The following is a 108,925-nucleotide window of genomic DNA, read 5'->3' on the forward strand; positions in this document are numbered from 1 at the left end:
GCTAACGCGCCCCTCGAATCCGGTCAGACTGCAACCCTGCGGATTAACACGGAAAGCGGTGCGACCTCCATCATCCGTATCCAGGTGCCCCAGTCCCTCTCCGGCGAGGAATCCGTCGAACTGTAACGACCGGTTCGACACACTGGCTGACTGAATCCTATTTTTCGAGCGTCGTGGAGAACAACCGTAGCCATGGAGTGAGAGCGTCATCCACCGGGAAACGAGGCTCATCGAGAGAGGGACCAAGTCAGAGTGCGCCGAAGAACGCGATGAATACTGTCTCCGTCGGGGTCGTTCGTCGACTGATACAAAAGAGTCGATTCGACCGCGGATGCGCCCGCCGTCAGAAATCCATCCGCCGACAGTCGCGTACGTGTCCACACTGGAAAGGGAGCCCCACCGCCGACGAACGCGGCAGAGACCCGTGCGTCGGCGGGCGTCCCGTCGGGCAGGGGAGCGTCGTGGGGCCATCTCGTAAGTGGTTAGTATAATTAAAAATAATGTTGAATGCGTCAGTTTTCGCGGCGTCGGCGTTCGGAGCGTGATGGGCCGGCAGGGGCATGCCGGCCGGCAGCGGTGGGTCGACGCCGCCTCGCTCCGTCGCTGGGGTGGCATGTCGCACGCTGCTCGGGGTACACTGAACGGCTCTGTGTGTCGGCACCAGTGACGAGTCGTCTCGGCCCAAATGCGCCTCCGAGCGTAGGACTATGTGTCATCGAGAATAGTAAATCTTGGTGTCAGCTCGTGACGGGACGTGCGGCCGCGTCGTCAGTTCGTGAGACGCCCCAGTTCCGCGGCGACGACGCGGCGTTCGAGGAGGGCCACGCCAGCGACGACGACACAGAATCCGACTGCCGTCGCGAGCGTGACCGATTCATCGAGGAGAAGCCAGCCGGTGAGCGCGGCGAAGACGGGGACGACGTACGCGACCAGATTCGTCCGCACGGGACCGATACGTCGGATGAGCGTGAAGTAGATGGGGTAGGCGGCGGCAGTCGAGGGGATGGCGACGACGAGAATCGCGAGTAGGACCGTCGGCGTCAGCGCCGCCGTCGTGGCGTGTTCGCCCATGGCGGCGCTCCAGCCGTGGAGGATGACCGCCCCGAGCGCCATCGCCCACGCGGTCAGCGAGATGCTCGGGATGGTCGACCCGATGCGGCGCGTGAGGACGCTCCCAAGGGCGATGGCCGCCGCCGCGGCGAGGACGTACAACTGGCCGAGGGTCGAACTCGACGTGAGCGTCTCGGGCGTCGGCTGGACGATGATGACGACGCCGAGGAGGCCGAGGAGGATGCCGACGACCCCGCGCAGGTCCAGTCGGGATTCGAGGACGAACACCGCGAAGATGGGCGAGAGGATGGGGTTCAGGCCGTACATCACCGACGCCGCCGCGGGCGTAATCGTCTGCTGGCCCAGAAAGAGGAAGCCGTTGTTCACGGCGACGATTGTCACGGCGCCCACGACGAGGCCGGCCACGTCGGCACGAGTGCGAGGCAGCCACGACTCGTATCGCCACGCGGCGTACGCGAGGAGGATGGGCGCGGCCACGTCGAACCTGAGCGCGGCGAAGAAGACGGGCGGCAGCGCGGCGAGACCCGCCTTGATTGCGGCGAACGAACAGCCGAACAACGCTCCGAGGAGGACGAACAGACCGGCGTTGCGATATCGACCGGGGAACACAGCCAGCCTTGGTCGTCGTCGCGGATGGGTGTATCGATTACGGACGCTTAACCCGCAGGCACCCCTCGTTTCGAGCGTGACCGACGACCGCGAACGCTGGAACGAGAAGTACAGCGCGGACGACGAGTTCGGGCTTCCCGACGACCCGATTCCCGAGCTGGCGCGCCGGGTCGACACGCTCCCAGCGGGCCGGGCGCTCGACGTGGCGACGGGGACCGGACGCAACGCCCGCTTTCTGGCCGCCGAGGGGTACGACGTCGACGCCGTCGACGTCTCGGACGAGGCACTCGACCGGGCGCGGCGGGCCGCCGACGGCGTCGACGTGAACTGGATTCGGTCCGACATCGAGGCCTTCGAGTTCGACGCGGACGCCTACGACGTGATTACGGTGAGCTTCTTCGCGATGCTCGACCGCCTGCCGGACCTCGTCGAGGCTCTCAAGCCCGGCGGCGTCCTCGTCTACGAACACCACCTCCGGTCGAGCGATGACATCGATATCGGCCCGTCGAGCGACCGGTATCGCTACCCCTCGAATCACCTCTTGCACGCGTGTCTCGACCTGACGATTCTCCACTACGCGGAGCGGACGCGACCGGACGCCGAGGGGCGGACGCAGGCGGTGGCGACGCTCGTCGCTCGGAACTCGACGGGCGGCGCGCAGTCGTATCCGCGAATCGAGGAGTGAGGTTAGCCGGAGCGGCCGTCGAACAGCGCTTTGTCCAGTTTGACGCCGAAGGTGAAGTAGTCGGGGCGGATGAACTGGTAGATCCGGACGGTGACGTTGGGGTTGATACTCATCTGAACGTACGCCTCCCGTTCGCTGAAGCCGTGTTCGTCTATTAGCTCATCCATCGTGGCCGCGAAGCAACCGTCGAGTGCGGCTCTGGGGCTGCCGGCGTTTTTCGCGGAGTCGACGTGGATTATCGAGTCGTCCGTTTCGACGCGGAAGACGCCGGGGACCGCGTGGTCGACGACGTCGACGCTGAGCGTGACCGTCGCCCGCGCTTCGACGGCGAATCCGGTGTACTCGGAGTCGCTCTGTGACGCGTGGACGTCGCCGACAAAGAGCTGTCCCCCCTCGGTGTACGCGCTGAGACAGACGGTACTCCCCTGCTGGAGGTCACGCACGTCCATGTTCCCGCCCCACGGCCCCTGCGTCGTGAGCGGGTCCTGCACGGTTCGGCCGGGTGCGGTGGCTATCGTCCCGATGTGTGGGTTCAGTTCCCACTCCCACTCGCGGCCGTCGAGTTCGATTCGGCCGGTACCGTCGGCCGTCGTCCCGCTGGGTCCCGGTTCGAGCGAAACTTCGTGAGCGCGGTTCGTCTTGCACGTCTCCCACCCCTCCTTGCCCGCGAGGTTGCCGTGCCCTTCGAGCGTCGTCGTGTAGCCTCGCTCGGGCACGATTTCCTCGACGTGGACGGCGATGGTGTCCCCCGGTTCGACGCCCTCGACGTACACCGGCCCGCTCACCGGGTTGGCGTCGAAGCCCGGCGGTGGCGTGTTCATCGTCGGCACGTCAGTCTCGTCGAACTCGCCCAGTCCGTGCTCGAACAACTGGTCTTTGAACGAATCCCAGACTTCGATGGAGAACGATTCGCCCGGCTCGACGCGCAACGCCGGCTCCATATCTCGCCCGAACTCGAAGTGTCCAGAATTTTCTCTTTTTAGTTCCTTCATTCGATATCCTATTCCACTATAATCGTACAAATATCTTTTTATGTCCAGTATAATCTTGTATCTAGAACCGAATTTGGCGTTGCGAACCACCCGAACCCCCACAAAATCTTGTTTGCGTTGCTAAACCTATTCCCCATTATTTCTAGAGTAATTCCTTATTCTAGACCATTACTCCTATATTCGTCTAGAGTACTCTCAATAATAGCCATATTTGTCCAGATTCATCCCAAAGTATATGTGGGGGCACTCGCTCTTGTCGGGTGCAAATGGAGAACCGACCAAACGACGACACCTACCGCCGACGGAAGATTCTGAAGGCGGCATCGGTTGCAGCCGGCTCTGCGGCGCTGGCCGGCTGTAGCGGCGGCGATTCGAGCACGAGCAACAGCACAGATTCGAGCAGCGACTCGGAATCGAACACCGACTCTGGCTCGGATGGCGGTTCGAGTGACAGCCGACACGGCGGGAGCATGACCTTCGCTCTCGGCGGGTCGCCGACGAACCTCTCGTACTGGCAGTCCTACGACACCGTCACCAACAACCTCACCACCCAGATTTGGGACAGCCTGCTGGAGTACAGCGAGCCCGACATGGAGCTTCAGCCGGCGCTCGCGGAAAGTTGGGAAGCGGAAGACGACACGACGTACGTCTACGAACTCCGTGAGGGCGTGACCTTCCACGACGGCAGCGAGATGACGGCGGAGGACGTCATCGCGAGCGCGGAACTCACGCTCCGCGACGAGGCACGGTCGCCGCTGGCTTGGATGTTCGGCGCCGTCGACAACTTCGAGCGCATCGACGACTACACCGTGCAGGTGAACATGAGCGAGGTGGACGCCTCGTTCAAGTACGTCCCGGCGACGACGGCGTGGTCCGTCGCACCGGCGTCGCTGATAGAGGAGCGGGGCATCGACCTCGCTCAGGACCCCGTCGGCGCCGGGCCGTTCCAGTTCGAGGAGTGGCAGAGCGGCAACTACGTGCGGCTCAGTCGACACGACGACTACTGGGACGGCGACCTGCCGTACCTCGATGAGGCGACGTTCCAAATCGTCCCCAACGGCACCTCGCGCATCACCGGGTTGCAGAACGGCAACTACGGCGGGACCAACGACATCCCAATCGACCAGCTATCGGTCCTCGACAGCATCGACAACGTCGAACTCTACACGGCGACGTCCTACCAGACGAGCCATCTGGCGTTTAACTGCATGGAAGGGCCGTTCAGCGACCCGAACGTTCGCCGCGCGGCGAGTTACGCCATCGACACGCAGGCCATCACCGACAGCGTCGTGGGCGAGTACGGGTCCCACGCCATCAGCATGTTGCCGGAGGGGATGATGGGACACGTCACACCCGAGGACTTGGAGTACGACGGCTTCCCCTACGACCCCGAGCGGGCGCGGACGATGCTCGACGAGGCTGGCCACACCGGCAGCCCCCGATTCGAGGCGACGCTGATGACGCCGACCGACACGGTTCGACAGCGGCCGGCAATCGCCATTCAGGAGTATCTCAGCGAGGTGGGCATCGACGTGAGCGTCAGCGAGGTGTCACAGTCGACGTACGTCGACACCATCTGGGGCGAGGAGGATTTCTCGGAGCGCCCGGACATGCAGATGACGCTCTGGGCCTCGGACTACCCCTCGCCGGATGCCATCATCCGACCGCTGTTCGACTCCGAGCAACTCCCCCCGAGCAACAACTGGTTCGGCTACCAGAACGAGGAGGTCGACGAACTCCTCCAGCAGTTCAAGACCACCCTCGACACCGATGAACGCGCCGAGTACGCGACACAGGCCAACCAGATGGTCGTCGACGACGCCCCCGGCGTCTGGATATTCCACCCCGACACGACCAAGGCGTTCAACACGAAGTTCGAGGGGTACGACGGCCAAGTGCCGGCCTTCGTCACGTACTTCACGACCTTCCTTCGTGACATGTACATCTCGGAGTGACGATGGTCTCCGGACAAACGATTGGATACCTACTCAAACGACTCGGATTCGGTGTGTTCATCGTCTGGGCAGTGACGTTTCTCGTCTTCGTCCTGTTGCACATCGCCCCCGGCTCACCCGCGGACATCCTCCTGTCCGGCGGCGTCGTCACCGAGGAGATGCGCCAGACGGTCATCGAGCAGTACAACCTCGACGAACCGTGGTACGTCCAGTATTTCCTGTGGCTGAAAGACGTCGTCACGGGAGACTTGGGGTACTCGTTCGCCCAGCAGCGACCGGTGGCGACGCTCATCGCCGACCGGTGGGCCATCACGGCCCAGATAGTGAGTCTGAGCATGGTGCTGGCGACGGTGCTGTCGATTCCGACTGGCATCGTCGCGGGCTACAAGCACGGGTCGACGCTGGACCGCGTGCTGACTGTCGTCGCCATCGTCGGCGTCAGCGTCCCGGTGTTCGTCAGCGGCGTCCTCGCCATCCTCGTCTTCTCGTTCCACCTGAACGTGTTGCCGTCGGGTGGCGCGGGAAGCGGCGTCGTCGGCCGACTCAGCCACATCTTCGTCCCCTCCTTGCTCCTCGGTGGCATGATTGGGGCGCTGATGTTCCGGATGATGCGCGCCGGCATGCGGGACGTACTCGAGAAAGATTACATGGAGACGTGTGTCGCCATGGGCCTTCCCACTCGGAAAGTCGTCCTCAAGCACGCGACCATCAACGCACTCGCACCCGTGCTGACGGTGTCGGGGCTGTGGATTGGCTTCCTCATCGTCTACGCGATGGTCGTCGAGTACGTGTTCGGCATGGGTGGGCTCGGCCGGCTCATCGTCCACGCGGTCCAAGCACAGGACGCGCCCGTCGTCTTGGCAGGGACCATCATCACCGCAGTGGTCTTCGTCGTCTCGAACATCGTCGTGGACCTTCTCTACACCAAAATCGACCCACGCGTCGTCATCGGAGGCGGACCCTGATATGCATCTCTCAGCCAGCGACCGACCGGAGGTATCGACATGAGCCAGCCATCGGCCGACCTATCGACCGGACAGAGCGAGCGGTCACGGCTCGTCGCCGGCGCGACCAAAGGATGGCGAATCGTCCGCTCGAACCCGCTGTCGACGGTGGGCTTTGCCATCGTCATGGGGTTGGTGGTCGTCGCCATCTTCGCCCCCGTGATAGCGCCGTACGAGCCGAGTTCACAGGACCTCGGGAACACCCTCGCGTCTCCGAGCGCCGACCACCCGATGGGAACGGACAGCACCGGCCGAGACATCTTCTCGCGCATCGTCTTCGGAACGCGCTACGCCCTCGCCATCGCGCTGGTGGTCGTAACGCTCGAAACCGTTATCGGCGTGAGCCTCGGCCTCGTCGCCGGCTACTACAAGGGACGGGTCGACGAGAGCGTCATGCGCTTGCTCGACGTGGTGGTGTCCATCCCACCGCTGTTGTTGGCGATGGTCATCGTCACCACGTTCGGCATCAACATCTGGAACGCGATGTTGGCCATCGGCATCGTCTACATCCCCATGATGTCGCGGACGGTCCGGTCGTCGACGCTGTCGATTCGCGAGGAGACGTACGTCCAAGCGGCCGAAGGCCTCGGCTACGACAGCAAGCGCGTCATGCTGAAACACATCCTTCCGAACGTCGTGCCGCCAATCGTCGTCCTCGGCACGACCGACGTGGCGTACGCTCTCATCGACGTGGCGACGCTGAGTTTCCTCGGACTCGGCATCCAGCCACCCCGGCCCTCGTGGGGGGCGATGGCCAACGCCGCACAGGAGTACATCCTCGTGACGCCGTGGCCCATCGTCTTCCCGACCATCGCCATCGCCATCGCAGTGCTCGGATTCAACCTCCTCGGCATGGGGCTACGAGAGGTTCTCCTCTACGGCGAGGACCACGAGGAGGTGGTGGAGTGACGCCGCCACTGCTCGATGTCGACGGACTGAGCACGCACTTCAAGACCGCCTCGGGGCCAGTCAAGGCCGTCGACGACAACTCCCTCACGCTCCACGAGGGGGAAGTCCTCGGCATCGTCGGCGAGTCGGGGTCGGGCAAATCGACGCTCCTGCGCTCGGTGATGGGGCTGGTCGACGACCCCGGTGAAATCGTCTCGGGGAGCATCGAGTACCGCGGGCGCGACCTGACCGAGATGTCCGACGCGGACCTCCGCGAACTCCGCGGCGACGACATCAGCTTCGTCTTTCAGGAACCGACCGCCCACCTCAACCCGGCGTACACGGTCGGCGACCAGATTACGGACGTCCTGCAGGCCCACACCGACCTCTCGGCCGACGAGCGCTGGGAGCGCGTCTACGACCTGCTCGGCCGTCTCGGCATTCCGTCGCCGGAGGAACGGGCGGAGTCGTACCCCCACGAGTTCAGCGGCGGGATGGCCCAGCGCGTCTGTATCGCGATGGCGCTGGCCTGCGAACCGGACCTCCTGCTCGCGGACGAGCCCACGTCGGCGCTCGACGTGACGATTCAGGCCCAGATTATCGACCTCCTGACCGAACTGCAGGCGGACCTCGGCCTGTCGATACTGTGGGTGACTCACGACATGGGCGTCGTCGCCGAAACGTGTGACACGATGGGCGTCATGTACGCGGGCAACATCGTCGAGTACGGTAGCGTCGAGTCCGTCTTCGCCGACCCAAAGCACCCGTACACCGAGGCGTTGCTCCGCACCGTCCCCAGCCACCTCGACACCGCACCGCGGTTCGACACCATCGAGGGCACGCCCCCCGACCTGCAGTCGCTGCCGACCGGCTGTGTCTTCCAAGAGCGGTGTCCCGAGGCCATGGAGACCTGTCGCTCCGAGCGCCCACCCTACTACGAGGTAGGCGACGACGGGGAGCGGGTGTCGAAGTGTTTCCTCCACGAGGGAGAGCCCACCCGACCCCCGTCGCCCAGTGCGCCGGAGCCGACACCGACGGCGGATTCGAAACCCGACGGCGGCCAGCCGACCGACGGAGGTGACGAGCGATGACGCTACTCGATGTCACCGACCTCGCGAAGCATTTCACCGTCGAAGACGGGATGTTGAGCGGACTACTCGGGCAGACGCGGACGCTGAAAGCCGTCGACGGCATCGACTTCAGCGTCGACGAGGGCGAAGCGTTCACACTCGTCGGCGAGTCGGGGTGTGGGAAAAGCACCGCCGTCCTCTCGGCGCTCGCACATCAGGAGCCCACGGCCGGAAAGGTCCGCTTCAAGGGTCGTGACATTCTCACCTACGACAAGCGAGAACTCCGCGGCGAGGCACAGCTCATCTATCAGGACCAGCAGGACACGCTCAATCCCAAGATGTCGGTCGGGGAGGCCATCGCGGAGGCGATTCGATTCCACGACGTCGTCCCCGACGGACAGGTCGACGACCGGGTCGACGAGTTGCTCGAACGCGTCGGCATCTCGCCCGCGGACAAGGACCAGCAACCCTCGGCCTTCAGCGGCGGGCAGAAACAGCGCATCGCCATCGCGCGTGCGCTCGCGGTCGAACCCTCGTTGTTGGTGGCCGACGAACCCGTCTCCGGTCTCGACGTCTCCGTGCAGGCACAGATTCTGAACCGCCTGATGGACCTGCAAGAGGAGTTCGGACTCGGCCTCGTCTACGTGACGCACAACCTCGGCATCGCCCGCAAGATAAGCGACACTATCGGGGTGATGTATCTCGGGCGCATCGTCGAGTACGGCGACGTCGACGACATCTTCGAGAACCCGCAGCACCCGTACACGCAGGCACTACTGTCTGCGAATCCCGTTCCCGACCCGAACACGGACCGGGACAGAATCGTCCTCGAAGGCAACATGCCCGACCCGATAGACACGGACGAGATGGGGTGTCCGTTCGCGCCCCGGTGCCCGGAGGCGACGGCGGAGTGCGAGACGGCGGAGATGGGCCTCGCCCCCTTCGAGGGCGACGAGACGCATCAGGTGGACTGCATCCACCGATAACTACGTCTCGTACTCCTTATCGAGCAGCGTCGAGAAGGGAATCACGTCGAGCACCGCCTCGCTCGTCGCTTCGAGGACGACTGGCGGCGCGACACCGGCGTCCTCGGCCTCGACCCACCGGCCGAGACAGACACACCAGTGGTCGCCGGGGTCGAGACCCGGGAAGTCGTATTCGGGGCGGGGCGTCGTCAGGTCGTTGCCGTTGGCTTTCGAGAATTCGAGAAAGTCGGCGGTCATCACGGCACAGATTTCGTGACGGCCCCGGTCGGCATCCAGATGGCGGCAGTGGCCGTCGCGGAGATAGCCGGTTTCGGGGTCGGTACAACAGGGTTCGAGGTCGGTTCCGAGAGCGTTCTGTTCCATAGACGGGGTACGGACGCGACGGGGAAGAGCGCCGGGTTACGCGGTCTGTTCGACCGAGAGCGCGTCGGCGGCCTGTTCGGCCTCGTGTTGGACGAGGTAGGCGCGGTCGTCGGCGTACTCCGCGGCGGCGGAGAGGGCGCGCTCGGTGCCGATTTGGCGGAGCGCCCACGCCGCCGCGGCGCGCGTCTCGTCGTGTTCGTCGTCGGCGAGCGTGTCGGCCAGCGGGTCGATAGCTCGCGTGTCGCCGATGAGGCCGAGTGCGCGGGCGGCGTGGGGTCGAATCTGCTCGTTCTCGGCGACGAGTTTGTTGGCGATGGGGCCGGTGGCCTCCTCGCTCCCGATTTCGCCGAGCGCCTTGAACGTCACTTTCTGGAGACCGGGGTCGGAGTCGGCGTCGACGTACTCGATGAGCGTCTCGACGGCCTCGGTCGCCGCCATCTTCCCGAGCGCGCGGATGCCGGGTTCGTCGCGCTTGCCCGCGCGCTGGTTCATCTCCTCGAAGGCCGCGTCGTCGTTCATCCGGGTGAGCGCTTCGAGGCAATGGCGCTCCATGAAATCGGACTGGAAGCTGTCGAGCGCGAGCAGGACCATCTCGACGTTGCCGCGCTGTTCCCACTCCTTGAGCGCGGCCCACTCGGGCGGGTAGTCCTTGTAGTGACCGAGGACGTCGTAGTAGCCCTCCGCTCGAAGCTGTTCATGGGTTTCGAGGTCGGCCCACTCCTCGGCGTCGTCAAGGTCTGCGGCGAGCGCGTCGGTGTGGTCGAGCAGGGTCGCGATGGTGTCCGCGTCGTCGTCGGGGTCGAGACCCGCGTCGGTGACGGCCTCGGCGGCGGCATCGAGAGCGTCGGCGTCGTCGCCCGCGAGGTCAGCGTCGAGCGTCTCGTTCACGTCGGCGAGGAACGAGTCGACGGCGGCGGCGACTTCGTCCGTGCCCGCCTCGGTCCACCGCGTGTCGGTGAGCGTCGCCGTCGCGTCCTCGATGGCGTCGACCACGTCGGTGTCGTAGGGGCCGCGAGCCTCGTCGAGGTCGGAGCGGAGGTCGTCGAGACGGCCCTGTAACTCCTCGGCGGGGTCGTCTTCGTCCTCGTCGTCGGGGCTCGGGAGGTCTGCATCCTCCAGGTCGGCGGCGATGTCGTCCAACCGTTCCTCGACGGCGTCGAGGTCGGCTTCGGTCTCGGCGGCGTCGAGTTCCTCGGCCGCCTCGTCGAGGCGCGAGTCGAGGGTCTCGGCTGGGAGGTCGGTCTCGTCGTCCCCGTCGGTCATACGTACACAGTCGGTGTGACTGTCAAAAGAGCGTTTCCATTATCCGACGGGCAACAGCCATTAGCGTCCGCCGCGTAGGCGGTGGCGATGCGACTTTCGGCCCTCCCGACACGATATCTCGTCGTCGCCGTCGTCGCCGTCGTCGCCGCACTCCTCGTGGCCGCGACGGGCGCGAGCGTCGCCGTCAGCGACCCGCGTGACGCCCCGTCGAACACCGACCCGCCCGTCCGGGTGTACGTGAGCGAGACGCTCGACATCTCGAACGCCGAACTCACGGGCGGCGGTACGGTCGGCACCGACCAGACGACGTTCGTCTCCGTCGACGGTGACGAGGTGTTTACGGTGAATCCCGAAACGGCCGACTTCGACGGTGTCGCGCCGGGGTCGTACGACGCCGATAGCGACGACGACAACCGAGCGGACCTGCTCGTCGTCCAGCCCCGAATCACCGAGTTCGACGTTCGCAACGAGCGCGGCGTCGACATCGCGGGCGACACCGTCGACGGCAACGACTTCGAGGAGGTCCGACTCACGGCGGAGTACAACTTCGCCGAAGCGGACTACCTCGAAGTGACCGTCGAGACGCCCGATGGCCTCGACCTCGCCGGCAACCGCCGAATCACCACGAGCGGCGGGCAACTCACCATCGACACGAGCGGCGCCGACCCCGGCACCTACCGAATCAGCGTCGAGGGGAGCAACATCGAGGCCGGCGCGGCCTCGACGACGGTGACCGTCGCCGGCGAGACGGAGACGGCCACGGCGCGACCGACGCCGACGGAGCGTCCGGCGACGGCGACGCCAACCGCCACCGCGCGGCCCACGCCGACCGCCACGGCCCGGCCCACGGCTACCGACCGCCCCGCCACGGCGACGCCGACGGACGCGCCGACTGCGACCCCATCGCCGACGACCACCACGACGGGTGACGGGGCTGGCTTCGGCCTCGTCGCCGCGCTGGGTGCGCTCGCCGGCGCAGCGCTCGTCGCGCGTCGGGGCGACTGACCGCCCGTCAGTATATCCGCGTCGGGACCCAACGAGGAGGCATGTCGAACCGCGACGACGAGGACCTTGCGGACCTACTCGCCGAGTTGGAGCGGACGCTGACAGACCTCCGGACCGCCGTCGACGACGACGTCCGGCGACGGCGACGCCCCCCGACGCCCAGCGAGATACTCCGATTCACCGAGTCGTACACGCTCCCGACGCTGATTGCCCTCCTCGAAGCGACGGTCCAGTCGCTCGAACTACTCCGGGCGGTGCTGCGTCTCACGGACCCCGACGCGACGAGCGACCGCCTCCGCGAGCGGTTGAAACAGGAACGCGGCCCGACCGACGCCGCGCTCCGAGAGACGGTCGCCGACCTGCGGAACGCACTAACCGGTGCCGACCTGCCGGAGGACGCGGCGGCGGCGTCTATCGTCGCCGACGCGCGCGAACTGACGGCGACTATCGAGAGGCGGCTCGGCGAATCGGCGGCGAATCAGGGCGAAGGACGTGACGCCGCAGAGGCCGAACGCGGCGTCGCTATCGATGTCGAGGAGGAAGCCGACCAGACCGACATCGACGCGGAACTCGACTCCATCAGGGAGTCGGTCGAAGACGAGCAGAGAGACGAGTAGCAGCCAGACGCGTCAGGCGGACGTGGGAACGTACTCGCCGTCGATGCGGTCGATGAGGTTCCGCTTGGAGAGGATATCGAGCACCGGGAACAGGGTGATTTTCTTGAGGTCAAGGTTCTCTGCCAAGTCGTCGACGGTCGCGCCGTCCGAGGCGGCGACGAACAGGTAGACGAGTTTCGAGTCGCTGGCGTTCAGTTCGTCCGGGACGTCGAGTTGGGTCGTGGGTCGGCTGCCAATCGTCTGTGTCTGGCTCATGTCTCGTCAGAATTGTCAATCGCATATGCAATAAACGCTTCCAATATATGCCCAATACACAATATAGACCTATTATGTACTAGTATGTCACGTGCATCGCGTGGCAAGGAATGTCACGAAAAAGCGTCACGACGCGCGTTCGGTCGCGGCGTCTATCCAGCGACGAATCCGCCCCTCGTCGATGCCCGTCTCCTGCGAGAGGACGGCGGCGTCGGCGCCGACCAAGTCTTCGACGGCGACGACACCGGCGCCTTCCAGACGCGAGGCGTAGGCGGGGCCGACACCGTCGAGTTCCTGTAAGTTGGTGGCGGCGTCGTCCTCGGTCGTTTCGACGTCTTCGACGACGGCGGCGTCGGGATGGGCCGCCGTCTCCTCGGGCGGTTCGGCCGGCGCCCCTTCGTCACCCGAGCGCTCGGCGAACCACTCGGCGACGGCGGGCCAGAGGTTCTCGTGACTCGACCGCGACACCGAGAGGCCGATGTGGCCCGTCGAGAACTCCATGATTTCGGTGTCGTCGCTCGCGATTTGCTCGTTGAACGGCTTGCTCGCCGTCGGCGGGATGAGGTGGTCGTACTCGCCGATGACCTGCAAGACGGGCATAGTGATGGCGTCGAGGTCGACCCGTTCGCCGTTCAGTTCGAGTTCGCCCCGGTGGAGCGCGTTCTCCTGATAGATTTGCTCCATGAACTCGCAGTAGACCGTCCCCGCGACGTCGATGGGGTCGTTGAGCCACCGCTCCATGCGCGCGAAGTTCTCGACGAAGTCCTCGTCGTCGATGTTGTCGTAGAGGTTGCCGTACTTCGTGACGTAGTTGTGGACGGGGTCCATGAGTGCGAAGCCGACATCGAGGAACTCCGCGGGGACGTTGCCGAACGTCTCGGCGATAGCCGAGGGGGAGAAAAAGTCCTCGTCGCCCCACAGTTCGAGGATGCCGCCCGTGTCGTCGAAACACAGGCCGGCGGCCATCAGACCGAGGTTGCGGACCTTCTCGGGGTAGAGTGCGGCGTACATGACGCTCATCGTCCCGCCCATGCAGTAGCCGAGGAGGTTGATGGAGTCCTGTCCCGAGCGCTCGCGAACCACGTCGACGCAGTTGTCGATGTAGCGGTTCACGTAGTCGTGCAGCGAGAGTGACGTGTCGAGTTCGGACGGCTCGCCCCAGTCGATGAGATACACGTCGAAGCCGGCTTCGAGCATCCGGCGGACGACGCTCCGGTCGTCTTGCAAGTCGAGGATGTACGGCCGGTTGATGAGCGCGTAGACGAACAGAAGCGGCACGTCGTGGCGCTCCTCCTCGGGCACGAGCGGTTCGTAGTGGTGGAGTTCGAGTTTGTTCTCGCGGTAGACCACCTCACTCGGCGTCTGGCCCACCTCGACGTCGGCCATCGTCTCCAGTCCCTCGGGGATGGCGCCGACGGAGGCGGCGTCGTCCGCCGCGCGCTCCCAGAGGTCACGCTGTGCGTCGAGCGGGAAGGTAAAGGGGTTCATTGCTGGTCGAGCAACTGGTCGAGTTTCTGCTCGATGGAGTGTTGGCGCCGTTCGAGTTCGACGAGCCGTTCACCCACCTCGCGCACGTCGCCCACGGTGGCGAAGTTGAGGGCGTGCAGCGTCTCCTCGGAGGCTTCGTCGATGTTCTGGCGCATGTTCATCGCTTCCTCGACGCTCTGGCCCGTCGCCGCCGCGAAGGCGGTGGTCGTCATCATCTCCTTGAACGCCTCGTTGGCGGCCGAGAGCCAGATGTCGCGGAACTCGTCGGGTTCGACCTCTTCCCCTTGGAACGCACTCCCCATGCGTTCGAACGACGTCTCGGCGGCGTCCATCCACGCCTCGTAGGCGTGCATCGACCCCTCGTATCCCTCCTGAATCCGCTCCTCCGAGAGGTTGTCCTCCATCGAATCCATCCACGATTCGAGGAAAGCCGACTGCGCGTCGAGATTTCTGTCGAGCGCGTTCATGTACGTCTCGGTCATGCGTTCCAAGAACGCGTCCATCTGTCCATCGACCGTGCCGCTAGCGTTGTCTGTCATGGTGTGCAAATAGGAAGGGTGGGCGTGAAAACGCTCCGGTCAGGCCGATTCCGCCAGTTCTTCGGCGGATTCGACGGCCTCTTCGGCGGACTCCGCGGCATCGGTCTGTATCTGTTCGATGGCGTCGAAGCTCTCTTCGAGCAGTTCGCTCTGTGTCTCGGTCAGGTCGTCGAAGACCGCTTCCGCCTCGTCGGCGCTCTCGAGGAAGGACAGCCACGCTTCCTCGTGAATCTCCTCGCCGGCCTCGAACTGCTCGTCGACGGCGGCTTCGAGTTCCGTGATGGACTCCTCGGGGAAGACGGCGCCCAGCCCGTCAAGGTAGGCGTTGATGGCCGTCTTCGAGAGGGCGACGCCGCTCTCCTGAAGCGACTTGGCCGACTCGAGGGAGTCGCTCCACGTCTCGACGGCGGCGCGCTGGGCGTCGAGAGTCGTCTCCGCCGCGCGGCGGCTCTGGTCTATCATCGTGCGCTGCATCTCGAAGGCCGAACTGAATGGGTTGCTGTTGCTCATTGGTTACTCGGAGTTTCGTTTGACGGGGATGACGATTGTCTGGACGATGTCGCCGTCCTCGATGTCGAGCGTCTCGCGCTCGGCGTCGGGAATGCTGATGCGACCCCCGCTCTGCACGCGGGTCTTGAACATCGCCGTGCCCATGCTCATCGCGCCGAGCTGCGAGAAGCCGTCGAATCCACCACCGCCGGCGCCCGCCGACATGAACTGCTTGAACAGCTGCATCTGCTGTTCGACGGCGTCTTCGCTCGCGTCCTGAAACTGCTGGGCAAAGGGCATCTGCGGCCACATCGGCGCACCATCGTCCTCGTCTTGCGTCATCCTTGTACCACCAAAGGCGGGGGAGAGGCATAAGTTTTACTTCTGTTACCATTCTATACCACTCAAAGACATTCAATGGTCACGCCGGGGCGTGCCCGGTTGCGGCAAGCGACCAGTCTTTACCCACTCACCCCGAACCCACACTCATGCAAGAACGCTCATCGACAACCGCGGACACGTGGCGCGAGTCACAGAAACACCTCTCGAACAGCGCCGGCCACCTCTACAGTAGCCTGCTGGCGGCCAACCGGGCGATGCTCCCCGGTCTCGCCACCGACGAGGACGAGGCGGCCGACCGACAGCCGGCGTCGTCACCCGAGATGACCTACTCCAAGGCGGACTGGACGTTCGAACACGTCGGCGAGGAGGACGGCCTCGGCGTCGGCGACCGAGTTCGGTTCTCGAAGCGCCTGACCGACGACGAAGTGCAGGTCTTTGCGGACGCCAGCGGGGACACCAACCGCCTCCACCTCGACGCCGATTTCGCCGAGGGGACGCGCTTCGGTCGCCGCATCGCCCACGGAACTCTCGTCTCCGGCGTCATCAGCGCCGCACTTGCGCGCCTGCCCGGCCTGACAATCTATCTCTCCCAGAACCTCGAGTTCCTCGGGCCGGTTCACATCGGCGAGAAAGTCACCGCAATCTGCGAAATCGTCGAGGACCTCGGCGACGACCGCTATCGCGTCACGACTGTCGTCGAAAACGAGGACGGCGACACCGTCATCGACGGCGAAGCCACCGTCCTCATCGACGACCTGCCCGAAGCCGACGCGTAATCGCGTTCACCCCGTTTCGACGTCGATACCCGCGTCTCGAAACGTCTCTTTCGCGCGTTCGAACTCCGTGTCCCCGTAGGAGAGCCACCGCGACGGCATCATCACGTATCGCCGCTTCGTCTCTCCGTTCGCGTCGTACGCGACGACGAACCGCGGACGGGTGAGGCCACTCGTCCCCGGCACCGCCGTCACGTGGTCGATAGCGTCGAGCGGAATCTCCGTCGTCGACGTGAATCCGCGTACCGCGTTGCTCACCCGACCGGCGACCCAGAGTGCGAGAAACGCACCGATTCCGAACAGGAGGGGTCGCCAGTCCCCGGCGAGCAGTTGCGTCACGAGGATGACGGCGGCACTCAGTAGCGACCCACAGAGCAGGAGCGTCGGCCACAGTCCGCCCTCGCGGTAGCGACGGAACTGGCCGCGGAAACTCGATTCGAGGCGGAGCGCGTCGCCATCGAGGTGACAGCGGCCGCGCTTGGTTCGAAAGGAGGGCACCGCAAGCGGTCAGACCGGTTCGAATCGGTAGCCGTCCCACTCCTGACTGTCGGGTTCGCGGATGCCCGCGCCGGGTTCGCGGAGTTCCTCGACGTAGACGGGTCGAACCTCGTCACCGATTTCGACGTCGTCGGTCGTCGTGCCGCCGATGGCGCGGACGGGTTCGCCGTCGACGTCGAACTCGACGATGGCGAGCGTGTTGGGTTCGCGAACGCCCGGCGGCGTCGCGGTACTCGTCGTCCACGTGATTACCTCCGCCGTGTACTCGCTGAGGTCGACCGTCTCAACCGGTTCCTCGCCGCCCGGACCGATGGGATGGCCGGGGTAGGTGATGCTGCCGTCGGGGTAGCGATGTGCTTCCATCATCAGTTTGCCTCCATGAGCGTGGTGATGACGCAGTTGCCGAACCCGCCGACGTTACAGGCCAAGCCCGTCTGGGCGTCGACCTGTCGCTTGCCCGCGTCGCCCAGCAACTGCTGATAGATTTCGTACACCTGTGCGACGCCGCTGGCACCGAGCGGGTGGCCCTTCGATTTCAACCCGCCCGACGTGTTGATGGGCAGGTCGCCACCGCGCTCCGTTCGGCCCTCTTCGACCGCTTTCCAGCCTTTCCCCTTCTCGAAGAATCCGAGGTCCTCGCTCTGGAGGAATTCGAGGATGGTGAACATGTCGTGGAGTTCCGCGACGTCGACGTCGTCGGGTCCCATGTCGGCCATGTCGTACGCAATCTGACTCGATTCGACGACCCCGCGCATCGTCGTCGGGTCCGCGCGCTCGTGGACGACGTGGGTATCTGTCGCGCCGCCGATGCCCGAGATGACGACGTAGTCGTCGGTGTACTCCTTCGCGACCGATTCGGGACAGAACATGAGCGCCGCGCTCCCGTCGGTAATCGGGCAGAAGTCGTACAGTCGAAGCGGGTCGGCGACGATTGGCGACTCCAACACCGTCTCCAAGTCGACTTCCTTCTGGAACTGCGCGTGCGGGTTGTCAACGCCGTGGCGGTGGTTCTTGACCGCCACCTTGCCCAGACTCTCGCGGGGCGCGTCGTAGGTGTCGAGATACAGTCGCGCCGTCAGTCCCGCGAAACTCGGGAGCGTCACGCCGTGTTTGTACTCGACAGGGTGAGTGAGCGACGCGATGACGTCGGTTGCCTCCGCCGTCGACCGGTGGGTCATCTTCTCGCCGCCGACGAGCAGCGTCATGTCGCTGGCGCCGCTGGCGACGGACTGCCACGCGTGTTTGACACCGGCGCCACCGCTCGAACTCGTCTGGTCGATGCGGGCGGTGTACGCCGGCATCGCGGCGAGGTCGTGTGCAAGCGCGTTCACGACGCCCGTCTGCCCCTCGAACTCGCCGCTCGCCATGTTCGAGACGTAGAGGTGGTCGACGGCGTCGGGCGAGACGCCGGCGTCGTCGAGACACGCCGTCCCGGCCTCTGCGAGCAGGTCGAGAACCCAGCCGTCTCGCTGGCCGAACTGGGTCATCGAGGCTCCGATAATCGCTACGTTCTCCATACACTCGTTCGCGCAAGCCACCGGCTTACCGTTTACCCTCTAGACGGCCAGCGCGTCGACGACGACGGCGAGCAACAGCGCGCCGAGATAGGCGTTGGAGGCGTGAAACGCCCGGAACGCCGCCGACTCGGTGCGGTCGACGTGGAGTTTGACGACAGCCCACAGGAACACGGCGCCGAGGAGGACTGCCGTCGTCACGTAGAGCCAGTCGAGCGAACTCCACGTCGCGAGGACGCCCGCGCCGACGAACGTCGCGCCCAGCCACCAGAGGATGTGCTTTCGCGTCTCCGTCTCGCCGCGGACGACGGGCATCATCGGGAAGCCGCCACGAGCGTAGTCGTCCTTGTACGCGAGCGCGAGGTTGTAGAAATGCGCCGGCGTCCACAGGAAGATGATGCCGGCGAGGACGAGGCCGCCGAGCCCGATTTCGCCCGTCGCCGCCGCCCAGCCGATGACCGCCGGGAGCGCGCCCGCCGCCCCGCCGATGACCGTGTTCTGGACCGTGTTGGGCTTCAGGATGAGCGTGTAGATGACGCTGTAGAAGACGATAGCGACGAGGCCGAGCACGGCCACGAGGAGGTTGACGGCGGCGAACGCGGCGAGCGACGCGAGCGTCAACAGGAAGCCAAACGCCAGCGCGTTGCGCACCGACACCACGTCAGTCGCGAGCGGTCGGTCGCTGGTTCGGTTCATCCGCCGGTCCACGTCGCGTTCGAGGACGTGGTTGAACGTCCCGCTCGCGCCAATGGAGAGGACGCCGCCCAGAAGCGTCAGGACGACGGTCCGGGGTTGGAGTTGGGTCCCCACCGCAAGCGCCATGCCGGCGGAGGCGACGAGACAGAGCAACCACATCAGCCGCGGCTTCATGAGTCGGAAGTACGCGGCGGCGAGGGCCCGGGCCCGAGCGAGAGGGGCGTCGGGGAGCGACGGTCGCTCGACCGGCCCCGACGGCGCCTCGGGCGGTGAGAGCGCCTCGGGGTCGGTGACGGGACCGTCGTCCGGGTCGCCGGTTTCGGATTCCAGCGTCCACGCGAGCGCGGCGACCAGTCCGCCGAAGATGACCATGCCCACGAACAGATGGACCGCGGGCAGGAGCCCCGCCGCGCCGGTGGTGGCGACCACGGCGCCGAGGGCGGCCTGTACGGGGTAACAGACGAGTGAGACGCCGAGGGCCACGTCGACGCGGCGGCGACGGGGTGCGCGCCACGCCGCGACGCCCGCGGCGAGGACGAGAATCCCGACGAGGACGGCGGCGATTCGGTGGCCGACGACGAGGGCGCCGGCGACGGTGGTCGGGACCGTCAGGCCACCGCCACAGAGGGGCCACGCGCCACAGGTTTCGACCGCATCGGTCACGGCGACAGTGGTCCCCACGAGCAAGAGGAGATACACCCCCATCGCACTCGCCGCGAGCAGGGCCGGGAAGCGGTCGGTCACGTCTCGCACGAATCAATCACTGGCGGCGTTTGGAAATCCGACTATTTATGTGCCCCGCTTCTTCCCATTAGCTGACAGCGCGCCCGTGTGGGTGTCATCCTCGTCCCTATCAGTAGCTATTTACGGAGGAGATTCTAACGGCCGATAGAGTATGAAACGGTCGCGCCTCGTGCTGGCGTCGCTGCTCTCGGCAGTGGTCCTGTCCCTCGCTGCCGACCCCGTGGCGGCCCAGTCGTCTGTGTCCGCAGAACTCATCAACCATCTGAACGAGAAACTGCTTCTCGTCGCCGTCCCCATCACCCTCCTCGTCGAGGGCATCCTCATCTACACCGTCTACCGCTTCAAGGACGCCGACGAAGCGAAGCCGACGAAGGAGAACCGCCGGCTCGAAATCACGTGGACGGTGGCGACGGCCATCGTCCTCCTGTTCGTCGGCGTCGCCTCCTACGGCGTGCTCGCGAACGAGAACGTCTCTTTCGAACAGGACGAACAGGAAATCGCGCCGGAGGGTGACGACGTGGTCGTCCACATGGACGCGTTCCAGTGGGGCTGGCAAGCAGAGTACCCACAGGAAGACGTGCGGCTCTCGAGTACGTCCCCAACCGTGGTGATACCGGCAGGCCAAGACGTCTACTTCAACATCACATCGAGTGACGTGTTACACGCGTTCCACGTTCCCGAACTCGGCCTGAAGCAGGACGCCATGCCCGGTCAGTCGAACGTCATCAAGACCGTGGCGCTCGAAGAGGGCACCTACCAAGGCTACTGCGCCGAGTTCTGTGGCGTGGCACACTCGCAGATGTACTTCGAGATTCAGGTCGTCTCGCAGGACAGGTACCAGGAGTTCATCGACGAGCAACAGAGCAGCGGCGAGTCGTCAGGTGATCTCGAACCAGACGCTGACCTCGTCCACGCGCACGACGAGACGCTGTCGCAGGCACCGCTTCGCGCCTAACCTCTTCTCGACCGTTTCTTCCGTCAACAGCGCCGTTCGAGGATTCGCTCGACGATACGGCCCGTCGAACAGAGTTCGTCGGCCTCGCTCTCGCGTGCCGACGCCCGCCGAATTTCGCAGTCGATGTCGCGAGCGCGGAGCGCCCGCGCTAACCCGTCTTCGTCGTGATGCTGGTCGTAGCCGAGGACGATAACGTCGGGGTCGATGCGTTCGATGGGGACGAAGATGTCCTCGGAGTGGCCGAGATGAGCTTCGTCGACGACGCCGAGTGCGGCGACCATCTCCCGGCGCTGTCGGTCAGGCAGTATCGGGTCCGGCTTGTGCGTGACGTTCTGCCCCCGGGCGACGATGACGTGGAGTTCGTCGCCCATGGACGCGGCGTCAGAAAGGTAGTGAACGTGGCCGGGGTGCAGGATGTCGAAGGTGCCCTGTGCGACGACCGTCGTCATGGGTCGGCCCCCCGTCTCAGTCGTTCGGTGGTCCCGACGGGAAGCTCAGACCGGAGGAACCGCATGTCTCCGAGTCGGACGCGTTTCCTTCTAAGGGTTCCGGATACGCGTCGGGGAGCGGGGGATTCTGCAAGGCTTAACTTCGGGCGCCAATCACACAGTTGTATGACTGCTGAAACTGCCGGGGATTCCGGCACCGACGCGGACGAGGATTCCCGTCCCGTCGTGTACGACCTCGCCCCCGACTGCACGGCCGACGACGTCGACGTCGGCGAGTACTATCACGCCGTCGTCAACGGCGTCGTCGCCTACGGCGTCTTCGTCGACATCTCCGACGAGGTGTCGGGCCTCGTCCACGAGTCGAATCTGACCGGCGAGTACGACGTCGGTGACCGTCTGCTCGTCCGCCTCGACGAAGTTCGTGAGAACGGCGACATGGCGTTCGAAGAGGCCACGCTCGACGACTACCGGACCGTCGCCGTCGACCACCAGCCGGACATCACGACCATCGACGCACTCGACATCGGCGAGACGGCGACCATCGAAGCCACGGTCAGCCAAATCAAACAGACCGCCGGGCCGACGGTGTTCCGCTGCTGTGACGAGACGGGCATCGTCGCCTGCACCGCCTTCGAGGACGCGGGCGTCCGCGCCCACCCCGAGGTCGAACTCGACGACGCCGTCCGGATTTCCGGAACCGTCGAGGAACACGAGGGGAGCCCGCAGATAGAAGTCGAGTCGCTCGACCGACTCGACGGCGAGGAGGCCGAGACTGTCCGTGAGCGCATCGACGCCGGGCTGACCGAGCGTGCCGCCCCCCACGACGTCGACCCGCTCGTCGAGTGGGAGGCCTTCGACAAACTCCGACCCGACCTCCGTGACGTGGCGCGACAGCTCAGGCGAACGGTTCTGGAGGGCCGCCCGATTCGGGTTCGACACCACGCCGACGGCGACGGGATGTGTGCCTCGCTGCCCGTGCAGGTGGCGCTCGAACGCTTCATCCGCTCGGTTCACGACGACGAGGACGCCCCGCGCCACCTCATCAAACGCCTCCCGAGCAAGGCACCGTACTACGAGATGGAGGACGTGACCCGTGACCTCAACTTCGCGCTCGAAGGCCGCGAACGTCACGGCCAGAAGCTCCCCCTCCTGCTCATGCTCGACAACGGCAGCACGGAGGAGGACGTCCCCGCATACGAGAACCTCGCACACTACGACGTCCCCATCGTCGTCGTCGACCACCACCATCCCGACCCCGAGGCGGTGGACGACCTGCTCGATGCCCACGTCAACCCGTACCTCCGCGACGAGGACTACCGCATCACGACGGGGATGATGTGTGTCGAACTCGCGCGGATGATAGACCCCGAGATGACCGACGAACTCCAGCACGTCCCCGCCGTCGCGGGACTGGCCGACCGGTCGAAGGCCGAGACGATGTCGTCGTTCGTCGACCTCGCGAACGAGGCGGGCTACGACCGGACCGACCTCGTTCGAATCGGCGAGGCGCTGGATTACGCCGCCCACTGGCTCCGCTACAGCGAGGGCAAGACGCTCGTGAGCGACGTGCTCAACGTCGACTGCGACGAAGCGGGGCGTCACGAGGAACTCGTCGACTTCCTCGCCGACCGTGCGGAGCGCGACATCGACCGCCAGCTCGCCGCGCTCGAACCCCACGTCGAACACGAACGGCTGTCGAACGACGCCCACCTCTACCGGGTCGACCTCGACGACTTCGCCCACCGATTCACCTACCCCGCGCCGGGGAAGACGACAGGCAACCTCCACGACCGCAAGGTCAAGGAGACGGGCGACCCCGTCATCACCATCGGCTACGGGCCTGATTTCGCCGTCCTCCGCTCCGACGGCGTCCGCCTCGACATCCCGGAGATGGTGGCCGAACTCGACGAGGAAGTCGTCGGCGGCGGTATCTCCGGCGGCGGCCACCTCGTCGTCGGCTCCATCAAGTTCGTGAAGGGAATGCGTAGCGAGGTGCTCGACAGCCTCGTCGAGAAGATGGCCGACGCGGAACTCGACGAGGCGCTGTCGAGTACGGCGGCGCTCGACGCCCACGACGGCGACTAGTCGAACCGAATCGTTTTCCGCGCGACGATGAGGGCAAGCACCAGCGCCGCGAGTGCGCCCCCGACGACGAGCCACGTCGTCGACCCGCCGCTCCCACCTCCGCGCCAGTCCGCGACGAACGACTCGTGGAAGTACGACGCGAGCGAAGCGCTCCGAATCGCGAGCGCGACTTCGCGATTCTCCGTGCGCGCGTTGGCGTTCCAGTTGAGGCTCCCGACGACCACCACGTCGTCGGCGACGACGCCTTTCGCGTGGATTTTCTCGAACCGGCCACCGGCGTCGGCGACGCGAGCCGTAAGGGGGAGGCCGCGGCGCTCGGCGACGCCGTTCAGCCACTCGACGAGGGCGGCGTTCTCCTCGGCGACGTACCACGCTCCCGAGAGGAGGATGCGCACGTCCACGCCGCGCTCGGCGGCGCGAACCGTCGCGCGCAGGAGGGGCTCCTCACGACTGCCGACCGTCGGTTGAATCACGTCGACCCGGTTCTCGGCGCGGTCGATGACGCCGACGAGCTCCGGGCCGGCGTTGCCGGGCGCGGTGAGCACCCGAACCTCGGCGGCCGTCGCCTCGGTCGCCTCGACTCGGGAGGGAAAGTCCCCGGACGCCGGTTCCCCGGCCTCGAACGTTCGACCGCGGCGGTACTGGCGCCACGGAATGGCGTCTGCCCACCCGGCGTCGGCGCGGAACAGGCCGGCGAGGTCGGCGGCGAGCGACGGCGACGCGACCCGAACGCCCCACCCGCGACTGGAGTGGCCCCCCACGCCCGACGGCTTCCAGTTCTCGGTCAGGACGAGCGCCCGGTCGTCGACGACGGCGTATTTGGGGTGGTGGTAGTCGAAGCGAGCACGTGGCCCACCGAGCACCGCCACGTCGACGCCGGCGGCCGCGAGACGGTCCAGCGTGTCGGCGCCGCGTCGCGTCCGTCCGCCGACGGGGGCGGCGTCGACGAGGACGCGAACGTCGACGCCACGGCGTTCCGCGGCCACGAGGGCGTCCGCGACTCGCTCGCTGGTGAACGTGTAGCCCGCGAGAAACAGGCGTCGCTCGGCGCCGCGGAGCGTCTCGATGGGCACGGCCGGGTCGTCGGGGAGGACGAAGCCCGTGACCGACGCGGGTCCGTGACGGGTCACGTTGCGAGGCTGGTAGCCGACGGGGCGCCACCGGCGGCCGTCGTCGGTGCGAACGAGTCGCTCCCCCTCGGGCGCGTCGCGGTAGGTGAGCGTCGCGACGACGGTTCCATCGCGCCGGAGCCGAAGACGCTCGCCGCCGTTCGCCAGCGAGAGCCGAGCGACGGCGAGTACGGGGGCATCGGCGAGGCGGCGCGCCGCCGCCGGGTCGTCGCTCACGGCGATGCGGGACGCCGGCCGGTCGTGGGGGAGAGAATGGACGCGTTCGCCGTCGCCGAGCGTCCAATTTGCCGTCGACGCCGCCGGGACGTCGAGAACGACGAACTCGCCCGCGTCGCCGTCGGCGACGGGGTTGGGGACGGCGGCGACGATGCCGGCGTCGGGCGGCGCGGCACCGGCACCGACGGGAGCGAGAAGCGCCGCGCAGACGAGGAGCGCGGCGACCCAGATTCGAGCCATGGGACGGGTGGCCGCGCCATCGGGGATAAACCTCGGTAGGTTTTTCCCGTCGCTCGGCCCGCCCTTCGAGTATGGTCGCAGTCGCGAACGCACTTCGACTGCTCGGAGCGGCGCTCGGAACCATCGGCGGTGCGCTCGTGTTCATCGAGTTCTTCCAGTATCCGAGTTACGTCGAGTACAAGCCAGACGTGCAGGACTATCGAGTCGACGACAGCCACCCCGGCGTCACGGAACACACGTGGCTCGGCCGAATCGGCGGCCTCTGTATCTCGCTCGGGTTCGCGCTCCTGTTCGTCGCGACGTTTCTGGGCTGACGGGCGGTGAGATTTTGTCGCCGCCGCGTGTCGGGGGCCTATGGCCGGTCACAACTTCCTCTTCGTCTCGATGGACGCCGCGCTCATCACCGACCTCGCGTGGCAGATTCACGAGGAGGGCCACGACGTGAAATACTACATCGAAGCCGACTCGGACGGGGAAATCGGCGACGGCTTCGTCCCGAAGACCGACGACTGGCGGGCCGAAATCGAGTGGGCCGACGTCATCATTTTCGACGACATCTGGGTCGGCGACGATATCGGCACGGGAGAACTCGCGCAGGACCTCCGCGAGCGAGGCAAAGCAGTCGTCGGCGGGACGCCGAACACCGACCGCCTCGAAGCCGATCGGGAGTACGCGATGGAGGTACTCGAAGACCACGGCGTCAACACCGTCGAACACCACGTCTTCCACGACTTCGCGGCCGGCATCCACCACGTCGAGGAGCATCCCGCCCCCTACGTCATCAAGCCCCTCGGCGAGGTGCAGAACGTCAAGCGCCTCCTGTACGTCGGCAACGAGGACGACGGCAGCGACGTCGTCGACGTGCTTCGCGCCTACGAGAAGGCGTGGGGCCACCGGATGAAGGGGTTTCAACTCCAGCGCAAGGTCGAGGGCGTCGAAATCGCTATCTGTGGCTTCTTCGACGGTGAGCGGTTCATCGACCGGGTCAACTTCAACTTCGAGCACAAGAAGCTGTTTCCCGGCAACATCGGCCCCTCGACCGGCGAGATGGGGACGAGCATGTTCTGGGCGGGGCAGAACCGGTTGTTCCAAGAGACGTTCGGCAAACTCGAAGACTGGCTGGCGGCGGAGGGCTACGTCGGAAGCATCGACCTCAACTGCATCGTCAACGAGACGGGCATCTATCCGCTGGAGTTCACGCCCCGATTCGGGTATCCGACCATCGCACTGCAGGAGGAATCCCTCGAATCGTCGACGGCGGAGTTCTTCTACGACCTCGCTCACGGCGACGACCCCGACCCGTCCGTTCACGGCGGCTACCAGATAGCCGTCCGAATCGTCCTGCCACCCTTCCCGTTCGACGACGAGAAGACGTACGACGAGAACTCGCGGAACGCCGCGGTGGTGTTCGAGACGGCGAGTCGCGACGGAATTCACATCGAAGACGCGAAGCGCGTCGACGGCCAGTGGCGGGTCGCGGGCGAGAACGGAATGCCACTCGTCGTGACGGGTAAAGGCGACACCATGCAGGCGGCGCGCGAACAGGCCTACGGCCGAATCGACGACATCGTCGTGCCGAACCTCTACTACCGCGACGACATCGGCGAGCGCTGGATAGCGGGCGACGGCGACCGACTGCTGGCGTGGGGGTATCTGGGCCCCTGACGGCTCAGCGCCCCGGCGGCCGGCGAAACTCGACGACGACTTCGGTGCCGCGGGGGTCGTTGTCGTAGGCGGAGACGTCGCCGCCGTAGTGGCCCATCACTGTCTTCACGAGCGCAATGCCGCGTCCCTCGCCGGATTCGATGGCCGAATCGAAGAGATTGGCCTTCACGTCGTCGCGGATGCCGGGGCCGTCGTCGGCGATACGGACCGAGACGGTCCGCGGGCCGCGGTCCGCGCGGATAGTGACCGACGGCGACGACGCGTCGTTGTGTTCGACGGCGTTCTCGATGAGGTTCGCGAAGACGGCGGAGACGGCGCCCGTCGCCATCACGTACAGTTCGGGGGGCACGTCCACGTCGAACGTCGCCGACTCGTGTGTCTCGCGCGCGCTCTCGACTTCGCGGAGGATGACGGTCGAAATATCGAGCGGCGTCGGCGTTCGCTCGCCGGCGAAGAGGTCGGACAACTCCTTCATGTCGTCGATGAGGGACGCGATGGCGTCGCTCCGGCGTTCAATCGGGGTGAGATACTCGGGTTCGTCGGTTCGGTCCGCGAGAACCGACGTGTATCCCTGAATCACCTGCGCCGCGTTCAACACGTTGTGGCGGAGGTGGCTGTTCAGAAAGACCAAGGCGTCGCGACGCTTGTCGGCATCGCGGGCCGCAAGCGTCGCCCGGGTGTAGTAGATGCCGGCGATACCGCCGCCGATGCCACCACCCGAACACAACACGAGAAGCGTCAGTCCCGCACCCTCGACGGTCTGTCCCTCGGCGAGACGGATGCCGACGGTCAGCGCCGCGAGTGCCCCGAACCCGACCATGCCGCCGAGACACCAGCGGACGACGGTCCACGTGTCGTCGACGGGGAAGTCGCTGTCGACGAGCCAGTAACTCAGTCCGAACAGGCCAATCGAGAGGGTGAGACAGAGAGCGAGCGAGGCGACGGGGAGGAGCCCGAATCCGAGCGTCCGAACGTCGTGGAGGAAGTGTGCGATGGCGACGACGACTACCGCCACGCCGAGGATAGCAATCAGCGACGGCGCCCGACCGGCGAGCCGCCGTCCCAACGCCGTCCCGTCCATGTGGTGGAATCAGCTAGCACCTACAAAACCATTTGCCATGTCGCCAGATTGTCTTGCTTTAGTGACGTGACGCGGAGTCGAGAGCCGAGAGTATACCTGTCTGGGGGTTCGAATCCCGACCATGACCGCGCCGACGCCGACGGACCGAAATCGCTTGGACGAGGAGGCCAGCCCGTATCTCGAACAACACGCCGACAACCCGGTCAACTGGCAGCCGTGGGACGAGTCGGCGCTGCAGGCGGCGCGGGACCACGACGTGCCCATCTTCCTCTCTATCGGCTACGCCGCCTGTCACTGGTGTCACGTCATGGAGTCGGAGAGCTTTCAGGACGAGACGGTGGCGAACGTCCTCAACGAGCAGTTCGTCCCAATCAAGGTCGACCGCGAGGAGCGCCCGGACGTCGACAGCGTCTATCAGACCATCTGCCAACTCGTCTCCGGCGGCGGCGGGTGGCCCCTCTCGGTCTTTCTCACGCCCGAGGGCAAGCCCTTCTACGTCGGGACGTACTTCCCGCCGGAGCCACGACGCGGCCGACCGGGGTTCCTGCAGTTGCTGAAAGACATCACGAAGTCGTGGGAGACGGACCGCGAGGAGATAGAGAACCGCGCCGACCAGTGGACCGAGGCCATCACGGACGAACTCGAATCGACGCCGGAGAATCCCGGCGACCCGCCCGAGTCCGACGTGTTGGAGACGGCGACGTCGGCGGCGATTCGGAGCGCGGACCGCACCCACGGCGGCTTCGGAAGCGGCGGCCCGAAGTTCCCCCAGCCCCGCCGACTCGACCTGTTGCTCCGGGCGGCGCTTCTCGACGGCGACGACTCGTCGGCGGCGGTGGCCGGCGAAGCGCTCGACGCCATGGCCACGGGCGGCCTCTACGACCACGTCGGCGGCGGCTTCCACCGCTACGCGACCGACCGCGACTGGACCGTCCCCCACTTCGAGAAGATGCTCTACGACAACGCGGAACTCCCCCGCGTCTACTTCGAGGCGGCGCAGGCGATGGACGCGGACCGCTACGCCCGCGCCGCATCCGAGACGGTCGCCTTCCTCGAACGCGAACTCCAGCATCCCGAGGGCGGCTTCTTCAGCACGCTCGACGCACAGAGCGAGACGCCGCCGTCCCGACTCGACGAGGACGAGGACCCCGAAGACGAGGAGGGAGCGTTCTACGTCTGGACGCCCGAGGAGGTTCGCGACGCCGTCGGCGACAACCCGATAGACGGCGTCGACGCCGAGACGGCCACCGACCTGTTCTGTGACCGCTACGGCATCGACGACGGCGGCAACTTCGAGGGTGGCACGACGGTCCTCACCGTCTCCGCGGGGTACGACTCGCTGGCCGAGGCGTACGACCTATCGGTCGAGACGGTGGAACGGACGCTCATGACCGCGCGGACGCGCGTCTTCGACGCGCGGGCCGAGCGCCCGCGCCCCGCCCGCGACGAGAAGGTGCTTGCGGGGTGGAACGGGCTCGCCATCTCCGCCATCGCGACGGGGGCGCGCACGCTCGACCCGGCGCTCGTCGGCACCGCGAAAGACGCGCTCTCGTTCGTCCGCGAACACCTCTGGGACGCCGACGACCAGCGCCTGTTCCGACGGTTCAAGGCGGGCGACGTCAAGGTCGACGGCTATCTCGATGACTACGCATTCCTCGCGCGCGGCGCCTTCGACTGCTATCAGGTGACCGGTGAAGTCGAGCACCTCGCGTTCGCGCTCGATTTGGCGCGGGTCGTCCGCGAGGAGTTCTGGGACGATGACGCGGGCACGCTCTACTACACGCCCGAGAGCGGCGAGGGGCTGGTGACGCGGCCACAGGAGTTGAACGACCAGTCGACGCCGTCGAGTCTCGGCGTCGCGGCGGCGCTGTTCGACGAACTCGACCTCTTTGCCCCCGACGAGGGCTTCGGCGAGATGACCGAGGAACTGCTCGCGACTCACGCTGACCGGATTCGGAGCAGCCCGCTCGAACACGCGTCGCTCGTGCTGGCGGCGGACGCCCACGCCCGCGGCCCGGTCGAACTGACGCTCGCGGCCGACGAGATGCCGGCGTCGTGGCGGGAGACGCTCGCCGACACGCCGCTCCCGACGGGCGTCGTCGCGCCCCGACCCGCGAGCGACGACGACCTAGACGCGTGGCTAGACGAACTCGGACTGGAGGAAGCGCCGCCCATCTGGGCGAACCGCGAGGCACAGGGCGGGGACCCCACGGCCTACGCCTGCCGTGACTTCACGTGTTCGCCGCCCCAGACGGATTTGGAGGCGGCGGTCGACTGGCTGAACTAGTTGGCCGGCGCCTCGTCGGCGGCGATTCGCTCGGCGAGATACGCGGCGGCGCCTTCTGGCTCCTCTTCGACGTACCGGGCAATCTCCTCGCCGTCTCGCTCCACGACGACGGTGGGGATGTACTCGATGCCGTAGGCTTCGACACCCTCCCCCTGTTTGTCCTCGTCGAGCGCGAACTCCTCGATTCGGTCGTCGGAGACGCCCGCGGCGTCGAGTGCGGCCGCGAAGTCGGGCAACTGGTCCTGACAGTCACCGCACCAGTCGCCGCCCCAGACGAGGTAGGTCAGTCCCTCGCGCCCGAGGGCGTCGAGGACGTCGTCGTCGCCGGTCCACTCGCCGGTCGGCTCCATCGTTTCGAGTGACATGGGGGTCACTACCGCGTCCGGCGGCTTAATCCTCGCGCTCGCGGCCGCCGAGTCGCTGGCTATTCCTACCCGGCGCTCCCTGTCTCGACAGCGAGATGGTCGAGGAACCTGCGGACAACCCGTACGTGCGCGACCCGAAGACGTCGTTCGCGCCAGCCGACGAACTGGACGAGGCGACGGCCCGCGAACAGGTCGCGCAGTTGCGCGAGGCGATATCGTATCACGACTATCGCTACTACGTCGAGAACGACCCCGTCATCGCCGACAGCGCTTACGACACGCTGTTCGAGCGACTCCAGACGCTCGAAGACGCCTTCGACCTGCACGACGAGAACTCGCCGACCCAGCGCGTCGGCGGCGAACCCCTCGACGAACTCGAAACGGTCGAACACGTCCAGCCCCTCCTGAGCCTGCAGTCGTCGGGCGACGCCGAGGAGATTCGCGCCTTCGACCGTCGCATCCGCGAGACGGTGGGCGACGTGGACTACTCCGCGGAGCCGAAGTTCGACGGCTTCTCAATCGAAGTCGTCTACGAGGGCGGCGCCTTCGAGCGAGCGGTCACCCGTGGTGACGGTCGAGCGGGCGAAGACGTCTCCGCGAACGTCCGAACCATCGGGAGCGTCCCGCTCCGCCTCCCGGACGACGCGCCCGAGACGCTCGCCGTTCGGGGCGAGGTGTACATGCCCCGGACGGGGTTTCAGGAACTGAACGAGCGCCGGGTCGAACGCGGCGACGACCCCTTCGCCAACCCGCGCAACGCCGCGGCGGGGACGGTCCGGATGCTCGACCCCGACACGGTCGCCGACCGACCGCTCGACGTGTTCTTCTACGACATCATCGACACGTCGGCCGCCCTCGACTCACAGCGGGAGGCCTTCGACCTGCTCCGCACTCTCGGCTTCCGCGTCAACGACGAGACGACCATCGTCGACGACGTCGACGCCGTCCTCGACTACCGTGACAGGCTCATGGCGGCCCGCGACGACTTAGAGTACGAAATCGACGGCGTCGTCGCCAAGGTGGTCGAGTTCGACGCGCGCGAGCAGTTGGGGTCGACCGCGCGCCACCCCCGCTGGGCCTTCGCGTACAAGTTCCCGCCCCGAACGGGGCAGACGACCGTCGAGCGCATCGTCGTGCAGGTGGGCCGGACGGGGAAACTCACCCCCGTCGCCCTCCTCGACCCCGTGGACGTACAGGGCGTGACCATCAGCCGCGCGACCCTGCACAACGCGGGCCAAGCGCGCGAACTGGGCGTCACGCCGGGCGCCACCGTCGAAATCGAGCGCGCGGGCGACGTGATTCCCGAGGTTGTCGAGGTGGTCGACGCCGGCGAGGGCGAGGCCTTCGAGATGCCCGACGCCTGCCCCGTCTGTGACAGCGAGGTGGTTCGGGAGGGCGAACACCACTACTGCACGAACGCGTCCTGTCCCGCGCAGTTACAGCGGTCGCTCGAACACTTCTGCTCGCGGGACGCGATGGACATCGAAGGGCTGGGCGCGGAGGCCGCCGACCAACTGGTGGCGGCCGGACTGGTCGAATCGCCGGCGGACCTCTACTCCCTCGACCGCGAGGACCTCATCGAACTGGAGGGGTGGGGCGAGCGCTCCGCCGAGAACCTCCTCGCCGAACTGGACGCGAGCAAGGACGTGACGCTGGGAACGTTCGTCTACGCGCTCGGCATCCGCCACGTCGGGACGGAGCGGGCACGCGCCCTCGCGGGGGCGTTCTCGCTCGACGACTTGCTGGACGCAAGCGCCGACGAACTCCAGAGCGTCGAGGACGTGGGACCGGAGGTGGCCGAGGCCGTCGTCTCCTACTTCGACGTCGACGCGAACGTCGAGATGGTCGAGCGACTGCTCGATGCCGGGGTCACGCCCGAGCGTCGCGAACGCGGCGCGGAACTCGACGGGCTGACCCTCGTGTTCACGGGGAGCGTCCCGGGGTACACTCGCTCGGAACTGACGGAGCGACTGGAAACCCACGGAGCAAACGTCACGTCGTCGGTCAGCGGCGAGACGGACTTCCTCGTCGTCGGCGAGAACCCCGGCACGCGAAAGCGGGAGCAAGCCGAGGAAGAGGAGGTCGAGACGCTCGACCCCGACGCGTTCGAGGAGCGAATCCTCTCGCAGTTGTAGCTATCCATCACCGATTTAGGCGGCGGCCGTGAATCAGACCCCATGTACGACAGCGTCCTCGACGCCATCGGGTCGCCGCTGGTCCAAATCGAGTCGCCGGCGGGCGCGACCGTCGCGGCGAAACTCGAATCGAAGAACCCGGGCGGGTCGGCGAAAGACCGCCCGGCGATGGCGATGGTCGAAGCCGCCGAGGAGGCGGGCGAACTCGAACCCGGCGACACCATCGTCGAACCCACGAGCGGGAACACGGGCATCGGATTGGCCGTCGTCGGCGCCGCCAAGGGCTACGACGTGCGCATCGTGATGCCGTCCTCGAAGTCGCCGGAGCGTCGCCAGATTATGAAGGCGTACGGCGCCGAAGTGGAACTCGTCGACGGCGAGATGAACGAGGCGAGAGCGCGGGCAGACGAACTGGAGGCCGAGGGGATGGTCCAGATGCACCAGTTCGAGAACCCCGCCAATCCGCAGGCTCACTACGAGACGACGGGCGCGGAGATACTGGAGCAGACCGACCGTCCCGTCGACGCGCTGGTCTGTGGCGTCGGCACCGGCGGCACGATATCCGGGACGGGACGGCGACTGAAAGAGGCGTATCCCGACGTGTCGGTCGTCGGCGTCCAGCCCGAGTCCAATCAGTTCCTGACCGGCAACCCCGGCGAGAACGACTTTCAGGGGATGGGGCCGGAGTTCATCGCCGACAACGTCGATATGGACCTGCTAGACGACGTGGAGAACGTGACGCTCGACGCGGCGGAGGCGGAGTGTCGGCGCCTCGCCCGCGAGGAGGGGATTCTCGTCGGGCAGTCGAGCGGAGCGTCGAGCATCGGCGCGAAGCGGGTCGCCGAGCGCCTGACCGAGACGGTCGACGACCCGCTGGTCGTGACCGTCTTCTGGGACAGCGGCGAGCGCTACATGTCGACGGGTCTGTTCGACGACTAAGTTGGCCCGCCGAACTCCGATTCGGTGACGCGGACGACGACCGTCTCGTCCACGTCGCGAAGGTCGTACTCGGGGACGGCGCCCTCGACGCGCGTGGCGTGCATCGGCTCGACGAGTTGCCCGTCGTCGATACCGTAGATTCGGAGGTAGGTGTCGGTCGCCTCGGGAGCGATGTCGCCGTCGCGGACCCCCTCTGCCAAGTCGCGAGAGAGCCACTCCTCTGTCGAGATGCTCGGCTCGCGGACGAGCGCGCAGTCGGCAAAGCGCACGAGATACCAGTTCAAATCGTTCAGCAGGGAGACGGCGGCGCCGAGGCTGACGGTGTCGACGGCCACGGAGTTGTCGAACGGCTCGTGGAGGTCGTAGGTGGCGAGCGCCGCCCGCGCCGTCTCGCGCGAGAGGAGTTCGTATCTGAGGTCGACGGCGTCGTCACCGACGAGACACACCTGCGTCACGGTCACATCGTCGGCGGCGGGGCCTAAAGCGGTTCGGGGTCGACGAGGCGGCGGTCCGCGACGGCATCGGCGGCACGGTCGAGGTAGTCGTCGGGTTCGGCGGCTTCGACGGCGTCGAGGGTCGCGCCCGTCGCGGGAAAGGGCGGGTCGAGACGCTCGCAGCCGACGGGGATAGAGGAGTTCTCGTGTGTGCCGATTTCGCGAGCGCGGGCGAGGATGTCGGGCTTGTCCCACGCGATGAGCGGGCGATGCACGGGGAGGTCGACCGCCGCGTCGGTCGCGGCGAGGTTGGCCGCGGTCTGACTCGATTTCTGGCCCAGCGCCTCGCCGGTGACGATGCCCACCGCGTCCGTCCGGTCGGCCACCGTCTCGGCGATGCGCAGGAGCGCGCGTCGCCACGAGAGCATCCGGGTGTCATCGACCGAATCGAGCAGCGTCTCCACGAGGTCACCGGCCGGCACGACGCGGGTCCGGTAGTCGAAGTTCGGCGCGTAGCGCGCGAGGCGGTCGACGGTGGCGACGGCCCGTGCCTCGTGGTCCGGGCCGCCGTAAGCGCCGAGGTCGACGTAGACGGGGACGACCGGCGCCCCGCGGCGCATCATCTCGTAGGCGGCGACGGGGGAGTCGTGCCCGCCGCTGACGAGGGCGACGAGTGGGTCCTGCGTTCCGAGAGGGAGGCCGCCCGGCCCCTCGTAACTCGTCGCGGAGACGTGGGCGTCGTCGCCCCGCACCTCGACGTGGTAGGTTTGGTCGGGCGCATCGAGGTCGACCGTGGCGTCGGTGACGCGGCCGATGGCGCGGCCCCCCGCCTGCTCGACGTCGCGACTGGAGAAGTCGTGGGCGTCGGCTTCGCCGGCGCGGCGGGCGCGGACGGCGTAGGTGTCGGCGGGCGGGTCGTCGCGGGCGAGAGCGGCGAGGGTTTCGGCGATGGCGTCGAGGTCGGCGGGGCGTCGGACGGCGGGGCGCGCCCAAACGACGCCCATCGCGTCGGCGACGACGCGGGCGGCGCGGTCGGCGTCGGGAGTCTGGACGACGATGCGCGCCCACTCTCGCTCGACCGTCGCGTCGACGCCGCGGGCGTCGAGGAGGGCGGCCACGTTGTCCCGGAGGCGCCGGGTCATCTTCCCGCGAACCTCGCGGCTCTTCGTGGCGAGTTCGCCGAAACTGGCGAGGACGGTCGTCGGGGTGTCGGCCACGGTCACGAAGAGCGTAGGCCGCGAGCGTACTAGACTGGTTCGGTCCGGCTCAGAAGGTGCGGATGTCGCCCTCGATGACGTCCCACGTCACGTCGGTCACGGCGGCGAGTTCCCGGTCGACGATGGCCTCGACGTCGGCCTCGATGTCGGCGAGGGTGACGCCGTCGTCGGTGACGACGAACCCGTCGGCGACGTGCGGGCGGTCGATTGGGCGACCGATTTGGCTCAGCAGACGGACGCGGAAGTCGCGGATGCCGTCCACCTCGTCGACGACGGCCTCGGCGATGCGCGTGCTGAGGAGGTTGTAAATCTTCCCGATGTGGTTGACGGGATTTTTCCCGCTCGTGGCCTCCATGCTCATCGGCCGATTGGGGGTGATGAGGCCGTTCGAGCGGTTGCCGCGGCCGACGGAGCCGTCGTCGCCCTGTTCGGCGCTGGTGCCCGTCGTCGTCAGATACAGCCCGTCTTTGCCCTTCTCCGCGTTGTCGGCGGTGTTGACGTCGACGGAGACGGTTCGGTCGGTGTGGGACTCGGCGAGATTCCGGACCGCGTCGCGGACGCTCGCGACGGCGGCGTGGTAGTCGTCGACGCCGTCGAGATAGTGGTCTATCATGGCCGCCGCGACGGTGAGGTCGATGTGTTCGCCCTCGCGCTTGCCCATAATCTTCACGTCGGGGCCGAGTTCGGGGTTGTCGTCGGCGTACGGGCCGTTGAGATACTCCTCGGTTTCGAGGACGATGCGCTCCGTCTCGGTCAGGGGCGCGTGGCCGACGCCGAAACTGGTGTCGTTGGCCATGGGGACGGCGGCGCCGTCCTCGCCGAAGACGGTCTGGAGGTCGCCGCTCCCCTCGCCGAGGCGGACGTCGACCACGACGTCGGTGCCGAACTCCAGTTCGGGGACGGTTTCGGCGAGATAGTCGCGGGCGGCCGCGAGCGCCACCGAGTCGACGGGGAGCGTGTGCTCCGTCCCGTCGGGGGCCTCGTAGTGACGGGTGGCGCGGCCGACGATAAGAACGTGAATTGGTTCGACGACTTCGCCGCCACCGAAGGCAGGCGTGGCGCTACCTGCGGCCAACTGCGTCTCGTCCGTGTTGTAGTGAAGTACCTTGTCGACACGGTCGAGATAGAGATTCGAGAGGGCGCGTGAGACGCTCTCGGCAATTCCATCGCAGAGGGAGTCGGGGTGTCCGATTCCCTTCCGCTCGACGATTTCCACCTCCTGGTCCTCGACCGCTCGGCGGTCGACGGACTCGATGCGGATGTTCCGGTCGCTCATCGACGGCACTTCTCGCCGCCGGATTCTATAACTTGCGGAAACCTTTCGCGTTCAAAGTATTACTGAGAAGAATTCAATAGGAGACCGAGGTAGGACGTGCGAATCTGGTCGTCGGGGTCGAGGCCCAGTTCGCGGAGGTGTTCGATGGCGCCGTCGCGGGCGCTGTCGAGGTCGGATTCGGGGGCCTCGCGCTCGATTTCGACGAACTCGCCGAGGTCGGCGATGGTGTCGAGCGTGACCGTGTAGTCTCCGAGGGCGTAGCGCTCCCGCTCCTTTTCGACCACCGCGGCGGGCGAGAAGCCAAGCGCCTCGAAGATGTCGTCGAGTCGGTCGCCGTCGTCGACGCCCGTCTCCACCTCTCGGCGGGTCTTCGAGGCGTCCTCGACGAGCGGCCCCTTGTACGTGACGCGAGCCGTCTCGTCGCCCTCGTGGGACTCGCGGCGGATGCGAAGCGCCTCGTCGGTCGCCGCGAAATCGCGGTGCGGGGCGTCGTAGTAGGTGTCGACCTGTACGACGGTTTCGACGGCTTCGGCGTCGAGCGCCGCGAGTCGGTCGCGGACCGCGTCGTGACTCGCTCTGACCTTCAACTCGACTTCGTACATACGCGGGCGTCAGCGCGGGGCGACAAAAGCCCCCCGACGAGCGGCGAGAGCGGAAACGTGATTCTTAAGGGTCGCACGAGAGTTGTGGACTGTATGAGTGACGAACAGGCCGAATCGGCCGACGAACCGGTCGATGCCGACGCGGCCGATGACCCCGAGGAGACAGCGACGGAGACCGAACCCGAGGCCGACGACGCCGGCCTGCAGGACGGCGATTTCGTCCGTATCGACTACACCGTCCGCACCGTCGACGAAGGAACCGTCGTCGACACGACGTACGAGGACGTGGCCGAGGAGGCCGGCATCGACGACGAGGACCACGATTTCAGTCCGCGCATCATCGTCGTCGGCGCCGGACACGTCTTCGAAGACGTCAACGAGGACCTCATCGGGAAGGAGGTCGGCGACAGCGGGTCCGTCCACATCGACGCCGTCGACGCCTTCGGCGAGTTCGACCCCGACGACGTGCGCACCGTCAGCGCCAACAAAATCGACGAGGACGACCGCTACCCCGGCGCCCACGTCAACGTCGACGGTCAGCAGGGCCACGTCGAGACCATCATCGGCGGGCGCGCTCGCGTCGACTTCAACCACCCGCTCGCGGGCGAGGACCTCGAATACGAGTACGAAGTCGTCGACGTCGTCGACGACCCCGAGGAACAGGCACAGGGCCTGCTCGGCATGCATCTCGACCACGCCCCCGAGGTGTGGATTGAGACCGACGAGGTCGAAGAGGAAGTTCAGGTCGAATCCGACGACGAGGACGACGAGTACGAAACCGAGACCCAGACCGTCGAGAAAGAGACGCTGTACATCGAGGCCACGCCGCAGATGACGATGAACCAGCAGTGGCTCTTCCAGAAACAGCAGATTGCCCAGCAGATTATGGACCGACTCGGTCTCGACCGAGTCATCGTCCAAGAGACCATCGACGGCACCGGTGGCATGATGGGTGGCATGGGCGGCATGATGGGCGGTATGGGCGGCGCCGGCGGCGGCGACGTCGAGGAAGCCCTCGAAGACGTCGACGTCGACGCCGACGAAATCGTCGAAGAACTCGAAGAAGACATCGACGAGTAGTCGATATCAGCGATTTCTTGTATCGGCCGGTCGACGGTCGACCATGAATCTGTCAGCGGACGTGGCGGCGGACCTCCGCGTCGCCGCCGTCGCCGCGGGCTGTACCGTCGCGCTGTCGCTCGTACTCCGCTACGGACTCGGCGTGTCCGCCAGCCCGCTCCTTCGCCTCTCGCCGCTGGCCGTCTACTTCGGCTACCTGTTTCTGGGCAAGGGGTCGACCGGAAGCGCCGTCGAGAACCCGCGGCTCTGGATGCTGCTCACAGTCGTCGTGACACTCGGGACTGGCGCTTACGCTGTGGCGTAGTCAGGCGATATCGCGGCTGGTGTCGATGGTGACGCCGTCGGTGAGTTTGAGCTTGATTGTCTCTTCGAGCGCGCCGCCACCCCGGAACTTGGGGACGGCCAGCCGGTTGACGATTTGCGAGCCCTCCGTGTCGGTCTTGAGGTCGAACACCACGTCCGCCATGTGCTCGGTGAGCGAGCGGTTTTCGGGCGGGTCGCGGTGCATCGCGTGCAACACCGCAATCGAGCCCGTGTTGACCAGATGCGTCTGGAGTTCGTTGAGAAAGGCTCGGTATCGGGCCGGGTCCGCCGCTTCCAGCGGGTCGACCACGTCGACGAGGAGGTTCGAACTCTCGGGCAGGTCCTTCACGAGGCGGGTGGCGTTGTCGATGGGCGGGTAGTCGCCCGCGTCCCGAACCGTCAGGCGGCCGATGTCGCCGCGGTAGCGGTCGACAGCGTCGCGAACCGCCTGCTCGGAGCGAACGGTCGTCACGTACAGCGTGCCGCGAGCCGCCGCGATTTCGTAGAGAAGCGACTCGGACTGACTGGCTGGGTCGGCCGTCAACAGCAGAATACTCCCGGGAGGAATGCCGCCGTCGAGCTGTCGGTCGAGGACGGAGATACCCGTCGGGAGACGGTCAGCCATACGCTACATCTAGGGGCGGCATCATAATATGTCTTCGCCCACAGCGGTCGCGAGCCGGCGGTAAGCGGTGCGAGCGCCCTCGTCGTCGAGTATCGGCGCGTCGGCGGTCGGTATCGACGCCACGACCGGGCAGTCGAGCAGTTCGGTGACGGCCGACGGCGACGAGCGCGTGCGCGTCAACACGACACCGAGCGGCGGGGCGTCGAGCGTCCGGGCCATGGCCGCCGTCTTCGCGGCGTCGCGAAGCGCGGGCGCACAGAGCGTCGTGACGAGGAGCGTCGCGTCGGCCCGCCGGAGCGGCGCCGCCGCGTCCGGGCCGGCGCCCGCGGGACAGTCGACGACGACCGGCCGGTCGCATCTGGCTAGCCGGTCCAACGACCGGTCGACCGCCTCGGCGTCGTCGAATCTCGGCGCCGGGAGCAGCGTCACGTCCGGGTCGTCGGGGTGTGGCTGGGCGACGGTCGGCACGTCGCGCTCACGGAGGGCGGCAAGCGTCGGGGTGCGGTCGACGCCCGCGAGCGCGTGGAGGTCCGGCATGTCGGCGTCGGCGTCCGCGGCGACGACCGGGCCGTCGAGCGCTGTCGACAGGCCGAGCGCCGTCGTCGTCTTCCCGACACCACCCTTGCCGCCGGCGATAGCGAGCATGGGGCGGGGTGGCCGCTCGACCGGATAAGAAGCTAGTCGTTACAGCAGCCGCCGGCCTCGCCGCCGAAGTCGACATCGAGCGGCTCGGAGATGGCCTCGTTGACGGCTTCGAGCTGGTTCTGGAGCGCTTCCTGTGCGTTCAGATACTCCTCCATGACGGGCATGGTGTGGAGTTCGTTCTGGGCGCGCTGGAGTTGGCCGATGTGCTCCTGTGACGCCTCGCCCGTCTCGCGGGCGGCGACGAACTCGTCGCGGAGTCGCTCGACCTCTGCAATCTTCTCTTGGGCGTCGTCGTCGTTCTCGACGGCGGCTTTCGCCTCCTCAAACCGCTCGTAGGCGGGCGTAGCGGCGATTTCCTCACCGAGTTCGTGACCGAGGTCCTCGAGTTTCGAGACGTTCGTACTCATACTCTGCTCTCGTATCGCCAGTCGCTTCAATTTGCCGCCTCGCGAGGATGGCGCTGTTCAGATAAGTACGAGGAGACTGTTGACACCTCGAAAGCCCCGACTCGCTGGAGTCGGGGGGCTCGTTGCGCGCGCTCGCTTCGCTCGCGCGCTTACGTCACCCGCCTTCCTCCAGCAGCGAGGGAGCAAAGCTCCCTCGGGCAATCGGGCGGCGAAGCCGCCCGATGACGAGTCGCCCCTTTCATCCGCCCGACGGCGGCTGGTTGAATAGCCGACGCGGGCGGGACTGAAAGGGGCCGGTGTCTCGGCGTACCCGGACGTTCACGAGAGCGAAGCTCTCGTGAGCCAACCAGAACGCGGAGCGTTCTGGTGACGGTCGTCAGACCGAAGGTCTGACGAGCCAGACGGATCGCTTTGCGATCCGTCGACGACGCAAGCACCGCAACGGAGTGAGGAGCACAGCGAGTCCCGGGAGCCGAGACACCGGGGGCTTTCGAGGTGGCTCTAGTTGTATCGGTTTATCCGAACACTATCCGCGAGGATGTCGAACCGGGATTTATCAGCCCGACCCCCGTGGCTCCCCGGTATGAACTCCGACATCCGAATCGGGGTCGACGTCGGCGGGACGTTCACGGACGTCGTCGTCGCCACCGAGTCGGGCCTCGCGATGCTGAAGGTGCCCTCGACGCCGGCCGCGCCCGACCGGGGCGTTCTCGACGGCCTCGACACCGCGAGCGACGCCGTCGGCTTCGACCCCGCGGACGTGGACTTCTTCGGCCACGGTACCACCGTCGCCACCAACGCTCTGCTGGAGCGAGCGTGGGCCGAGACGGCGCTCGTGACGACCGAAGGCTTTCGCGACGCGGTCGAAATCGGGAGACAGACCCGCCCGAGCCTGTACGACCTCGACGCGGAGAAACCCGCGCCCATCGTCGAGCGCCACCGCCGTCACGAGGTTCCGGAACGACTGGACCGCCGGGGCGACGTGGTCGAGCCATTAGACGAGGACGCGGCCCGCGACGTGGCGCGGGCCATCGCCGAGAGCGACGCCGAGAGCGTCGCCATCGCCTTCCTCTTCGCGTTCGAGAACGACGACCACGAGCGACGGATGCGCGAACTGCTGGTCGAGGAGGGCGTCGACTGCGAAATCTCGCTATCGAGCGAGGTGCTGCCCGAGATTCGAGAGTACGAGCGCACGCTGGCGACGACTATCAACGCGGCGCTCAAACCGGTGATGAACCAGTATCTGGGCCGGCTGGAGAGCGGCGTCGCCGACGCGGGCGTGCCGGCGCCGGTGAAGGTGATGCAGTCGAACGGGGGCGTGGCGTCGGCGTCGGCCACGCGCGAGCGCCCGGTGAACACGCTTCTCTCGGGACCGGCCGCGGGGGTTCGGGGCGCCGCGCACGTCGCCGGCGTGGCGGGACTGGACGACGTCCTCACGATGGACATGGGCGGCACGTCGTGTGACGTGTCGCTGGTCCGGGACGGCGACCCCGTCGTCACCACGGAGGGACAGGTGGGCGACTACCCCGTGACCGTGCCGATGGTCGACGTCCACACCATCGGCGCGGGCGGGGGCTCCATCGCGTGGGTCGACGAGGGCGGGAGCCTCCGGGTCGGCCCCAAGTCGGCCGGCGCCGACCCCGGCCCAATCTGTTACGGACGCGGCGGGACGGCGCCGACGGTCACCGACGCCCACTACCTCCTCGGCCGAATCGACCCCGACGACTTCTTCGATGGGAGCGCGGACGAGGCGACGGTCCGCGAGGCGATGGCCGACCGGGTCGCGGACCCGCTGGGCCTGAGCGTCACGGAGGCGGCACAGGGCGTCCTCGACGTTGCCAACGCGAACATGGAGCGAGCGCTCCGCGTGGTGTCGGTCGAGCGCGGCCACGACCCCCGCGACTTCTCGCTCGTCGCGTATGGCGGTGCGGGGCCGCTCCACGCCGCCGAACTCGCGGCCGAACTCGACGTGCCGCGGGTGGTCGTCCCCCGTTCGGCTGGCGTCCTCTCCGCCCACGGCCTCCTCATCAGCGACGCCGTCTACGAGGAAGGGGTCTCCGCGGTCCGTCCGTGGGTCGACGTCGACCCCGCCGACCTGACCGAGCGGTTCGAGGCGATGGCTGCGTCGGGGCGCGAGCGACTGGATTCGGAGGGATACCCCGCCGAGCGGCGGCGATTCGAGCGAGCGGTCGACCTCAGATACCGCGGCCAGTCGTTCGACCTCCGGGTGTCGGTGCCGGACGGACGACTGGACGACGAGGCGCTGGCGGCCGTCGCCGACCGGTTTCACGACCGCCACGAGCGACGGTACGGACACGCCTCGCCGGACGAACCCCTCGAACTCGTGACGGTGCGCCTGCGCTCGCGGGGCGTCGTCGATCCACCGGCGTCGACGGTAGCCGACGAGGGGACGACCGACCCGGCGCCGACGACGACGCGGACAGCGACGTTCGACGGCGAGGCGATTGATACGCCGGTGTACGACCGCGAGACGCTCGCGCCCGGCGCTGGCGTCGACGGGCCGGCGGTGGTGGCCGGCGGCGAGAGCACCGCCGTCGTCCCGCCGGAGGCGAGCGCGCACGTCGACGACTGGGGGAACGTGGTGATAGAGCCATGACGGCGATAGACCCAGTCACGCTCGAAGTGCTTCGAAACGCCTGCGTCGCGGTGGCCGAGGAGATGAACGCAACGCTCGTCCGGACGAGTTACTCTCCGAACATCAAGGACAGAAAGGACTGCTCGTGTGCGCTGTTCGACGTCACGTCGGGCGACGACCCCGCCGCGGAACTACTCAGTCAGGCCGAGAACATCCCGGTCCATCTGGGCGCTATGCCCCACTCCGTCGCGGCGGCCATCGAGGCGTTCCCGCCCGAGACGCTGGCGGATGGCGACGCCATCCTCCTCAACGACCCGTTCCACGGCGGCGCCCACCTGCCGGACATGACGCTCGTGACGCCCGTCTTCGTCGAGGACGAGTTGGTCGCTGTCGCCGCCAACCGCGCCCATCACGCAGACGTCGGTGGGGGGCGAGCGGGCAGCGTCGCCGCCGACTCGACGGAGATATATCAGGAGGGGCTTCGCGTGCCGCCCGTGAAACTCTACGCCGGCGGCGACCCCGTCGAGGACGTGTTCGACCTCCTCCTGTCGAACGTGCGGACGCCGGACGAGCGCCGGGGCGATTTCCGCGCCCAGCGCGCGGCGAACCGAACGGCGGTCGAGCGGGTTCGGGATTTGGCCGAGCGCCACGGCCTCGACACGCTTCGCGCGGCGACGAGCGAAATCAAGGCCTACGGGGAGCGGCGGATGCGGAGCGAAATCGAGGCGCTTCCCGACGGCACCGTCTCGTTCGAGGACTACCTCGACGACGACGGACAGGGGACCGAGGACGTCCGCATCGCGGTGACGGTCGATGTCGCCGGCGACGAACTCGTCGTCGACTTCGAGGGGACGAGCGAGCAGGTGCCGGGCGCTATCAACGCGCCGCTCGCGGTGACGGCGAGTGCGACGTACTACGCGGTGCGCTGTGTGACCGACCCGGACGTGCCGCCGAACGCGGGGACGTACCGCCCCATCGAGATTCGGGCGCCGGAGGGTAGTGTCGTGAACGCGACGCCGCCCGCGGCCGTCGTCGGCGGCAATCTCGAACTCTCACAGCGGGTCACGGACGCGTTGCTGGGGGCGTTCGGCGAGGAGACGCCGGCCAACTCCGTCGCCGCCGCACAGGGAACGATGAACAGCGTCACCTTCGGCGGGACGGACCGCGACGGCGACGCCTTCGCGTTCTACGAGACCATCGGCGGCGGCTACGGCGGGCGCGCGAGCGGCGACGGCATGGACGGCGTCCACGCCCACATGAGCAACACGCTCAACACGCCGGTCGAGGTGCTCGAAACCGCCTATCCCGTCCGCGTCAGGCGCTACGAGTACCGCGAGGATTCGGGTGGAAGCGGCGAGTTCCGGGGCGGCCTCGGCCTCCGACGGGACATCGAAGCCCTCGTCGACGGCGTGGCGTTCAGCCTGCTCGCCGACCGCCGGCGCTACGCACCCTACGGCCTCGCGGGCGGGGACGACGGCGCGCGCGGCGAGGACTACCTGACGCGAGCGGAGGGCGACCCCGAGCGCATCCCCGCCAAATCGACACACGACCTCGACGCGGGCGACGTGGTGAGCGTGCGCACGCCCGGCGGTGGCGGGTACGGCGACCCGGCCGACCGAGACCCCGCGGCCGTGGCTCGCGACTTACGACTCGGGGCAGTGTCGGCGGAGACGGTCCGGTCGGTGTACGGACTGGACCCGGACGAGTTAGACGCTCAGTAGGGGAAGTCGGTCCACTCGGAGTCGACGTCGGGCAGTCCGCGGACCCGAAGTTCTCGGTCGCCCTCTGTCTCTCGAAGTTCGATAGCGGCGTCGAAAATCGACGTGACGACGTTCACGAACCGCTCCTCGTGTGTCGTGGGGTCGAGGCTGTAGACGCCGAGATAGCCGGCGGCGCTCGTCCGCCGCGAGAGGACGTGCAGAAACGAGAACGCCCGCTCGGCGTCGACGTACTGGAGGAGCGTCGAGATGGAGACGAAGCCGAGTCGGAGGCGGTCGGGCGTCCCCATCTGGTCGACCGCCTGCGTGAACGCGACGCCCATGCCGGTGAGGTCGGCCGGGGAGTTGACGCGGTGAATCGCGGGGTCGGCGTCGCCGGGCGCGCCCGTGGCGTCGACGACGCGGAGCGTCGACGGGTCGAAAGGGACGCTTCGGTCGTCGAACTCCGTCTGCAGGCGCGCCGCGGGGTCGTCCGTCGTCATCGCGACGATGGGGTCGATGGACTCGGGGTCGGGCGCGAGGAGGTTGAAGACCAGTTGGCGCTTGCCGGACATGGACGGGCCGGACACCAAGACGTTCAGCCCCGAATCGAGTTCGCCGAGGTCGATGGGGAGGGCGTCGGCGATTGGGTAGGCCCCAGTCTGGGCGTCGTCAGCCATCGGCCGGCCTCCGTGGTGTCGACACCGAAACCAGCCGGTCGTCGACCCCCAAGATGGACCCACCCTCGCGCCCAATCATATTCGGCACCTACTCCCAAATCCGGGTCGGTGACAATTAAACCCTCTTGTCATAGGGACCGTGAGAACGGGCGGTGTCGCGCAGTCGTCACGAGGTCAGCCGAGTTCTTCGGCGACGAGATTGGCCGCTCGGCTGACGGCGCCGATAGAGGAGAGGTGCCCGGCGCCGACGGCGGCTTTCATCGCCCGCGCCGACGCGCCGGTAAAGACCTTCGAGCCGACGGTGGCGACGGCGTCGTCGCCGATGGAGGCAATCCACCCCGGCGCGTCGAACCGGAAGGGGTCGAGTCGGGGGTCGAACCCGCTTTCCCCATCGAGCGACGCGCGCACGAGTCGGTCGATGTTCGTCGCCGCGACCCGCGCCTCGCGGATGGCGGCGGCGGCGCTCGCGGGGACGGCCTCGCCGTCGGCGTCGACGACCCGCGCCGCGTCGCCGACGGCGAACGTGCGGTCGTCGAGGCGGAGGTCACGGCGGACGATGGGCCGCTCACCGCCCACGGCGTCCGGGCCGCGGATGCCCCCGGTCCACACGAAGGCGTCGTAGGGCATCGTCTCGCCGTCGAGTTCGACGGCGTCGGCGGTGGCGCTCGTGACGCGTTCGCCCGTCCGAACCGTGACCCCGGCGGCGTCGAGGGCGTCGTGGACGGCCGTCTGGAACGCCTCGGGGAAGGCGGGGGCGACTGCCGACTCGCGTTCGAGTAGCGTCACGTCGAGGGCGGCGTCCCGGTTGTCGGCCAGCGCCGCGAGTTCGCCCGCGACTTGGACGCCGGAGAGACCGGCGCCGCCGACGACCATCCGTCCGTCGACGGCACAGGCGTCGAGCGTGGCGTCTCGGATGGCCCGAGCGTGGTCGAGGCGCTTGAGCGGGAGGCCGTAGTCGGCGACGCCGGGCAGGTCATAAAAGGCCGTCTCGGCGCCGAGACAGACGGCGGCGTAGTCGTAGTCGAGGACGCCGTCGGAGAGGTGGACGCGCCGCGCCTCGCGGTCCAGATTCTCGACGCGGGCGGTCCGAACCGTCGCCCAGTCCAGCACCTCGTCCAATGGAACCGTGATTGCGTCGGCGACCCCCGGATGGCGGACGACGCGGTGGAGTTCGTGCTGGACGAGGTGGGTGTCCGACTCGTCGACGACGACGAGGTCGGCCGCCTCGGGCAGTCGCGATTCGAGACGGCGGGCGAGCGTGAGACCGGCGTAACCGGCACCGAGGACGACGACGCGCATACCCGCACTTGGACCGCAGGGCAAAGAAGGGTCGGAGCGGGCTTTATGTGCGGGCGGCGTCAGGGGCGAACCGATGGCTATCGACGGCTTCGTCTGCTGGACGGCCCACGCGGTCGACGACCCCGCGGAACTGCGTCGCGTTCTCGACGCGCAGTTACCGGCGGGGAGTCGCGCCGTTGCCGACGCGCAGGGTGCGGGACTGCTGGAGGGGACGACCCTCCGAGCGCCGGGGTTGGCCGCGGCCCATCGCTTTGCCGAGCAGAGCGGCCTCCCGATGGCGGGTGCGACCGACGCTATCGCAGATTTCAGCGCGCTCCTCGACGGCCTCGACGCGGCCGAACGGGAGGGTCGGCGGTTCGAGCGCGACGCGGTGCCCGAGGGGTTCGAGACGGTAACGCCGTCGGTCGACCGCTACGACCGGTCGTATCACACGGTCACCGTCGCCCGCGAGTATCCGTCGGGAGCGACGGTCGAACTCAACTACCGCTCGCGCGACCCGAGTCACGGCACGGAGCGAAAGCCGAACGTCTCGAGCGCGCTCCTGTGGCTCCACACCGACGCGGAGACGTACGAACACCGCGTCGAGTGGGAGGAGTCCTAAAATAGCGCGTCGCTCTCGGGGCGCACTTCGGCGGGGCCGCCGACCTCCCACACCTCGGTTTCGACGCCGCACTCGGCGACGGCGGATTCGACCCGGTCGACGTGGTCGGCGGTGGTGTTGACGTAGACGCTGGCGCCGGTGTCGGTCGAGAAGTAGACCGGTACGCCCTCCTCGCGGAGCGCGCGGACGGCGTTGAAGACGGCGAGGGTGCGTGGCTGCCAGTACACCCAGCCCGCGGGGCCGGTCATCGTCGTCGCCGCGAGCGAGAGCGAATCGTGTTCGGCGAGTTCGAAGACGCGGTCGAAGTCGGCGGCGCGGAGCGCGTCCCGCATCTCTGCAATCTGTTCGTGGATGTGTGCCAGCCGCGCTTGGAACATGTGGCTGTCGGCGGCCTCCTCGTGGGCCTGTTCCGTCTCCTTGTAGGAGGGCACGAGGCCGGCGACGATTCGCAGGTCGTCTTCGAGGTCCGTCTCGATGCGCTCGGAGCGGCAGTCGTCGTCGTTGAGGCCGGTGTAGAGTTGGGAGAAGGCGCCCGTGACGGCGCGGGCGGCCGAGGACGACCCGCGGCGGGCGACGGTCGAGATTTCGGGGCGCGTCATGTCGAGGTCGGCAGCGGCACAGAGCGCCATCGCCGCGGCGGCGAACCCCGACGACGACGACCCGAAGCCGACGTTCGACTGGAAGGAGTTCTCACTCTCCAGCCGGACGGGTGTGTCGATGTCGGCGAGAGTGCGGACGTGGTCGACGACGGCGTCGATGCGCTCGGCGCCGCGTCCCTCGACGGGGTCGCCGTCGACGACGTAGACGTCCTCGTCCGTCGCGCCGAACTCGACGGTCGTGGTCGTGCGACTGGGGGCCGTACAGACGCTGATGCTGTCGTGATACGGGAGTCTGAGCTCCGGGTCGCGCATCCCGTGGTACTTCACCAGCCCCTGAATCGGGTGTGCCGTCGCGGTCGCTTTCATGCCCAAACGGGCGTCGGACGGGCGGATAAACGTCCCGGAACGGAGGGCACCAGCCGAGAGTATAAACCGGCGCGGTCCCACCGACGGGTATGCCACGCGTCTCTCGCCGACGTGTGCTCGCGGCGATGAGCGCAGTCGGCAGCGCGACGCTCGCCGGGTGTTCGGCCGACGGGGAGACGTCGACCACGCCGACCCGGACGGCGACCCGAACGGCGACCACCACACCGACCGCGACGTCGACACCCCAGACGCCGCCGAGCGAAGCACTCGGCTTCGAGACGATGCTGGCCCGGACGCCGACTCATCCCGAGATGCCCGCCGAATCGTACGTCTGGGCGCGCTATCTGAACGCGGCGGGCGTACTCGGGAGCGTCGAGGACGAGAACATCGAGAGTCGACTCCGCGACGGCTGGCTCGGGGCGGGACCACCGAAATACACCGATAGCGACGCGATCGAACTCGTCCACGTCCAGCCGGGCGGGCTGGCGAACGTGACGTTCGGGCGCGGCGACTACGACGCCAGCACGGCAGTCGAGGGTATGGTCGGAGACGGGTGGCGCCAGCAGGGCTCTACGGGTGGCTACGACCTGCTTACGAACGGCGGCTACGGGGCGGCGGTCGGCGACCGGCAGTGGATTATCGTGAGCGACGCGTCGCTCGAACTGGTCGAGGGCCTCGTGGCGGCGAGCGAGCACGACCCGCTCGACACCCACCTTGACGGCGTCGACCGAACGGCCGTGTCGCGGGCGGTGTCGGAGTCGGGCAACTACCGCGTCGTCCAGCGGTCGGTGCCGGGCGACTACGCGGCGGGCATCTCACTCGACTACGGCGCCTACCGCTACCCCGTCGGCGTGATGCATTACGCGACGGGTCGCGAGTCGCCGTCGTGGCAGCGGGTCGAGAACCGATTCCGGACACAGATTGCGGGCGAACTCCGCGCGACCGACTTCGGCGAGGACTTCGGCTGACGGCGTCGCGGAGCGCGCCGGCCGACCGTTTAAATATCCCGTCGACGTAGTGATGAGTATGACGACCTCCGAGAGCGGAGAGGCCAGCGACGACCAGGGCGTCGACGCCGCGGAGGAAGACGAGCGGACCTACGCGGTCGTGCTCGACCACCTGCCACACGGACGGCCGGGCGACGACCGCCCCCAGTACAAGAAGTCGCCGCTGGCGTACGCACTCGGGGAGTCGGAGTTCCGACTGCTCGAACTCACGCTCGACGACGACGCGGACGTGAGCATCGGCGACCGAATCGTCCTCGGCCCCGACTCGGAGCGCGACGCCGTCTCTCGCATCCGCGAAGTGGGGTTCGACGACCTCTCGAACGCCGCCCACTCCGAACTCGAGTACGGCGTCGAGGAAATCGTCGACCGACACGAGCGACGGTTCGTCGACTTCTACAACGACGCACAGCCAATCACGCTCCGCCTCCACCAGCTCAACCTCCTGCCCGGCATCGGGAAGAAACTCCGGAACGACGTGCTGGACGAGCGCAAGCGCAAGCCGTTCGAGAGCTTCGAGGAACTCGAAGAGCGGATTTCGGGGCTGCACGACCCGAAGGGTGTCCTCGTCGAGCGAATTCTGGAAGAACTCCGGGACGACGACCTGAAGTACCGGACGTTCGTGGAGTGAGCGCCGGTCGCTCGCCCCGTCGGAGCGCGACGGTGAGAGTCGATGGCCGCAAAACGGGGACTTTACCCCGACCCGCTCGCTATCGGGGACGATGACAGGGACGCGCTCACCGGACCGGTTGCTCGAACGGGCAGGCGTACGCGGCAACCCCGACCGTGACCAGCATTTCTTGGTCGACGAGCGCGTCCTCGACCGGGTGCCGACCTACCTCCCGGAGGACGCCGACCGGAGCCACGTCCTCGAAATCGGTGGCGGGACCGGGGCGCTCACCGACCGACTGCTGGCGACGAGCGAGCGAGTGACGGTCATCGAGCGCGACCCCGAACTGGCCGCCTTCCTCCGCGAGGAGTTCGCGCCCGAAATCGAGTCGGGGCAGTTGACCGTCGTCAACGACGACGCGCTGGAGTGTGACCTGCCGGCCGACGTGACCGCGAGCGTCTCGAACCTGCCGTACGGCGTGTCGAGCGAACTCGCTTTCCGCCTGCTTCCGCTCGGGATTCCGACCGTCCTGATGTTTCAAAAGGAGTTCGCAGAGCGCATGGCCGCCGAGTCGGGAACGAGCGAGTACGGCCGCCTCTCGGTCAGCGCCCAGCACTACGCGGCGGTCGAGGTGGTGGAGCCGGTGCCGCCCACTGCGTTCTCGCCACCCCCGGCCGTCGACAGCGCAATCGTCCGCACGACGCCGCGCGACCCCGACTACGAAGTCGAGGACGAGGCCTTTTTCCTGCGGTTCGTGAAGGCGGTGTTCACCCAGCGTCGGAAGACGGTCCGCAACGGGATTCGAAACACGGCACACATCTCGGGGCTCGACGACCCGGACGCTGTCGTCGACGCGGCGCCGGAGTCGTTGCTTTCGAAGCGGGCGGGCGACTTGGCGCCCGACGACTTCGCGGCGCTGGCGAGTCTCGCTATGGAACACGGGCTGGAGGACGAGAATGGTTGAGCCAGTCACGGCGGCGGACACGACGGTCACCCGGCTGATAGCGACGGCTGTCATCGTGATTCTCGTCCTCGGCGTTCGGATGGGGGCGCGGCGGTGGCGACGACGGCAGGAATCGACGTCGAGTCACTCGGCCGTCGACCTCGCGGTGTCGGCGGGCGTGACGATAACGACCGCTGGCGGTATCGTCGGGGTCGTACTTCTCTGGGACTTAGTCGACCCGCTCCAGCGCTCGTATCAGAGTCTCGGTCTGGAGGATATGGCCGGGCGGGTGTTGCTCGCGGTCGTCATCCTCTCGGCGACGTACGCCATGACGGGGTTCGTCGGCCGCATCATCGGCCAGTTCACGGGAAAACGCTCCAGCATCAGCGAGCACCAGCGAGAAATCGTCTACCGACTCACGCAGGTGAGTCTCTACGCCTTCGCCCTCCTCGTCGTGGTCGGGCTGTTCACCCGTGACCTCGGGAGCCTGCTCGTCGGGGCCGGCTTCCTCGGCATCGTCGTCGGGATGGCGGCCCGGCAGACGCTCGGAGCGGTCCTCGCGGGCTTCGTCCTCATGTTCTCGCGACCCTTCGAAATCGGCGACTGGGTCGAAATCGGAGACAGCGAAGGTATCGTCACCGACATCACCATCGTCACGACGCGCATCCAGACGTTCGAGGGCGAGTACGTGATGCTCCCGAACGACGAGGTGAGCGGCCAGCCAATCACCAACCGGACGCGCAAGGGCCGGCTCCGAATCGAGGTGGAGGTTGGCATCGACTACGACCACGACCCCAAGCGGGCGGCGGACATCGCCCGCGAGACGGTCAAAGAACTCGACGAGGTGTTGCAGGTGCCGACCCCGCAGGTCGTCGGCAAGCGCTTCGGCGACTCCGCCATCGTCCTCGGGGTGCGGGTGTGGATAGACAACCCGAGTGCGCGGCGGATGTGGCGGGCCAGAACCGCCGTCATCGAAGCGGTCACCGACGCCTACGACGAGGCGGGCATCAAAATCCCGTTCCCGCAGCGCGAACTCATGGGCCGAGCGGAGGAAGGCGGGTTCGCCGTCGCCGAGGGAGCGAGGCCGCCCGAGAGCGAGGGCGAGCGTGACTGACGACACCCGCGACGACCTCGCCGCGCGACGGGGGCTGGAGCGCGACGTGTACCAGCCGGCAGAGGACTCCCGTCTCCTCGCCGAGGCGGCGGTCGAACACGCCCGCGGGCGAACGCTGGAGGTGGGTACCGGCTCCGGCTGGGTCGCCGAACAGGTCGCGCGCGAAACCGAGGCGACGGTGGTCGCGAGCGACTACAACCTCGCGGCCTGCGAGCAGGCGCGTGACCGAGGCCTGCCCGTCGTCCGGGCCGACCTCGTGAAACCGTTTCGCGACGACAGCTTCGACACCGTGGCGTTCAACCCGCCCTATCTCCCCACCGACCCCGACAACGAGTGGGACGACCGGATGGAGCGGGCGCTCTCGGGCGGCGAGTCCGGCCGTGAAGTCATCGACCCCTTCCTCGATACGGTCGGGCGCGTGCTTCGCCCGGGCGGACACGTGCTCTTGCTGGTGAGCAGTCTCACCGGCTTCGACACCGTCGTCGCCCGCGCGGAAGCAAACGGCTTCTCCGTGTCGACGGTCCGCCAAGAGTCCTACCCCTTCGAGACGCTCTCTATCCTGCGCCTCGAATAACTCTCGGACATATTTTGGTTTAGCAAATATTAAGCGACGGCATTACGAACGCTAACGTGATGACCGATTTAATCGCCACGACGCCGGGGCTGTATCCACTTCCCGACTGGGCGAAAGACGACCTATCGGACCTGAAAGGGCATCAGAAAGGCGACCTCATCAGCGGCGACGAGGGGCCGGAAATCGCCGATGCCTACCAGCGCGCACGGAGCGAAGTCGTCGACGCCCAGACCGACGCCGGACTGGACCGCGTCGTCGAGGGACAGCTCCGCTGGGACGACATGCTCGCCCACCCGCTGACGACTCACGAGAACGTCGAGACGGGCGGCATCGTCCGCTACTACGACAACAACAACTTCTATCGCGACCCGCAGGTTCAGGGCGAACTCACGCCCTCGGGCGACGTAGCGGCCGAACTCGACGCCGTCGACACCGACGCCCTGCAGGCCGTCTTGCCCGGTCCCTACTCGCTAGCCGACCTCGCGACCGACGAGCATTACGGCGACGAGGCCGCGTTCCTCGACGCCATCGCGACGTATCTCGCCGACGAACTCGACGGCTTCCCGAGCCACGAGACGCTGTTCCTGCTCGAACCGTCGCTGGTCGAGAACCCGCCCGAAGACGACGTGGACGAACTGGCGAGCGAGGCCATCGACCGCGTGGCCGCCGCCACCGACGCCGACGTCGTGGTTCACACCTACTGGGGCGCCGTCCCGGAGAAGACCTACGCCCACCTCATGGACGCCGACGTCGACGCCATCGGCTTCGACTTCGTGACCGACGCCGACGCGTCGCTCTACAACATCAACGAGTACGGCACCAAAGACCAGATTGCGATGGGGCTGGTCGACGGCCAGAACACGCTCGTCGAGTCGCCGGAGACCATCCGTGACCGAGTCGAGTGGGTGCAGGACCAGACCCAGCCCGACTTCGACCGCGCCTACGTCACCTCCAACACCGAACTGTTCTACCTGCCCGTGAACAAGTTCGAGGACAAGTTGCAGGCACTCGGTGACGCCGCCGCGCTCGCGGAGGTGGACGCATGAGCGAGAACAACCGCGAGCAGTTCCGCCCGGACGACCACCCGAACGACCACTTCCTGCTCACCTCCATCGTCGGCTCCTACCCGAAGCCCAAGTGGCTCAACCGGGTGTCTGACCTCGCCGACGACCCCGACTCGAAGTTCACCGAGGACCACCTCCACGAGGCTCACGACGACGCCTGCCGCGTCATCGTCGACGAACACGAGCGCTCGGGCCTCGACACCGTCTCCGACGGCGAGATGCGCCGCAACGAGATGGTCGAGTTCTTCGCCGACCGAATCGACGGCTACGAGTTCAACGGCCCTGTGAAGGTGTGGGGTCACAACTACTTCGACAAGCCCTCCGTCGTCGACGACGTCGAGTACGACGAGTCGTGGCTGGTCGACGAGTTCGAGTTCACGCGCGACGCCGCGAGCAAGCCGGTCAAGGTGCCGATAACTGGCCCCTACACGCTCGCGTCGTGGTCCTTCAACGAGGCCTACGACGACGACGCCGAACTCTCCTACGCGCTCGCGGACCTCGTCAACGAGGAAATCGAGGCGCTGGTCGACGCCGGCGCGCGCTACATCCAAATCGACGAGCCCGCGCTAGCGACGACGCCCGACGACCACGCCATCGTCGGCGAGTGTCTCGAACGCATCGTCGCGGACATCCCCGACGAGGTGCGCATCGGACTCCACGTCTGTTACGGCGACTACTCCCGCATCTACCCCGAACTCCTCGAGTACCCCATCGACGAGTTCGACCTCGAACTCTGTAACGGCGACTACGAGCAGATTGACGTCTTCACCGACCCCGAGTTCACGACGGACCTCGCGCTCGGCGTCGTCGACGTCCACACGACGGACGTCGAGTCCGTCGAGGAAATCAAGGAGAACATCAAGGAGGGCTTCAAGGTCGTGCCACCGGAGAACCTGACGGTCAGTCCGGACTGCGGCGTGAAGCTCCTGCCCCGAGAAGTCGCGTACCAGAAAATCGAGAACATGGTCACGGCGACCCGAGAAATCGAAGCCGAACTCGACGCCGGCGAAATCGACCTCGGGCCGGAGATGCGCGCGGACTAGTCCTCGGTTTCGACCATCACTTCGGTCGCTTTGACGACCGCGTTGAGTTCTTTGCCCTCTTCGACGCCCAGCCGGTCGACCGACCCGGCCGTGATGACGGCGGTGACGACCTGTCCGGCGTCGAGTTCGATTGCGACTTCGGCCATCAGGCCGTCGGTGTCGACGCTCTGTACGGTTCCGCTCAGCCGGTTCCGGGCACTGAGTGACATCAGTACCGACAACGCCGCCCGAGGACTTAAATGAGTAGTGAGTGACACAATCTCGCTCGGTGTCGCAGTGACGCCACTATCGGAAAGAAACAGCGAAAGAGCCGCGAAGCGCGGTTATTCGTAGAGCCAGCCTTCGTCGGCCTGCTCGTAGTCGACGAGTTCGTCCTCGTCGAAGAAGAGGTCGATTTCGCGCTCGTTCGCGCCCTCGTCCGCGTGGTCGGAGCCGTGGATGACGTTCCGACCGAGGTCGAGTCCGAAGTCACCGCGGATGGTGCCGGGGTCGGACTCGGCGGGGTCGGTCTCGCCCATCATGCGGCGGACCTGCCGGGTCGCGTCCTGTCCCTCCCAGACCATCGCCATGACGGGTCCGGAGGTGATGAAGTCGACGAGGCCCTCGAAGAAGGGTTTGCCCTCGTGCTCGCCGTAATGCTCGTGGGCGAGTTCGTCGGATATCTGCATGAACTTCGCGCCGACGAGCTTGAGGCCGCGGTCCTCGAAGCGAGAGATAATCTCGCCGACCAGACGGCGCTGGACGCCGTCGGGCTTGACCATCACGAAGGTGCGCTCGGTGTCGCTCATTCGTTCTGTCCGCCGGCGGCCTGCCCGTCAGCCGTCCACTCGAGGTCACGAGCCTCGCGACCGAGGAAGTAGTTCTTCTCGGCCTTGGAGTCGACGAAGTGCAGGATGGTGCCGTCGGTCTTGACGTACATCGTTCCCGTACCCGGTTCGATTTCCTCGCCCGTGTAATCGCAGGTGCGTGTATCGACCATTACTGTCCTCCGATGGAGTCGGCGTCTCGCTGTGTCTCGCGCAGCTGGAGCACGTCGCCCTCGCGGACGGGACCCAGCACGTTGCGCGTGATGATTCGCCCCTGATTCGAGCCCTCCTGAATTCGGCATTTGACCTGCATGGCTTCGCCATGCATGCCGGTTTTGCCGACGATCTCGATGACTTCTGCCGGCATCGAGTCGCTGGCACTCTCTTCGGCGCTCATGGTGGCTTACCGGAGGTCCTCGACCTTCGTGGCGATGTCTTCGACCTGTTCTTCCGCGTCGCCCGCATCGACGATGGCTGCCGCGGCACTCCCGACTTCGAGGCCGGCGGCGTGACCCACGTCGTCCTGCGTCTCGACGAACACGTAGGGAATGCCCTTCTCGTCCGCGAGTTCGGGCAGATGCATCACGATTTCTTCGGGCTGGACGTCCTCCGCGATGACGACGAGGTCGGCGTTACCGCGCTCGACCGCCTTGGTCGTCTCGTTGGTTCCTTTCTTGACGCTGCCTGTGTCTCGCGCTACTTCGAGCGCCTCGATAGCGCTCTCGGCGAGATCCGCCGGGACATCGAAATTGACGTAAACTGACATGATTGTACCCCCCGCCCGTGGGCTCGCACACCTCACCAGAGTGCGAGCGGGCGTCGGCCGTCCGACGCCGGCTCAGAGTCCCTGATGGCGAGGCGCATCATCAACCCCGGGCAGGCTGTACGCATCATTAGCTGGGGACCCCATAAAAGCGCTTTCAAAGCCGTCAGAGCGTGAGAGCGCGGCACACAGATGGCAAGGCCCTTGGTCGCCGCCGGGGTACGCCGGGTATGGACCGCGCCGAACTCGTCACCGCGCTCGCGGCCGAAGCCGAGCGCGCGAACGAGCGGCGACTGCTCACCCTCGCCGGCGACCGGGAGCGCGGCTTCGACGCCGCCAGCGACGCCGTGGCCGCGCTCGACGACGCCGACGCGACGGTCGTCAGCCCCCACGAACGGGGCGACACCGACCACGCCGCCGACCTCCTCGGCACCACCCAAGACGCCGTCGTCCTCGACTGTCACGAGGGGTTCTCGGCCAACCGCCTCGGCCGCGTCGTCGGCGCCGTCGACGGCGGCGGACTGCTCGTCCTCCTGACACCGCCGCTGGACGACTGGCCGGAGCGCCCCGGCGACGAGGGCCTCGCCGTCCCGCCGTTCACCGTCGACGACGTGACCGGGCACTTCCGACGGCGACTGGCCGAGACGCTTCGCACCCATCCCGGCGTCGCCGTCGTCGACGTGGACACCGGCCGAATCGAGTGCGATGGGCTGACCGACCCACAGCCACCCCAGACCTGCACCCCGCCTTCGACGCCCGCCGACGCCACCTTCCCCGACGCCGCCTACAACGCCTGCCTCACGACCGACCAAGTCGACGCGGTGCAGGCGCTCGAAACCCTCGACGGCGAGGGGGCTGTCGTCGTCGAAGCCGACCGAGGGCGAGGGAAGTCGGCCGCCGCCGGCCTCGCCGCCGGGAGCCTCGCCGCCGCGGGTCGTGACATCCTCGTCACCGCGCCCGCCTACCGCAACGCCGCCGAGGTGTTCGACCGAGCCGCGGCCCTCCTCTCGACCCTCGACGCTCTCGACGGACGCGACGACCACGTCCTCACCGCGACCGGCGGGGGCCGAGTACGGTATCTCGACCCCGACGCGGCGACGGCGCTGCCCGACGACCCCGACGCGGTCATCGTCGACGAGGCGGCGGCCCTGCCCGTACGCCGGCTGACCGCCTTTCTCAACGCCCCCGCCGTCGCCTTCGTCACCACCGTCCACGGCTACGAGGGAACGGGTCGCGGCTTCGACGTGCGCTTTCGCGAGCGACTGGCCGAGAGCGACCACGCGGTGACGAGCGTCCGCCTCGACGACCCCATTCGCTACGCCGCGGGCGACCCCGTCGAAGTGTGGGCGTTCCGGGCGCTCTTGCTCGATGCCCGCCCCGCCGTCGACCAACTCGTCGCGGACGCCGACCCCGCCGACGCCACCTATCGACGGCTCGACGCCGCGGAACTCGCCGGGGACGAACACCTCCTCCGCGAAGCCTTCGGCCTCCTCGTCCTCGCGCACTACCGGACGGAGCCGGACGACCTGCACCGCCTGCTCGACGCGCCGAACCTGACCTGCCGGGCGCTCTGTGTCGACGGGCACGTCGTCTCCGTCGCGTTGCTGGCGCGGGAGGGCGGCCTCGACGCCTCCCTGCGCGAGTCGATGTACGAGGGTCAGCGCGTCCGCGGCAACATGCTCCCGGACGTCCTGACGAGCCAGTTGCGGGATATCGACGCGGGCGCGCCCGTCGGCTATCGAGTGTTACGGATTGCCACGCATCACGCCGTCCGGTCGTCGGGGTTCGGCTCCCGGCTTCTTACCTCCTGTCACGACGAGTTCGACGCCGACGTGGACTGGTTCGGCGTCGGCTTCGGCGCCACACCGCGGCTCGTCCGGTTCTGGGCCGACAACGGCTACCGGACCGTCCACTGCTCGACCACGCGCAACGCCACCAGTGGGGAGTACTCGGCGCTCATGCTGCGCCCGACGAGCCCCGACGGGCAGGAACTCCACGACCGGCACGCCCGCCGGTTCCGCGCGCGGATGCGCGACGGCCTCTCCGATGCGCTCGATGATCTCTCGCCCGACGTGGCACGAGCGATACTGCGGGCGACCGACGCCGACTTCGACCCCGAGTTGACACCCCACGAGTGGCGGGTCGTCGCCGCGGCGGCGTACGGCCCGGGACTCTACGACGCCGCACCCGGCGCGTTTCGGTCGCTGGCGCTCGCAGGCCTGCTCGACCCGGTCGACGACCACACGGCGAGCGAGGAGCGCCTCCTCGTGCGAAAGCCGTTGCAGGCTCACGACTGGGAGCGGGTGGCCGATGACTTAGACTACGTCTCGACGCGGCAGTGTATGCGCTCGCTGGGCGAGGCGGTCAAACCGCTCATCGAGCGCTACGGAACGGACGCCGCAAGCGAGGAGCGTCAGCGGTACGATTAGACGGACGCCGCGAGCATCACCTCGTCCACGTAGTCGCCGTCGATGCGATAGTGGTCCTCGCGGACGGCCTCGACCTCCCAGCCCTGGTCTTCGAGGAAGGTGATGGCGGCCTCGTTCGTCGCCGGGACGCTGTTGTAGAGTTTCTCGAAGCCGTGTTCGTCCGCCCAGCGAACGCCCCGGTCGAGGAGCGCGGTCCCGAGACCGTGGTTGCGGTATTCGGACAGGAGGCCGACGGTCAACACCGCCGTATGCGCGAGTTTCTCCATCTCGGGGAGGTCGAGATGGACCCACCCGACCACCTCGTCGTCGACGCAGGCGACGAAGACCATCCGCGAACGCACCTCGTTGTGTCGGAGAATCACCTCCTCGTGGTCGAGAAGGTCGGCCACCGACTCCGCCTCGATGTACGTCCCCTCCTCGGCCACCTGTCGGATGACGCCGATGAGTCCCGAGAGGTCGCGCTGTTCGGCCGTCCGAATCGTGTACGCGAAGTCGTCGGTGGCGTGTTCTTCGGTGTCTTCCTCCTGATACGCGACGGTGAGATGGGTCCCGTCCCGGGTGACGTACCCGTCGCGGCGCAGAATCGTGACGTGGTGACCGAACGCCTCGGGGTCGAGATTCAGCGCCCGGCGTACCTTGTCCGCGCGTACCGACCCACGGGCCTCGACGTAGTCGTAGATGTCGTGGCGGTCCTCGTTGTCGAAGTGCAGTTGCTCGGTCAGTTCCATGCCCCTGTGTACCACGGTAACACACTTAATTATTCGTGAAGAATCGTGGGGAACGAATCAAGGCCCTGCCACCCGTCGGGTCGGCCATGGTCGGCTTCTGTTTCGACATGTACGGCACGCTGTGTGACACGAGTAGCGTCCGGACGCGTCTCGGCGAGACGCTGGACGTCCCCGAGCGACTGGTCGCCGCCGTCGACGAGACGTGGCGACGCAAACAGCTCCAGTACTCCTACCAGAGCGCACAGATGAACGACTACGAGCCGTTCTGGGACGTGACCGCCCACGCGCTGGACTACGCGCTCGCGGCCTACGACCTCGACCCGAGTGCCGAGAAGCGAGAGCAGATTCTGGTGGCGTACGACAATCTCGACCCGTTCCCCGGCGCCGCCGAGGCGCTCGACCGAGTGTCCGCGGCCGGTCACGAGGTGGTCGTCCTCTCGAACGGCAACCCCGCGATGCTGGAGCGACTGGCGGAGAATGCCGGCCTCCTCCCGCATCTCGACGGCATCCTGAGCGCCCACGACGTGCGGACGTTCAAACCCGACCCGGCAGTGTACGAACACGCCGCCGAGTCGCTGGGCCTGTCGCTCGGCGACTGCCGATTGGTGTCGTCGAACGCGTGGGACATCGCCGGCGCGGGGAACGCAGGGATGGCGACGACGTGGGTGAACCGGTCGCGCGACCCGCCGGAGTCTATCGGCGCGCGCCCGGACCACACGGTCCGCTCGCTCTCCGCCGTCGGCGAGAGTAATTAATCATCTTTCACTACTCAGTTCTTCTCGAAAGTTATCCTAGGAACAGAAACTATTATTACCATTCTCTCTCGCCCTATGTGTATGGGTAGCAATGACGGCCGTATGGACCGACGTGACGTGATAAAAGCCGCCGGCGCCGCTGGGACAGCCGGCCTCGTGGGACTGGCTGGCTGTTCCGGTGGTGGCGGTGGTGGTAGCGAGTCCGAGTATCCGGCGCTCGGCAACTATCCAATCGAGGGAGATACGGCCACGTTCGGGTTCAACGTCCCCCAGTCCGGCCCGTACGCCTCCGAAGGTGAAGACGAGCTTCGAGCCTACGAACTCGCCGTCGACCACCTGAACAACGGTGGTGGCTGGGTCGACACGCAGTTCGACGACCTCTCCGGTGACGGCGTCCTCGACTACGAAATCGACTCGGTGACCGGCGACACGGCCACCGACGCCGACCAGGCACGCCAGTCGGCCTCGCGAATGATTCAGCGCGACGACGTGATTATGATTACCGGCGGGTCGTCCTCCGCCGTCGCCATCTCCGTCCAAGGGCTGTGTCAGGACGAGCGCGTGATGTTCATGGCCTGTCTCACACACTCCAACGACACGACCGGCGTCGACTGCGCCCGGTACGGGTTCCGTGAAGTCTTCAACGCGTACATGACCGGACAGGCGCTCGCACCGGTGGTTCGCGACGAGTACGGTGAGGACTTGGAGTTCTACCAGCTCTACGCCGACTACAGTTGGGGCCAGACCCAGCAGGAGTCGATGAACCAGTTCCTGACCGAGACGGCCGGCTGGTCACAGGTCGACTCCGTCGCGACGCCGCTCGGTACCAGCGACTACTCGTCGTATCTCTCGCAGGCAGCGAACTCCGGTGCCGACGTGCTCGTCCTCAACCACTACGGACTCGACGGGGCAACCTCGGTCAGTCAGGCCGTCGACGCCGGCCTCGACGAGGACATGGAAATCCTCCTCCCGCTCTACAACCGCCCGATGGCCGAGGCCGCCGGCGGCTCCATCGAAGGCGTCTTCGGGACCGTCGCGTGGGACTCCCAAATCGACAACACGCCGTCCGAGGAGTTCACGCAGGCGTTCCAGGACGAGTACGACCGCATCCCCTCGGGCGTGGCCCAGCTCGCCTACGCCCAGACGCTCCAGTACGCCGCGGCCGTCGAGCGCGCGGAGACGTTCTACCCGCCCGAGGTCATCCGCGAACTCGAAGGCTACGAGTACGACAACATCGGCATGGGTCCCGAGACGATGCGCGCCTGCGACCACCAGGCCCAGCGCGCCGTCCCCGTCGTTCGCGGTCTGCCCGAGTCCGAACAGCAGTCGGGGCAGTATTACGAACTCATCAACCTCACGAGCCGGGACGACGTCGGCTACGCCTGTGACGAAGGGCCGGCGGCCGAATGCGAACTCGGCGAGTACGGCGACGAGTAACTGACGCCGGCACCCCCGGCGTTCCGTAGCGCAAGATTATAGTCGATTATGATAAAGATACACGCAGACATGCTAGTACCACTTGTATCCCGCCCTCGGAGGTGCGGGGTGAGACGATGAGTTTCCACATTGAGGCGATTACCGTCCTGTTGAACGGCCTCCAGCAGGGCGCTATCTACATCCTGCTTGCGGTTGGTCTCTCCATCATCCTCGGGACCCTGAAGTTCGTCAACTTCGCCCACGGTGCCCTCTACCTCGTCGGCACCTACGCGGGCCTGTTGGTCGCGCTCGAAATCAACCTGACCGGCGGCCAACTCTCGGATTGGGGGGTCGAGACACTCGGTCTCGGCTTGGGCTACATCCCCGCGCTGATAATCGTCCCGTTCGTGGTGTTTATCGTCGGACTGGGGATGGAGCGCTGGGTCGTCGAACCGTTCAAGGACCGCCCCGACACCGACCAGATTCTCGTCACGTTCGGGCTGGCCATCATCGTTCAGGAAGTGTTCAAGATTATGTTCGGCTCGAACAGCCTCCCGTTCAGTCAGCCCCCGTGGGCACAGGGACCACCGCAGGTTCCGTTCCTGGCTGGCATCCCCATCTCCTCGTGGCGGTACTACGTCATCGGCATCACGGCCGTGCTAGTGCTCATCGTCTACCTGCTGGTCGAGTACACCGACTTCGGCCTCATCGTCCGCGCCGGCACCCGTGACCCGGAGATGGTAGAACTGCTCGGTATCCGGCTGAGCCGACCCTACATCGTCGTCTTCGGTATCGGCGCGGCGCTCGCCGGCGTCGCCGGCGTCGTCGGCGGGCCGCTCAACCCCGTCAACCCGACCATCGGGAACGAGGTTCTCGTGCCCGCGTTCCTGACCGTCGTCATCGGGGGTGTCGGCTCCATCGCGGGCGCCGTCCTCGGCGGTATCCTGTTCGGCCTCACACAGGCCATCCTCATCGCCACGTACTCCGCGTGGGCACAGGTGGGCCTCTACGCCATCGCCGCCATCGTCCTGCTGGTGCGGCCACAGGGCCTCCTCGGTGAAGAGGGGGTGGCGCCATGAGCGACCAAGCGACGCCCGCCCCCGACGGCGCGTCCGACGAGGACGGGTCGTCCGTGGTCGGCATCTTCGCACCCCGTGGCAACGAACTCCGCGTGATGGCGGCGACGGCCGTCGTCCTCGGCCTGTTCCCCTACGTGTTCTCGCGTATGCCCGTCGTGAGCGGCGTGTTTCAGGGCTATCAAGGACTGGCGACGCTCATTCTTATCTGGGGAATCTTCGCGCTCGGCTTCGACCTGCTGCTTGGCTACACCGGCCTGCTCTCGTTCGGGCACGCAGCCTTCTGGGGGTCGGCCGCCTACACCACCGGCATCTTCAGCCAGTACGTCTCTGGCTCCCCGATTCTGATGGTGCTCGCGGGGACGACGTTCGCCGTCCTACTCGCGTGGCTGCTCGGCTTCCTCTCGCTGCGTCGGGGTGGCATCTACTTCGCCATCCTCACGCTCGCGTTCGCACAGATGATGTTCTACCTGTCGTCCTCGCCGCTGGCGTTCATCACCGGCGGGGAGAACGGCCTCACGGACATCGAGACGGGTGAGCTGTTCGGCGTCATCGCGCTCGAATCAGACCTTCCCTCCGTGCTTGGGATGCTCCTCGGGACGTGGATGTACGCCTTCGTGGCGGCCTTCACGCTTCTCTGTATCGCGCTCGGGTATCGCATCCTCAACTCGCCGTACGGGATGGTGTTCCGGGCCATCCGCGAGAACGAACAGCGCGCCGAGTTCGTCGGTCTGAACGTCTGGCGCTACAAGCTGATGTCCTTTATCCTCTCCGGCCTCTTCGCCGGTATCGCCGGCAGCCTCTACACTATCGACGGGTCGTACGTCCCGCTGTCGTCGCTCTACTGGACCGAGAGTGGTGAAGTGGTTATCATGACCGTCCTCGGCGGGACGGGGTCGTTGTTCGGTCCCATCGTGGGCGCCGGCATCTACCTCTACGTCGAGAACATCGTCAGCGGCTTCGAAACCATCGGGCCGTTCTGGCATCTCATCCTCGGGGTCGTCTTCGTCGTCACCATCTGGGTGTTCCCCCGCGGAGTCTGGGGATTCTTCAGCGACGTTCGCGAGCGAATCACGGGAGGTGACGACTGATGGCACTACTCGAAACCGAAGACCTCGTCAAGGAGTTCGGTGGCCTCGTCGCGACGGACGATGTGAATCTCACCGTCGAGGAGGGTGAGCGCGTCTCGATTATCGGCCCCAACGGGGCCGGGAAGTCGACGCTCATCAACCTCATCACTCGCCGGCTCGACCCCACCTCGGGCGACATCCGGTTCAAGGGCGAATCCATCGTCAACCGCGAGCCACACGAAGTCGTACAGATGGGCATCAGCAAGTCGTTCCAGACCGCCTCCATCTTCTCGGACCTGACGGTCCGGGAGAACGCCGAAATCGCGGCGCTGGCGGCGGAACACGGCTCGTTCGGGTTCAAGTTCCTCGAACACCGCAACAGTCTCTCGGGCGTCCACCAAGTCGCGTCCGACACCCTCGATGCCGTTGGCCTGCTCGACCAAGCCGACCGCACCGCGGCCGACCTGCCGTACGGCGACAAGCGCCGTCTCGAAATCGGCATCGCCCTCGCCGCCGAACCGGACCTCCTCCTGATGGACGAACCCACCGCGGGGATGTCCCCGGAGGAGACGGAGGCGACGGTCGACCTCGTAGAGGAGGTCAAGCGGGAACTCGGCCTCACCTTCGTCCTCATCGAACACGACATGGAAATCGTCTTCAGCATCTCCGACCGCATCGTCGTCCTCAATCGCGGACAGATAATCGCCGAGGGGACGCCCGACGAGATTCGGGGCAATCCCGCGGTGCAGGAGGCGTATCTCGGAGGTGTCGACCTATGAGCCTCCTCGAAGTCGACTCCATCGACGCCTACTACGGCGAGAGCCACATCCTGCGTGACCTCTCGCTGACCGTCGAAGAGGGTGAAATCTGTGCACTACTCGGCCGCAACGGCGCGGGCAAGACGACGACGCTTCGCTCGATTTCCGGCGCGAAACCCCCAGAAGTTCGCTCGGGGTCGGTCACGTTCAAGGGCGACAACATCACCGGGATGCCCGCCGACGACGTGGCCATGCAGGGCATCTCGCTCGTCCCCGAGGAGCGACGCGTCTTCCCCAACCTCACCGTCGCCGAGAACCTCCGCATCGCGGAGGTGTCGCGCAACGCCTCGAACACGTGGCGCCGACCACTCACCGCGACGGGACAGTCCATGTCCACCGAGGAGGTGTACGAGGACTTCCCCCGGCTCCGTGAGCGCAAATCACAGCACGCCGGTACGCTCTCGGGCGGCGAACAGCAGATGCTCGCCATCGCTCGCGCGCTCAAACAGAGCACCGACCTCCTCCTCCTCGACGAACCATACGAAGGGCTCGCGCCGAAAATCGTCGAGGACGTGGAGGCGGCCATCGAGCGCATCAGCGAACAGGGCGTGACCATCCTGCTCGTCGAACAGAACGCCGCGGCGGCGATGAAAATCGCCGACCGGGCGTACGTCGTCGACCAAGGGCAGACCGTCTTCGACGGCACCGCGGAGGAACTTCGCGACGACGAGGAAACGCGAGAGCGGTATCTGGGTGTCTGAGATGGCCGGCCCATCCACCGCGGCGCTCGAAGACGCGCTCGACTCCCTCGTCGACGCCGGCCTCGTCGTCGAACGCGACGACGGGTCGCTCGTGACGACCGACGACTTCGAATCGGCCCGGCGCGTCTACCGCGACTCCTACGCCGATATCGACGACGACGCCTTTCGGACGACGGTTGCCGACGCGTTCGGCGTCGACGAGTCCACGGCCGCGGCGCGTATCGACAGCGGCGCGGTCACTCGGGAGGACCTCATCGCCTATCTCTCCCTTCGCTCGACGCTCGACGACGTCGACGACGAGCGACTGGCGACGATGGCGACGCTCGTCGCCGAACTCGCTCCCGGCTCACCCGTGCCCGAGTCGCTCACGGAACTCGACGACGAGTCGTGGCCGGAGTTCGTCGAGGGCGACGCCGTCGTGACCGTGTGGCGCCACGACTGTGCGCCCTGTGACGCGCTCAAAGATGACCTCGACGCGGTGCTGTCGGGGCTCCCGGCCGACGTGGCCGTCGCCGGCATCGACGGCGAGTCGGCGCCCGAGTTCCGCCGGGCGTTCGATGTCGATAGCGCACCCGCTGTCTGCTGTTTCGAAGACGGCGAACTCGAAGCCGTCGTGACGGGTCGGCACAGTCCCGACACCTATCACGACCGGTTCGAGGAACTCTACTAGGCCGCGTCGCCCGCGACCATCACCGGGCGCTCCGCGTTTAGAATTACTGACTGCGTGACGCTACCGAACAGCGCCTTGCCCGTCGGCGAGCGCTTCCGACCGCCGACGACGATGAGGTTGGCGTCCGTCTCGCGCGCGGCTTCGAGCAACTGGTCGGCGGGGTCGCCGCTCGACTCGTTGACCTCGACGTCGAACCCCTCGGCTTCGAGAAAGTCCGTCGCCTCTCGGACGGAGGCGAGTTGGGAGGCGGAGGCGCCGCTCGGGTTGTCGGTGAAGCTGTGAATCACCGTCACGCGCGTCTCGGAGGCGTCACCGGGCAGGTCCGCAACCGCCCGCGCACACGCCATCGCTCGCTCCTCGTTGTCGTCGACACCGATTACGACGTGGTACATACCACCTACTCCACCAGCCAGGGCTAAGTGTCTTTATCGTCTATCTCGCGGGAGAGATAGATGACGAGGGCAAGCGGGACTCCCAGCCCGATGGCGACGGTCACGACGCCGAAGATTGCGTACCCGAGCGCCGTCCCCGGGAGGTCGATGATGAAAAACAGCTCCGGACCGGTGCCGGAGAACACGAGTCCACCGAGGACGAGGCCGAGGGCGCCCGCGAGTCCGACGATGAGCACGTAGAGCAGGAGGACGAACCGCCGACCGTCGCGGCGCGTGGTTGTCACGCTCCGGCGTTAGGCGGCGCCCGGATTAGCGCTTTCCCTTCGGACCGATGGGCCTTTGCCGGCGCCAGCCCTCGCTTCGCGTATGAGCAACAAGGACATCCTCGGAATCATTCTCGGCAGCGTCGCGCTACTGATGTTCGTGACCGGAATCCTGCTGGCGACGTAGTCGGCGTCAGAAAAGTAAAGCTCGGGAGTTAGTCGTCCGCAGGCTCGCCGGATTCGTCACCGCCGTCGGCGAGGGCCGTCTCCTGCTGGTGTTCGAACCACTGCCACTCGTTGGTGTACATGCCGTCCTCGCGGAGGTTCCACGGGTCGCCGTCCTGCACCTTCGGACCTTCAAGTGCCGAGATGACGAAGTTGTACGTCCAGATGATGCCACCGATGAACATCAGCACGGCGCCAAGCGTCGCCAACTGATGGAAGGTGGCGAACTGGGGCAGGTAGGTCGCGTACCGGCGCGGCATGCCGCCGTATCCGAGCACGAGCATCGCGAGGAACGTGATGTTCGAGCCAATCATCCAGAGCCAGAAGTGGGCTTTGCCGAGGCTCCGCTGGTACATCCGACCGGTGTACATCGGGAACCAGTAGTAGAGGCCGGCGAAGCCGGCGAAGGCGATAGCGCCCATGACGACGTAGTGGAAGTGCCCGACGACGTAGTAGGTGTCGTGAAGCACCAGGTCGACGGGGATGGAGGCGTTGAAGACGCCGGTGACGCCGCCAATTATGAAGTTAGAGACGAAGCCGATACAGAAGAGCATCGGCGTCGTCAGGCGGAGTTTGCCGTTCCACATCGTCGTAATCCAGTTGAACGTCTTCACCGCCGAGGGGATGGCAATAGCGAGCGACACCGCCATGAACGACGCGCGTAGGCGCGGGTCCATGCCCGTCGCGAACATGTGGTGTGCCCAGACGCCAAAGGAGAGCACACCGATGGCGAGGGTGGAGTAGACGACGAACTTGAATCCGAACAGCTGTCGGCCCGAGAACCGCGGGAGCACGTAGCTGACGATGCCCATCGGCGGCAACACGAGGATGTACACTTCGGGGTGACCGAAGAACCAGAACAGGTGTTGCCAGAGCATCGTTCCGCCCGCCTCGATGGCGAAGAAGGACGTCCCGAGGTTACGGTCGAGCAGGAGCATGACCAGCGCACTCCCCAGCAGGGGGAACGCGAAGAGAATCAGGCCCGACTGCGTGAGGATGGTCCACGAGAAGATGTCGAGGTTGGCCCACGTCACCTCCTCCGCGCGCTCGGTGAGGATGGTCGCGATGAAGTTAATCGACCCCATCGTCGCCGAGACACCGGTGAGGTGGAGGCCGAGAATCATGAGGTCGACGCCCGCGTTACTCTGCGTGCCGCCGCCCGCACCCGCCGAGAGCGGGGTGTAGAGCGTCCAAGCGGTCTGAGCGGGGACCACGTCACCGAGCGGGAAGAAGCCCGCCCAGATGAGCAGCGCGCCCGGCGGGAGCAGCCAGAACGCGATGGCGTTGATACGCGGGAACGCCATGTCGTCCGCCCCGATGAGCAGGGGGACGAGGTAGTTCGAGAAGGCCGCGATGATGGGCGTCCCGAACAGGAACAGCATGGTGATTCCGTGGCTCGTCAACAGGGAGTTGTAGAACGAGTTCGAAATCAGCGTCATGCCGGGGTCGAGCAGCTCGATACGCATCACCATAACCATCAGGCCACCGACGACGAAGGCGATGACGCCATAGAGGCCGTACAGTACCCCGATGTCTTTGTGGTCGACTGTCGTCAGCCAGCGACTGATGCCGGCTGGCTTCTCTCTGGAACCGTACCCTGACTCGCCGACCGCGCCACCAGTACCCAGTGGTGTATACGATCGCCAGTCTTCGACCCGCGCGAGCCACGCGGCGATGATCACGAGGAAGAGCCCCATGACCACCGTCAATGCTAGCTGTCCGGTGATCTGCATGGACGTTGGTCAGGAACGCAGGGTTAAGAAATATTCGGGTACGTTTCGGCCGGCCCGACCCGATACCCGCGGCTCTCTCCGGGCGTCGCCGCCCGCCGTCTCGCCGGTTACTCCTCGTGTTCTTCGAGCGGTTCCGCGCCGTCGACTGTCGAGCCACCCGGCATGTACACCGGGTCGGTCTGTTCCGCCGTCGCGATGGCCTTCCCAGACAGGTACGTCAGGATAGCCAGCAGCACGAACGGCGCAACCAGCAGCACGTACTGGAGAATGCGCGACACCGAATCGATTCCGAACGGGTCGTACACCGCGTACCCGACGATGAAGAAGAGGATGATGAACAGCGGAATGAAGTTCACCGTCAGGTCGAGGAGGGTGTCCCGGTCGAACACTTTCGTCGCCATGTCCCCTCCATAACACACCCCGGACAAATAGGTTTCTATCGCGGGGGTCAGACCGGTTCGCGTTTCGGCACGAACAGTTCGCCGCCGATTCCCGCGAGCGCGAGCACTGCCCCCGTGGTGATAATCGCGTAGCCGCGTGCGACCAAGTTCACCTCGGTGAAAGCGAGGACGCCACCGATGGCAAAGAGGAGGACGGCGAAGACGACGAGCGGGCGCCACGCCGTCTTCACGTAGCCGGCTTCGCGGAGCATCCCGGTCACGCTCCCACAGAAGAGGAGGAGGCCGCCGACGGCGACGACGAAGACGCCGAACAGGATTCCGAGTTCTGCGATGGGGATGCCCAGCGCCACGAACGGTGGCCACGGACTCGCCATCCGGTACTGGTCGCTCAACCCGGCTTGGTCGCTCATACCCGCCGTAGTCACCGGACCGTAGAAAACGCTTCGACCGCCGCGTCAGGCGACGTTGACCCCGTGGCGAGCGAGGAACTGCCCGGCGGCTTTGATTTCGGTCGGACTTCCGATGATGCGACAGGTCGACTCGCCGTCGGCGAAGACGGTGACGGCGAAGTCGGACTCGAGGTCATCCCGTAGCCCGGCCAGCGACTCACACGGAACGACAATCTGTGTGCTGTCTCGCAACCGCTCGGGTGTCGGCATCGGTGCTCTGCCACATCAGTTCCCCCACCGCAGTATAACCGTGTCGAAAGTCTATCACTTGCCGGCGGTCGGAAGGAACAGGTTTTTCGACGCCGCCGGCGGAACGTCGGGTGATGGGTCTGGAGGAGGAGATAGACGACCTCCGCGAGGAGATAGCCAACACGCCGTACAACAAGTCGACCGAACAGCACATCGGCCGGCTGAAGGCGAAACTCGCGGAGAAAAAGGAGAAACTCGAACGGCAAGCCTCCTCGGGCGGCGGACAGGGCTACGCCGTCGAGAAGACGGGCGACGCCACCGTCGGACTGGTGGGGTTTCCCAGCGTCGGCAAGTCGACCCTGCTCAACGCCCTCACCAACGCCGAGAGCGAAGTCGGCGCCTACGAGTTCACGACCCTCGACGTCAATCCGGGGATGCTCAAGCACAACGGCGCGAACATCCAGATGCTCGACGTACCGGGGCTCATCGAGGGCGCCGCCGGCGGCCGTGGTGATGGGCAAGCGGTGCTGTCTGTGGTCCGAACGACCGACCTCGTGGTCTTCGTTCTCTCGGTGTTCGAGATTCAGCAGTACGACCGCCTCAGTAAGGAACTCTACAACAACAAGGTGCGTCTCGACACGTCGCCGCCCAACCTCTCCATCTCCAAGACGGGGAAAGGCGGGCTTCGCGTGACCACCGGCGACGGCGTCTCGCTCGACGAGGATACGATAAAGAGCGTCCTCCGCGAACACGGCTACGTCAACGCCGACGTGACGATTCGGGGCGACTGCTCAATCGACGAACTCATCGACGGCATTCAGGACAACCGGGTCTACCTCCCCTCTATCGTCGCCGTCAACAAGGCCGACCTCATCGACAAGGACTACCTCCCGACGGTGAAAGAGGACCTCCGAGAGCACGGCCTCGACCCCGAGGAAGTCGTGTTCATCAGCGCCGAGGAGAACCGCGGACTGGAGTCACTCAAGGAGAAAATCTGGGACGCCCTCGGCCTCATTCGCGTCTACATGGACAAACCGGGTCGCGGCGTCGACTACGACGAACCGCTCGTGTTGCGCGAGGGCGAAAACACCGTCGACGACGCCCTCCGCAAACTCGGCGGGACGTTAGAGGAACGGTTTCGGTTCGCTCGGGTCACCGGCCCCAGCGCCCAACACGACGAACAGCAAGTGGGCCGGGACCACGAGTTGCAGGACGAGGACGTGATGCGCGTCGTCGCCCGCCGATAGTGAACCGCCGATACCTCCTCGTTCTGCTCGTCGTTCCGTGGTCCGTCCAGACGTTCACCGGCGGCCACGACCCCACGTTCCTCTTCGCGTGGGGACTGGTCGGCATCTCGCCGCCGGCGGTCACCTTCCTCTGGGACTTTCTCGCGGCCACCGCGGGCCTGCCGGGCTACCTACAGGCGTGGCCGCTCTCGGTCATTTGTTATTGTCTCGCGCTCGCGAGCGCGTTCGCGGGCGTGTGCTGGGACCGCGAGGACCCGCGGGTGACGGCGGGCCTGCTCGCGGCCGCCGGCGTCGCGCAAGTGACACTCGCCAGCGGGTTCTCGGTCCAGCCCGGACGGACCGCGTGGCCACTCGGCGCTCTCGCCTGCTGGGCCGTCGCGCTGTGGCTGTACACCGACGCTCGTCGGACCCGGTAACGTCACGCTTTTCGGCGCGCCGGCCGTGCATTCGCCCATGTCTGGGACGCTCGACCACATCATGATGCGAGTCGGAAGTCTCGACGATTCGCTCGACTGGTACCAGTCGCATCTCGACTACGAGGAGAAAGACCGCTGGGAGGCAGACGACTTCACCATCGTCTACCTCGGCCCCGAGGACATGCACGAGGAGGGCGCGATGCTCGAACTCACACACAACCACGACGGCGGGCCGACGGAGATGGGCGATGCGTGGGGCCACATTGCCGTCCGCGTCGACGACGTCTACGAGGCCTACGCGGAACTGATGGACGCGGGCGTCGAGGACTACCGCGACCCCGACTCCTGTGGCGGGAGTTACGCCTTCGTCAAAGACCCCGACGGCCACGAAGTGGAACTCGTCGAACGCGACCACGGCGCGCGCTGGAGCCTCGACCACACCATGATTCGCGTCGAGGACGCCGACGCCGCCCTCGGCTACTGGGTCCGGAAGTTCGAACACGTCCCCACGGGTCGCTGGGAGTCGGATACCTTCGCGAACTACTTCACGAAACCCCGCGACGCCGCGCCCGAGGCGATGGCCGTCGAACTCACCTACAACTACGACGGACGGAGTTACGATTTGGGCGACGCGTGGGGCCATCTCTGCGTCCGGGTCGACGACCTGCACGAGGATTGGGAGCAACTGATGACGCGGGAGGCGCCGGACTACCGCGACCCCGCCTCCTGTGACGACATGTACGCGTTCACGAAAGATCAGGACGGCCACGAAATCGAACTCATCGAGCGCGAGAGCCTCGCACCGCCGCTGTTCCCCGAGTAGCTACGCCGAGACGCGGACGACCTGTTTGCCGATGTTGTCCCCCGAGAAGAGCCCGAGGAAGGCATCGGGGGCGTTCTCCAGCCCGTCGACAACGGTCTCTCGGTTCTGAATCTCCCCCGACACGACCCACGACTGGAGTTGCTCGGTCGCCGTGCCGAATCGGGTCGCGTAGTCACTCACGAGCAGTCCTTCTACCCGCGCTCGCGGCGCGATGAGTTGCGGGAGTTTGCGCGGCCCCGTCGGCACCGTTTCGTCGTTGTAGTGGGCAATCTGCCCGCAGACGGCGACGCGAGCGTCGACGTTCAGTTTCGGGAAGACGGCGTCCGTTATCGGGCCGCCGACGTTGTCGAAGTAGACGCCGACGCCGCCGGGCGCGGCGTCGTCGAGCGCCGCCCCGTAATCGTCGGTCGCCTTGTAGTTGATTGCGGCGTCGAACCCGAGGTCGTCGGTGAGCCACGCGGTTTTCTCGTCGGAGCCGGCGAAACCGACGACGCGACAGCCGTTCAGGCCGGCAATCTGTCCGACCGTCGAACCGACGGCGCCCGCGGCGCCCGAGACGACGACGGTGTCGCCGGGTCGTGGCTCGGCGACGTCGAGCAGGCCGAAGTAGGCCGTTCGGCCCGGCATCCCGAGGACGCCGAGATACGCCGGGAGGCCGGCCACGTCGGCGTCGACGGGCGCGACGTCGTCGGCGTCGAGGACGGTGTAGTCGGCCCACGTGCCGCGCCCGGTGACGAGGTCACCCGCCTCGTAGGCGTCGCTCTCGCTCTCGACGACTTCGCCGACGACCCCGCCCTGCAACGGGTCGCCGACGGCCCACGGCTCGGCGTAGGACGCGCTGTCTCGCATCCGCCCGCGCATGTAGGGGTCGACGGAGAGATAGCGGACGCGAACGAGGAGTTCGCCGAACCGCGGCTCGGGTGGCTCGCGCTCTCGGAGCGCGAAACTGTCCATCGTCGGCTCACCCTCGGGACGCTCCGCGAAGTACCACTCGCGATTCGAGTCTCGCATACACCTGTTTCCGCGTGGGCACGGAGATATCTTCCGTCCGAGCCGCCATCGAGTCAGCGTACCGGGAGTTAAAATAGCCCGACCGGGTAGACGAACCATGACCAAATACTCGACAGGGTCGGGTGGTGGCGGCGGCGACGGGGACGCCTGCGAGCTATGCGGGCGCGAGACATCGAACCTCGAAGAAGCCAACGTCGCGGGCGCGAACCTGCTCGTCTGCTCGGACTGTGCCCCCCACGGCGAGTCGAGCGGTCGGAAGCAGAGCGGCGACGACGACGGCGGCTCGCGCACCGACGCCGACGAGCCAAACCGGCGCAAGCGCGCGGCCCAGAACACGGCGCGCATCATGGACGCCTCGCAGGGCAACACGAAGCGCTGGGAGGAGGAGGGCACCGACTACGAGGAGGACCGCCTGCCCTACCTCGTCTCGGGGTACGGCGACCGGGTCGAGGCCGCGCGACAGGACGCCGGGCTCACGGTGGCAGAACTGGCGACCGACCTCGACGCCGACGAAGACGACCTGCTCGCACTCGAACAAGGGCGGGCGACGCGGGCGGGCGTCGGTGGCTCGCTCGTGCGCGCCGTCGAGGAGCGACTGGGCGTCGACCTCGTCGACGAGTAGGGGTGCTTTTACTCGTCCCGTGACTGACTGGCGGGCATGGAGACGCTCGCCCCCGACAACCCCGAGGTTCGGACGTTCGAGGCGACCGTCGAGCGCGTCGACGGAACCGCCGTCACGCTCGACGAGACGTACTTCTACGCCGAGAGCGGCGGCCAACCCGCCGACCGCGGGACGCTCGCCGGCGTCCCGGTGACGGACGTCCAGCACGATTCCGGGGCCGTCGTCCACCACCTCGCCGAGGCCACAGATATCGAACCCGGCGAGACGGTCGTCGGCGTCATCGACGACGACTTCCGGACGTACTGCACCCGTGCTCACACCGCGAGCCACCTGTTGTACGGCGCGGGCCGGCGACTGTTCGACGACTTGGGCTACGGCGGGTTCGGCATCGACGCCGAGAAGGTGCGCGTCGACCTCGCCACGTCGACCGACATCGACGACGAGACGCTGGTCGAACTCGAACGCCTGACCAACCGCGCGGTGTGGGACTCCCGCCCCGTCTCGTGGGAATCGGTGCCCGTCGAGGAGGCACAGGCCCGCGACGACGTCGCGTTCAACACCAAGACCGAGGAGGGAGTGATGACCGACGCCGACACGGTTCGGCTGGTCGACATCGAGGGCTGGGACGTGGCCGCCTGCGGCGGCACCCACGTCGAGAACACCAGCGAAATCGGCCCCGTCGAGGTGCTCGACCGCTCGAACCCCGGCGAAGGGCTGACTCGCATCGAGTTCGCCGTCGGCCCGCCGGCCATCGACCACCGCGCGTCGGTCGGCCGCGCCACGCGCGCGGCGGCACAGGCCCTCGACGCGAGCCGTGACGCCCTCGACGACGCCGTGGCCGACCTGCAGGCGGCACGCGAGGACGCGGAGGACGAAGCCCGAGCGTACAAGTCCGACATCCTCGCCGCCCGACTCGACGCCCTCCCCGCGACGGAGCGAGACGGGCGGCACTGGCGAGTCGGGACCATCGCGGAGTTCGGACCGAACGACGTCGGCGAGGCCGCACAGGACCGCGTCGGCGACGATGCTGACGTCATCGCCGCCGTGGGCGAGGGAGCGGCCCCGTACGTCGTGGTCGCGACGACGGGTGAGGTGGACGCCGGTGACGTGGTCGACGACCTGACCGACACCTTCGGTGGCGGCGGCGGTGGCGGCCCGACGTTCGCGCAGGGCGGCGGACTGGACGCCGACCCGGAAGCGATCGTCAACGAACTCCGGGACTAGCGCCGCCCCAACTGGGCCGTGGCGGCGACAGCGAGAATCGAGACGACAGCGATGAGCGCGGAGAAGCCCGGACTGGACTCCGACGTGGTCGTCGCGATAGATGTCGTCGTCGCGGTTGGCGTCGCAGCCGCCGTGTCCGTGCCGGCGCTGATTGCCTCGACAGTCACTTCGTTCGACTGGACGCCATCGGCCGTCACGGACAGCGTGTGCGCACCCGGTTCATCGATGCGGACGGCCACCTCACCCTCGCCGTCGGTGGTCCCGACTCGTTCGCCGTCGAGGGTAACGCTGGCGACGGGCACGGGGTCGCCGTACGCGTTCGTCGCCGTGAGGACGACGCGCTCGCCCGCGACGATGCGTTCGTTGGCCGATTCGAGCGTTAGCGTCCGAGTTCGCGAGAGGTCAACGGACACGTCGGTCGCATCCGACCCGACGGCTACCTCGCGCGTGACCGTCCTGTATCCGGGTTTCGTCACACGGAGCGTCGGTTGCGTGTTGACTGGCTGGTCGAGACTGACCACGCCGCTCCGGTTCGTCTGTTCGGTCGCGTCGCCGAGTTCGACCGTCGCGTCCCTGACGGGGCGTGGCGAATCGAAGTACGGGTCAGTGACGGTCACGTTCACGCTCGTCGACCCACGGGTGAGCGCCACCCGGTTCGTGATGTCGCCGTCGATTTCGAGGGGCTTCTGACGAGCGTAGTAACCGGGCTTGCTGACGGTTATCTGGTAAGTGCCCGCCTGCAGAGTGTCCGATTCGAACACGCCGTTCGGACCGGTCGTCCCCGTCGCCACGTCCAGTCCGCCGCGCTCGATGAGCACCGACGCGTTGCCGACCGGGCCGTCGTTGTCCCTGACTTCGAGCCGAACCGAACTCTTGCGGTACACGCGGATGTCGACGTCGCGTTCCGACGCGTCGGTGATGACGTAGTCGTCGGTGCGGACGTATCGCGAGTGGGTCACCTGGACCGTCGCGCGAGCGCCCTCGGGCACGTCGACGAACGCCTTGCCGTTCGCGGCCGTCGTGGCCGTCGTCGACCCGCCGTCCCACGTCACGTCGAGGCGCACGTCGGAGACAGGGTTACCCGCTCCGTCGTGAACCGTGACCGTGACGGTAACTCGGTCGGACGACTGTGCGCCGACGCCGCCGGTAGCGAGGAGGAGCGACACCACGAGGGCGATACATCCCACCTTGGGGACCGATGTCATACGCAGGTCTACGGCGGCGAGTAGTAAAATACTCGGGCGCGTACGGGTCAGTCGTCGTTCGGCGTGTCGTCGTGTCCCCGTCCGTCACAGACGATGCGGTCGATTTGAGTGCCCTCCGTCGCCTCTTGGGTATCGGTCAGTTCGGGCACTCGGTCGACCGGCTTGGCGGGGTTGCCGACGACGGTGGCGCCCGTCTCGACGGGTCGGACGACGACGGCGGCGCCGCCGACGGTCGCGTCGTCGCCTACCTCGATGGGGCCGAGGATGGTCGCGTTGGCGCCGAGCAACACGTCGTCACCGACTGTCGGATGGCGCTTCCCGTCGACGGGGCGTCGGTTGCCGAGGGTGACGCCGTGATACATGAGCACGTCGTCGCCGACTTCGGCGGTCGAACCGATGACGACGCCGGAGCCGTGGTCGATGACACACCGGCGGCCGATGTCGGCGGCGGGGTGGATTTCGACGCCGGTCAGAAAGCGGGCGAACTGGGAGAGGAGGCGAGCGACCGTGGGGTGGTCGCGCTCCCAGAGGAGATGTGCGACTCGGTAGGCCCAGAGGGCGTGCAGGCCGGGGTAGCACGTGAGGAGGACGAGAAGGCTCCCCGCGGCGGGGTCACGCTCCCGAATCGCGTCGATGTCTTCGCGGACGCGACGGCGGGCCGCCGCAAGCAGGCGTCTACTGCGCTCGAACATGGACAGGGGACCGCCCGCGGTCGCCCGAAGAGGCGACCGATGGACGCGTTGCCACGTGGGCCGAACGTCGGGCGGACGACGCCGTCGGCGTAGCGAGACACGAACGGGGACAGCACCTCGCGCGCGACGGCGTGCGCTCGAATGCTATCCGCTCGCCTGAGGTACCGACGGTCGTCAGCATAAACGAGCGTAACCAGTACGGGCACAAAAGCGTTCTGTCGGCGGCCCAGAGCGGGGGTTATCGACCGAAGCCTCCTTCATCGGCGCCGCCGTATCTGGGGTGTGAGCATCCGGAGCGACACCGACTACAGCGCCGTCGTGTACGACCTCGACGGGACGCTAGTTCGGCTCGCAGTCAACTGGAACGCCGCCGCCGCGGACGCAATCGACGTGTTCGAAGCGGCGGGCGTCGACGTCGGCGACGCCGACCTCTGGTCGCTGTTCGAACGAGCGCCCGACCACGGCGTGGACGACGATTTAGAGGACGTCCTCGCGGCACACGAGCGACGCGGCGCCGAGCGGTCCATCCGCCTCCCGCACGCCGACCACGTCGCGGAGTGGGACGTGCCGGTCGGCGTCTGCTCGCTCAACGCGGCGTCGGCCTGCCGGGTGGCGCTGGACCGCCACGACCTGTCGTCCCACGTCGACACCGTCGTCGGCCGGGACTCCCTCGCGACGCACAAACCCCACCCCGGTCCCCTCCTGACGGCTATCGACCGCCTCGGCGCCGAGCCGTCGTCGGCGCTGTTCGTCGGGGATACGGAGCGTGACGAGCGCACGGCGGCGCGGGCCGACGTCGACTTCGAGTGGGTCGACGACCCGGGGCCGTAGAGCGTGACCGTCGACCCACGCACTTTTTATCACCTCGGCGTGTAGCATCGCGTACCAGCGACCCGCGGGTAAATGTGGCAACAGCCACATGGCGGGGACCAGCGACCGACGTGCTGCAAGACGCCGGGGCCGGTGGCCCCTCAGCGGGATTTGCGTGAGCACCCCTGCCACAGTTGTGGCGTTTCAATGCTCGGTGAAAATATGGAAGTAGAAATCGCAACAATCGGCGGCTACGAAGAAGTTGGCCGCCAGATGACTGCCGTTCGCGCCGGTGACGACGTCGTCGTCTTCGACATGGGTCTGAACCTGTCGCAGGTGCTGATTCACGACAACGTCGAAACCGAACAGATGCACAGCCTCGACCTGATTGACATGGGCGCCATCCCCGACGACCGGGTGATGAGCGACCTCGAAGGTGACGTGAAGGCCATCGTCCCGACCCACGGCCACCTCGACCACATCGGCGCCATCAGCAAGCTCGCCCACCGCTACGACGCCCCCATCGTCGCGACGCCGTTCACCATCGAACTGGTGAAACAGCAGGTGGAAGGCGAGAACAAGTTCAACGTCGGCAACGACCTCGTCAAGATGGACGCGGGCGAAACCATGTCCATCGGCGACTCCGGCAAGGTCGACCTCGAGTTCGTCAACGTCACGCACTCGATTATCGACGCCATCAACCCCGTCCTCCACACGCCCGAGGGCGCCGTCGTCTACGGCCTCGACAAGCGGATGGACCACACGCCGGTCATCGGCGACCCCATCGACATGGAGCGATTCCGCGAAATCGGTCGCGAGGGTGAGGGTGTCCTCGCGTACATCGAGGACTGTACCAACGCGGGTCGGAAGGGCCGAACGCCCAGCGAGTCCGTCGCCCGGAGCCACCTCCGCGACGTGATGTACTCCGTCGAGGACTACGACGGCGGCATCGTCGCCACGACGTTCAGTTCCCACATCGCCCGGGTGAGCAGTCTCGTCGAGTTCGCGAAGGACATCGGGCGCCAGCCCGTCCTCCTCGGTCGCTCGATGGAGAAGTACTCGGGCACCGCAGAGCGACTCGACTTCGTCGACTTCCCCGACGACTTGGGGATGTACGGCCACCGCAAGTCCGTCGACCGCACGTTCAAACGAATCATGAAGGAGGGCAAGGAGAACTACCTGCCCATCGTCACGGGCCATCAGGGCGAGCCGCGAGCGATGCTCACCCGCATGGGTCGGGGCGAGACGCCGTACGAACTGGAGGACGGCGACAAGGTCATCTTCTCGGCCCGGGTTATTCCGGAGCCGACCAACGAGGGCCAGCGCTACCAGTCCGAGCGCCTCCTCCGAATGCAGGGTGCCCGCATCTACGACGACATCCACGTCTCCGGCCACCTGCGGCAGGAGGGCCACTACGAGATGCTCGACACGCTCCAGCCCCAGCACGTCATCCCCGCCCACCAGGACCTCGAAGGGTTCGCGCCCTACGTCGACCTCGCGGAGGGGATGGGCTACGCCGTGGGTCGCGACCTGCATCTCACGCGAAACGGCAACATGATTCAGCTGGTGGAATGACGACCGATTCGACGGAAGAGCGGGTGCTCGCGGCGGTTCGCGAGCGCCGCGAACGGGTCAACGCAGCTATCGACGAGGACCTCCCCCTCAAAGAGCCGGAACGGCTCTGGGAGGCCTCGCGCTACCTGCTGAAGGCGGGTGGCAAGCGACTCCGTCCGACCGTCTCACTGCTGGCCGCCGAGGCCCTCGCAGACGTGCCGCCGCTCTCCGTCGACTACCGGCAGTTCCCCGCACTCGACGGCGAAACCGTGGACGTGATGGCCGGGGCCGTGAGCCTCGAAGTCATCCAGTCCTTTACCCTCATCCACGACGACATCATGGACGACGACGCCCTTCGACGGGGTGTCCCCGCCGTCCACGAGGCCTACGACGTCGACACCGCCATCCTCGCGGGCGATACGCTGTACTCGACGGCGTTCGAAATCATGGCCGAGACGGGCGCCGCGCCCGCGAACGGCCTCGAAGCGATGCGGATGCTCGCCGAAACCTGCACTCGCATCTGCGAGGGGCAGGCGATGGACGTCGACTTCGAGCATCGGACCGAGGTACTTCCCGAGGAGTATCTGGAGATGGTGGAATCGAAGACAGCGGTGCTGTACGGCGACGCGGCGGCGACGCCCGCCGTCTTGCTCGGCGCCGACGACGAGGCCGTCGACGCGCTCTACAGTTACGGCATCGCCGCCGGCTCGGCGTTCCAGATTCAGGACGACGTGCTCGACCTGACGGTGCCCTCGGAGCAACTCGGCAAGCAACGCGGCTCGGACCTCGTCGAGAACAAGGAGACACTGATTACGCTCCACGCCCGCCAGCAGGGCGTCGACGTGGACGGGTTGGTCGACGCCGACTCCGCCGAGGACCTGACCGACGAAGCGGTCGCAGAGGCCGTCGAACGGCTACACGACGCGGGCAGCATCGAGTACGCCCGCGAGAAGGCTCGGTCGCTCGTCGACCAGAGCAAGGCCGACCTCTCGGTCGTTCCGGACAACGAGGCGCGCGACTTGCTCGAAGACATCGCCGAATACCTCATCTCCCGGGGCTACTGAGGCGCCGCGGTTTTTAGCCGATGGCGACGTACGCGACGGTGTAGGCACCCCACGCAACCGTAATCGCGCTCAGCCCCGTCAGCAGCGCGCCCACCCAGTCCGGGGATTCGACGACGCCATCGACTAGCCGGACACGCGGGAGGACGCCCAGCAGACCGACGCCGAGGACCGAGAACACGAACGGATACGAGAGGTCGAGCGTCGGTGCGGGAATGAGGAGGATGCTCGCGGCGTAGCCGGCGCCGAGGGTCGCGCGCGGGCTGACGGGCGTCGTGGGGCGCAGTCCCGTCGCGAGACAGGCGACGATGACGGCCGCCCAAATCGTCGCGAGTTCGAGGCCGAACGCGCCGAGCAGATGCAGCGTGGGGTCGGCGGCGAGCGTGAGTCGCTCGGTCACGAGCGTCGCGTCGAGGGGGTAGAGCATCGCCGGCGGTTCGCCCGTGAACAGGTCGCCGAAGGGGTGGGTGGCGAGGCCGAGGAGTGCGGTCCCGAACACCTGTCGCGCCGTGAGGTCGACGTATCGGTCGGCGACGAGGCCGAGGCTGACGGCACCGAGGAGGAACAGCGTAGTGACGAAGCCTGCGAGTGCGCCGCCACTGATGCCGACGCCAGCGACGAGTGAGACGCCGAGGGCGGCGGTGAGGAATCGGCGGCGACGCGTCGGTGCCGTCACTTGGAGTGCGGCGAGGAGCGCAACCGGGGGCGCGAGGACGAGCGAATGCGTGACTGCGCGGTGGACGACGTTCCCCGTCGACCAGAACGCACCGGCGACGGCGAGGGCGTCGCCGCCGGCGGCGCTCGCGATACCGGCAAGCGCGTACGCCATATCGACGTCGGGAACGGTCGCGAAGGCGCCGGCGAGGAGTGCGGCCCCGAGCGCTCGTCGCGTTGGCCACCCGCGAGCGACCGCGACGCTCCCGACGATGGCGAACGCGAGTGCGGCGTGCCCGACGAACATGGGCTACATTCTCAGCCAATACGCATAAACCGCGCGGGGCGTGTGCGAACAGGTGTCATTCGGCGTCGCCGACCTTGGTCCACTTGGCCTCGATATCGGCGTTCCCGCGGACGACGGTGTCTGCATCGACGGTGAAGCGAGTCTTGCGGAGTTCGATGGTCTGGACGACTCCCTCCATGTCGCCGACGCGGACGGTGTCGCCCGCCTCGAAATCCGGGTCGCGGAGGAGATAGACGCCGGCGACGGCGTCGGCAATCATGTCGCCCGTGGCGTAGGAGACGCCGAGGGCGACGAAGCCCGCGGCGGTGCCGAGCGACGCCGCAATCCCCTCCAGACCCACGACGGAGAGCGTCGACAGGCCAACGCCGAACCAGAGGAAGACGGCGACGATAGTCGTGAGAAACTGTCGATAGACGGGGGATTCGCCCGGCATCGTCCGCTTGAGGACGGCCTTCAGAACGGTGAGAAGGCCCTTGACGAGTAGCGCCGCGAGAACGATAAAGACCAATCCAGTCAGAATCGTCGGAATCGCGGCAGCGAGACGGTCGAAGAAGTCGACGAGGGCACGTTCGAGGAGTGCCGACTGCAGCGCGACGCTCATGGGCGACGTGGGGGCCGCCCGTCACTAAAAGCTACGCGCCGACGGCGGTGTCGACGACTTCGTAGTCGTCGTCCTCGATACCGATGACGGCCCACTCGTAGTCGGGGTCGGTGCGCGTGAGTCGGTCGCGGAGGTCCCCTGCCGCGTCCATCCACGTTACGAAACAGCGGAGGCGATAGTCTGTGGTTCCGCCGTCTGCCCGTAGCTTGTCGGGCGACGACGCCTCGTCGGCGTCGAGTGCAGTCACGTGGACGGTCCGCCATTTGCGTTCGGCCCTGAGGTCGACCCCGTCGCTCTCGACGGAGTACCCGAGGCGGCGGAAGATGTTCCGCGCCTCTTCCACAGGTGGCATGGTAACAGGGGCCATGTACTCCACTATACGGGCGGTTGCATGATAAATGTTACCACGATAACCAGTAGCGTGAGAATCGGGACGCTGACGGGCTATTCGGGGCGACCGCCGTCCTGCGCGACGGACCGGGTCGCCGTCGCCGTCGGCTGGTCGGTGCCCACCGCGAACGTCGACAGGAGCGACTGGAGGCGTTCGGCGCGCTCGCTGAGCGACGTGACGCTTTCGCTCACCTGTGACACCGACGTCGCTTGCTCGGCGGCGACGGTAGAGGCCTCCTCCGCTTCGTCGGCAGTCGCGCGACTGATATCTGACACCTCCTCGACCATCGCCACGGCTTCCTCGGTGCTCGCGGCTTGGTCGTCGGTCGTGTCGCTAATCTCTTGGATGCCGCTGTCGGTCTCCTCGGCGTTCTCGGCCACCTGCGTGAACGCGTCGACGACCGCTTCGAACGCTTCCACGCCGGCTTGCATGTCGCGCTCGGCGGCTCGCGCTTCCTCGACCGTCCGCTCCGTCTGTGACTGTGTCTCGCCGATGAGCTGCTCGATTTCGGTCGCCGACTCCTGTGTCTCCTCGGCCAACTGCTTGACCTCGTTGGCGACGACGGCGAACCCGTCGCCGGTGCCGTCCTCGCCGCTGGCGCGGGCGGCCTCGATGTTCGCGTTCAGCGCCAGCAGGTTCGTCTGCTCCGCGATGTCGCTGATGAGACCGATTATCTCGTCGATTTCGGCCATCCGCTCTTCGAGCGTCTCGACGTTCGACACCGTCGTGTCGATGGCGGCCTGCACGTCGCGCGCGTCGTCGATGGCTCGCTTGGCCGTCTCCTCGCCCTCGTCCGCGATTGTCGCCGTCTCGTGAGAGCGCTCGGCGACGGTGTTGGCCGAGGCGGCCACCTCCTCGACCGTCGCCGAGAGATTCGTCATCTCCCCCGAGACGGTTTCGAGCATCTCGCGCTGTTCGGTCGCTCCGTCCGCGATTTCTCGAATCGACCCGCTCACGGCCTCGCTGGCGGATTTCGTCTCCTCGGCGCCAGCGCTCGCCTCGTCGCTCGCCGCCGCCACCTCCTGTGCGAACGACTGAATCTCTCGCATCGCCGACTCCGTCTCGACCATCATCTCGTTGAACGCCTCGGCAATCTGTGTCATCGCCTCGCTCTCGCTCTCGGGGTCGACCCGGACCGTGAGTTCGCCGTCCGCCGCGCGCGACATCGCCTCGCTGTACGCGTCCGCCCGCGCTTCGAGATGTTCGTTCAGGCGCTCGACTTCCTGCTGGCGGGCCTCGGCCTCGGCTTTCGCTTCCTCCGCCTCCGCTTTCGCTTGCTCGATTTCTGCCTTCTTCGCTTCGAGGTTCTCGACCTCCTCGCTCTTGGCCCTCGCCTCTTCGAGTTGTATCTGTGCCTCCTCGCGGGAGCGCTCCGTAGAGTACCAGTGCGCCATCAGCGCCGCGGCGAGTCCCAGAACGAACACGCCGTGAATCAACCCCCACACCCACGGGTTTTCGATGGCGGCCGGATGGTTGTAGACGCGAGTCGGGTTTATCATCCCGAAGACGCCGTGAGTGAGGACGACGTAGGTGATGCCGAGCGCGAAGGGCACCCAGTCCTCGTAGACGGCGACGATTGCCATCCCGACGAAGAAGTAGAAGTGAGCCTCGATGAACCCGCCGGAGAAGTGAACGAGTAGCACGGACACCGACAGCACGCCGATTGTCGCGAACGCCGTCCGCACGCGCCGGGGAAGCCCGGGCACGTTCGCGGCGACGAGAAGCCCCACGACGAGACCGAGTTCTATCAGGACAGTCGACAGCGGGACTTCGGGAATCGTCGCGCCCGTGACGAGCGATTCGGTGCCGTCGTACAGCCCCAACGCGAGCAAGAACGGTAACTGAACCAGAACGAGCGTGGTTATGTTTCGGTGTCGACTGCGCCACGTCGACTCCGGAATCGAGTGGCCGTCCGGAATGTATCGAACGAACTCACGGAGCACCGCTCCCCAGCGGCTCGGATGGAAGAGTGCAGGCCCGGAATCGGCTGTAATATCCGCCATTACCCATGAGTATCCGGTAGAGAACAAAACCCCTTCCAACACAGTATCATGCCTGATAGCCTAACGCTCGGCTCGCTGAGACTACGTGCGGAACGACTCGCCGCAGCCACACTCGGAGACGACGTTCGGGTTCTCGACGTGGAAGCCCTCGGCCTGCAGTCCCGACTCGTAGTCGAGGACCGAGCCGCCGATGTAGTCGACGCTCGACGGGTCGACGAACACGCGCAGGTCGTGGCGCTCCACGATGGTGTCGTCCGGTTCGGGTTCGTCGTCGAAGCGCATTCCGTAGGAGAGCCCGGCACAGCCGCCTTGCTGGACGAACAGTCGAAGGCCACCGACGTCTTCGTCCATCCCTTCGCGGTCCATCAGCGAGAGGGCCTCGGATGCAGCCTCGAGTGTGACCTCCACCACCCGCTCGCTCGTCCCCTCGACGCTTTCGGTGCTCATAGCCGTAGCTACATCTCGGAGCCTGTTAACCCTGACGGGCCGGGTACTCCGGGTCGGCCCGGACGACGCGGACGGCGCGGCGAAGCCCCGCGCCGACGGCGTAGCCGACGACGGTCACCGCCGCCCCGCCGACGGCGGCGACGGCGGACGCGAACGCCACCGCCTCGGGCAACGAGACGACGTACTGCCCGTATCCCGTGGACACGACGGTGCCGTACCGGGTCAGGCCGACGCCGAACAGGGGGCCGGCGACCAGCGCCGCCGTCGGAAGCAGGCCCGCGTTGCTCGCGGCGCTGGCCGCGGCGAGGGCGACGAGGAGACCGGCCCCGAGAAAGACGATTGCGTGGGGTTCAGTCCCCGACCACGTCTCGCCGAGCCAGCGTTCGAGCGGCGGATATCCGGTCGTCGACGCGACACCCCACGCCGTCGCGCCGGCCAAGACGACGCCGAGGGCGGCGACGAGGACCGAGGCGGCGGCCCGGCGACCGAACAGGAACGTTCGCACCGGGCCACCAAAATCGCCGAGACTCGTTCGAACGCGGGCGACCGCGCGCCGACACCCGTTACGGAGGCGCGCGAACGCCGCAGCGATGCGACCGAAACCGGTCAGCACGTCTCTGGAGGGCAACATGCAGGAACCGCGTCGGCCGGACGGATTGTCAGTCTTGCTATCGGTCGAGTCGGCGACGAACGCTCTCGGCGTGGCCAGTCAGCCCCTCGGCCTCAGCGAGCGTCGTTATCGTCTCGCCGAGTTCGCCGAGGCCCTCACGGTCCAGACGCTGGACGGTCGTCGACCGGAGGAACGTCTCGACGGAGAGGCCGCCGAAGCGGCGGGCGCCGCCGCCGGTCGGCAGGACGTGGTTCGTGCCAGAGGCGTAGTCGCCGGCCGCGACAGGCGTGTACGGGCCGAGGAAGACGCTGCCCGCGCTGTCGATGCGGTCCAGCAATGCCTCGTCGTCCTCGGCCTGAATCGAGAGGTGTTCCGCGGCGTACTCCTCCGCGAACAGCACCGCCTCGGACATCGAACGCGCGAGGAAGACGCCGCTCGCGTCGTTCGCGAGCGCCGTCGCCATCGTCTCCTGCCGGTCCTGTTCGACGAGTTGGGCGTCGAGTTCGGCCGTGATGGAGTCGGCGAGGTCGGCGTCGGCGGTCACCGCGACCACCGACGCGTGTTCGTCGTGTTCCGCCTGCGCGAGGAGGTCGGCGGCGACGAAGGCCGGGTCCGCCGTCTCGTCGGCGAGGACGAGTACTTCGCTCGGGCCGGCGAGAAAGTCGATTTCCACGTCGCCTCGGACCTCGGCTTTCGCCGCCGTGACCCAGCGGTTGCCCGGCCCGACAATCTTCTGGACGGACGTGACCGTCTCGGTGCCGTAGGCCATGGCTGCCACCGCCTGCGCGCCCCCGACGCTGTAGACGGCGTCCGCCCCCGCCTCGTGAATCGCGGCGAGCGTCGCGGGGTTCAGTTCCTCCGCGGGCGGCGTCGTCACCACGACGTGGTCGACGCCCGCGACGTTCGCGGGGATGATGCCCATCAGCGCACTCGACGGGTAGGCGGCGGCGCCGCCGGGGACGTAGACGCCGACACAGGAGAGCGGGCGGAACCGGCGGCCGAGTTCCCGCCCCTCGAAGTCGTCGCGCCAGTCCTCGGGCACCTGTCGCTCGTGGAACTCGCGGACGTTGTCGGCGGCGGTTCGAATCGCATCGAGCAGTTCGTCGTCCACCTCCTCGTGAGCGCGTTCGGCGGCGTCGGTGATATCCAGATTGCCGACCTCGACGTCGTCGAACTCGCGGCAGAACTCTCGAATCGCCACGTCGCCCTCGTCACGCACCCGGTCGACGATGTCGTGGACGTCCTCGCGGACGGCCTCGACACCCGCGTCGCGCTCGAACAGCGCCTGCCGGTCGCTGGGTCCGAGCCCGTCGATATCGCGTACTTCCATACCCGTCCTTGCGGGGGCGGGCGAAAAGGGATTCCGGTCCGACCGCCGGGGCCAGTCGGGGACCAGCCGTCGGTTGGAGAGGCATGGGTCAGTTGGGGGACGTACGCGTCAGCGGGGGAGACGTTAGTCGGGGCGGTTGTGCCCGTGCCCGGCGACGAAGGCCACGGCGTTCAGACAGATGAGCCCGGCAAAGGTCGTCCCGTGGGTCGCTGGCACCCCCATCGCGAGCATCGGCACGTACGTCAGCGGGAGGAGCGTCGCTATCCAGAAGGCGACGAAGCGAACGGGCCGCGCCGCGAGTTCGGCGGCCGCTCGGAGGGCCAGAAGCGATTCGTCGGCGGTGCGTTCGAGGGAGGGTGATTGGACGGACATGGTGACTGGCTCCATCTATCCCATGTTTCTGTACCATCATATAGGGGGCAAATCGTTGCGCTCGATTCAGGTGAATTAACCGCGTCTGCGTCGATTCGTGGACCCTTCGCCTCGTTTTAAAAATCGTTTCAAATCTGCGTAAAGAGTTTATAACGGCCTCAGAGTCCCTAACTTCGTCTGAGACCCTTCACCGCCGGCGAGTAACCAAATACTGTTACATATTTCCCCGAGAGACACGTCTATCAGTTTCTCGACACTTGTAAAGGGGGCGGCGGGGTAGTTTCGCTCGATGGGAACGTTGTCGGGGTGGCCGGAGTCGCGCGTCGCGTGGGGGGAGGTGACGGGCGCGGTGGGCGATACGGTGACGGTTCTTCCCATCGTCGTCGCTGTCGCGGCGCTCACCGACTTGTCGCTCGGGGGGCTTCTCCTCGGCTTCGCCGTCTTTCAGGTGGTCTGGGGGCTGTGGTACGGCCATCCGATGTCCGTCGAACCGATGAAGGCGCTCGCGGCGCTTGTCATCGCCGGTGGCCTCTCGACGGGCGAGTACGTCGTCGCCGGACTGCTCGCCGGCGGCGTGTTACTCGTCGTCGGGAAGACGGGCACACTCGCTCGGCTCGCACCCTACGTCGGGGAACCAGTCGTCCGCGGCATCCAACTCGGCGTCGCGCTCATCCTACTCCGGACCGGGCTGACGACCAGTCTCGGCGCGCCGCCACTCGCCGGCCTCGCCGTCGTCGTCGCCGTCGTAGCCATTCTGGCCGGATACCGCGAGGTGGCGGCGCTCGCCGTCCTCGGCGTGGGCACGGCGCTGGCCGTCGCCTCCGCCGGCGCAATCACGCCTCGGCTCCCGACGCTGGCGCTACTCGTTCCGAGTGACCTCTCGCTCACCCGTGACGCCGTCGGCGCGACGGCGGGGCAACTGGCGATGACCGTCGGCAACGCCGCCGTCGCTACCTCGCTACTCGTCGAGGAGTACTTCGACGCCGAGGCGTCGCCCGACGACCTCTCGACCAGCATGGGCGTGATGAATCTCGCGGCCATCCCACTCGGCGCGATGCCGATGTGCCACGGGAGCGGTGGCGTCGCCGGCAAGTACGCCTTCGGCGCACGGACGGCCACGTCGAACGTGGTTCTCGGTGGACTCTATCTCCTCCTCGCCGTCGTCGCCGTCGACGTCGTCGCCGCGTTCCCGATGGCGGTGCTCGGCGTCGTCCTCGTCCTCGTCGCCATCGAACTCGGCCGTTCGGGCGTCGACACGAGCGACCCCCTGTTGACGGGCGTCGTCGGCGTCGTCGCGTTGCTCGCCAACGTCGGCGTCGCCTTCGGCGTCGGCCTCCTCGGCTACCACGTGCTGGCGCGGGTGCGCGACGACGGCGACGGCGACGGCGACCCGGCCTAAAATCCGGCCGCAGTGCCGTCCTTCCGCGGCTCCGTCGCCCCCGACATGACGCCCTCGGACAGCCGAGTTATCTGGCCGCCGCCGAACGCCGACGGCGGCTGGACGACCACCTCGTGACCGCGGCGCGCGAGTTTCGGGAGGACGCCCTCCGGGAACCGGTCCTCGACGGCGAGCGACCCGTCGGCTCGGTAGCGCCACCGTGGCGCGTCCATCGCCGCCTGTAGCGGCATATCGTAATCGATGAGATTCGAGAGCACCTGCAGGTGACCCTGTGGCTGCATGTAGCCGCCCATCACGCCGAAGGCGGCCCAATCGTCGTCGTCGAACTGGAGAAGGCCCGGAATGAGGGTGTGGAACGGCCGCTTCCCGGGTTCGAGTCGGTTCGGGTGGTCCGGGTCGAGCGTGAACGAACTCCCGCGGTTCTGGAGGGTAATGCCCGTCTCGGGCACCACCACGCCGCTCCCGAAGTGACCGAAGATGGAGTTGATGAAGGAGACGACGTTCCCCGCGTCGTCGGCGACGGTCAAGAGGACGGTGTCGCTGTCCTCGGGGGGCGCGCCGGGGCCACCGATAGAGACGCTGCCCGCTCGCTCACCGACCGTCGTCGCTCGCTTTGCGGCGTAGGCCTTCGACCCCAGCGCCGGCACGTCCTCGAACTCGGGGTCGGTGATGTAGTGGTGGCCGTCGTGGAAGGCGCGTTTGAGCGACTCGGCGAAGTAGTGAACTCGGTCGGCGGAGTCGTAGTCGTGGCGCCCAGCGTCGAGTTCTTCGGCGATGTTGAGCGCTTCGAGCGCCACCAACCCCTGATTGTTCGGCGGGAGTTCGTACACTTCGGCGCCGCGATAGGTCGTCGATACCGGGTCGACGTACTCCGGTTCGAAGTCAGCGAGGTCATCGGCCGCGAGCAGGCCGCCTCGCTCACGGACCGACTCGGCGATGTGGTCGGCGAGCGGCCCCTCGTAGAAGGCGTCGGCCCCCTCCGTCGCGATGGTCGAGAGCGTCCCGCCCAAGTCGGGAAGCCGCATGACATCGCCCGTCTCGGGGGCTCGTCCACCGAGGAGATATTCCTCGCGCGCGCTGGCGTCCGTAAACAGCGTCTCCGCGACGGACCACATGTCGGCGATGACTTCGCTCACCGGGAACCCCTCCGTCGCGTACTCGATGGCTGGCTCCAGCGCCGCGGCCAGCGACCGCTCGCCGTAGTCCTCGACCAGTCGGTCCCAGCCGCGGACGGTTCCGGGCACCGTCACCGAGAGCGGGCCGGCATCCGGCATCGTCGCGTCGGCGGGGTTGACGCCCGAGCGGTCCGCCACTCGCGACCGGACCGCCTCGCGCGTCGCGTCGGCGGGCGCGCCGCCACAACTTCGAAAGGCCCCAACCTCGCCGTCGGCGGTCCGATAGAGCGCGAACGCGTCGCCGCCGATGCCCGTACTCATCGGTTCGACGACGTTCAGGGCCGCGGCCGTCGTCACCGCCGCGTCGAAGGCGTTGCCCCCCTCGCGGAGCGCTTCGACGCCCGCCTGCGCGGCGAGTGGCTGGCTCGTCGCCACCATGCCGTTCTGTGCGTAGGCCGTGGACCGCCGCGAGTCGAAGCGGTCGAGGTCCGGATTCGTATCCATGGCAGTCACAACCTCACACCAACACAAAGTCGTTGGGTATCGGGCCAATACAACCGACTAAATGAGCAGTATATCCGAATATATTTGCTACAATGCGTCGAAATAGATAGCAGAGCTGAGGTTGTTCGTCCGAAATCCCGAGTTAAGAAAAGATATTCAGTTTCGAAGCTCGCGAGGCATGTTCGCTCGCCGAGCGAGGATTAGTCGATATGGCCTTCGCGGCGGAGCTGGTCCGCGTCCTGCCCGGAGTAGCGCCACTCGATGTTGGCCTTCTCGTCCTGCCAGTCCCACGGCTCCACGAGGACGACGTCGCCCTCGTTAATCCAAGTGCGGTACTTCATTCGGCCGGGAATGCGGCCCATCCGGTTCTCGCCGTCCTCACAGCGGACGCGGACGTGGTTCCCACCGTTGTGTTCGGTCACGACCGCGAACAGCTCGTCGTCGTCGGGCATCCGGAGGTTCCGGCGCCCGCTGTTTTCGTTCTCGCTCATACCTCCACTAGGGGACCCGCACGGTTAAGTCGTTGGAGATATCCGTTAGCGTTTCACACGACGCGAGGCTACTGTTCGGAGTAGCGTGTTTGAACTGAAGACACCTCGAAAGCCCCCGTCCGTTCGCCGCCTGCGACTCGCTGTCGTTCGAAAGAGCGCGCAGCGCTCTTTCGTGATGACGAGAGAGCTTTGCTCTCTCGAACCACGCTCCTCACTGCGTTGCGGTGCTTGCGTCGTCTCGGCTGGCGAACGGACGGCCCCTTTCAGTCCCACCCTACGGCGGCTAACCGGCCAGCCGAGGGTGGGACTGAAAGGGGCGACTCGTCATCGGGCGGCTTCGCCGCCCGATTGCCCGAGGGAGCTTCGCTCCCTCGCTGCTGGAGGAAGGCGGGCGTTCACGGCGGCTTCGCCGCCGTGAGCTCGGGAGAGCTTCGCTCTCCCGGTGACGCAAGCACGCGAGCGGAGCGAGCGCGCGCAGCGAGGCCCCCGACTCCAGCGAGTCGGGGCTTTCGAGGTGTTCACAACCAGTCTGCAATCTGAACAGTAACTCGCGTCGGTCCCACAACGACACGCCTTTTCAATCCGACACGCAAAGACGGGGTATGGACGCGAAGCGGGAACTGACGAGCGTCGACCTCGCCGCTCTCGTCACCGAACTCAGCCGGTACGAGGGTGCGAAAGTCGACAAGGCCTACCTCTACGACGACGACCTTCTCAGATTTCGGATGCGGGATTTCGACCGTGGCCGGGTCGAACTGCTAATCGAAGTCGGCGACATCAAGCGCGCTCACGTCGCCGACCCGGAGAACGTCGCGGACGCGCCGGGTCGCCCGCCGAACTTCGCGATGATGCTCCGGAACCGCCTCAGCGGTGCCGACTTCGCCGGCGTCGAGCAGTACGAGTTCGACCGCATCCTCGTCTTCGAGTTCGAACGCGAGGACGAGAACACGCGCATCGTCGCCGAACTGTTCGGGCAGGGCAACGTGGCCGTCCTCGACGAGACGGGCGAGGTGGTCCAGAGTCTGGAGACGGTGCGGCTGAAATCCCGAACCGTGGCGCCGGGGTCCCAGTACGGCTTCCCCGAATCCCGTCTCCATCCGCTCGACATGGGCTACGACGCCTTCGTCCGCCGGATGGAGGAATCCGACACCGACGTGGTGCGGACGCTCGCCACCCAACTCAACTTCGGCGGCCTCTACGGCGAGGAACTCTGTTCGCGGGCGGGCGTCGAGAAGACCCTCGACATCAGCGAGGCCGGGGACGACGACTATCAGGCGCTCTACGACGCCATCGGCCGCATCGCCGACCGCCTGCGGGACGGCGATTTCGACCCGCGGGTGTATCTCGAAGACGACCGGGTCGTCGACGTGACGCCGTTCCCACTGGAGGAGCGCGACGGACTGGACGAGGAGGCCTACGACTCGTTCAACGCCGCGGTCGACGCGTATTTCGACCGGCTCCAGCGCGAACCCGAGGAGGAGACGACGGAGTCGAGCCGTCCCGATTTCGAGTCTGAAATCGCCAAACAGGAGCGCATCATCGAGCAACAGGAGGGCGCCATCGAGGGGTTCGAGGAGCAGGCCGAGACGGAGCGAGAGCGTGCCGAGGAGCTGTACGCCCATTACGACCTCGTCGACGAAATCATCTCGACGGTGCGCTCGGCCCTCGATTCGGGTGAGAGCTGGGACGATATCGAGGAGACGCTCGACGCGGGCGCCGAACGCGGCATCCCCGCGGCCGAGGCGGTGGTGGACATCGACCCTCAAAACGGGGTGTTGACCGTCGACCTCGACGGGACGCGCGTCCCCGTCGACCCCTCGATGGGCGTGGAGAAAAACGCCAACGAGCGGTATCAGGAGGCAAAGCGCGTCGAGGAGAAGAAGGAAGGCGCGCTCGCGGCCATCGAGAACACGCGCGAGGAACTGGCGGCGGTCAAACAGCGTCGCGAGGAGTGGGAGGCAGAGGACGAGGACGAGTCGGAGACAGAGAGCGAGGAGGAGCCGGCGGATATCGACTGGCTCTCCCGGTCGTCGGTGCCCATCAAACAGCCCGAACACTGGTACGAGGATTTCCGCTGGTTCCACACGAGCGACGACTTCCTCGTCGTCGGTGGACGGAACGCCGACGAGAACGAAGCGCTCGTCAAGAAATACATGGAGTCGAACGACCGCTTCTTCCACACGCAGGCTCACGGCGGGCCGGTGACGGTCCTGAAGGCGACGGGGCCGAGCGAGAAGGCCCGCGAAGTCGACTTCCCCGACTCCAGTCTCCGCGAGGCCGCGCAGTTCGCAGTGGCGTACTCCTCGGTCTGGAAGGACGGCCGGTTCGCGGGCGACGCGTACATGGTCGAGCCAGACCAAGTGTCGAAAACCCCCGAGAGCGGGGAGTACATCGAGAAAGGCGGGTTCGTCATCCGGGGCGACCGCACCTACTTCCGCGACGTGTCCGCGAGCGTCGCCGTCGGCATCCAGTGCGAACCCGAGACGCGAGTCATCGGCGGTCCGCCGGCGGCAATCGAGCCACGCGCGACGACGACACTCCGTCTCGAACCCGGCAAGTACGCCCAGAACGACGCCGCCAAGATGTGTTATCGCCGGTTCAAAGAGCGCTTTGCCGACGAGTCGTTCGTCCGCAAGATTGCCAGCCCGGACCGGATTCAGGAGTTCCTCCCGCCGGGCGGCAGCGATATCGTCGACGACTGAGCGCCCCGCGGTCTGAGCGGTCGGCCGGCTTTTCGCGAGTCGAATGGCAAGGCATGAGTCGCTGGACGGCGACGCACGGGTATGCGAATCCAGAGCCGTGGTCGTGGCGAGGAGGGGCGCACGCGACTGACGGTCGTCCCCGAAAACGTCGACGACCTCTGGCATCTCTCCTACGTCCTCGAACCCGGTGACGACGTCGAGGGTGACACGAGTCGACGCATCCAGCGCGCCGACGACCAGATGCGCGACACCGGCGGCGAGCGCGAACACATCCACGTCACGCTGGAAGTCGAAGACGTCGAGTTCGCCCGCTTCGCCAACCGCCTGCGGGTGAGCGGCGTCATCGTCGGCTGTTCGCGCGAGGACCAACTCGGCCACCACCACACCCTCAACGTCGAGGAACACGACGAACTCACCATCGTCAAGCACTTCAAACCGGACCAGATGGAGCGGATCGAGGAGGCCGAATCCGCCGCGGAAAACCCCGACGTCGCCATCGCGACGGTCGAGGAGGGGGAGGCACACGTCCACACCGTCGCCCAGTACGGCACCGAGGAGTACGCGTCGTTCACGCGCCCGACGGGCAAGGGGGAGTACGCCCGTCCCCGCGAGGAACTGTTCGCGGAACTGGGCGAGGCGCTCGCGCATCTCGACCCCGACGCCGTCATCCTCGCTGGCCCCGGCTTCACGAAACAGGACGCCCTCGACCACCTCGAAGCAGAGTTCGCCGACATCGCCGAGAAGACGACCACCGTCGACACCTCCGGCGTCGGTGACCGCGGGGTTCACGAGGTGCTCAAACGCGGCGCGCTCGAAGACGTCCAGACCGAGACGCGCATCGCTCGCGAGGCGGAACTCATCGACCAGTTGACCGAGCAGATGGCGACGGGCGAGAAGGCAACGTACGGCCCCGAAGCGGTCGCCGAAGCGGCGGAGTACGGCGCCGTCGAGACGTTGCTCGTCCTCGACGATAGGCTCCGGGAGGAGCGACAGGGCCGAGGTGATTGGGACGTCGACGCCGACGAAATTATCACGTCCGTCGAACAGCAGGGGGGCGACGTGGTCGTGTTCTCCGGCGAGTTCGAACCCGGCCAGCGCCTGAAGAACTTGGGTGGCATCGCCGCACTCCTGCGCTACCGACTCGACTGAGATGGAGCGAGAGCTTCTCGGGCAGGCGTTGCTCGGCGTCGCCTGTGCCCTGTTCGTCGGCGGCGCGATAGGCCTTGTCGCGGGCGTTCTCGGCGCCGACGCGCTGGTTCCGATTGGGGTCGTCGCGCTCGCCTGCGTCGGCCTCGGCGGCGTCCTCGCGATGCCGCGGTGATTACTCGCGCCCGGTCAGGGCGTCGCTGGCGGGGGCGAAGTCGATAGTCTTGCCCAGTCCGGCGTCGCTGGCTTTCTCGTAGACTAGCGACGCGGCGGCGGCGGTTTCGATGCCCGTCCCGCCGCTGTCGAAGACGGTTATCTCGTCTTCGTCGGTCCGCCCTTCAGCCTTGCCCGCGACCACGTCGCCGAGTTCGGCATGGCAGTGGTCCTCGTCGATGGCGCCGGACTCGACGGCGTGGAGATACGACCCTGCGTCCTGCGTGAGTCGCCCTCGGAGGTCGACCACGTACGTCGCGCGCTCGACCGCTCGGTCGTCGAGTTCGCGCTTCTCGGGGTGGTACTGTCCCATCGCGGTGACGTGGGTTCCGGGTTCGAGCAGGTCGCCGTCGAAGACGGGTTCGGGCGAGTTCGTCGCCGTGACGACGATATCCGCGCCCTCGACGGCGGCGGCGCTGGAGGAGACGGCGGCGACGCTGGCGTCGAGTCGGCGGTCCATCTCGCCGGCGAAGGACTCGCGGTTCTCCTTAGTCGGCGAGTAGACCCACACGGTTTCGATATCTCGCACGGCGTCGATGGCGCGGAGTTGGCCGCGGGCCTGCGCGCCCGAGCCGAAGAGGCCGACGGCGGTGGCGTCGGGGCGAGCGAGGGCGTCGACGCCCACGGCGCCCGCCGCCCCCGTCTTGAACGGGTTCAGGCTCGCGCCGTCGATGAGCGCGATGGGGGCGCCGGAGTCGGCGTCGAACAGCGGCGTGACGAACCACGCGTCGCCCGCGCCGAAGCCGGCGCTGTACATGTAGCCGCCCATCACGCCGGTTTCGGGGAGGATGGCGGTGTAGGAGGTGAACAGCCCCGGCGGGTCGTCGCCGTAGAGTGCGGTTCGGGGCTCGGCGGGCGCGCCCTCCCCGCGCTGGCGGTAACCGTCGCGGACGGCGTCGACGTACTCGGCCGGCGTCGCGAGACCGGCGATGTCGTCGCTCGACAGGAACAGCGTCTCGGTCATACAGGCTGTCGGGGCGGACGACAGTTATAGGTAGTCGTCAGGGGCGGTCCATCGGGTCCGGACGCTCGCGCTCCTCGGGGTCGGGCGCGGGCGCCGGTGCGGCGCGGCGGCGACGGTCGGCGCGATACAGCCGCAGCATCTCTTCGAGCAGGATGGCGTGACGGTCGCCCGCGGCGTACTGGTGGTCGATGAAGTCCTCCGCGTCGTTGAACTTCCCGCGGAGTGCGAGTTTGCGGACGAACGACACCGATTCGAGGAAGGGTGGTTCTTCGCGGTCGGTGTCGCTACCGAGCGTCTGCTCCTCGGCCGGCATCACCTCGGCTTTGATTTCCCGGTAGTCGATGGTCTCCGGGTCGTAGTCGTCGAGCACCTGGTTCAGGACGTAGTCCGTCGAGAAGCGGTAGAACTCGGATTTGCTCTCGAATCGGCCGTCCTCGACCAATGACTCGATTTCGCCGACGACCGATTCGGGAAATCGGACGGTGCTCTTTACCATACCTCACCCCGAGAACCCGGAGGATAATATACCTTTGTCAGACGTAGCCGCGCTCGGCGTAGCCGAGGCGTTCAGTCTGCGGACATCGACGCCGCATCGCTCGCGTGAGCGTCGTCGGGCGCGGATTCGACGCTCGGTCCGTTGACGAAGACGGCGTGCCCGACGGCGAGACTCGCGATGGCCGCCCCGGTAGACATCGCGACGGGGAACGCCACACCGGTCGCGTTCAGCGCAGCCGTGACGACGACGAGGGCCGACGGAACGAAGCCGAGGACGTAGTCGTAGTAGTCGGCCATGGTCCCGTGATGAGCGATATTTTCTGTGGCAGTCACATAATTCTTTCCCGTAGTTTCTGCAGATATCTCACGGCGCTTCTGTAAAGTCAATTCATAACTTATGGGAAACCAAAGAAAACGCGACAGACGCCATTAACAATAATTATATTTCAAGACCATCTCAAAAGGAATTAAATGTCTCGGGCGCGTTCCTGTGGATATGAACGGGAACGACCGGTCCATCGTGGGGCTAGCCTCACTAGCTCACGCGATGGTCCACACCTACGAGCTGTCCATCCCGATTTTCGTGTCGATTTGGCTGCTGGAGTTCGACGTGCTCCAGCTCGGCGGGATGGAGTTCGGCGTCACGCAGGCGACGCTCGGGTTGATAGTCACTGCTGGGTACGCACTCTTCGGCATCGGCGCCCTCCCCGGCGGCGTCGTCGTCGACCGCATCGGCTCGCGCCGTCTCATCGCCGCCTGTCTGTTCGGCATGGCCGGCTCCTTCTTCCTGCTCGGCAGCGCGTCGACGCTTCTGGTGGTGGCGCTTGCGCTCCTGTTGTGGGGCGTCGCGGCCAGCGTCTACCACCCTGCGGGACTGACGCTCATCAGCAAGGGCGTCGACGAGCGCGGCACCGGCTTCGCCTACCACGGCATCGCCGGAAACCTCGGCATCGGTCTCGGGCCGCTCGTCACCGCGATTCTCCTCCTGCTCTTCGACTGGACGACGGTGGCGACGATTCTCGCCGTCCCCGCCGCCATCGCCGGCGTGTACGCCCTCCGCGCCGAGTTCGACGAGACGGCGGCCGTCGACGCCGTCGCGACCGATGGGAGCGGCACCGCCCGCGGACAGAGCGGCGTCGACTCGCTCACCGAGTTCGCCACCACCTCGAAGCGCCTGTTCGTCGGCGCCTTCGCCATCGTCTTCGTCATCGTCGTCGCCAACGGCCTCTACTACCGCGGCGTGCTGACCTTCCTCCCCGACCTGCTGTCGGGGATGCCCGGCTTCGAACCTATCTCGCTCTCGTCGCTCGTCCCCGGACTGGACGCGAGCAGTGACCGCACCCTCAACCCCGAGCGATACTTCTACGCCGGCCTCTTGCTCGTCGGCGTCGCCGGGCAGTACGTCGGCGGGAAACTCACCGACCGCGTCTCGCCCGAGTACGGCATCGCCGCTGTCTTCGGCACGCTCGGCGTCCTCGCGCTCGCCTTCCTCCCCGTCGCGTCGCTGGGGCTCGCCCCCCTGCTCGTCTTCGGCGCGCTCTTCGGCGCGACGCTCTTTGCCGCTCAGCCGCTGTATCAGGCCGCCGTCGCCGACTACTCGCCGGCTGGAACCCGCGGCCTCTCGTACGGCTACGTCTATCTCGGCACCTTCGGCGTCGGCGCCCTCGGCGGCGCCTTCGCCGGTGCCATCCTCACCTACGCGAACGCGACAGTCCTCTTCGCGACGCTCGCTGGCGTCGCCGTCGTCGCTTCGACGCTCGCCGTCTACCTGATTCGCCGCGGCGAGTGAGCCGCCCCGCTACCGAAGTTTGAAGAAGATGGTTCGCCAGACGGCGAGGCCGACGAGGCCGACGCCGAGCGAGACGGCGACGAAGGTTAGCTGTACGCCCCCGTGGACCCACGGCGTCGCCCGGATGCCGAGCGCGATGGCGTCGGCGACGAGCCACGACCGGAGCGCGAGGGGGACGGCGGCCTTCGACGACTCCGCGGCGCCCGGCGCGTAGGCGCCGAGAACCGGCGCAGCGAGTATCCACCCGACGAGGAAGGGTGCGACGGCTTCCGCGAGATACGCCGGATTCGCCGTGAGAAAGGCGACGGTGTTGTGTCGGACCGTGCCCGCGCTGAACAGGACGGCGATGACGAGTAGGTCACCGACCGCCATCGGGACCGCGCGGCTGTCGAGACGACGCTCGAAGAAGGCAGCGACTGCGTTGGCCATATCCGGCCATTCGACCGGGGCCTAATGGCTCTCTCGCTTCGTGTCGACCGGAGCGCCAACGGTTTTGCGAGCGAGGGCGTAGTCAGACTATGGATTTCGTCGCGCTCGGCTGGCCGCCAGACGGCCCGACACTCCGTCTCGACTACCGGCGCTTTGCCTACGCCGGCAAGTTCGTCGTCGGGTCGACCGGGAAGGCAGTCGTCCGCGACGGTAGCGAGAGCGAGGCAGAGTACGCCGACCACGTCCGCGCCGCGGCGTCGTTCGACCCGGACCGAACCGACGCGGACTGTCTCGTGATTCGGTACGTGACCGTTCGCGACGACCGGCAGGGCGACGGCCTCGGGTCGCGACTGCTCGCCTTCGTCACCGCGCGCGCCGACGCCCACGGCTACGACCGGGTCCGAATCGCCGTCAACAACCCCGCCGCCTACGTGGCCGCCTACCGCGCCGGCTTCGCGTTCACCGGCCGCGAGACGGGGCTGGCCGAACTCGTCTGTGAGCGCCCCGCCGACGCGCCAGCGGACCGCGATGTCGACACCTACCGCGACGGCCTCGACCGGTATCGGGAGCGTGACCTCGATTCGGCCGCTCGCGAACGACTCGATGCGAAGGCGGCTGGACTGCCGACACTCGTCGCCATGCCAGTCGAATCCGGAGGTTGAAATCGGGCGGCGCCGTACGGGGCGACAATGGGTAACGCAGACCTCCGACAACTCGCCGCCCTCTCCGACGTGGCGTGGGACGAGGTGGCGGGGAGCGTCGTCGCCGTCGACGCGCACAACTGGCTGTATCGCTATCTCACGACGACGGTCAAGTGGACGAACGACGCGGTGTACACCACCGCCGAGGGCGAGGAGGTGGCAAACCTCGTCGGCATCGTGCAGGGCCTCCCGAAGTTCTTCGACCACGACCTGACGCCCGTCTTCGTCTTCGACGGGGGCGTCACGGACCTGAAGGACGCGGAAGTGAGCGAGCGGCGAGCGAAACGGGAACGCGCCGAGGAGCGACGCGCGGCGGCGGAGGAACGCGGCGACGCCGTCGAGGCCGCGCGTCTCGAAGCCCGCACCCAGCGCCTGACCGACACCATCCTCGACACGACGCGCGAACTCCTCGACTTGCTCGACGTGCCGGTCGTCGACGCGCCCGCCGAAGGCGAGGCGCAGGCGGCGTACATGGCCCGCCGGGGCGACGCGGACTACGCGGGAAGTGAGGACTACGACACCCTGCTGTTCGGTGCGCCACACACGCTTCGCCAGTTGACGAGCAAGGGCGAACCGGAGTTGATGGACTTGGATGCGACACTCGACCGCCACGGCATCACGCTCGAACAACTCGTCGACGTGGCCATCCTCTGTGGCACCGACTTCAACCCCGGCGTCGACGGCGTCGGGCCGAAGACGGCGCTCCGCGCCATCACCGACCACGGCGACTTGTGGGCGGCTATCGAGGCCGAGGGGTGGCAGGTGCCCAACGCCGACCGGGTTCGCTCGCTCTTTCGCGACCCGCCGGTGACCGACGACTACGCCGTCGACCCCGATATCGACCCGGACGTGGCCGCCGCGCGCGAGTTCGTCGTCGAGGAGTGGGAGGTCGACGCCGACGAGGTGACGCGCGGCTTCGAGCGCATCGAGGACGCGCTGGTACAGACCGGGCTCGACCGCTGGACGTAGGCGCGGGAGGTTTTTTCTCCCGCCCCCGCGTCGGGGGTATCATGTCCGTCCAGCTCTCCCGCTTCCGACTCGGCTGGTGGAGTCTCGGACTCGCGCTCGGAGCGGCGCTGGTGTTTGTCGTCCACACCTTCATCGGCACGTTCGTCTTCGGGGTGTTCATCTACTACGCGACCCGTCCCATCTACCGCCGGGTGGAGCGCCGAATCCGGCCGCCGAGTCTCGCCGCCGCCGTCTCCCTGTTCGCGCTCGCGCTCCCAGCGCTCGCGCTCGTCGCCTACGCCCTGAGTATCGCGCTCAACGAACTCCTGAAATACGTCAACGAGGGTGCGTTCGACCCGTCGCGGTGGCCGCTCGTCGACGAGGAGTTGCTCGACGGCATCGCCGACCCGGCGACGCTGCTCGAACTCGACCCGGAGCGGTATCTCACGACCGAGGGAATCCGCTCGCTCACTGCCTCCCTCGGCTCCGCCGCCGACACTATCGCCTTTCTCGGTGTCGGCGCCATCCACCTGTTCGTGATGCTCGCGCTCGCGTTCTATCTGCTCCGTGACGGGAGTCGGCTCTCGCGGTGGGCGCTTCGGAAGTTCGGCGACGACCGGGGTATCCTCGAAGAGTACGCTCGCGCCGTCGACCGCGACTTCAAGGCCATCTTCTTCGGTAACATCCTCAACGCCGTCCTGACGGGGAGTATCGGCGTTCTCGCCTACTCCCTCCTGAACATCTACGCACCGCCCGGGCTGTCGATTCCCGCCGCGCCGCTCATCGGACTGCTCGCCGGCGTCGCGAGCCTGATTCCAATCGTGGGCATGAAACTCGTCTACGTTCCCGTCGCGCTCTATCTCGCCGTGCTGGGTGTCCTGCGTGACCCGTCGGGCCTCTGGTTCGTCGGCCTCTTCGCGACTATCTCGTTTATCGTCGTCGACACCATTCCCGACTTGGTCCTCCGCCCCTACGTCTCCGGGCGCAGCCTCCACGTCGGCAGCCTGATGATTGCCTACACCTTCGGCCCGCTCCTGTTTGGCTGGTACGGCATCTTCCTCGCGCCGATGCTGCTGGTGTTGATAATCCACTTCGCGCGGGTGGTGCTCCCGAACCTTCTCGAAGGCGAACAGTTCCAACCCTATGCGGTCGACCCCGGGTCAGTTGCGATGCTGGACGACGAGCAGTAAGCAGTCGCTCACGAGTTGTGTGAAAAGGAAGCAAGCCACGCGAAAATCGCGTGGATGCTTGCCGCCCTGAATTGGTCCCCGCTGACGCTTCGGCCCTCCAGACGAAGCGTCACTGATTACTGGGAGACAACTGATTATAAAGATATCGCCTTCGACGAGATAGTATCTATATAGTAACACGAACGGCAGGCGGCGACCGCCCGGAGCGCCGACCTTTTGCCGTCGCCCGGCCAACGCCGCGTATGAAGATTCGTGGCCAGCGAGAGTGTCAGTCGTGTGGCCACCGGTGGTCGTACTACGAGACGGGCAGTGTCGCATGTCCCTCGTGTGAGAGTCTGCGGAGCGTCGGCGTCGACGAGCGGAGCCTCCACACGGACGCGCCCGCGACCCTCGACCTGACGCCCTATCGGGCCGCGGCGGCCGACGGGACGCTCGCCGACCACGTGGAGGACTGCAAACGCGACTTGCGCGAGTACCGCCGCCAGCGTGGGTTCGTCGACGGTGGTGACCTCCTCCCCCTCGACGACACGGTGCTCGCCGCCGCCGAACTCCTGCAGGTCATCGATATGTTCGACCGGGAGCGCGACCCGACGGAGGCAGACGAGCGCTACCTCCTCGCACTTCTCGATGGCGCCGCCGACGGGGAGCGCCCGCCGGCCGACGTCGTCTCGGACGCGTGGGCGTCGGCCCGCGGCCTCGGCTACGCCAACGCTATCGAGGACTACCACCACGACGCTACCGATTGGCTCGACGAACACCCCGACGCCGAGGCACGGCAGGTGCTCGGGACGATTCGCGAACGCGTCAAGCGGGTGCAGGCGCTCCAAGGCGACGTGTCCCCCGCCGAGGCGGAGGAGTTGGTGGAGGCGACGCGTGACGTGTGGCGGTATCTGAGCGAAGAAGGGTCGCTGTCCGCGGCCCGCGAGCGGTTGCGAGAGTGACTACGGCAGGTCGACCGGCACGTCCGTCTGTCGGCTCGTCGCCTTGACGGTGTTGTAGAGGAGCATCGCGCGCGTCATCGGCCCGACGCCGCCGGGGACGGGCGTGATGGCGCTGGCCGCTTCCTTCGCGCTCTCGAAGTCCACGTCGCCCACGAGCGTCGATTCGCCGTCGCGTTCGACGCGGTTGACGCCCACGTCGATGACGACGGTGCCGTCGGATATCATCGACCCGTCGACGAGTTCGGGGACGCCCACGGCGGCGATGACGACGTCCGCGCGCTGGGTCTTCTCGGCCAGATTGTCGGTCCGGGAGTGACAGACGGTCACCGTCGCGTTGCCGTAGTCGGCCTTCTGGACGAGGAGGTTCGCCAGCGGTTTACCGACGATGTTCGACCGGCCGACGATGGTCACGTCCGCGCCCTCGGTGTCGACGTCGGCGGCGTCGAGGAGTTTCAGGACGCCGTGGGGGGTGCAGGGCTTGAACACGGGGTCGCCCGCGACGAGTCGGCCCACGTTCTCGGGGTGGAAACCGTCGACGTCTTTCGCGGGGTCGATGGCGCGGATGACCGACTGGTCGTCGATGTGGTCGGGGACGGGCATCTGGACGAGGATGCCGTTGACCGACGGGTCGGCGTTCAGGTCGTCGACGGTGTCGAACAGTTCCTCCGCGGGGGCGTCCGGGTCGAGTTCGACGTCGAGCGCTTCGATGCCAACCTCCTCACAGTCCTGTTGTTTCATCGATACATATGTCTCGCTCGCGGGGTCGTCGCTCATGAGGACGGTGGCGAGCGTGGGCGTGACGTCCGCGTCGGCCAGTTGGTCGATAGCGGTCGAAAGCCCGTCGCGCACCTCGGAAGCGACGGCGTTGCCGTCGATAATCTGAGTCATGTCCCGACAGGCGCGATGGACCGCCTTCAACGCGTTGGTTGGTGCAGTATCGGCAGGCGAGAACCACGGCTATCGTTTTTGTCAGTCGCGTGCGAAGCGACGTGTATGTACGACGACATACTGCTCGCGACGGACGGCGAAGTCGGCTCGGAGAACGCGACGACACACGCCATCCGGCTGGCGGCGCTGCACGACGCGATGTTGCACGCTCTGTTCGTCGTCGACAGCGACGTCTACTCCGCGTACAGCGGCGACGAGTACGTCGACGAGCGCGAAGGCCCGGAACACGGGTTGGAGGAAGTCGGCGAGGACGCGCTGGCGGCGGTCCGCAGTCGGGCCGCCGACCACGACGTCGAAGTCGTGGAGACGCTTCAACACGGCCGCCCGCACGAGGAAATCGTCGCCTACGCCGACGAGAACGATATCGACCTCATCGTCCTCGGCACCCGGCGCCACCCCGAGGAGTACCGGAGTCTGCTCGGGAGCGTCACCGACCGCGTGGTGCGACTCGCCGACCAAGCGGTGACGGTCGTCAAAACCGGCGTGGAGTGACGTTACGCCTCGTACAGCGGGTTCGCGGCACAGAGGTCGTCGACTCGCTTGCGCACCTCGGACCGGACCGTCTCGTCCGCGGGCGCGTCTAGAACCTGCGCAATCAGGTCGCCCACCTCGCGCATGTCGTCGGCGTCGAATCCGCGGGTGGTGAGCGCCGCCGTCCCGGCGCGAATCCCGCTGGGGTCGAACGGTGACCGCGTCTCGCCGGGGACGGTGTTTGCGTTGAGGACGATGCCCGTCGATTCGAGCGCCGCCTCGGCGTCGCCGCCGGAGAGGTCGGGGTGGGAGTCGCGCAGGTCGACAAGCACCAGATGCGTGTCGGTGCCACCGGAGACGAGCGAGAGGCCGTGGTCCGCGAGTTGGTCGCCCAGCGCGCGGGCGTTCGCGACCACCTGCTCCGCGTAGTCGGTGAAGCTGTCGTCGAGCGCCTCGCCGAAGCCGACGGCCTTGCCCGCGATGTTGTGCATGAGGGGGCCGCCCTGTACGCCGGGGAAGACGGCGTTGTCGATGGCGTCGGCGTGTTCCTCGCCGCACATGATGATGCCGCCGCGGCCGGCGCGGATGGTCTTGTGCGTGCTCCCGGTGACGAAGTCGGCGATGCCGACGGGCGAGGGGTGGACGCCCGCGGCGACGAGCCCGGTGATGTGGGCGATGTCGGCAATGTGCAGGGCGTCGACGGCGTCGGCGACGGCGTCGATGCGCTCCCAGTCGACCTGTCGGGGGTACGCGGAGAAGCCGGAGACGATGGCGTCGGGGTCGAACTCGTCGGCGGTGGTGGCTAGCTGTTCGTAGTCGAGATAGCCCGTCTCGGGGTCGACCCGGTAGTGTTCCACCTCGTACAGTTGCCCGGCGAAGTTCGCCGGGTGGCCGTGGCTGAGGTGGCCGCCGTGTTCGAGTTCGAGCGAGAGAATCTTGTCGCCCGGGTCGAGCATCGCGAAGTAGACGGCCATATTCGCCTGCGACCCGCTGTGGGGCTGGACGTTGACGTGTTCGGCCCCCCACAGTTCCGTCGCGCGCTCGATGGCGAGTTCCTCGACGGCGTCCGCGAACTGACAGCCGGCGTAGTAGCGCTCGCCGGGGTAGCCCTCGGCGTACTTGTTGGTGAAGACGCTTCCCTGTGCCTCGATGACGGCCTGACTCGCGTGGTTCTCGGAGGCTATCATCGAGAGCGTGTTCCGCTGGCGCTCCGCCTCGTCGTCGATGGCCGTCGCCACGGACGAATCCGTCGCGCGGAGGTGACTGTAGTCCATGTGTATGTGCCTTCGAAACGCAGTATAAAAGTACCTCTCCAACACTGGCGTCGTGGACTGACAAAATTCAGACTAATTCTCGTAGTGAAAAATACTCTGTTACGCCCCAGACTGTGCGTTAAAATTAAATACGGATGTGTGGATATTGGTCTCATGGTCGCCGGGTCGAATCTACACGGGGAGAGCTTCGAGGAGATTCTCGAGACGGTGTTCGAGTCGGCGGAGACGGTGTTGCTGGTCGACCCCACGGGCGAGGCCGTGGACGCGCTCACGACGGTCACCAGCGCCGCGTCGGACCCGCCGACGGTTCGGCTGTTGGCCGACGCGCCGCTCCTGAAGGACGTGATGGACGACTTCGTGGTGGCGAGTTCGGCCGCCGACCACGTCGCGTCGGGGACGCTCAGCATCAGAACGGGCCGCGGCGCGTCGAACACGCTCCTCGTCACCGACTCGGCGGTGTGGACGTTGCTCGGCGTCGGTGACCGGGTCGCAGCGCTCGGGGCGGACGACGAGCAGTTCGTCCGGGCGGTGCGCGACACCTACGAGACGCGGTGGGAGAACGCCGACGACTTCGACCTTCGGACGCCGCCGCTGTCGCGGATTCGGGAGACGCTCGGCGAGGAAATCGGGCAGGACACCCGCGCCGACTTCGATGCGACCCTCGAGGCGCTTCGAAACGCCCGCGAAGCGCGTGGCGAGTTCGACGAAGTGACACTCACCATCCTCGTCGCCGCCCGAAACGACGTCCTGCTCTACGACATCAGCAAGTGGGGTGAGGACGTGGGGATGGCGAGCAAAGCCACCTTCTCCCGAACCAAGACGACGCTCGAAGACGAGGGTCTCATCAAGACGGAGAAAGTCCCCATCGACGTGGGGCGGCCTCGCCTGCGCCTCAAACTCAACGAGGACCGCTTCGACGAGGTGACGCCCGCGGAACTCGCAGCGGTGACGCTCAACCGCGCGCCCTGACCGCGGTCAGTCCACTTTTGCCACCGGCGGCCGTCTGCCGTCGCATGGATATCGGTATCGCGGGTAGCGGACCGGCCGCCGAGTCGGTCCGCGCCGCATTCGACGACATCGACGCCACGCCGACGACGGCGACGCCCGACGAGTTTGGCTCGTATCCGCTCGGCGTCGTCATCGCCCCGGCGGGCGCCCCGGCTTTCGAGCGAGCAGACGCGACGGCGACCCGCTGGCTCGCCATCGAAATCGGCGGCCTCGGCGGCCGGCCGCTCCCCGACGTCGACGCGGCGGTGTCCGTCTTCGCCGACGGCGTCGGTTATCGCGACCTCTCGCTCCGCGTCGACGCGGCGATGGAGGGCGAGAGCGAGGGGGAGCCGACCGGGAGTCGGAGCGCCGTCCGCCTCGCGGGCGCCGTCGCCGGCCACCGCGCCGTCGCGCTGTTGAGCGGGGCGGACGTGGCCGGCACGGTAATCGAGGTGCCCGGCCCCGAGCGGCGGGTGTTTCGGGTCCCGCGACCGGCAGAGCGGGACCGGACGCTCCGCCGCGACCACCGCGACGCCTCGCTCGACGACGCCCTCGCGCGCGGCGAGCGCACCGTCGACGAGCGGGTCGGCCTCCTGACACAGGTCGGCGAGCGCGAGTCGTTCCCGGTGCCGTACTATCTGGCCGCGACGGCGGACACGACGGGGTTCAGCGACGTCCGCGCCGCGCCGTTCACCGCCGGCGTCGACCCCGACTGGGACCGGGCCTTCATGAAAGCCATCGGCGAGGGGCTGGAGCGATACTGCGCCGGCGTCTACCGAACCGACTCGCTTCCGACCGCGCCGCCGTCGGCCGAGACGGTCGACGGCCGGCGGGCCATCGCCCCCGACTCGTTCGTCCAGCCCGACGGCCCCCCGAGCGACGACCCGCTCCCGTGGGTGCCCGGCGAGGATGTGGCGACGGGCGAGGAGGTTGCGCTCCCCGCGTCGCTCGTCCACTACCCGCCGCCGGACGAGCGGCCCCGGCCCGCCATCACGACCGGGCTGGGACTGGGTAATTCGGGCGTCGAGGCGCTCCGGTCGGGCCTGTACGAGGTCATCGAGCGCGACGCGGCGATGCTCTCTTGGTACTCGACGTACGACCCGCTGGGGCTGTCGGTGGCCGACGAGGGGTTCGAGGCGCTCGTCGACCGGGCACACGTCGAGGGGCTGACGGTGACGCCCCTCCTCCTCACCGCGGATATCGACGTGCCCGTCGTGGCCGTCGCCGTCCACCGCGAGGACGAGTGGCCGAAGTTCGCCGTCGGGTCGGGCGCGGACCTCGACGCCGTCGCCGCGGCGCGGTCGGCGCTCGCCGAGGCGCTACAGAACTGGATGGAACTCCGGGCCATGGGGCCAGAGCAAGCGCGAGAGGAGGACGGCGCCATCGGCCACTACGCCACCTTCCCGCCCGACGCGCGGTCGTTCGTCGACACCGAGGGGGAGGTGCCGGCGTCGAGCGTCGGCCCCGACCCGCTCTCGGGTTCCGCCGAACTCGACGCGCTCGTCGAGCGAGCGAGCGACGCGCTCTCGGTGTACGCCGCCCGCGTCACGACGCCGGAGGTGTCCGACCTCGGATTCGAGGCGGTGCGCGTCCTGAGCCCCGAGGCACAACCGCTGTTCGTCGGCGACCCCTACTTCGGCGAGCGGCTTGAGACGGTACCCAAAGAACTCGGCTACGAACCCCGGCCGAACCGGGCGTTCCACCCCTTCCCCTAAACGCCGATTGTCGCCCGGAGCATGTCGCGGGTGCCCGGCCCCAGTCCGACCGCGAGGATGGCGACCATGAGCAGGATGGCGTACTGCGGGCTCTCCTCGAATATCTCCTCGTCGAACAGCCAGACGACGGCCGTCGCGGCGACGAGTTTCACGAGGAGGAACGGCCACGTGTCGCCGATGACCGCGAGGAGAGCCGGCGGGAGCGTCGCGCCCGTGATGTCGACGATGGCGCTGTTGACCGGATGCTTGGGGACGAGGTTCGGCCCTGCACCGAGCGCGACCATCCAGTCCAGTCCGACGACGTTGGCGACGCCGTCGATGCCGTGGCCCCAGATGACGACGAACCCGAGTTGTCCGGTGCCAGCGTTGACGCTCGGCGCGTAGCGCTCGATGAGCCACCACGTCGCGCCGGCCGAAACGGTTGCACCGGCGAGAATCACGATGAGGACCTGCAGGTGGAGGGTGCCCGGTCCGGTGACCCCGCTCCAGAGCAGGAAGAGGAGCGTGGGGACGAGGACGGCGATACCGGCGCCAAAGAGCGGCCGGGTGTATCGCTCGACGACCCCTCGCCGAGCGAGCGCGACGCTTCCGAGGAGGGCGACGAGCGTCACGGCGAAGACGGTGACGTAGATGATGGGGCTGATGATGAGCGTGTTGAGCGGGTAGCCGATGACCGCTCCCGCGGCGGCGTCGGTGACGTCCTCGACGACCCGAAGCGCGCCCCCGAAGAAGACGAACGGCAGGAGGGCGAAAAAGAGGCCGCGCTCGGAGCCGATGCCGAGTCGCCGGAGGAGGAAGACGATGCCCAGAAGCGCGAGCAACAGCACGACGACGTAGCCAACCTCGGAGACGAGGGTGTAGCCGGGGTAGGCGACGGGTTCGGCGGCGGCGCGGCACGCGGACTGGGAGTACAGATACTGGGTCGCGCCGCCCTGTCGGATGGCGCAGACGGCGGCGTTGGCGTCGGCTTGCACCGGCCCCCAGAAGAAGTGCCAGACGAAGCCGTCGTAGACGGTGCGTGGGAACAGTATCGACCCGCCGACGAGGGCGGCGAGGAGACCAAGGACCGCGCCAGCCCAGAGTTGGACCGGGTCGACGTCGAGACGCTCCGCGACCGTTACCATACTCCTACGCCGACGGCGGCGTGTTTCAGCGTTGTGGTTGGGCGCCGTTCAGACGGTCGATTCGGGGTCGCCAACCGCGTCGCCCTCGTCTACCGTGGGGCTGTCGGAGGCGATGTCCATCGCGTTGGCGAAGCCTTTCCCCCAGACCCACGCGGCCGCTATCTGCCCGTAGAACGTGATGAACACGCCGATGATGGCCCCGATGACGGGCACGAGACTGAGAATGCTCGTGACTGCCGTGGCGCCGATGAGGATGACGATGCCGTAGACCCACGGCACTGCGTACGCGCCGTCGAGTCCCACGTCACGGATGACGTCGATGTCGAAGCCGGCGCCGAAAGAGCCGACATGAGCGTAGTTGGTGATACCGATGAGGCCGACGTAGCCGAACACGAGTGCGAGCAGTGTCGAGAACAGGATTCCGGCGAGCAGTCCGAGGAGGCCGAGTCCCGCACCCGCCTCGGTGCCCGTCGCCATCGCGGTAATCGAGCCACCGACGGTCACCGCCATGACGAGTAGCGGAATCAACTGGTAGACGAGGAGGATGACGAGGCCGACGACCCCCTCTTTCAGGAGCGTGCCCCAGTCGTCGAATGCGGGCGGCTCCGCCTCGTCGGCGATGCCGGCCCGGAGGGTGCGGATGACGTACCCGTAGACGAAAAACGCCGGGACGATGAGAAAGGATAGCATCGTCAACACGCCGCCGATGAGTACGGTTTTGAGCCAGTCATCCGAGTTCGCGGGATACCTCACTGCCTCTTCAATATCGATTGCCATACATGTGTCTCCACGGACCGGCCTGAAAGGCTTTACCCGCCTATTCGGCCTCCGCGACCACGTTGTCGGCGAGCGATTCGGCGAGGTCGGTCGTCGTCAGGATGCCTACCCCGTTGCCGTCGCTGTCCGTCACGGGGAGGTGGCTCACGTCCGCCTCGAGCATCCG

117 protein-coding genes (1 of these 117 cut by a window edge) are annotated in these 108,925 nt (G+C 67.0%); 56 read left to right on the forward strand and 61 right to left on the reverse strand.

Going from position 1 to position 108,925, the window contains the following annotated elements; all coding sequences use genetic code 11:
- Positions 1–768 precede the first annotated feature (768 nt).
- Positions 769–1,680 (reverse strand): DMT family transporter, encoded by a 912-nt coding sequence (locus ACQUSQ_RS00005; RefSeq protein WP_435066425.1) that lies wholly within the window; start codon positions 1,678–1,680, stop codon positions 769–771.
- A gap of 76 nt (positions 1,681–1,756) precedes the next feature.
- Between ACQUSQ_RS00005 and ACQUSQ_RS00010 the strand changes: the two genes are divergently transcribed.
- Entirely contained in the window at positions 1,757–2,365 is a 609-nt protein-coding gene (locus ACQUSQ_RS00010; protein WP_435066426.1) for a class I SAM-dependent methyltransferase, read from the forward strand.
- Between the two features lie 2 nt (positions 2,366–2,367).
- Here the strand turns inward: ACQUSQ_RS00010 and ACQUSQ_RS00015 are convergent, their stop codons facing one another.
- Complete coding sequence (locus ACQUSQ_RS00015; protein ID WP_435066427.1) at positions 2,368–3,357, reverse strand: acetamidase/formamidase family protein; 990 nt, start codon at positions 3,355–3,357, stop codon at positions 2,368–2,370.
- 266 nt (positions 3,358–3,623) lie between these two features.
- Between ACQUSQ_RS00015 and ACQUSQ_RS00020 the strand changes: the two genes are divergently transcribed.
- Genes ACQUSQ_RS00020 through ACQUSQ_RS00040 form a run of 5 tightly spaced genes read left to right on the forward strand, consistent with a single transcriptional unit; the run spans position 3,624 to position 9,260 of the window.
- Positions 3,624–5,312, forward strand: coding sequence for an ABC transporter substrate-binding protein (locus ACQUSQ_RS00020; protein ID WP_435066428.1), 1,689 nt, complete (start codon positions 3,624–3,626; stop codon positions 5,310–5,312).
- A 2-nt stretch (positions 5,313–5,314) separates the two neighbouring features.
- Positions 5,315–6,277, forward strand: a complete 963-nt coding sequence (locus tag ACQUSQ_RS00025; RefSeq protein WP_435066429.1) for an ABC transporter permease — start codon at positions 5,315–5,317, stop codon at positions 6,275–6,277.
- A gap of 39 nt (positions 6,278–6,316) precedes the next feature.
- Positions 6,317–7,225, forward strand: a complete 909-nt coding sequence (locus ACQUSQ_RS00030; protein ID WP_435066430.1) for an ABC transporter permease — start codon at positions 6,317–6,319, stop codon at positions 7,223–7,225.
- Entirely contained in the window at positions 7,222–8,295 is a 1,074-nt protein-coding gene (locus ACQUSQ_RS00035) for an ABC transporter ATP-binding protein (protein ID WP_435066431.1), read from the forward strand. Before ACQUSQ_RS00030 ends, ACQUSQ_RS00035 begins: the two co-directional genes overlap by 4 nt.
- The gene (locus ACQUSQ_RS00040) at positions 8,292–9,260 is read left to right on the forward strand and encodes an ABC transporter ATP-binding protein (RefSeq protein WP_435066432.1); all 969 of its coding nucleotides are present in this window, start codon (positions 8,292–8,294) and stop codon (positions 9,258–9,260) included. The genes ACQUSQ_RS00035 and ACQUSQ_RS00040 overlap by 4 nt, the downstream gene beginning before the upstream one ends.
- Here ACQUSQ_RS00040 and ACQUSQ_RS00045 read toward each other — a convergent pair whose 3' ends face one another.
- Positions 9,261–9,623, reverse strand: coding sequence for a DUF2237 family protein (locus ACQUSQ_RS00045; protein ID WP_435066433.1), 363 nt, complete (start codon positions 9,621–9,623; stop codon positions 9,261–9,263). It abuts the gene before it with no gap.
- 36 nt (positions 9,624–9,659) lie between these two features.
- On the reverse strand, positions 9,660–10,886 hold the full coding sequence (locus ACQUSQ_RS00050; protein ID WP_435066434.1) for a HEAT repeat domain-containing protein: 1,227 nt from the start codon (positions 10,884–10,886) through the stop codon (positions 9,660–9,662).
- A gap of 87 nt (positions 10,887–10,973) precedes the next feature.
- On the opposite strand from ACQUSQ_RS00050, the gene ACQUSQ_RS00055 reads away from it, so the two are divergent.
- On the forward strand, positions 10,974–11,891 hold the full coding sequence (locus ACQUSQ_RS00055; protein WP_435066435.1) for a hypothetical protein: 918 nt from the start codon (positions 10,974–10,976) through the stop codon (positions 11,889–11,891).
- 41 nt (positions 11,892–11,932) lie between these two features.
- A complete protein-coding gene (locus ACQUSQ_RS00060; protein WP_435066436.1) occupies positions 11,933–12,508 on the forward strand; it encodes a DUF7547 family protein in 576 nt (191 codons plus the stop codon).
- A gap of 12 nt (positions 12,509–12,520) precedes the next feature.
- Here the strand turns inward: ACQUSQ_RS00060 and ACQUSQ_RS00065 are convergent, their stop codons facing one another.
- From ACQUSQ_RS00065 to ACQUSQ_RS00085, 5 genes are all read right to left on the reverse strand, one after another.
- Complete coding sequence (locus tag ACQUSQ_RS00065; RefSeq protein ID WP_435066437.1) at positions 12,521–12,763, reverse strand: MarR family transcriptional regulator; 243 nt, start codon at positions 12,761–12,763, stop codon at positions 12,521–12,523.
- 126 nt (positions 12,764–12,889) lie between these two features.
- Complete coding sequence (gene phaC, locus ACQUSQ_RS00070) at positions 12,890–14,251, reverse strand: class III poly(R)-hydroxyalkanoic acid synthase subunit PhaC (RefSeq protein ID WP_435066438.1); 1,362 nt, start codon at positions 14,249–14,251, stop codon at positions 12,890–12,892.
- On the reverse strand, positions 14,248–14,790 hold the full coding sequence (locus tag ACQUSQ_RS00075; RefSeq protein WP_435066439.1) for a poly(R)-hydroxyalkanoic acid synthase subunit PhaE: 543 nt from the start codon (positions 14,788–14,790) through the stop codon (positions 14,248–14,250). The genes phaC and ACQUSQ_RS00075 overlap by 4 nt, the downstream gene beginning before the upstream one ends.
- A gap of 39 nt (positions 14,791–14,829) precedes the next feature.
- On the reverse strand, positions 14,830–15,300 hold the full coding sequence (locus ACQUSQ_RS00080; RefSeq protein ID WP_435066440.1) for a hypothetical protein: 471 nt from the start codon (positions 15,298–15,300) through the stop codon (positions 14,830–14,832).
- Between the two features lie 3 nt (positions 15,301–15,303).
- Positions 15,304–15,621, reverse strand: a complete 318-nt coding sequence (locus ACQUSQ_RS00085; RefSeq protein ID WP_435066441.1) for an AbrB/MazE/SpoVT family DNA-binding domain-containing protein — start codon at positions 15,619–15,621, stop codon at positions 15,304–15,306.
- 146 nt (positions 15,622–15,767) lie between these two features.
- Between ACQUSQ_RS00085 and ACQUSQ_RS00090 the strand changes: the two genes are divergently transcribed.
- Positions 15,768–16,397, forward strand: a complete 630-nt coding sequence (locus ACQUSQ_RS00090) for a MaoC family dehydratase (protein ID WP_435066442.1) — start codon at positions 15,768–15,770, stop codon at positions 16,395–16,397.
- Between the two features lie 6 nt (positions 16,398–16,403).
- On the opposite strand, the gene ACQUSQ_RS00095 is transcribed toward ACQUSQ_RS00090, so the two are convergent.
- Genes ACQUSQ_RS00095 through cyoE form a run of 4 tightly spaced genes read right to left on the reverse strand, consistent with a single transcriptional unit; the run spans position 16,404 to position 19,807 of the window.
- Entirely contained in the window at positions 16,404–16,892 is a 489-nt protein-coding gene (locus ACQUSQ_RS00095) for a hypothetical protein (RefSeq protein ID WP_435066443.1), read from the reverse strand.
- A 9-nt stretch (positions 16,893–16,901) separates the two neighbouring features.
- Positions 16,902–17,261: an OB-fold domain-containing protein gene (locus ACQUSQ_RS00100; RefSeq protein WP_435067252.1), complete on the reverse strand. Its 360-nt coding sequence runs from the start codon at positions 17,259–17,261 to the stop codon at positions 16,902–16,904.
- Complete coding sequence (locus ACQUSQ_RS00105) at positions 17,258–18,409, reverse strand: thiolase C-terminal domain-containing protein (RefSeq protein WP_435066444.1); 1,152 nt, start codon at positions 18,407–18,409, stop codon at positions 17,258–17,260. Before ACQUSQ_RS00105 ends, ACQUSQ_RS00100 begins: the two co-directional genes overlap by 4 nt.
- Positions 18,410–18,448: 39 nt before the next feature.
- Positions 18,449–19,807 carry a heme o synthase gene (gene cyoE, locus ACQUSQ_RS00110; RefSeq protein WP_435067253.1) on the reverse strand — a complete coding sequence of 453 codons (1,359 nt, stop codon included), beginning with the start codon at positions 19,805–19,807 and terminating at the stop codon, positions 18,449–18,451.
- Positions 19,808–19,997: 190 nt separating this feature from the next.
- Here cyoE and coxB point away from each other — a divergent pair, with 190 nt between their 5' ends.
- Positions 19,998–20,801, forward strand: a complete 804-nt coding sequence (gene coxB, locus ACQUSQ_RS00115) for a cytochrome c oxidase subunit II (RefSeq protein WP_435066445.1) — start codon at positions 19,998–20,000, stop codon at positions 20,799–20,801.
- Between the two features lie 23 nt (positions 20,802–20,824).
- Here the strand turns inward: coxB and ACQUSQ_RS00120 are convergent, their stop codons facing one another.
- Complete coding sequence (locus ACQUSQ_RS00120; RefSeq protein ID WP_435066446.1) at positions 20,825–21,250, reverse strand: adenylyltransferase/cytidyltransferase family protein; 426 nt, start codon at positions 21,248–21,250, stop codon at positions 20,825–20,827.
- Positions 21,251–21,415: 165 nt separating this feature from the next.
- On the opposite strand from ACQUSQ_RS00120, the gene ACQUSQ_RS00125 reads away from it, so the two are divergent.
- A complete protein-coding gene (locus tag ACQUSQ_RS00125) occupies positions 21,416–23,335 on the forward strand; it encodes a DHH family phosphoesterase (RefSeq protein WP_435066447.1) in 1,920 nt (639 codons plus the stop codon).
- Here ACQUSQ_RS00125 and ACQUSQ_RS00130 read toward each other — a convergent pair.
- Entirely contained in the window at positions 23,332–24,921 is a 1,590-nt protein-coding gene (locus ACQUSQ_RS00130; RefSeq protein ID WP_435066448.1) for a phospholipase D-like domain-containing protein, read from the reverse strand. The genes ACQUSQ_RS00125 and ACQUSQ_RS00130 overlap by 4 nt on opposite strands.
- A 71-nt stretch (positions 24,922–24,992) precedes the next feature.
- On the opposite strand from ACQUSQ_RS00130, the gene ACQUSQ_RS00135 reads away from it, so the two are divergent.
- Positions 24,993–25,235, forward strand: a complete 243-nt coding sequence (locus tag ACQUSQ_RS00135; RefSeq protein ID WP_435066449.1) for a hypothetical protein — start codon at positions 24,993–24,995, stop codon at positions 25,233–25,235.
- A gap of 40 nt (positions 25,236–25,275) precedes the next feature.
- Positions 25,276–26,586 (forward strand): phosphoribosylamine--glycine ligase, encoded by a 1,311-nt coding sequence (locus ACQUSQ_RS00140; RefSeq protein WP_435066450.1) that lies wholly within the window; start codon positions 25,276–25,278, stop codon positions 26,584–26,586.
- Between the two features lie 4 nt (positions 26,587–26,590).
- On the opposite strand, the gene ACQUSQ_RS00145 is transcribed toward ACQUSQ_RS00140, so the two are convergent.
- Positions 26,591–27,667 carry an ATP-binding protein gene (locus ACQUSQ_RS00145; protein ID WP_435066451.1) on the reverse strand — a complete coding sequence of 359 codons (1,077 nt, stop codon included), beginning with the start codon at positions 27,665–27,667 and terminating at the stop codon, positions 26,591–26,593.
- Between the two features lie 121 nt (positions 27,668–27,788).
- Here ACQUSQ_RS00145 and ACQUSQ_RS00150 point away from each other — a divergent pair, with 121 nt between their 5' ends.
- Positions 27,789–29,954 (forward strand): thioredoxin domain-containing protein, encoded by a 2,166-nt coding sequence (locus ACQUSQ_RS00150; RefSeq protein ID WP_435066452.1) that lies wholly within the window; start codon positions 27,789–27,791, stop codon positions 29,952–29,954.
- Here ACQUSQ_RS00150 and ACQUSQ_RS00155 read toward each other — a convergent pair.
- On the reverse strand, positions 29,951–30,319 hold the full coding sequence (locus ACQUSQ_RS00155) for a thioredoxin family protein (RefSeq protein ID WP_435066453.1): 369 nt from the start codon (positions 30,317–30,319) through the stop codon (positions 29,951–29,953). The genes ACQUSQ_RS00150 and ACQUSQ_RS00155 overlap by 4 nt on opposite strands.
- 95 nt (positions 30,320–30,414) lie before the next feature.
- Between ACQUSQ_RS00155 and ligA the strand changes: the two genes are divergently transcribed.
- Together ligA and ACQUSQ_RS00165 are read left to right on the forward strand one after the other, a co-directional pair.
- Positions 30,415–32,454 carry an NAD-dependent DNA ligase LigA gene (gene ligA / locus ACQUSQ_RS00160; protein WP_435066454.1) on the forward strand — a complete coding sequence of 680 codons (2,040 nt, stop codon included), beginning with the start codon at positions 30,415–30,417 and terminating at the stop codon, positions 32,452–32,454.
- 42 nt (positions 32,455–32,496) lie between these two features.
- Entirely contained in the window at positions 32,497–33,393 is an 897-nt protein-coding gene (locus ACQUSQ_RS00165) for a PLP-dependent cysteine synthase family protein (RefSeq protein WP_435066455.1), read from the forward strand.
- Here ACQUSQ_RS00165 and ACQUSQ_RS00170 read toward each other — a convergent pair.
- Genes ACQUSQ_RS00170 through cyaB form a run of 4 tightly spaced genes read right to left on the reverse strand, consistent with a single transcriptional unit; the run spans position 33,390 to position 36,922 of the window.
- Positions 33,390–33,848: a DUF5804 family protein gene (locus tag ACQUSQ_RS00170; RefSeq protein ID WP_435066456.1), complete on the reverse strand. Its 459-nt coding sequence runs from the start codon at positions 33,846–33,848 to the stop codon at positions 33,390–33,392. The two genes, ACQUSQ_RS00165 and ACQUSQ_RS00170, sit on opposite strands and share 4 nt — an antisense overlap.
- A gap of 23 nt (positions 33,849–33,871) precedes the next feature.
- Positions 33,872–35,044: a tRNA sulfurtransferase gene (locus ACQUSQ_RS00175; RefSeq protein WP_435067254.1), complete on the reverse strand. Its 1,173-nt coding sequence runs from the start codon at positions 35,042–35,044 to the stop codon at positions 33,872–33,874.
- A gap of 49 nt (positions 35,045–35,093) precedes the next feature.
- Positions 35,094–36,320 carry a methionine adenosyltransferase gene (locus ACQUSQ_RS00180; protein ID WP_435066457.1) on the reverse strand — a complete coding sequence of 409 codons (1,227 nt, stop codon included), beginning with the start codon at positions 36,318–36,320 and terminating at the stop codon, positions 35,094–35,096.
- A gap of 59 nt (positions 36,321–36,379) precedes the next feature.
- Entirely contained in the window at positions 36,380–36,922 is a 543-nt protein-coding gene (gene cyaB, locus ACQUSQ_RS00185) for a class IV adenylate cyclase (RefSeq protein ID WP_435066458.1), read from the reverse strand.
- A gap of 93 nt (positions 36,923–37,015) precedes the next feature.
- On the opposite strand from cyaB, the gene ACQUSQ_RS00190 reads away from it, so the two are divergent.
- On the forward strand, positions 37,016–38,002 hold the full coding sequence (locus tag ACQUSQ_RS00190) for an FKBP-type peptidyl-prolyl cis-trans isomerase (RefSeq protein ID WP_435066459.1): 987 nt from the start codon (positions 37,016–37,018) through the stop codon (positions 38,000–38,002).
- 43 nt (positions 38,003–38,045) lie between these two features.
- Entirely contained in the window at positions 38,046–38,306 is a 261-nt protein-coding gene (locus ACQUSQ_RS00195; protein ID WP_435066460.1) for a hypothetical protein, read from the forward strand.
- Here ACQUSQ_RS00195 and ACQUSQ_RS00200 read toward each other — a convergent pair whose 3' ends face one another.
- Genes ACQUSQ_RS00200 through ACQUSQ_RS00210 form a run of 3 tightly spaced genes read right to left on the reverse strand, consistent with a single transcriptional unit; the run spans position 38,307 to position 39,982 of the window.
- Complete coding sequence (locus ACQUSQ_RS00200; RefSeq protein WP_435066461.1) at positions 38,307–38,930, reverse strand: RAD55 family ATPase; 624 nt, start codon at positions 38,928–38,930, stop codon at positions 38,307–38,309.
- 21 nt (positions 38,931–38,951) lie between these two features.
- On the reverse strand, positions 38,952–39,575 hold the full coding sequence (locus tag ACQUSQ_RS00205) for a MinD/ParA family ATP-binding protein (protein WP_435066462.1): 624 nt from the start codon (positions 39,573–39,575) through the stop codon (positions 38,952–38,954).
- 32 nt (positions 39,576–39,607) lie between these two features.
- Positions 39,608–39,982 carry a YlbF family regulator gene (locus tag ACQUSQ_RS00210; protein ID WP_435066463.1) on the reverse strand — a complete coding sequence of 125 codons (375 nt, stop codon included), beginning with the start codon at positions 39,980–39,982 and terminating at the stop codon, positions 39,608–39,610.
- A 583-nt stretch (positions 39,983–40,565) separates the two neighbouring features.
- On the opposite strand from ACQUSQ_RS00210, the gene ACQUSQ_RS00215 reads away from it, so the two are divergent.
- The gene (locus ACQUSQ_RS00215; RefSeq protein ID WP_435066464.1) at positions 40,566–42,599 is read left to right on the forward strand and encodes a hydantoinase/oxoprolinase family protein; all 2,034 of its coding nucleotides are present in this window, start codon (positions 40,566–40,568) and stop codon (positions 42,597–42,599) included.
- On the forward strand, positions 42,596–44,299 hold the full coding sequence (locus tag ACQUSQ_RS00220) for a hydantoinase B/oxoprolinase family protein (protein WP_435066465.1): 1,704 nt from the start codon (positions 42,596–42,598) through the stop codon (positions 44,297–44,299). The genes ACQUSQ_RS00215 and ACQUSQ_RS00220 overlap by 4 nt, the downstream gene beginning before the upstream one ends.
- On the opposite strand, the gene ACQUSQ_RS00225 is transcribed toward ACQUSQ_RS00220, so the two are convergent.
- Together ACQUSQ_RS00225 and ACQUSQ_RS00230 are read right to left on the reverse strand one after the other, a co-directional pair.
- A complete protein-coding gene (locus tag ACQUSQ_RS00225; RefSeq protein ID WP_435066466.1) occupies positions 44,293–44,955 on the reverse strand; it encodes an RAD55 family ATPase in 663 nt (220 codons plus the stop codon). The two genes, ACQUSQ_RS00220 and ACQUSQ_RS00225, sit on opposite strands and share 7 nt — an antisense overlap.
- 174 nt (positions 44,956–45,129) lie before the next feature.
- Positions 45,130–46,254, reverse strand: a complete 1,125-nt coding sequence (locus tag ACQUSQ_RS00230; RefSeq protein ID WP_435066467.1) for an NAD(P)/FAD-dependent oxidoreductase — start codon at positions 46,252–46,254, stop codon at positions 45,130–45,132.
- Between the two features lie 73 nt (positions 46,255–46,327).
- On the opposite strand from ACQUSQ_RS00230, the gene ACQUSQ_RS00235 reads away from it, so the two are divergent.
- The gene (locus ACQUSQ_RS00235) at positions 46,328–46,855 is read left to right on the forward strand and encodes a hypothetical protein (RefSeq protein ID WP_435066468.1); all 528 of its coding nucleotides are present in this window, start codon (positions 46,328–46,330) and stop codon (positions 46,853–46,855) included.
- Here ACQUSQ_RS00235 and mvaD read toward each other — a convergent pair.
- Complete coding sequence (gene mvaD, locus ACQUSQ_RS00240) at positions 46,852–47,820, reverse strand: phosphomevalonate decarboxylase MvaD (RefSeq protein WP_435066469.1); 969 nt, start codon at positions 47,818–47,820, stop codon at positions 46,852–46,854. The two genes, ACQUSQ_RS00235 and mvaD, sit on opposite strands and share 4 nt — an antisense overlap.
- Before the next feature lie 89 nt (positions 47,821–47,909).
- On the opposite strand from mvaD, the gene ACQUSQ_RS00245 reads away from it, so the two are divergent.
- The 7 genes from ACQUSQ_RS00245 to ACQUSQ_RS00275 all read left to right on the forward strand — a co-directional run bounded on the left by ACQUSQ_RS00245 (position 47,910) and on the right by ACQUSQ_RS00275 (position 54,172).
- Complete coding sequence (locus ACQUSQ_RS00245) at positions 47,910–48,788, forward strand: hypothetical protein (protein WP_435066470.1); 879 nt, start codon at positions 47,910–47,912, stop codon at positions 48,786–48,788.
- A gap of 58 nt (positions 48,789–48,846) precedes the next feature.
- Complete coding sequence (locus ACQUSQ_RS00250) at positions 48,847–49,455, forward strand: DUF655 domain-containing protein (RefSeq protein ID WP_435066471.1); 609 nt, start codon at positions 48,847–48,849, stop codon at positions 49,453–49,455.
- 91 nt (positions 49,456–49,546) lie between these two features.
- A complete protein-coding gene (locus tag ACQUSQ_RS00255; RefSeq protein ID WP_435066472.1) occupies positions 49,547–50,398 on the forward strand; it encodes a 16S ribosomal RNA methyltransferase A in 852 nt (283 codons plus the stop codon).
- On the forward strand, positions 50,391–51,491 hold the full coding sequence (locus ACQUSQ_RS00260; protein ID WP_435066473.1) for a mechanosensitive ion channel family protein: 1,101 nt from the start codon (positions 50,391–50,393) through the stop codon (positions 51,489–51,491). The genes ACQUSQ_RS00255 and ACQUSQ_RS00260 overlap by 8 nt, the downstream gene beginning before the upstream one ends.
- Positions 51,484–52,065: a HemK2/MTQ2 family protein methyltransferase gene (locus ACQUSQ_RS00265; RefSeq protein WP_435066474.1), complete on the forward strand. Its 582-nt coding sequence runs from the start codon at positions 51,484–51,486 to the stop codon at positions 52,063–52,065. Before ACQUSQ_RS00260 ends, ACQUSQ_RS00265 begins: the two co-directional genes overlap by 8 nt.
- Before the next feature lie 59 nt (positions 52,066–52,124).
- Positions 52,125–53,111, forward strand: coding sequence for a 5-methyltetrahydropteroyltriglutamate--homocysteine methyltransferase (locus ACQUSQ_RS00270; protein WP_435066476.1), 987 nt, complete (start codon positions 52,125–52,127; stop codon positions 53,109–53,111).
- Positions 53,108–54,172 (forward strand): methionine synthase, encoded by a 1,065-nt coding sequence (locus ACQUSQ_RS00275; protein WP_435066477.1) that lies wholly within the window; start codon positions 53,108–53,110, stop codon positions 54,170–54,172. The genes ACQUSQ_RS00270 and ACQUSQ_RS00275 overlap by 4 nt, the downstream gene beginning before the upstream one ends.
- Here ACQUSQ_RS00275 and ACQUSQ_RS00280 read toward each other — a convergent pair.
- The 5 genes from ACQUSQ_RS00280 to rpl7ae form a co-directional block, all read right to left on the reverse strand.
- On the reverse strand, positions 54,169–54,381 hold the full coding sequence (locus ACQUSQ_RS00280; RefSeq protein WP_435066478.1) for a TOBE domain-containing protein: 213 nt from the start codon (positions 54,379–54,381) through the stop codon (positions 54,169–54,171). The genes ACQUSQ_RS00275 and ACQUSQ_RS00280 overlap by 4 nt on opposite strands.
- Before the next feature lie 114 nt (positions 54,382–54,495).
- Positions 54,496–54,960, reverse strand: a complete 465-nt coding sequence (gene ndk / locus ACQUSQ_RS00285) for a nucleoside-diphosphate kinase (RefSeq protein ID WP_435066479.1) — start codon at positions 54,958–54,960, stop codon at positions 54,496–54,498.
- Entirely contained in the window at positions 54,957–55,151 is a 195-nt protein-coding gene (locus tag ACQUSQ_RS00290; protein WP_435066480.1) for a 50S ribosomal protein L24e, read from the reverse strand. Before ACQUSQ_RS00290 ends, ndk begins: the two co-directional genes overlap by 4 nt.
- Complete coding sequence (locus tag ACQUSQ_RS00295) at positions 55,151–55,375, reverse strand: 30S ribosomal protein S28e (protein WP_049936843.1); 225 nt, start codon at positions 55,373–55,375, stop codon at positions 55,151–55,153. The genes ACQUSQ_RS00290 and ACQUSQ_RS00295 overlap by 1 nt, the downstream gene beginning before the upstream one ends.
- Before the next feature lie 6 nt (positions 55,376–55,381).
- Positions 55,382–55,744, reverse strand: a complete 363-nt coding sequence (rpl7ae, locus tag ACQUSQ_RS00300) for a 50S ribosomal protein L7Ae (protein WP_049936844.1) — start codon at positions 55,742–55,744, stop codon at positions 55,382–55,384.
- A 227-nt stretch (positions 55,745–55,971) separates the two neighbouring features.
- Between rpl7ae and tmcA the strand changes: the two genes are divergently transcribed.
- Positions 55,972–58,170 carry a tRNA(Met) cytidine acetyltransferase TmcA gene (tmcA, locus tag ACQUSQ_RS00305; RefSeq protein WP_435066481.1) on the forward strand — a complete coding sequence of 733 codons (2,199 nt, stop codon included), beginning with the start codon at positions 55,972–55,974 and terminating at the stop codon, positions 58,168–58,170.
- On the opposite strand, the gene ACQUSQ_RS00310 is transcribed toward tmcA, so the two are convergent.
- A complete protein-coding gene (locus ACQUSQ_RS00310; protein WP_435066482.1) occupies positions 58,167–58,898 on the reverse strand; it encodes a GNAT family N-acetyltransferase in 732 nt (243 codons plus the stop codon). The genes tmcA and ACQUSQ_RS00310 overlap by 4 nt on opposite strands.
- Before the next feature lie 35 nt (positions 58,899–58,933).
- Here ACQUSQ_RS00310 and ACQUSQ_RS00315 point away from each other — a divergent pair, with 35 nt between their 5' ends.
- From ACQUSQ_RS00315 to ACQUSQ_RS00345, 7 genes are all read left to right on the forward strand, one after another.
- Complete coding sequence (locus ACQUSQ_RS00315) at positions 58,934–59,653, forward strand: haloacid dehalogenase type II (protein WP_435066483.1); 720 nt, start codon at positions 58,934–58,936, stop codon at positions 59,651–59,653.
- An 81-nt stretch (positions 59,654–59,734) separates the two neighbouring features.
- Complete coding sequence (locus ACQUSQ_RS00320; protein WP_435066484.1) at positions 59,735–61,090, forward strand: substrate-binding protein; 1,356 nt, start codon at positions 59,735–59,737, stop codon at positions 61,088–61,090.
- 116 nt (positions 61,091–61,206) lie between these two features.
- The gene (locus tag ACQUSQ_RS00325) at positions 61,207–62,148 is read left to right on the forward strand and encodes a branched-chain amino acid ABC transporter permease (RefSeq protein ID WP_435066485.1); all 942 of its coding nucleotides are present in this window, start codon (positions 61,207–61,209) and stop codon (positions 62,146–62,148) included.
- A complete protein-coding gene (locus ACQUSQ_RS00330; protein ID WP_435066486.1) occupies positions 62,145–63,236 on the forward strand; it encodes a branched-chain amino acid ABC transporter permease in 1,092 nt (363 codons plus the stop codon). Before ACQUSQ_RS00325 ends, ACQUSQ_RS00330 begins: the two co-directional genes overlap by 4 nt.
- Entirely contained in the window at positions 63,236–63,994 is a 759-nt protein-coding gene (locus ACQUSQ_RS00335; RefSeq protein WP_435066487.1) for an ABC transporter ATP-binding protein, read from the forward strand. Before ACQUSQ_RS00330 ends, ACQUSQ_RS00335 begins: the two co-directional genes overlap by 1 nt.
- Entirely contained in the window at positions 63,991–64,734 is a 744-nt protein-coding gene (locus ACQUSQ_RS00340) for an ABC transporter ATP-binding protein (RefSeq protein ID WP_435066488.1), read from the forward strand. Before ACQUSQ_RS00335 ends, ACQUSQ_RS00340 begins: the two co-directional genes overlap by 4 nt.
- A 1-nt stretch (position 64,735) precedes the next feature.
- Positions 64,736–65,404, forward strand: coding sequence for a thioredoxin family protein (locus ACQUSQ_RS00345; RefSeq protein ID WP_435066489.1), 669 nt, complete (start codon positions 64,736–64,738; stop codon positions 65,402–65,404).
- On the opposite strand, the gene ACQUSQ_RS00350 is transcribed toward ACQUSQ_RS00345, so the two are convergent.
- The 6 genes from ACQUSQ_RS00350 to ACQUSQ_RS00375 form a co-directional block, all read right to left on the reverse strand.
- Positions 65,401–65,796 carry a universal stress protein gene (locus ACQUSQ_RS00350; RefSeq protein WP_435066491.1) on the reverse strand — a complete coding sequence of 132 codons (396 nt, stop codon included), beginning with the start codon at positions 65,794–65,796 and terminating at the stop codon, positions 65,401–65,403. The two genes, ACQUSQ_RS00345 and ACQUSQ_RS00350, sit on opposite strands and share 4 nt — an antisense overlap.
- A gap of 23 nt (positions 65,797–65,819) precedes the next feature.
- Positions 65,820–66,080 (reverse strand): DUF7520 family protein, encoded by a 261-nt coding sequence (locus tag ACQUSQ_RS00355; RefSeq protein ID WP_435066492.1) that lies wholly within the window; start codon positions 66,078–66,080, stop codon positions 65,820–65,822.
- A 194-nt stretch (positions 66,081–66,274) separates the two neighbouring features.
- Positions 66,275–67,981, reverse strand: coding sequence for a cbb3-type cytochrome c oxidase subunit I (locus ACQUSQ_RS00360; RefSeq protein WP_435067255.1), 1,707 nt, complete (start codon positions 67,979–67,981; stop codon positions 66,275–66,277).
- A 143-nt stretch (positions 67,982–68,124) separates the two neighbouring features.
- Complete coding sequence (locus ACQUSQ_RS00365; protein WP_435066493.1) at positions 68,125–68,418, reverse strand: DUF6684 family protein; 294 nt, start codon at positions 68,416–68,418, stop codon at positions 68,125–68,127.
- A 47-nt stretch (positions 68,419–68,465) separates the two neighbouring features.
- Positions 68,466–68,828, reverse strand: coding sequence for a DUF7541 family protein (locus ACQUSQ_RS00370; protein WP_435066494.1), 363 nt, complete (start codon positions 68,826–68,828; stop codon positions 68,466–68,468).
- Between the two features lie 45 nt (positions 68,829–68,873).
- Positions 68,874–69,077, reverse strand: a complete 204-nt coding sequence (locus tag ACQUSQ_RS00375) for a VNG_1110C family protein (RefSeq protein WP_435066495.1) — start codon at positions 69,075–69,077, stop codon at positions 68,874–68,876.
- A 113-nt stretch (positions 69,078–69,190) separates the two neighbouring features.
- Here ACQUSQ_RS00375 and ACQUSQ_RS00380 point away from each other — a divergent pair, with 113 nt between their 5' ends.
- Genes ACQUSQ_RS00380 through ACQUSQ_RS00390 form a run of 3 tightly spaced genes read left to right on the forward strand, consistent with a single transcriptional unit; the run spans position 69,191 to position 71,542 of the window.
- Entirely contained in the window at positions 69,191–70,303 is a 1,113-nt protein-coding gene (locus ACQUSQ_RS00380; RefSeq protein ID WP_435066496.1) for an OBG GTPase family GTP-binding protein, read from the forward strand.
- Positions 70,303–70,719 (forward strand): TIGR04206 family protein, encoded by a 417-nt coding sequence (locus tag ACQUSQ_RS00385; RefSeq protein ID WP_435066497.1) that lies wholly within the window; start codon positions 70,303–70,305, stop codon positions 70,717–70,719. Before ACQUSQ_RS00380 ends, ACQUSQ_RS00385 begins: the two co-directional genes overlap by 1 nt.
- A 37-nt stretch (positions 70,720–70,756) precedes the next feature.
- Positions 70,757–71,542 (forward strand): VOC family protein, encoded by a 786-nt coding sequence (locus tag ACQUSQ_RS00390; RefSeq protein WP_435066498.1) that lies wholly within the window; start codon positions 70,757–70,759, stop codon positions 71,540–71,542.
- Here ACQUSQ_RS00390 and ACQUSQ_RS00395 read toward each other — a convergent pair whose 3' ends face one another.
- The gene (locus tag ACQUSQ_RS00395; RefSeq protein WP_435066499.1) at positions 71,543–72,553 is read right to left on the reverse strand and encodes an NADP-dependent oxidoreductase; all 1,011 of its coding nucleotides are present in this window, start codon (positions 72,551–72,553) and stop codon (positions 71,543–71,545) included.
- Positions 72,554–72,650: 97 nt separating this feature from the next.
- On the opposite strand from ACQUSQ_RS00395, the gene ACQUSQ_RS00400 reads away from it, so the two are divergent.
- Both ACQUSQ_RS00400 and ACQUSQ_RS00405 read left to right on the forward strand, forming a co-directional pair.
- Positions 72,651–73,175: a transcriptional regulator gene (locus tag ACQUSQ_RS00400; RefSeq protein ID WP_435066500.1), complete on the forward strand. Its 525-nt coding sequence runs from the start codon at positions 72,651–72,653 to the stop codon at positions 73,173–73,175.
- Between the two features lie 36 nt (positions 73,176–73,211).
- A complete protein-coding gene (locus ACQUSQ_RS00405) occupies positions 73,212–74,399 on the forward strand; it encodes an alanyl-tRNA editing protein (protein WP_435066501.1) in 1,188 nt (395 codons plus the stop codon).
- Here ACQUSQ_RS00405 and ACQUSQ_RS00410 read toward each other — a convergent pair.
- Entirely contained in the window at positions 74,396–75,604 is a 1,209-nt protein-coding gene (locus ACQUSQ_RS00410) for a carboxypeptidase regulatory-like domain-containing protein (protein WP_435066502.1), read from the reverse strand. The genes ACQUSQ_RS00405 and ACQUSQ_RS00410 overlap by 4 nt on opposite strands.
- 47 nt (positions 75,605–75,651) lie before the next feature.
- Positions 75,652–76,296: a serine O-acetyltransferase gene (gene cysE, locus ACQUSQ_RS00415; protein WP_435066503.1), complete on the reverse strand. Its 645-nt coding sequence runs from the start codon at positions 76,294–76,296 to the stop codon at positions 75,652–75,654.
- Between the two features lie 282 nt (positions 76,297–76,578).
- On the opposite strand from cysE, the gene ACQUSQ_RS00420 reads away from it, so the two are divergent.
- The 3 genes from ACQUSQ_RS00420 (at position 76,579) to idsA3 (ending at position 79,724) form a co-directional block, all read left to right on the forward strand.
- Positions 76,579–77,127, forward strand: coding sequence for an HAD family hydrolase (locus ACQUSQ_RS00420; RefSeq protein WP_435066504.1), 549 nt, complete (start codon positions 76,579–76,581; stop codon positions 77,125–77,127).
- A 201-nt stretch (positions 77,128–77,328) separates the two neighbouring features.
- Positions 77,329–78,681: an RNase J family beta-CASP ribonuclease gene (locus tag ACQUSQ_RS00425; protein WP_435066506.1), complete on the forward strand. Its 1,353-nt coding sequence runs from the start codon at positions 77,329–77,331 to the stop codon at positions 78,679–78,681.
- Positions 78,678–79,724 (forward strand): geranylfarnesyl diphosphate synthase, encoded by a 1,047-nt coding sequence (gene idsA3, locus ACQUSQ_RS00430; protein WP_435066507.1) that lies wholly within the window; start codon positions 78,678–78,680, stop codon positions 79,722–79,724. Before ACQUSQ_RS00425 ends, idsA3 begins: the two co-directional genes overlap by 4 nt.
- A 13-nt stretch (positions 79,725–79,737) precedes the next feature.
- Here the strand turns inward: idsA3 and ACQUSQ_RS00435 are convergent, their stop codons facing one another.
- The 8 genes from ACQUSQ_RS00435 to ACQUSQ_RS00470 all read right to left on the reverse strand — a co-directional run bounded on the left by ACQUSQ_RS00435 (position 79,738) and on the right by ACQUSQ_RS00470 (position 86,451).
- Positions 79,738–80,682, reverse strand: a complete 945-nt coding sequence (locus ACQUSQ_RS00435) for a metal-dependent hydrolase (RefSeq protein WP_435066509.1) — start codon at positions 80,680–80,682, stop codon at positions 79,738–79,740.
- 55 nt (positions 80,683–80,737) lie between these two features.
- Positions 80,738–81,283, reverse strand: a complete 546-nt coding sequence (locus ACQUSQ_RS00440; RefSeq protein ID WP_435066510.1) for a mechanosensitive ion channel domain-containing protein — start codon at positions 81,281–81,283, stop codon at positions 80,738–80,740.
- 31 nt (positions 81,284–81,314) lie between these two features.
- Positions 81,315–81,650: a DUF7116 family protein gene (locus ACQUSQ_RS00445; RefSeq protein ID WP_435066512.1), complete on the reverse strand. Its 336-nt coding sequence runs from the start codon at positions 81,648–81,650 to the stop codon at positions 81,315–81,317.
- A 77-nt stretch (positions 81,651–81,727) separates the two neighbouring features.
- The gene (locus ACQUSQ_RS00450) at positions 81,728–83,677 is read right to left on the reverse strand and encodes a methyl-accepting chemotaxis protein (protein ID WP_435066513.1); all 1,950 of its coding nucleotides are present in this window, start codon (positions 83,675–83,677) and stop codon (positions 81,728–81,730) included.
- Positions 83,678–83,758: 81 nt separating this feature from the next.
- Complete coding sequence (locus ACQUSQ_RS00455; RefSeq protein WP_435066514.1) at positions 83,759–84,124, reverse strand: HesB/IscA family protein; 366 nt, start codon at positions 84,122–84,124, stop codon at positions 83,759–83,761.
- Between the two features lie 25 nt (positions 84,125–84,149).
- On the reverse strand, positions 84,150–84,755 hold the full coding sequence (locus ACQUSQ_RS00460) for a hypothetical protein (RefSeq protein ID WP_435066515.1): 606 nt from the start codon (positions 84,753–84,755) through the stop codon (positions 84,150–84,152).
- Between the two features lie 37 nt (positions 84,756–84,792).
- The gene (gene hisD / locus ACQUSQ_RS00465) at positions 84,793–86,064 is read right to left on the reverse strand and encodes a histidinol dehydrogenase (protein WP_435066516.1); all 1,272 of its coding nucleotides are present in this window, start codon (positions 86,062–86,064) and stop codon (positions 84,793–84,795) included.
- Positions 86,065–86,187: 123 nt separating this feature from the next.
- Positions 86,188–86,451: a hypothetical protein gene (locus ACQUSQ_RS00470; protein WP_435066517.1), complete on the reverse strand. Its 264-nt coding sequence runs from the start codon at positions 86,449–86,451 to the stop codon at positions 86,188–86,190.
- Positions 86,452–86,725: 274 nt separating this feature from the next.
- Between ACQUSQ_RS00470 and ACQUSQ_RS00475 the strand changes: the two genes are divergently transcribed.
- Complete coding sequence (locus tag ACQUSQ_RS00475) at positions 86,726–87,835, forward strand: putative sulfate/molybdate transporter (protein WP_435066518.1); 1,110 nt, start codon at positions 86,726–86,728, stop codon at positions 87,833–87,835.
- Here the strand turns inward: ACQUSQ_RS00475 and ggt are convergent.
- Together ggt and eif1A are read right to left on the reverse strand one after the other, a co-directional pair.
- The gene (gene ggt / locus ACQUSQ_RS00480) at positions 87,832–89,454 is read right to left on the reverse strand and encodes a gamma-glutamyltransferase (protein WP_435066519.1); all 1,623 of its coding nucleotides are present in this window, start codon (positions 89,452–89,454) and stop codon (positions 87,832–87,834) included. The two genes, ACQUSQ_RS00475 and ggt, sit on opposite strands and share 4 nt — an antisense overlap.
- A gap of 200 nt (positions 89,455–89,654) precedes the next feature.
- Positions 89,655–89,945 (reverse strand): translation initiation factor eIF-1A, encoded by a 291-nt coding sequence (gene eif1A / locus ACQUSQ_RS00485; RefSeq protein ID WP_435066520.1) that lies wholly within the window; start codon positions 89,943–89,945, stop codon positions 89,655–89,657.
- Between the two features lie 602 nt (positions 89,946–90,547).
- Between eif1A and rqcH the strand changes: the two genes are divergently transcribed.
- From rqcH to ACQUSQ_RS00500, 3 genes are all read left to right on the forward strand, one after another.
- A complete protein-coding gene (rqcH, locus tag ACQUSQ_RS00490; protein WP_435066521.1) occupies positions 90,548–92,647 on the forward strand; it encodes a ribosome rescue protein RqcH in 2,100 nt (699 codons plus the stop codon).
- An 81-nt stretch (positions 92,648–92,728) separates the two neighbouring features.
- Entirely contained in the window at positions 92,729–93,796 is a 1,068-nt protein-coding gene (locus tag ACQUSQ_RS00495) for an mRNA surveillance protein pelota (protein ID WP_435066522.1), read from the forward strand.
- 1 nt (position 93,797) lies between these two features.
- Complete coding sequence (locus ACQUSQ_RS00500; protein ID WP_435066523.1) at positions 93,798–93,968, forward strand: hypothetical protein; 171 nt, start codon at positions 93,798–93,800, stop codon at positions 93,966–93,968.
- On the opposite strand, the gene ACQUSQ_RS00505 is transcribed toward ACQUSQ_RS00500, so the two are convergent.
- From ACQUSQ_RS00505 to ACQUSQ_RS00515, 3 genes are all read right to left on the reverse strand, one after another.
- Positions 93,969–94,970, reverse strand: coding sequence for an ornithine cyclodeaminase family protein (locus tag ACQUSQ_RS00505; protein WP_435066524.1), 1,002 nt, complete (start codon positions 94,968–94,970; stop codon positions 93,969–93,971).
- Between the two features lie 37 nt (positions 94,971–95,007).
- Positions 95,008–95,466: a ribbon-helix-helix domain-containing protein gene (locus tag ACQUSQ_RS00510; RefSeq protein WP_435066525.1), complete on the reverse strand. Its 459-nt coding sequence runs from the start codon at positions 95,464–95,466 to the stop codon at positions 95,008–95,010.
- A 71-nt stretch (positions 95,467–95,537) separates the two neighbouring features.
- Entirely contained in the window at positions 95,538–95,798 is a 261-nt protein-coding gene (locus ACQUSQ_RS00515) for a hypothetical protein (RefSeq protein ID WP_435066526.1), read from the reverse strand.
- Positions 95,799–95,961: 163 nt separating this feature from the next.
- Here ACQUSQ_RS00515 and ACQUSQ_RS00520 point away from each other — a divergent pair, with 163 nt between their 5' ends.
- Positions 95,962–97,254, forward strand: coding sequence for an MFS transporter (locus ACQUSQ_RS00520; RefSeq protein WP_435066527.1), 1,293 nt, complete (start codon positions 95,962–95,964; stop codon positions 97,252–97,254).
- 9 nt (positions 97,255–97,263) lie between these two features.
- Here the strand turns inward: ACQUSQ_RS00520 and ACQUSQ_RS00525 are convergent, their stop codons facing one another.
- A complete protein-coding gene (locus ACQUSQ_RS00525; RefSeq protein WP_435066528.1) occupies positions 97,264–97,683 on the reverse strand; it encodes a DUF3054 domain-containing protein in 420 nt (139 codons plus the stop codon).
- 89 nt (positions 97,684–97,772) lie between these two features.
- Between ACQUSQ_RS00525 and ACQUSQ_RS00530 the strand changes: the two genes are divergently transcribed.
- The 4 genes from ACQUSQ_RS00530 to ACQUSQ_RS00545 all read left to right on the forward strand — a co-directional run bounded on the left by ACQUSQ_RS00530 (position 97,773) and on the right by ACQUSQ_RS00545 (position 101,463).
- Positions 97,773–98,345, forward strand: coding sequence for a GNAT family N-acetyltransferase (locus ACQUSQ_RS00530; RefSeq protein WP_435066529.1), 573 nt, complete (start codon positions 97,773–97,775; stop codon positions 98,343–98,345).
- 27 nt (positions 98,346–98,372) lie between these two features.
- Positions 98,373–99,353 carry a flap endonuclease-1 gene (gene fen / locus ACQUSQ_RS00535; protein WP_435066530.1) on the forward strand — a complete coding sequence of 327 codons (981 nt, stop codon included), beginning with the start codon at positions 98,373–98,375 and terminating at the stop codon, positions 99,351–99,353.
- 41 nt (positions 99,354–99,394) lie between these two features.
- Entirely contained in the window at positions 99,395–100,522 is a 1,128-nt protein-coding gene (locus ACQUSQ_RS00540) for an AI-2E family transporter (RefSeq protein ID WP_435066531.1), read from the forward strand.
- Between the two features lie 242 nt (positions 100,523–100,764).
- Positions 100,765–101,463: a DUF7117 family protein gene (locus ACQUSQ_RS00545; protein ID WP_435066532.1), complete on the forward strand. Its 699-nt coding sequence runs from the start codon at positions 100,765–100,767 to the stop codon at positions 101,461–101,463.
- Here ACQUSQ_RS00545 and ACQUSQ_RS00550 read toward each other — a convergent pair whose 3' ends face one another.
- Positions 101,464–102,351 carry a tetrahydrofolate dehydrogenase/cyclohydrolase catalytic domain-containing protein gene (locus tag ACQUSQ_RS00550; protein WP_435066533.1) on the reverse strand — a complete coding sequence of 296 codons (888 nt, stop codon included), beginning with the start codon at positions 102,349–102,351 and terminating at the stop codon, positions 101,464–101,466. It lies immediately after the preceding gene.
- A gap of 105 nt (positions 102,352–102,456) precedes the next feature.
- Here ACQUSQ_RS00550 and ACQUSQ_RS00555 point away from each other — a divergent pair, with 105 nt between their 5' ends.
- Positions 102,457–102,903 carry a universal stress protein gene (locus ACQUSQ_RS00555; protein WP_435066534.1) on the forward strand — a complete coding sequence of 149 codons (447 nt, stop codon included), beginning with the start codon at positions 102,457–102,459 and terminating at the stop codon, positions 102,901–102,903.
- A 2-nt stretch (positions 102,904–102,905) separates the two neighbouring features.
- On the opposite strand, the gene glyA is transcribed toward ACQUSQ_RS00555, so the two are convergent.
- Positions 102,906–104,156 (reverse strand): serine hydroxymethyltransferase, encoded by a 1,251-nt coding sequence (glyA, locus tag ACQUSQ_RS00560; protein ID WP_435066535.1) that lies wholly within the window; start codon positions 104,154–104,156, stop codon positions 102,906–102,908.
- Between the two features lie 153 nt (positions 104,157–104,309).
- Between glyA and tbsP the strand changes: the two genes are divergently transcribed.
- Positions 104,310–105,125, forward strand: a complete 816-nt coding sequence (tbsP, locus tag ACQUSQ_RS00565) for a transcriptional regulator TbsP (RefSeq protein WP_435066536.1) — start codon at positions 104,310–104,312, stop codon at positions 105,123–105,125.
- 44 nt (positions 105,126–105,169) lie between these two features.
- Complete coding sequence (locus ACQUSQ_RS00570; RefSeq protein ID WP_435066537.1) at positions 105,170–106,858, forward strand: YcaO-like family protein; 1,689 nt, start codon at positions 105,170–105,172, stop codon at positions 106,856–106,858.
- On the opposite strand, the gene ACQUSQ_RS00575 is transcribed toward ACQUSQ_RS00570, so the two are convergent.
- The 3 genes in view from ACQUSQ_RS00575 to ACQUSQ_RS00585 are tightly spaced (at most 48 nt apart) and all read right to left on the reverse strand, a layout consistent with a single transcriptional unit that may run on beyond the window.
- Complete coding sequence (locus ACQUSQ_RS00575; RefSeq protein WP_435066538.1) at positions 106,855–107,982, reverse strand: DUF63 family protein; 1,128 nt, start codon at positions 107,980–107,982, stop codon at positions 106,855–106,857. The genes ACQUSQ_RS00570 and ACQUSQ_RS00575 overlap by 4 nt on opposite strands.
- 48 nt (positions 107,983–108,030) lie before the next feature.
- Positions 108,031–108,759, reverse strand: coding sequence for a DUF4013 domain-containing protein (locus ACQUSQ_RS00580; RefSeq protein WP_435066540.1), 729 nt, complete (start codon positions 108,757–108,759; stop codon positions 108,031–108,033).
- A gap of 40 nt (positions 108,760–108,799) precedes the next feature.
- On the reverse strand, positions 108,800–108,925 hold the end of the coding sequence (locus tag ACQUSQ_RS00585) for a CBS domain-containing protein (RefSeq protein ID WP_435066542.1). 276 nt of this gene lie beyond the right edge of the window; the window shows 126 of its 402 coding nt (coding positions 277–402); its start codon lies off the right edge, out of view; its stop codon occupies positions 108,800–108,802.

The organism is Haloplanus sp. C73, assembly GCF_051195115.1.
Lineage (GTDB): Archaea > Halobacteriota > Halobacteria > Halobacteriales > Haloferacaceae > Haloplanus.

What these genes read in the sequence shown, in the direction of transcription:
- ACQUSQ_RS00015 (WP_435066427.1), bottom strand. Translation starts at nt 3,357, where the DNA reads ATGAAGGAACTAAAAAGAGAAAATTCTGGACACTTCGAGTTCGGGCGA.
- ACQUSQ_RS00020 (WP_435066428.1), top strand. Translation starts at nt 3,624, where the DNA reads ATGGAGAACCGACCAAACGACGACACCTACCGCCGACGGAAGATTCTG.
- ACQUSQ_RS00025 (WP_435066429.1), top strand. Translation starts at nt 5,315, where the DNA reads ATGGTCTCCGGACAAACGATTGGATACCTACTCAAACGACTCGGATTC.
- ACQUSQ_RS00030 (WP_435066430.1), top strand. Translation starts at nt 6,317, where the DNA reads ATGAGCCAGCCATCGGCCGACCTATCGACCGGACAGAGCGAGCGGTCA.
- ACQUSQ_RS00040 (WP_435066432.1), top strand. Translation starts at nt 8,292, where the DNA reads ATGACGCTACTCGATGTCACCGACCTCGCGAAGCATTTCACCGTCGAA.
- ACQUSQ_RS00045 (WP_435066433.1), bottom strand. Translation starts at nt 9,623, where the DNA reads ATGGAACAGAACGCTCTCGGAACCGACCTCGAACCCTGTTGTACCGAC.
- ACQUSQ_RS00050 (WP_435066434.1), bottom strand. Translation starts at nt 10,886, where the DNA reads ATGACCGACGGGGACGACGAGACCGACCTCCCAGCCGAGACCCTCGAC.
- ACQUSQ_RS00055 (WP_435066435.1), top strand. Translation starts at nt 10,974, where the DNA reads ATGCGACTTTCGGCCCTCCCGACACGATATCTCGTCGTCGCCGTCGTC.
- ACQUSQ_RS00060 (WP_435066436.1), top strand. Translation starts at nt 11,933, where the DNA reads ATGTCGAACCGCGACGACGAGGACCTTGCGGACCTACTCGCCGAGTTG.
- ACQUSQ_RS00065 (WP_435066437.1), bottom strand. Translation starts at nt 12,763, where the DNA reads ATGAGCCAGACACAGACGATTGGCAGCCGACCCACGACCCAACTCGAC.
- phaC (WP_435066438.1), bottom strand. Translation starts at nt 14,251, where the DNA reads ATGAACCCCTTTACCTTCCCGCTCGACGCACAGCGTGACCTCTGGGAG.
- ACQUSQ_RS00075 (WP_435066439.1), bottom strand. Translation starts at nt 14,790, where the DNA reads ATGACAGACAACGCTAGCGGCACGGTCGATGGACAGATGGACGCGTTC.
- ACQUSQ_RS00080 (WP_435066440.1), bottom strand. Translation starts at nt 15,300, where the DNA reads ATGAGCAACAGCAACCCATTCAGTTCGGCCTTCGAGATGCAGCGCACG.
- ACQUSQ_RS00085 (WP_435066441.1), bottom strand. Translation starts at nt 15,621, where the DNA reads ATGACGCAAGACGAGGACGATGGTGCGCCGATGTGGCCGCAGATGCCC.
- ACQUSQ_RS00090 (WP_435066442.1), top strand. Translation starts at nt 15,768, where the DNA reads ATGCAAGAACGCTCATCGACAACCGCGGACACGTGGCGCGAGTCACAG.
- ACQUSQ_RS00105 (WP_435066444.1), bottom strand. Translation starts at nt 18,409, where the DNA reads ATGGAGAACGTAGCGATTATCGGAGCCTCGATGACCCAGTTCGGCCAG.
- cyoE (WP_435067253.1), bottom strand. Translation starts at nt 19,807, where the DNA reads ATGGGGGTGTATCTCCTCTTGCTCGTGGGGACCACTGTCGCCGTGACC.
- coxB (WP_435066445.1), top strand. Translation starts at nt 19,998, where the DNA reads ATGAAACGGTCGCGCCTCGTGCTGGCGTCGCTGCTCTCGGCAGTGGTC.
- ACQUSQ_RS00120 (WP_435066446.1), bottom strand. Translation starts at nt 21,250, where the DNA reads ATGACGACGGTCGTCGCACAGGGCACCTTCGACATCCTGCACCCCGGC.
- ACQUSQ_RS00125 (WP_435066447.1), top strand. Translation starts at nt 21,416, where the DNA reads ATGACTGCTGAAACTGCCGGGGATTCCGGCACCGACGCGGACGAGGAT.
- ACQUSQ_RS00130 (WP_435066448.1), bottom strand. Translation starts at nt 24,921, where the DNA reads ATGGCTCGAATCTGGGTCGCCGCGCTCCTCGTCTGCGCGGCGCTTCTC.
- ACQUSQ_RS00135 (WP_435066449.1), top strand. Translation starts at nt 24,993, where the DNA reads ATGGTCGCAGTCGCGAACGCACTTCGACTGCTCGGAGCGGCGCTCGGA.
- ACQUSQ_RS00140 (WP_435066450.1), top strand. Translation starts at nt 25,276, where the DNA reads ATGGCCGGTCACAACTTCCTCTTCGTCTCGATGGACGCCGCGCTCATC.
- ACQUSQ_RS00145 (WP_435066451.1), bottom strand. Translation starts at nt 27,667, where the DNA reads ATGGACGGGACGGCGTTGGGACGGCGGCTCGCCGGTCGGGCGCCGTCG.
- ACQUSQ_RS00150 (WP_435066452.1), top strand. Translation starts at nt 27,789, where the DNA reads ATGACCGCGCCGACGCCGACGGACCGAAATCGCTTGGACGAGGAGGCC.
- ACQUSQ_RS00155 (WP_435066453.1), bottom strand. Translation starts at nt 30,319, where the DNA reads ATGTCACTCGAAACGATGGAGCCGACCGGCGAGTGGACCGGCGACGAC.
- ligA (WP_435066454.1), top strand. Translation starts at nt 30,415, where the DNA reads ATGGTCGAGGAACCTGCGGACAACCCGTACGTGCGCGACCCGAAGACG.
- ACQUSQ_RS00165 (WP_435066455.1), top strand. Translation starts at nt 32,497, where the DNA reads ATGTACGACAGCGTCCTCGACGCCATCGGGTCGCCGCTGGTCCAAATC.
- ACQUSQ_RS00180 (WP_435066457.1), bottom strand. Translation starts at nt 36,320, where the DNA reads ATGAGCGACCGGAACATCCGCATCGAGTCCGTCGACCGCCGAGCGGTC.
- cyaB (WP_435066458.1), bottom strand. Translation starts at nt 36,922, where the DNA reads ATGTACGAAGTCGAGTTGAAGGTCAGAGCGAGTCACGACGCGGTCCGC.
- ACQUSQ_RS00190 (WP_435066459.1), top strand. Translation starts at nt 37,016, where the DNA reads ATGAGTGACGAACAGGCCGAATCGGCCGACGAACCGGTCGATGCCGAC.
- ACQUSQ_RS00195 (WP_435066460.1), top strand. Translation starts at nt 38,046, where the DNA reads ATGAATCTGTCAGCGGACGTGGCGGCGGACCTCCGCGTCGCCGCCGTC.
- ACQUSQ_RS00200 (WP_435066461.1), bottom strand. Translation starts at nt 38,930, where the DNA reads ATGGCTGACCGTCTCCCGACGGGTATCTCCGTCCTCGACCGACAGCTC.
- ACQUSQ_RS00205 (WP_435066462.1), bottom strand. Translation starts at nt 39,575, where the DNA reads ATGCTCGCTATCGCCGGCGGCAAGGGTGGTGTCGGGAAGACGACGACG.
- ACQUSQ_RS00210 (WP_435066463.1), bottom strand. Translation starts at nt 39,982, where the DNA reads ATGAGTACGAACGTCTCGAAACTCGAGGACCTCGGTCACGAACTCGGT.
- ACQUSQ_RS00215 (WP_435066464.1), top strand. Translation starts at nt 40,566, where the DNA reads ATGAACTCCGACATCCGAATCGGGGTCGACGTCGGCGGGACGTTCACG.
- ACQUSQ_RS00220 (WP_435066465.1), top strand. Translation starts at nt 42,596, where the DNA reads ATGACGGCGATAGACCCAGTCACGCTCGAAGTGCTTCGAAACGCCTGC.
- ACQUSQ_RS00225 (WP_435066466.1), bottom strand. Translation starts at nt 44,955, where the DNA reads ATGGCTGACGACGCCCAGACTGGGGCCTACCCAATCGCCGACGCCCTC.
- ACQUSQ_RS00230 (WP_435066467.1), bottom strand. Translation starts at nt 46,254, where the DNA reads ATGCGCGTCGTCGTCCTCGGTGCCGGTTACGCCGGTCTCACGCTCGCC.
- ACQUSQ_RS00235 (WP_435066468.1), top strand. Translation starts at nt 46,328, where the DNA reads ATGGCTATCGACGGCTTCGTCTGCTGGACGGCCCACGCGGTCGACGAC.
- mvaD (WP_435066469.1), bottom strand. Translation starts at nt 47,820, where the DNA reads ATGAAAGCGACCGCGACGGCACACCCGATTCAGGGGCTGGTGAAGTAC.
- ACQUSQ_RS00245 (WP_435066470.1), top strand. Translation starts at nt 47,910, where the DNA reads ATGCCACGCGTCTCTCGCCGACGTGTGCTCGCGGCGATGAGCGCAGTC.
- ACQUSQ_RS00250 (WP_435066471.1), top strand. Translation starts at nt 48,847, where the DNA reads ATGACGACCTCCGAGAGCGGAGAGGCCAGCGACGACCAGGGCGTCGAC.
- ACQUSQ_RS00255 (WP_435066472.1), top strand. Translation starts at nt 49,547, where the DNA reads ATGACAGGGACGCGCTCACCGGACCGGTTGCTCGAACGGGCAGGCGTA.
- ACQUSQ_RS00260 (WP_435066473.1), top strand. Translation starts at nt 50,391, where the DNA reads ATGGTTGAGCCAGTCACGGCGGCGGACACGACGGTCACCCGGCTGATA.
- ACQUSQ_RS00270 (WP_435066476.1), top strand. Translation starts at nt 52,125, where the DNA reads ATGACCGATTTAATCGCCACGACGCCGGGGCTGTATCCACTTCCCGAC.
- ACQUSQ_RS00275 (WP_435066477.1), top strand. Translation starts at nt 53,108, where the DNA reads ATGAGCGAGAACAACCGCGAGCAGTTCCGCCCGGACGACCACCCGAAC.
- ACQUSQ_RS00280 (WP_435066478.1), bottom strand. Translation starts at nt 54,381, where the DNA reads ATGTCACTCAGTGCCCGGAACCGGCTGAGCGGAACCGTACAGAGCGTC.
- ndk (WP_435066479.1), bottom strand. Translation starts at nt 54,960, where the DNA reads ATGAGCGACACCGAGCGCACCTTCGTGATGGTCAAGCCCGACGGCGTC.
- ACQUSQ_RS00290 (WP_435066480.1), bottom strand. Translation starts at nt 55,151, where the DNA reads ATGGTCGATACACGCACCTGCGATTACACGGGCGAGGAAATCGAACCG.
- ACQUSQ_RS00295 (WP_049936843.1), bottom strand. Translation starts at nt 55,375, where the DNA reads ATGAGCGCCGAAGAGAGTGCCAGCGACTCGATGCCGGCAGAAGTCATC.
- rpl7ae (WP_049936844.1), bottom strand. Translation starts at nt 55,744, where the DNA reads ATGTCAGTTTACGTCAATTTCGATGTCCCGGCGGATCTCGCCGAGAGC.
- tmcA (WP_435066481.1), top strand. Translation starts at nt 55,972, where the DNA reads ATGGACCGCGCCGAACTCGTCACCGCGCTCGCGGCCGAAGCCGAGCGC.
- ACQUSQ_RS00310 (WP_435066482.1), bottom strand. Translation starts at nt 58,898, where the DNA reads ATGGAACTGACCGAGCAACTGCACTTCGACAACGAGGACCGCCACGAC.
- ACQUSQ_RS00320 (WP_435066484.1), top strand. Translation starts at nt 59,735, where the DNA reads ATGGGTAGCAATGACGGCCGTATGGACCGACGTGACGTGATAAAAGCC.
- ACQUSQ_RS00325 (WP_435066485.1), top strand. Translation starts at nt 61,207, where the DNA reads ATGAGTTTCCACATTGAGGCGATTACCGTCCTGTTGAACGGCCTCCAG.
- ACQUSQ_RS00330 (WP_435066486.1), top strand. Translation starts at nt 62,145, where the DNA reads ATGAGCGACCAAGCGACGCCCGCCCCCGACGGCGCGTCCGACGAGGAC.
- ACQUSQ_RS00335 (WP_435066487.1), top strand. Translation starts at nt 63,236, where the DNA reads ATGGCACTACTCGAAACCGAAGACCTCGTCAAGGAGTTCGGTGGCCTC.
- ACQUSQ_RS00340 (WP_435066488.1), top strand. Translation starts at nt 63,991, where the DNA reads ATGAGCCTCCTCGAAGTCGACTCCATCGACGCCTACTACGGCGAGAGC.
- ACQUSQ_RS00345 (WP_435066489.1), top strand. Translation starts at nt 64,736, where the DNA reads ATGGCCGGCCCATCCACCGCGGCGCTCGAAGACGCGCTCGACTCCCTC.
- ACQUSQ_RS00350 (WP_435066491.1), bottom strand. Translation starts at nt 65,796, where the DNA reads ATGTACCACGTCGTAATCGGTGTCGACGACAACGAGGAGCGAGCGATG.
- ACQUSQ_RS00360 (WP_435067255.1), bottom strand. Translation starts at nt 67,981, where the DNA reads ATGGGGCTCTTCCTCGTGATCATCGCCGCGTGGCTCGCGCGGGTCGAA.
- ACQUSQ_RS00365 (WP_435066493.1), bottom strand. Translation starts at nt 68,418, where the DNA reads ATGGCGACGAAAGTGTTCGACCGGGACACCCTCCTCGACCTGACGGTG.
- ACQUSQ_RS00370 (WP_435066494.1), bottom strand. Translation starts at nt 68,828, where the DNA reads ATGAGCGACCAAGCCGGGTTGAGCGACCAGTACCGGATGGCGAGTCCG.
- ACQUSQ_RS00375 (WP_435066495.1), bottom strand. Translation starts at nt 69,077, where the DNA reads ATGCCGACACCCGAGCGGTTGCGAGACAGCACACAGATTGTCGTTCCG.
- ACQUSQ_RS00380 (WP_435066496.1), top strand. Translation starts at nt 69,191, where the DNA reads ATGGGTCTGGAGGAGGAGATAGACGACCTCCGCGAGGAGATAGCCAAC.
- ACQUSQ_RS00390 (WP_435066498.1), top strand. Translation starts at nt 70,757, where the DNA reads ATGTCTGGGACGCTCGACCACATCATGATGCGAGTCGGAAGTCTCGAC.
- ACQUSQ_RS00395 (WP_435066499.1), bottom strand. Translation starts at nt 72,553, where the DNA reads ATGCGAGACTCGAATCGCGAGTGGTACTTCGCGGAGCGTCCCGAGGGT.
- ACQUSQ_RS00400 (WP_435066500.1), top strand. Translation starts at nt 72,651, where the DNA reads ATGACCAAATACTCGACAGGGTCGGGTGGTGGCGGCGGCGACGGGGAC.
- ACQUSQ_RS00405 (WP_435066501.1), top strand. Translation starts at nt 73,212, where the DNA reads ATGGAGACGCTCGCCCCCGACAACCCCGAGGTTCGGACGTTCGAGGCG.
- ACQUSQ_RS00410 (WP_435066502.1), bottom strand. Translation starts at nt 75,604, where the DNA reads ATGACATCGGTCCCCAAGGTGGGATGTATCGCCCTCGTGGTGTCGCTC.
- cysE (WP_435066503.1), bottom strand. Translation starts at nt 76,296, where the DNA reads ATGTTCGAGCGCAGTAGACGCCTGCTTGCGGCGGCCCGCCGTCGCGTC.
- ACQUSQ_RS00425 (WP_435066506.1), top strand. Translation starts at nt 77,329, where the DNA reads ATGGAAGTAGAAATCGCAACAATCGGCGGCTACGAAGAAGTTGGCCGC.
- idsA3 (WP_435066507.1), top strand. Translation starts at nt 78,678, where the DNA reads ATGACGACCGATTCGACGGAAGAGCGGGTGCTCGCGGCGGTTCGCGAG.
- ACQUSQ_RS00435 (WP_435066509.1), bottom strand. Translation starts at nt 80,682, where the DNA reads ATGTTCGTCGGGCACGCCGCACTCGCGTTCGCCATCGTCGGGAGCGTC.
- ACQUSQ_RS00440 (WP_435066510.1), bottom strand. Translation starts at nt 81,283, where the DNA reads ATGAGCGTCGCGCTGCAGTCGGCACTCCTCGAACGTGCCCTCGTCGAC.
- ACQUSQ_RS00445 (WP_435066512.1), bottom strand. Translation starts at nt 81,650, where the DNA reads ATGGCCCCTGTTACCATGCCACCTGTGGAAGAGGCGCGGAACATCTTC.
- ACQUSQ_RS00450 (WP_435066513.1), bottom strand. Translation starts at nt 83,677, where the DNA reads ATGGCGGATATTACAGCCGATTCCGGGCCTGCACTCTTCCATCCGAGC.
- ACQUSQ_RS00455 (WP_435066514.1), bottom strand. Translation starts at nt 84,124, where the DNA reads ATGAGCACCGAAAGCGTCGAGGGGACGAGCGAGCGGGTGGTGGAGGTC.
- ACQUSQ_RS00460 (WP_435066515.1), bottom strand. Translation starts at nt 84,755, where the DNA reads ATGTTGCCCTCCAGAGACGTGCTGACCGGTTTCGGTCGCATCGCTGCG.
- hisD (WP_435066516.1), bottom strand. Translation starts at nt 86,064, where the DNA reads ATGGAAGTACGCGATATCGACGGGCTCGGACCCAGCGACCGGCAGGCG.
- ACQUSQ_RS00470 (WP_435066517.1), bottom strand. Translation starts at nt 86,451, where the DNA reads ATGGAGCCAGTCACCATGTCCGTCCAATCACCCTCCCTCGAACGCACC.
- ACQUSQ_RS00475 (WP_435066518.1), top strand. Translation starts at nt 86,726, where the DNA reads ATGGGAACGTTGTCGGGGTGGCCGGAGTCGCGCGTCGCGTGGGGGGAG.
- ggt (WP_435066519.1), bottom strand. Translation starts at nt 89,454, where the DNA reads ATGGATACGAATCCGGACCTCGACCGCTTCGACTCGCGGCGGTCCACG.
- eif1A (WP_435066520.1), bottom strand. Translation starts at nt 89,945, where the DNA reads ATGAGCGAGAACGAAAACAGCGGGCGCCGGAACCTCCGGATGCCCGAC.
- rqcH (WP_435066521.1), top strand. Translation starts at nt 90,548, where the DNA reads ATGGACGCGAAGCGGGAACTGACGAGCGTCGACCTCGCCGCTCTCGTC.
- ACQUSQ_RS00495 (WP_435066522.1), top strand. Translation starts at nt 92,729, where the DNA reads ATGCGAATCCAGAGCCGTGGTCGTGGCGAGGAGGGGCGCACGCGACTG.
- ACQUSQ_RS00500 (WP_435066523.1), top strand. Translation starts at nt 93,798, where the DNA reads ATGGAGCGAGAGCTTCTCGGGCAGGCGTTGCTCGGCGTCGCCTGTGCC.
- ACQUSQ_RS00505 (WP_435066524.1), bottom strand. Translation starts at nt 94,970, where the DNA reads ATGACCGAGACGCTGTTCCTGTCGAGCGACGACATCGCCGGTCTCGCG.
- ACQUSQ_RS00510 (WP_435066525.1), bottom strand. Translation starts at nt 95,466, where the DNA reads ATGGTAAAGAGCACCGTCCGATTTCCCGAATCGGTCGTCGGCGAAATC.
- ACQUSQ_RS00520 (WP_435066527.1), top strand. Translation starts at nt 95,962, where the DNA reads ATGAACGGGAACGACCGGTCCATCGTGGGGCTAGCCTCACTAGCTCAC.
- ACQUSQ_RS00525 (WP_435066528.1), bottom strand. Translation starts at nt 97,683, where the DNA reads ATGGCCAACGCAGTCGCTGCCTTCTTCGAGCGTCGTCTCGACAGCCGC.
- ACQUSQ_RS00530 (WP_435066529.1), top strand. Translation starts at nt 97,773, where the DNA reads ATGGATTTCGTCGCGCTCGGCTGGCCGCCAGACGGCCCGACACTCCGT.
- fen (WP_435066530.1), top strand. Translation starts at nt 98,373, where the DNA reads ATGGGTAACGCAGACCTCCGACAACTCGCCGCCCTCTCCGACGTGGCG.
- ACQUSQ_RS00540 (WP_435066531.1), top strand. Translation starts at nt 99,395, where the DNA reads ATGTCCGTCCAGCTCTCCCGCTTCCGACTCGGCTGGTGGAGTCTCGGA.
- ACQUSQ_RS00545 (WP_435066532.1), top strand. Translation starts at nt 100,765, where the DNA reads ATGAAGATTCGTGGCCAGCGAGAGTGTCAGTCGTGTGGCCACCGGTGG.
- ACQUSQ_RS00550 (WP_435066533.1), bottom strand. Translation starts at nt 102,351, where the DNA reads ATGACTCAGATTATCGACGGCAACGCCGTCGCTTCCGAGGTGCGCGAC.
- ACQUSQ_RS00555 (WP_435066534.1), top strand. Translation starts at nt 102,457, where the DNA reads ATGTACGACGACATACTGCTCGCGACGGACGGCGAAGTCGGCTCGGAG.
- glyA (WP_435066535.1), bottom strand. Translation starts at nt 104,156, where the DNA reads ATGGACTACAGTCACCTCCGCGCGACGGATTCGTCCGTGGCGACGGCC.
- tbsP (WP_435066536.1), top strand. Translation starts at nt 104,310, where the DNA reads ATGGTCGCCGGGTCGAATCTACACGGGGAGAGCTTCGAGGAGATTCTC.
- ACQUSQ_RS00570 (WP_435066537.1), top strand. Translation starts at nt 105,170, where the DNA reads ATGGATATCGGTATCGCGGGTAGCGGACCGGCCGCCGAGTCGGTCCGC.
- ACQUSQ_RS00575 (WP_435066538.1), bottom strand. Translation starts at nt 107,982, where the DNA reads ATGGTAACGGTCGCGGAGCGTCTCGACGTCGACCCGGTCCAACTCTGG.
- ACQUSQ_RS00580 (WP_435066540.1), bottom strand. Translation starts at nt 108,759, where the DNA reads ATGGCAATCGATATTGAAGAGGCAGTGAGGTATCCCGCGAACTCGGAT.